The organism is Microvirgula curvata (assembly GCF_054781615.1).
In genome coordinates, this window is the sequence record NZ_BAAGUB010000036.1 from 109825 (window position 1) to 221041 (window position 111217).

The 111217-nt window shown below is 63.6% G+C and carries 107 protein-coding genes, 10 tRNA genes, 1 other RNA gene and 1 pseudogene (2 of these 119 running past the window's edge); 77 read left to right on the top strand and 42 right to left on the bottom strand.

The genetic code is table 11. From position 1 onward, the window contains the following. The 4 genes in view from ACYVG8_RS17440 to rdgB are tightly spaced (at most 51 nt apart) and all read right to left on the bottom strand, a layout consistent with a single transcriptional unit that may run on beyond the window. Positions 1-825: the 5' portion of a mechanosensitive ion channel family protein gene (locus ACYVG8_RS17440; RefSeq protein ID WP_460746434.1), read on the bottom strand. 762 nt of this gene lie to the left of the window's left edge; 825 of the gene's 1587 nt are visible here — the first part of the coding sequence; the start codon lies at positions 823-825; its stop codon lies off the left edge, out of view. Positions 826-876: 51 nt separating this feature from the next. Beyond that, positions 877-1257 (bottom strand): RidA family protein, encoded by a 381-nt coding sequence (locus ACYVG8_RS17445; RefSeq protein WP_460746435.1) that lies wholly within the window; start codon positions 1255-1257, stop codon positions 877-879. Between the two features lies 1 nt (position 1258). After that, entirely contained in the window at positions 1259-2452 is a 1194-nt protein-coding gene (gene hemW, locus ACYVG8_RS17450; protein WP_036385258.1) for a radical SAM family heme chaperone HemW, read from the bottom strand. After that, positions 2449-3048, bottom strand: coding sequence for an RdgB/HAM1 family non-canonical purine NTP pyrophosphatase (rdgB, locus tag ACYVG8_RS17455; RefSeq protein WP_028498348.1), 600 nt, complete (start codon positions 3046-3048; stop codon positions 2449-2451). Before rdgB ends, hemW begins: the two co-directional genes overlap by 4 nt. A gap of 262 nt (positions 3049-3310) precedes the next feature. Here rdgB and ACYVG8_RS17460 point away from each other — a divergent pair, with 262 nt between their 5' ends. Further along, entirely contained in the window at positions 3311-5497 is a 2187-nt protein-coding gene (locus ACYVG8_RS17460; RefSeq protein WP_158537413.1) for a patatin-like phospholipase family protein, read from the top strand. Positions 5498-5552: 55 nt separating this feature from the next. Next, entirely contained in the window at positions 5553-5915 is a 363-nt protein-coding gene (locus tag ACYVG8_RS17465) for a hypothetical protein (RefSeq protein ID WP_107888581.1), read from the top strand. A 61-nt stretch (positions 5916-5976) separates the two neighbouring features. On the opposite strand, the gene ACYVG8_RS17470 is transcribed toward ACYVG8_RS17465, so the two are convergent. From ACYVG8_RS17470 to ACYVG8_RS17480, 3 genes are all read right to left on the bottom strand, one after another. Continuing rightward, on the bottom strand, positions 5977-6999 hold the full coding sequence (locus tag ACYVG8_RS17470) for a GlxA family transcriptional regulator (protein ID WP_084299850.1): 1023 nt from the start codon (positions 6997-6999) through the stop codon (positions 5977-5979). 309 nt (positions 7000-7308) lie between these two features. Next, on the bottom strand, positions 7309-8436 hold the full coding sequence (locus ACYVG8_RS17475; RefSeq protein ID WP_460746437.1) for a succinylglutamate desuccinylase/aspartoacylase family protein: 1128 nt from the start codon (positions 8434-8436) through the stop codon (positions 7309-7311). A gap of 26 nt (positions 8437-8462) precedes the next feature. Next, positions 8463-9227, bottom strand: coding sequence for an ABC transporter substrate-binding protein (locus tag ACYVG8_RS17480; protein ID WP_028498344.1), 765 nt, complete (start codon positions 9225-9227; stop codon positions 8463-8465). 538 nt (positions 9228-9765) lie between these two features. On the opposite strand from ACYVG8_RS17480, the gene ACYVG8_RS17485 reads away from it, so the two are divergent. Then, complete coding sequence (locus tag ACYVG8_RS17485; RefSeq protein WP_028498343.1) at positions 9766-14559, top strand: NAD-glutamate dehydrogenase; 4794 nt, start codon at positions 9766-9768, stop codon at positions 14557-14559. A gap of 75 nt (positions 14560-14634) precedes the next feature. Here the strand turns inward: ACYVG8_RS17485 and ACYVG8_RS17490 are convergent, their stop codons facing one another. Next, positions 14635-15516: a LysR family transcriptional regulator gene (locus ACYVG8_RS17490; RefSeq protein ID WP_028498342.1), complete on the bottom strand. Its 882-nt coding sequence runs from the start codon at positions 15514-15516 to the stop codon at positions 14635-14637. A 115-nt stretch (positions 15517-15631) separates the two neighbouring features. On the opposite strand from ACYVG8_RS17490, the gene ACYVG8_RS17495 reads away from it, so the two are divergent. Together ACYVG8_RS17495 and ACYVG8_RS17500 are read left to right on the top strand one after the other, a co-directional pair. Beyond that, entirely contained in the window at positions 15632-16825 is a 1194-nt protein-coding gene (locus tag ACYVG8_RS17495; RefSeq protein WP_460746438.1) for a serine hydrolase domain-containing protein, read from the top strand. Continuing rightward, positions 16822-17994, top strand: a complete 1173-nt coding sequence (locus ACYVG8_RS17500; RefSeq protein ID WP_112692256.1) for an MFS transporter — start codon at positions 16822-16824, stop codon at positions 17992-17994. The genes ACYVG8_RS17495 and ACYVG8_RS17500 overlap by 4 nt, the downstream gene beginning before the upstream one ends. Here ACYVG8_RS17500 and ACYVG8_RS17505 read toward each other — a convergent pair. Further along, complete coding sequence (locus ACYVG8_RS17505; protein ID WP_028498340.1) at positions 17984-18478, bottom strand: prolyl-tRNA synthetase associated domain-containing protein; 495 nt, start codon at positions 18476-18478, stop codon at positions 17984-17986. The two genes, ACYVG8_RS17500 and ACYVG8_RS17505, sit on opposite strands and share 11 nt — an antisense overlap. 22 nt (positions 18479-18500) lie before the next feature. Beyond that, the gene (locus ACYVG8_RS17510) at positions 18501-19181 is read right to left on the bottom strand and encodes a winged helix-turn-helix domain-containing protein (RefSeq protein WP_028498339.1); all 681 of its coding nucleotides are present in this window, start codon (positions 19179-19181) and stop codon (positions 18501-18503) included. A 222-nt stretch (positions 19182-19403) separates the two neighbouring features. Between ACYVG8_RS17510 and ACYVG8_RS17515 the strand changes: the two genes are divergently transcribed. The 3 genes from ACYVG8_RS17515 (at position 19404) to ACYVG8_RS17525 (ending at position 22389) form a co-directional block, all read left to right on the top strand. After that, complete coding sequence (locus ACYVG8_RS17515) at positions 19404-20375, top strand: Bug family tripartite tricarboxylate transporter substrate binding protein (RefSeq protein ID WP_112692255.1); 972 nt, start codon at positions 19404-19406, stop codon at positions 20373-20375. A gap of 70 nt (positions 20376-20445) precedes the next feature. Beyond that, a complete protein-coding gene (locus ACYVG8_RS17520; RefSeq protein ID WP_460746440.1) occupies positions 20446-20880 on the top strand; it encodes a tripartite tricarboxylate transporter TctB family protein in 435 nt (144 codons plus the stop codon). A gap of 9 nt (positions 20881-20889) precedes the next feature. After that, complete coding sequence (locus ACYVG8_RS17525; protein WP_281659668.1) at positions 20890-22389, top strand: tripartite tricarboxylate transporter permease; 1500 nt, start codon at positions 20890-20892, stop codon at positions 22387-22389. Here ACYVG8_RS17525 and dut read toward each other — a convergent pair. Both dut and coaBC read right to left on the bottom strand, forming a co-directional pair. Next, positions 22386-22835 (bottom strand): dUTP diphosphatase, encoded by a 450-nt coding sequence (gene dut / locus ACYVG8_RS17530; protein ID WP_028498335.1) that lies wholly within the window; start codon positions 22833-22835, stop codon positions 22386-22388. The genes ACYVG8_RS17525 and dut overlap by 4 nt on opposite strands. A 97-nt stretch (positions 22836-22932) precedes the next feature. Then, positions 22933-24114 carry a bifunctional phosphopantothenoylcysteine decarboxylase/phosphopantothenate--cysteine ligase CoaBC gene (gene coaBC / locus ACYVG8_RS17535; RefSeq protein ID WP_460746442.1) on the bottom strand — a complete coding sequence of 394 codons (1182 nt, stop codon included), beginning with the start codon at positions 24112-24114 and terminating at the stop codon, positions 22933-22935. A gap of 175 nt (positions 24115-24289) precedes the next feature. Between coaBC and radC the strand changes: the two genes are divergently transcribed. The 6 genes from radC (at position 24290) to ACYVG8_RS17565 (ending at position 30062) form a co-directional block, all read left to right on the top strand. Further along, positions 24290-24964 (top strand): RadC family protein, encoded by a 675-nt coding sequence (gene radC / locus ACYVG8_RS17540; RefSeq protein WP_460746443.1) that lies wholly within the window; start codon positions 24290-24292, stop codon positions 24962-24964. Between the two features lie 52 nt (positions 24965-25016). Continuing rightward, complete coding sequence (locus tag ACYVG8_RS17545; RefSeq protein ID WP_028498332.1) at positions 25017-25268, top strand: hypothetical protein; 252 nt, start codon at positions 25017-25019, stop codon at positions 25266-25268. Between the two features lie 351 nt (positions 25269-25619). Next, positions 25620-26720: an ABC transporter ATP-binding protein gene (locus tag ACYVG8_RS17550; protein ID WP_112692250.1), complete on the top strand. Its 1101-nt coding sequence runs from the start codon at positions 25620-25622 to the stop codon at positions 26718-26720. 87 nt (positions 26721-26807) lie between these two features. After that, a complete protein-coding gene (locus tag ACYVG8_RS17555; RefSeq protein WP_028498330.1) occupies positions 26808-27845 on the top strand; it encodes an ABC transporter substrate-binding protein in 1038 nt (345 codons plus the stop codon). Between the two features lie 103 nt (positions 27846-27948). Beyond that, positions 27949-29208, top strand: coding sequence for an ABC transporter permease (locus ACYVG8_RS17560; protein ID WP_233495206.1), 1260 nt, complete (start codon positions 27949-27951; stop codon positions 29206-29208). Between the two features lie 23 nt (positions 29209-29231). After that, positions 29232-30062, top strand: a complete 831-nt coding sequence (locus ACYVG8_RS17565) for an ABC transporter permease (protein WP_028498328.1) — start codon at positions 29232-29234, stop codon at positions 30060-30062. Positions 30063-30064: 2 nt separating this feature from the next. Here ACYVG8_RS17565 and ACYVG8_RS17570 read toward each other — a convergent pair whose 3' ends face one another. The 5 genes from ACYVG8_RS17570 to ACYVG8_RS17590 form a co-directional block, all read right to left on the bottom strand. Further along, positions 30065-30910: a 23S rRNA (adenine(2030)-N(6))-methyltransferase RlmJ gene (locus ACYVG8_RS17570; protein WP_028498327.1), complete on the bottom strand. Its 846-nt coding sequence runs from the start codon at positions 30908-30910 to the stop codon at positions 30065-30067. 251 nt (positions 30911-31161) lie between these two features. Continuing rightward, entirely contained in the window at positions 31162-32112 is a 951-nt protein-coding gene (gene lipA / locus ACYVG8_RS17575; RefSeq protein WP_028499923.1) for a lipoyl synthase, read from the bottom strand. After that, a complete protein-coding gene (gene lipB, locus ACYVG8_RS17580) occupies positions 32109-32732 on the bottom strand; it encodes a lipoyl(octanoyl) transferase LipB (RefSeq protein WP_028499922.1) in 624 nt (207 codons plus the stop codon). The genes lipA and lipB overlap by 4 nt, the downstream gene beginning before the upstream one ends. Positions 32733-32844: 112 nt before the next feature. Beyond that, positions 32845-33120, bottom strand: coding sequence for a YbeD family protein (locus ACYVG8_RS17585; protein WP_107888574.1), 276 nt, complete (start codon positions 33118-33120; stop codon positions 32845-32847). Between the two features lie 51 nt (positions 33121-33171). Further along, positions 33172-34317 carry a D-alanyl-D-alanine carboxypeptidase family protein gene (locus ACYVG8_RS17590; protein ID WP_028499920.1) on the bottom strand — a complete coding sequence of 382 codons (1146 nt, stop codon included), beginning with the start codon at positions 34315-34317 and terminating at the stop codon, positions 33172-33174. A gap of 140 nt (positions 34318-34457) precedes the next feature. Here ACYVG8_RS17590 and ilvA point away from each other — a divergent pair, with 140 nt between their 5' ends. The 13 genes from ilvA (at position 34458) to ACYVG8_RS17655 (ending at position 44674) form a co-directional block, all read left to right on the top strand. After that, on the top strand, positions 34458-36032 hold the full coding sequence (gene ilvA / locus ACYVG8_RS17595) for a threonine ammonia-lyase, biosynthetic (protein WP_255420197.1): 1575 nt from the start codon (positions 34458-34460) through the stop codon (positions 36030-36032). Then, positions 36029-36691, top strand: coding sequence for an HAD family hydrolase (locus ACYVG8_RS17600; RefSeq protein WP_028499918.1), 663 nt, complete (start codon positions 36029-36031; stop codon positions 36689-36691). The genes ilvA and ACYVG8_RS17600 overlap by 4 nt, the downstream gene beginning before the upstream one ends. Before the next feature lie 35 nt (positions 36692-36726). Next, positions 36727-37090, top strand: a transfer-messenger RNA (tmRNA) gene (ssrA, locus tag ACYVG8_RS17605). A gap of 177 nt (positions 37091-37267) precedes the next feature. Beyond that, positions 37268-38485: a tyrosine-type recombinase/integrase gene (locus ACYVG8_RS17610; protein ID WP_460746446.1), complete on the top strand. Its 1218-nt coding sequence runs from the start codon at positions 37268-37270 to the stop codon at positions 38483-38485. A gap of 112 nt (positions 38486-38597) precedes the next feature. Beyond that, positions 38598-39368 (top strand): hypothetical protein, encoded by a 771-nt coding sequence (locus ACYVG8_RS17615; RefSeq protein WP_460746447.1) that lies wholly within the window; start codon positions 38598-38600, stop codon positions 39366-39368. A gap of 148 nt (positions 39369-39516) precedes the next feature. After that, the gene (locus ACYVG8_RS17620; RefSeq protein WP_460746448.1) at positions 39517-39771 is read left to right on the top strand and encodes a helix-turn-helix transcriptional regulator; all 255 of its coding nucleotides are present in this window, start codon (positions 39517-39519) and stop codon (positions 39769-39771) included. Further along, entirely contained in the window at positions 39768-39980 is a 213-nt protein-coding gene (locus ACYVG8_RS17625; RefSeq protein WP_460746449.1) for a transcriptional coactivator p15/PC4 family protein, read from the top strand. The genes ACYVG8_RS17620 and ACYVG8_RS17625 overlap by 4 nt, the downstream gene beginning before the upstream one ends. Beyond that, positions 39977-40663, top strand: coding sequence for a Rha family transcriptional regulator (locus tag ACYVG8_RS17630; protein WP_460746451.1), 687 nt, complete (start codon positions 39977-39979; stop codon positions 40661-40663). The genes ACYVG8_RS17625 and ACYVG8_RS17630 overlap by 4 nt, the downstream gene beginning before the upstream one ends. Positions 40664-40936: 273 nt before the next feature. Next, positions 40937-41116 carry a hypothetical protein gene (locus ACYVG8_RS17635; RefSeq protein ID WP_028499913.1) on the top strand — a complete coding sequence of 60 codons (180 nt, stop codon included), beginning with the start codon at positions 40937-40939 and terminating at the stop codon, positions 41114-41116. Continuing rightward, positions 41113-41520 carry a hypothetical protein gene (locus ACYVG8_RS17640; RefSeq protein WP_460746452.1) on the top strand — a complete coding sequence of 136 codons (408 nt, stop codon included), beginning with the start codon at positions 41113-41115 and terminating at the stop codon, positions 41518-41520. Before ACYVG8_RS17635 ends, ACYVG8_RS17640 begins: the two co-directional genes overlap by 4 nt. A 10-nt stretch (positions 41521-41530) precedes the next feature. Then, a complete protein-coding gene (locus tag ACYVG8_RS17645) occupies positions 41531-42613 on the top strand; it encodes a DUF7146 domain-containing protein (protein ID WP_460746453.1) in 1083 nt (360 codons plus the stop codon). Further along, the gene (locus ACYVG8_RS17650) at positions 42610-42918 is read left to right on the top strand and encodes a hypothetical protein (RefSeq protein WP_460746455.1); all 309 of its coding nucleotides are present in this window, start codon (positions 42610-42612) and stop codon (positions 42916-42918) included. The genes ACYVG8_RS17645 and ACYVG8_RS17650 overlap by 4 nt, the downstream gene beginning before the upstream one ends. Further along, positions 42905-44674, top strand: coding sequence for a DUF927 domain-containing protein (locus ACYVG8_RS17655; protein WP_112692240.1), 1770 nt, complete (start codon positions 42905-42907; stop codon positions 44672-44674). The genes ACYVG8_RS17650 and ACYVG8_RS17655 overlap by 14 nt, the downstream gene beginning before the upstream one ends. Before the next feature lie 190 nt (positions 44675-44864). On the opposite strand, the gene ACYVG8_RS17660 is transcribed toward ACYVG8_RS17655, so the two are convergent. After that, positions 44865-45359: a KilA-N domain-containing protein gene (locus ACYVG8_RS17660; protein WP_460746456.1), complete on the bottom strand. Its 495-nt coding sequence runs from the start codon at positions 45357-45359 to the stop codon at positions 44865-44867. Between the two features lie 53 nt (positions 45360-45412). On the opposite strand from ACYVG8_RS17660, the gene ACYVG8_RS17665 reads away from it, so the two are divergent. The 7 genes from ACYVG8_RS17665 (at position 45413) to ACYVG8_RS17695 (ending at position 49445) form a co-directional block, all read left to right on the top strand. Then, positions 45413-45637: a hypothetical protein gene (locus tag ACYVG8_RS17665; protein WP_460746457.1), complete on the top strand. Its 225-nt coding sequence runs from the start codon at positions 45413-45415 to the stop codon at positions 45635-45637. A 21-nt stretch (positions 45638-45658) separates the two neighbouring features. Next, positions 45659-46033, top strand: a complete 375-nt coding sequence (locus ACYVG8_RS17670) for a hypothetical protein (protein ID WP_460746459.1) — start codon at positions 45659-45661, stop codon at positions 46031-46033. A gap of 1529 nt (positions 46034-47562) precedes the next feature. Beyond that, on the top strand, positions 47563-47760 hold the full coding sequence (locus tag ACYVG8_RS17675; RefSeq protein WP_460746460.1) for a hypothetical protein: 198 nt from the start codon (positions 47563-47565) through the stop codon (positions 47758-47760). A gap of 140 nt (positions 47761-47900) precedes the next feature. Further along, positions 47901-48161: a helix-turn-helix transcriptional regulator gene (locus ACYVG8_RS17680; RefSeq protein WP_460746461.1), complete on the top strand. Its 261-nt coding sequence runs from the start codon at positions 47901-47903 to the stop codon at positions 48159-48161. Then, positions 48151-48510 carry a HipA N-terminal domain-containing protein gene (locus ACYVG8_RS17685; RefSeq protein WP_460746463.1) on the top strand — a complete coding sequence of 120 codons (360 nt, stop codon included), beginning with the start codon at positions 48151-48153 and terminating at the stop codon, positions 48508-48510. Before ACYVG8_RS17680 ends, ACYVG8_RS17685 begins: the two co-directional genes overlap by 11 nt. Before the next feature lie 51 nt (positions 48511-48561). After that, positions 48562-49140: a HipA domain-containing protein gene (locus ACYVG8_RS17690; protein ID WP_460746464.1), complete on the top strand. Its 579-nt coding sequence runs from the start codon at positions 48562-48564 to the stop codon at positions 49138-49140. Positions 49141-49154: 14 nt separating this feature from the next. Beyond that, positions 49155-49445 (top strand): hypothetical protein, encoded by a 291-nt coding sequence (locus ACYVG8_RS17695; protein ID WP_460746465.1) that lies wholly within the window; start codon positions 49155-49157, stop codon positions 49443-49445. Between the two features lie 79 nt (positions 49446-49524). Here ACYVG8_RS17695 and ACYVG8_RS17700 read toward each other — a convergent pair whose 3' ends face one another. The 4 genes from ACYVG8_RS17700 to ACYVG8_RS17715 all read right to left on the bottom strand — a co-directional run bounded on the left by ACYVG8_RS17700 (position 49525) and on the right by ACYVG8_RS17715 (position 53856). Next, positions 49525-49728: a hypothetical protein gene (locus ACYVG8_RS17700; protein ID WP_460746466.1), complete on the bottom strand. Its 204-nt coding sequence runs from the start codon at positions 49726-49728 to the stop codon at positions 49525-49527. Between the two features lie 65 nt (positions 49729-49793). Next, positions 49794-50399, bottom strand: a complete 606-nt coding sequence (locus tag ACYVG8_RS17705) for a hypothetical protein (RefSeq protein WP_281660791.1) — start codon at positions 50397-50399, stop codon at positions 49794-49796. Between the two features lie 317 nt (positions 50400-50716). Then, positions 50717-52795: a TonB-dependent receptor gene (locus ACYVG8_RS17710; protein ID WP_460746468.1), complete on the bottom strand. Its 2079-nt coding sequence runs from the start codon at positions 52793-52795 to the stop codon at positions 50717-50719. Positions 52796-52893: 98 nt separating this feature from the next. Continuing rightward, positions 52894-53856 (bottom strand): META domain-containing protein, encoded by a 963-nt coding sequence (locus ACYVG8_RS17715; protein ID WP_460746469.1) that lies wholly within the window; start codon positions 53854-53856, stop codon positions 52894-52896. A gap of 156 nt (positions 53857-54012) precedes the next feature. Between ACYVG8_RS17715 and ACYVG8_RS17720 the strand changes: the two genes are divergently transcribed. The 7 genes and pseudogenes from ACYVG8_RS17720 to ACYVG8_RS17750 all read left to right on the top strand — a co-directional run bounded on the left by ACYVG8_RS17720 (position 54013) and on the right by ACYVG8_RS17750 (position 58684). Continuing rightward, a complete protein-coding gene (locus tag ACYVG8_RS17720) occupies positions 54013-54192 on the top strand; it encodes a hypothetical protein (RefSeq protein ID WP_028499906.1) in 180 nt (59 codons plus the stop codon). Positions 54193-54451: 259 nt separating this feature from the next. Beyond that, positions 54452-55186: pseudogene (locus ACYVG8_RS17725) on the top strand (methionine ABC transporter ATP-binding protein); the annotation flags it as partial. 66 nt (positions 55187-55252) lie between these two features. Next, a complete protein-coding gene (locus tag ACYVG8_RS17730) occupies positions 55253-55465 on the top strand; it encodes an NIL domain-containing protein (RefSeq protein ID WP_281660801.1) in 213 nt (70 codons plus the stop codon). Then, positions 55462-56139, top strand: a complete 678-nt coding sequence (locus tag ACYVG8_RS17735; RefSeq protein ID WP_028499904.1) for a methionine ABC transporter permease — start codon at positions 55462-55464, stop codon at positions 56137-56139. The genes ACYVG8_RS17730 and ACYVG8_RS17735 overlap by 4 nt, the downstream gene beginning before the upstream one ends. 62 nt (positions 56140-56201) lie before the next feature. Beyond that, positions 56202-56975, top strand: coding sequence for a MetQ/NlpA family ABC transporter substrate-binding protein (locus ACYVG8_RS17740; RefSeq protein ID WP_028499903.1), 774 nt, complete (start codon positions 56202-56204; stop codon positions 56973-56975). A gap of 611 nt (positions 56976-57586) precedes the next feature. Continuing rightward, positions 57587-57901 (top strand): hypothetical protein, encoded by a 315-nt coding sequence (locus ACYVG8_RS17745; RefSeq protein ID WP_460746471.1) that lies wholly within the window; start codon positions 57587-57589, stop codon positions 57899-57901. Positions 57902-57904: 3 nt separating this feature from the next. After that, positions 57905-58684, top strand: a complete 780-nt coding sequence (locus tag ACYVG8_RS17750; protein ID WP_460746472.1) for a DUF6036 family nucleotidyltransferase — start codon at positions 57905-57907, stop codon at positions 58682-58684. A 51-nt stretch (positions 58685-58735) separates the two neighbouring features. On the opposite strand, the gene pflA is transcribed toward ACYVG8_RS17750, so the two are convergent. From pflA to ACYVG8_RS17785, 7 genes are all read right to left on the bottom strand, one after another. Further along, entirely contained in the window at positions 58736-59467 is a 732-nt protein-coding gene (gene pflA, locus ACYVG8_RS17755; protein WP_107888567.1) for a pyruvate formate-lyase-activating protein, read from the bottom strand. After that, the gene (gene pflB / locus ACYVG8_RS17760; RefSeq protein ID WP_028499900.1) at positions 59464-61725 is read right to left on the bottom strand and encodes a formate C-acetyltransferase; all 2262 of its coding nucleotides are present in this window, start codon (positions 61723-61725) and stop codon (positions 59464-59466) included. The genes pflA and pflB overlap by 4 nt, the downstream gene beginning before the upstream one ends. A 132-nt stretch (positions 61726-61857) precedes the next feature. After that, positions 61858-62865, bottom strand: coding sequence for an isocitrate/isopropylmalate dehydrogenase family protein (locus ACYVG8_RS17765; protein ID WP_028499899.1), 1008 nt, complete (start codon positions 62863-62865; stop codon positions 61858-61860). 56 nt (positions 62866-62921) lie between these two features. Then, a complete protein-coding gene (locus ACYVG8_RS17770) occupies positions 62922-63545 on the bottom strand; it encodes a MarC family protein (RefSeq protein WP_028499898.1) in 624 nt (207 codons plus the stop codon). Positions 63546-63697: 152 nt separating this feature from the next. Further along, the gene (dapE, locus tag ACYVG8_RS17775) at positions 63698-64828 is read right to left on the bottom strand and encodes a succinyl-diaminopimelate desuccinylase (protein WP_028499897.1); all 1131 of its coding nucleotides are present in this window, start codon (positions 64826-64828) and stop codon (positions 63698-63700) included. Next, positions 64828-65175 carry an arsenate reductase gene (locus tag ACYVG8_RS17780; protein WP_028499896.1) on the bottom strand — a complete coding sequence of 116 codons (348 nt, stop codon included), beginning with the start codon at positions 65173-65175 and terminating at the stop codon, positions 64828-64830. The genes dapE and ACYVG8_RS17780 overlap by 1 nt, the downstream gene beginning before the upstream one ends. 336 nt (positions 65176-65511) lie before the next feature. Then, on the bottom strand, positions 65512-67188 hold the full coding sequence (locus tag ACYVG8_RS17785) for an AMP-binding protein (RefSeq protein ID WP_028499895.1): 1677 nt from the start codon (positions 67186-67188) through the stop codon (positions 65512-65514). 284 nt (positions 67189-67472) lie between these two features. Here ACYVG8_RS17785 and rimP point away from each other — a divergent pair, with 284 nt between their 5' ends. The 17 genes from rimP to ACYVG8_RS17870 all read left to right on the top strand — a co-directional run bounded on the left by rimP (position 67473) and on the right by ACYVG8_RS17870 (position 88432). Continuing rightward, positions 67473-67898: a ribosome maturation factor RimP gene (gene rimP / locus ACYVG8_RS17790; RefSeq protein WP_028499894.1), complete on the top strand. Its 426-nt coding sequence runs from the start codon at positions 67473-67475 to the stop codon at positions 67896-67898. 72 nt (positions 67899-67970) lie between these two features. Then, positions 67971-69467 carry a transcription termination factor NusA gene (gene nusA, locus ACYVG8_RS17795; protein WP_028499893.1) on the top strand — a complete coding sequence of 499 codons (1497 nt, stop codon included), beginning with the start codon at positions 67971-67973 and terminating at the stop codon, positions 69465-69467. 49 nt (positions 69468-69516) lie between these two features. Beyond that, positions 69517-72417 carry a translation initiation factor IF-2 gene (gene infB, locus ACYVG8_RS17800; RefSeq protein WP_460746474.1) on the top strand — a complete coding sequence of 967 codons (2901 nt, stop codon included), beginning with the start codon at positions 69517-69519 and terminating at the stop codon, positions 72415-72417. An 87-nt stretch (positions 72418-72504) separates the two neighbouring features. After that, positions 72505-72912 carry a 30S ribosome-binding factor RbfA gene (rbfA, locus tag ACYVG8_RS17805; RefSeq protein WP_028499891.1) on the top strand — a complete coding sequence of 136 codons (408 nt, stop codon included), beginning with the start codon at positions 72505-72507 and terminating at the stop codon, positions 72910-72912. Positions 72913-72981: 69 nt separating this feature from the next. After that, positions 72982-73923, top strand: coding sequence for a tRNA pseudouridine(55) synthase TruB (truB, locus tag ACYVG8_RS17810; protein ID WP_112692234.1), 942 nt, complete (start codon positions 72982-72984; stop codon positions 73921-73923). Between the two features lie 71 nt (positions 73924-73994). Continuing rightward, a complete protein-coding gene (gene rpsO / locus ACYVG8_RS17815; protein WP_028499889.1) occupies positions 73995-74264 on the top strand; it encodes a 30S ribosomal protein S15 in 270 nt (89 codons plus the stop codon). Between the two features lie 211 nt (positions 74265-74475). Further along, positions 74476-76587, top strand: coding sequence for a polyribonucleotide nucleotidyltransferase (gene pnp / locus ACYVG8_RS17820; RefSeq protein ID WP_028499888.1), 2112 nt, complete (start codon positions 74476-74478; stop codon positions 76585-76587). 265 nt (positions 76588-76852) lie between these two features. Continuing rightward, complete coding sequence (locus ACYVG8_RS17825; RefSeq protein WP_460746476.1) at positions 76853-78064, top strand: aspartate aminotransferase family protein; 1212 nt, start codon at positions 76853-76855, stop codon at positions 78062-78064. A gap of 103 nt (positions 78065-78167) precedes the next feature. Further along, the gene (locus ACYVG8_RS17830) at positions 78168-79202 is read left to right on the top strand and encodes an arginine N-succinyltransferase (protein ID WP_028499886.1); all 1035 of its coding nucleotides are present in this window, start codon (positions 78168-78170) and stop codon (positions 79200-79202) included. Next, entirely contained in the window at positions 79199-80245 is a 1047-nt protein-coding gene (gene astA, locus ACYVG8_RS17835) for an arginine N-succinyltransferase (RefSeq protein WP_028499885.1), read from the top strand. Before ACYVG8_RS17830 ends, astA begins: the two co-directional genes overlap by 4 nt. Beyond that, entirely contained in the window at positions 80242-81708 is a 1467-nt protein-coding gene (gene astD, locus ACYVG8_RS17840; RefSeq protein WP_028499884.1) for a succinylglutamate-semialdehyde dehydrogenase, read from the top strand. Before astA ends, astD begins: the two co-directional genes overlap by 4 nt. Then, a complete protein-coding gene (gene astB / locus ACYVG8_RS17845; protein WP_233495204.1) occupies positions 81708-83051 on the top strand; it encodes an N-succinylarginine dihydrolase in 1344 nt (447 codons plus the stop codon). Before astD ends, astB begins: the two co-directional genes overlap by 1 nt. Positions 83052-83631: 580 nt before the next feature. Next, positions 83632-84561 (top strand): branched-chain amino acid ABC transporter permease, encoded by a 930-nt coding sequence (locus ACYVG8_RS17850; protein ID WP_028499882.1) that lies wholly within the window; start codon positions 83632-83634, stop codon positions 84559-84561. A 24-nt stretch (positions 84562-84585) separates the two neighbouring features. Beyond that, on the top strand, positions 84586-85698 hold the full coding sequence (locus tag ACYVG8_RS17855) for an ABC transporter permease subunit (protein ID WP_028499881.1): 1113 nt from the start codon (positions 84586-84588) through the stop codon (positions 85696-85698). Between the two features lie 7 nt (positions 85699-85705). After that, entirely contained in the window at positions 85706-86476 is a 771-nt protein-coding gene (locus ACYVG8_RS17860) for an ABC transporter ATP-binding protein (RefSeq protein ID WP_028499880.1), read from the top strand. Then, on the top strand, positions 86473-87183 hold the full coding sequence (locus ACYVG8_RS17865; protein WP_028499879.1) for an ABC transporter ATP-binding protein: 711 nt from the start codon (positions 86473-86475) through the stop codon (positions 87181-87183). Before ACYVG8_RS17860 ends, ACYVG8_RS17865 begins: the two co-directional genes overlap by 4 nt. A 403-nt stretch (positions 87184-87586) precedes the next feature. Next, positions 87587-88432, top strand: coding sequence for an ABC transporter permease (locus tag ACYVG8_RS17870; RefSeq protein WP_460746479.1), 846 nt, complete (start codon positions 87587-87589; stop codon positions 88430-88432). A 7-nt stretch (positions 88433-88439) separates the two neighbouring features. Here the strand turns inward: ACYVG8_RS17870 and bluB are convergent, their stop codons facing one another. From bluB to ACYVG8_RS17890, 4 genes are read right to left on the bottom strand one after another with little or no spacing between them, the layout of a single operon-like run. Further along, positions 88440-89123, bottom strand: a complete 684-nt coding sequence (gene bluB / locus ACYVG8_RS17875) for a 5,6-dimethylbenzimidazole synthase (protein ID WP_028499877.1) — start codon at positions 89121-89123, stop codon at positions 88440-88442. Positions 89124-89151: 28 nt separating this feature from the next. Continuing rightward, positions 89152-89805, bottom strand: coding sequence for a TetR/AcrR family transcriptional regulator (locus tag ACYVG8_RS17880; RefSeq protein WP_028499876.1), 654 nt, complete (start codon positions 89803-89805; stop codon positions 89152-89154). 47 nt (positions 89806-89852) lie between these two features. After that, positions 89853-90728 carry a mechanosensitive ion channel domain-containing protein gene (locus ACYVG8_RS17885; RefSeq protein WP_460746480.1) on the bottom strand — a complete coding sequence of 292 codons (876 nt, stop codon included), beginning with the start codon at positions 90726-90728 and terminating at the stop codon, positions 89853-89855. Then, positions 90728-92326 carry a peptide chain release factor 3 gene (locus ACYVG8_RS17890; protein WP_028499875.1) on the bottom strand — a complete coding sequence of 533 codons (1599 nt, stop codon included), beginning with the start codon at positions 92324-92326 and terminating at the stop codon, positions 90728-90730. Before ACYVG8_RS17890 ends, ACYVG8_RS17885 begins: the two co-directional genes overlap by 1 nt. Positions 92327-92523: 197 nt before the next feature. Between ACYVG8_RS17890 and ACYVG8_RS17895 the strand changes: the two genes are divergently transcribed. From ACYVG8_RS17895 to ACYVG8_RS17930, 8 genes are all read left to right on the top strand, one after another. After that, positions 92524-93141 (top strand): riboflavin synthase, encoded by a 618-nt coding sequence (locus ACYVG8_RS17895; RefSeq protein ID WP_028499874.1) that lies wholly within the window; start codon positions 92524-92526, stop codon positions 93139-93141. Next, entirely contained in the window at positions 93138-93785 is a 648-nt protein-coding gene (locus tag ACYVG8_RS17900) for a Dph6-related ATP pyrophosphatase (protein WP_460746482.1), read from the top strand. The genes ACYVG8_RS17895 and ACYVG8_RS17900 overlap by 4 nt, the downstream gene beginning before the upstream one ends. 30 nt (positions 93786-93815) lie before the next feature. Beyond that, positions 93816-94922 carry a bifunctional 3,4-dihydroxy-2-butanone-4-phosphate synthase/GTP cyclohydrolase II gene (gene ribBA, locus ACYVG8_RS17905; RefSeq protein ID WP_107888563.1) on the top strand — a complete coding sequence of 369 codons (1107 nt, stop codon included), beginning with the start codon at positions 93816-93818 and terminating at the stop codon, positions 94920-94922. Between the two features lie 123 nt (positions 94923-95045). Next, a complete protein-coding gene (gene ribH / locus ACYVG8_RS17910) occupies positions 95046-95519 on the top strand; it encodes a 6,7-dimethyl-8-ribityllumazine synthase (protein ID WP_028499871.1) in 474 nt (157 codons plus the stop codon). Then, positions 95519-96013 carry a transcription antitermination factor NusB gene (gene nusB, locus ACYVG8_RS17915; RefSeq protein WP_028499870.1) on the top strand — a complete coding sequence of 165 codons (495 nt, stop codon included), beginning with the start codon at positions 95519-95521 and terminating at the stop codon, positions 96011-96013. Before ribH ends, nusB begins: the two co-directional genes overlap by 1 nt. A 77-nt stretch (positions 96014-96090) precedes the next feature. After that, on the top strand, positions 96091-97032 hold the full coding sequence (gene thiL / locus ACYVG8_RS17920; RefSeq protein WP_107888562.1) for a thiamine-phosphate kinase: 942 nt from the start codon (positions 96091-96093) through the stop codon (positions 97030-97032). Continuing rightward, a complete protein-coding gene (locus tag ACYVG8_RS17925; RefSeq protein WP_107888561.1) occupies positions 97010-97543 on the top strand; it encodes a phosphatidylglycerophosphatase A family protein in 534 nt (177 codons plus the stop codon). Before thiL ends, ACYVG8_RS17925 begins: the two co-directional genes overlap by 23 nt. A 74-nt stretch (positions 97544-97617) precedes the next feature. Beyond that, positions 97618-97881 carry an acyl-CoA-binding protein gene (locus ACYVG8_RS17930; protein WP_028499867.1) on the top strand — a complete coding sequence of 88 codons (264 nt, stop codon included), beginning with the start codon at positions 97618-97620 and terminating at the stop codon, positions 97879-97881. Between the two features lie 116 nt (positions 97882-97997). On the opposite strand, the gene ACYVG8_RS17935 is transcribed toward ACYVG8_RS17930, so the two are convergent. The 7 genes from ACYVG8_RS17935 to ACYVG8_RS17965 form a co-directional block, all read right to left on the bottom strand. Continuing rightward, positions 97998-98074: transfer RNA gene (locus tag ACYVG8_RS17935), tRNA-Asp, on the bottom strand. Positions 98075-98082: 8 nt separating this feature from the next. Next, positions 98083-98159, bottom strand: a tRNA-Val gene (locus ACYVG8_RS17940). Positions 98160-98187: 28 nt separating this feature from the next. After that, positions 98188-98264 (bottom strand) — tRNA-Asp (locus ACYVG8_RS17945). Positions 98265-98272: 8 nt separating this feature from the next. Next, positions 98273-98349: transfer RNA gene (locus tag ACYVG8_RS17950), tRNA-Val, on the bottom strand. 20 nt (positions 98350-98369) lie between these two features. Then, positions 98370-98446, bottom strand: a tRNA-Asp gene (locus ACYVG8_RS17955). Positions 98447-98453: 7 nt separating this feature from the next. Continuing rightward, positions 98454-98530 (bottom strand) — tRNA-Asp (locus tag ACYVG8_RS17960). Between the two features lie 5 nt (positions 98531-98535). Then, positions 98536-98611, bottom strand: a tRNA-Val gene (locus ACYVG8_RS17965). Positions 98612-98815: 204 nt separating this feature from the next. On the opposite strand from ACYVG8_RS17965, the gene ACYVG8_RS17970 reads away from it, so the two are divergent. Together ACYVG8_RS17970 and tilS are read left to right on the top strand one after the other, a co-directional pair. Continuing rightward, entirely contained in the window at positions 98816-99784 is a 969-nt protein-coding gene (locus ACYVG8_RS17970) for an acetyl-CoA carboxylase carboxyltransferase subunit alpha (RefSeq protein ID WP_028498170.1), read from the top strand. After that, on the top strand, positions 99753-101102 hold the full coding sequence (gene tilS / locus ACYVG8_RS17975) for a tRNA lysidine(34) synthetase TilS (protein WP_107888560.1): 1350 nt from the start codon (positions 99753-99755) through the stop codon (positions 101100-101102). Before ACYVG8_RS17970 ends, tilS begins: the two co-directional genes overlap by 32 nt. Before the next feature lie 47 nt (positions 101103-101149). Here the strand turns inward: tilS and ACYVG8_RS17980 are convergent, their stop codons facing one another. Beyond that, positions 101150-101842, bottom strand: coding sequence for a Bax inhibitor-1/YccA family protein (locus tag ACYVG8_RS17980; RefSeq protein ID WP_028498171.1), 693 nt, complete (start codon positions 101840-101842; stop codon positions 101150-101152). A 296-nt stretch (positions 101843-102138) separates the two neighbouring features. Here ACYVG8_RS17980 and ACYVG8_RS17985 point away from each other — a divergent pair. The 9 genes from ACYVG8_RS17985 (at position 102139) to ACYVG8_RS18025 (ending at position 110693) form a co-directional block, all read left to right on the top strand. Further along, positions 102139-102223 (top strand) — tRNA-Leu (locus ACYVG8_RS17985). An 89-nt stretch (positions 102224-102312) separates the two neighbouring features. Beyond that, positions 102313-103623 carry a trigger factor gene (gene tig / locus ACYVG8_RS17990; protein WP_028498172.1) on the top strand — a complete coding sequence of 437 codons (1311 nt, stop codon included), beginning with the start codon at positions 102313-102315 and terminating at the stop codon, positions 103621-103623. A 2-nt stretch (positions 103624-103625) separates the two neighbouring features. After that, positions 103626-104264 carry an ATP-dependent Clp endopeptidase proteolytic subunit ClpP gene (gene clpP / locus ACYVG8_RS17995; protein WP_051528659.1) on the top strand — a complete coding sequence of 213 codons (639 nt, stop codon included), beginning with the start codon at positions 103626-103628 and terminating at the stop codon, positions 104262-104264. Positions 104265-104277: 13 nt separating this feature from the next. Continuing rightward, positions 104278-105552: an ATP-dependent Clp protease ATP-binding subunit ClpX gene (clpX, locus tag ACYVG8_RS18000; RefSeq protein WP_028498174.1), complete on the top strand. Its 1275-nt coding sequence runs from the start codon at positions 104278-104280 to the stop codon at positions 105550-105552. A gap of 214 nt (positions 105553-105766) precedes the next feature. Further along, positions 105767-108190, top strand: a complete 2424-nt coding sequence (lon, locus tag ACYVG8_RS18005) for an endopeptidase La (RefSeq protein WP_460746485.1) — start codon at positions 105767-105769, stop codon at positions 108188-108190. 103 nt (positions 108191-108293) lie between these two features. Then, positions 108294-108563, top strand: coding sequence for an HU family DNA-binding protein (locus tag ACYVG8_RS18010; protein WP_028498176.1), 270 nt, complete (start codon positions 108294-108296; stop codon positions 108561-108563). A gap of 27 nt (positions 108564-108590) precedes the next feature. Further along, positions 108591-108667: transfer RNA gene (locus tag ACYVG8_RS18015), tRNA-Val, on the top strand. A gap of 4 nt (positions 108668-108671) precedes the next feature. Continuing rightward, positions 108672-108748, top strand: a tRNA-Asp gene (locus ACYVG8_RS18020). Positions 108749-108869: 121 nt separating this feature from the next. Then, a complete protein-coding gene (locus ACYVG8_RS18025; protein WP_028498177.1) occupies positions 108870-110693 on the top strand; it encodes a SurA N-terminal domain-containing protein in 1824 nt (607 codons plus the stop codon). Between the two features lie 63 nt (positions 110694-110756). On the opposite strand, the gene ACYVG8_RS18030 is transcribed toward ACYVG8_RS18025, so the two are convergent. Then, positions 110757-111217: the 3' portion of an NAD(P)H-dependent oxidoreductase gene (locus tag ACYVG8_RS18030; RefSeq protein ID WP_199489760.1), read on the bottom strand. It continues 10 nt past the right edge of the window; only the last 461 of its 471 coding nucleotides appear in the window; its start codon lies beyond the right edge, outside the window; the stop codon is at positions 110757-110759.

A 111217-nucleotide genomic window follows, 5' to 3' on the forward strand; every position in this document is an offset into this window, starting at 1 on the left:
CCGGGACAGCAGGTAGTGGACGATCTGCACGGCCCAGCGCGTCAGGACGATGATGACCAGCACCACGCCGATGCCGGGCAGGGCGTCGACGGTGGCCAGACCGATGCGCAGCGCAAAACCGAGCAGGGTCACATCGAGGGCCTCGCCCCAGGCACGGGTGATCGGGAAGGTCGACAGCAGCATCGACAGTCCGATATAGAGCACGGCAAGGACCCAGAGTGCACTGGCCAGCCGCACCGTACCGCGCACTGCGCGTTGCCAGAACGGTATACGGAACAGCAAATGGTTGCCGGTCAGGCGGGTTTCGGCCAGCCGCCGCGCACTGGCCGTGGCCCTGGCGCCGGCGGTCAGCGCCAGCGCGACACCAAGCAGGATCAGCGCCGAGCGCAACAGGGCAAACAGGAAGCGGGCCGGCGAGCGCAGTTCGCGCCGCTCGGTCATCAGGGTGTTCAGGGTGGTCAGCGCGTGGCGGACCACGTCGGCGCGGGTTTCGCCGGTCAGCGCATCGGCGTCACCGGGGCCGACCATGAACAGGAAGCGGTCATCGATCTGGATCGACGTGCCCTGCGGCAGTTCGCGCGTTTGCAGTTTGCCGTCCGGGTGGCGCTCCAGAACCTGTTCGACCCGCGAGTTCGCGGCGGCGGCCCGCTCTGCAGGCGGATAGCCAAACAGCACGCTGCGAAACACCACCACGTCGCGATTGTCGATGCGCAGGGTAGCCGGCGGCGGGGCGGCCGTGGCTGTCGTGGCGACAGGGGCCGCGTCCGCCGCCCGGAGTGGTGTGGCGGCGAGCAGGAACAGCCAGAACAACAGGATGGCACGCATTTCGGCTCCAGACTGCTGACAAGGGAACTGCCCGCCGCGGGAGAGGGCGGCTTACAGTGCCATTACGCCTTCCGCCTCGACCAGCGCGCCCTTCGGCAGCGCGGCCACGCCGACCGCGGCACGTGCCGGGTACGGCTGCTGGAAATACTGGCCCATGATTTCATTCACTTTAGCGAAATGGCCCAGATCCGTAAGGAAGATATTCAGTTTGACGATATGGTCGAGCGAGCCGCCGGCGGCTTCGGTCACGGCCTTCAGGTTGGTAAACACCTGATGGACCTGGACTTCGATACCGTCGACCAGCTGCATGCTGGCCGGGTCAAGCGGGATCTGGCCGGACAGGTAGACGATGTCGCCGACGCGGACGGCTTGCGAATACGCGCCAATGGCGGCGGGAGCGCGATCGGTATGGATGATGTGTTTTTCTGCCATTTCAGTTTTCCTCTCGAAGAAACAGGGTGAGTAGATCATTCAGGAAACGCTGGCCCTGCAGCGTGGGCCGCAGCCGGGTCGGATCCGGATCGAGCAGGCCGCGCTCGACCGCTTCGCCGAGCGGGCGGGCTATGCGTGCCAGCGGCAGACCAGTTCGTTCGCCAAATAGCGAACTCGGCACGCCGTCGATCAGCCGCAGCGCGTTCATCATGAACTCGAACGGCAGGTCGGCCAGTGCGACCTCGTGCTCGTTCTGTACCGGTTCGCCGCGCCCGACTGCCTGCAGGTAGGCGGCCGGTTGCTTGTGACGCATCTGCCGCAGGACACGGTCGTGCAGGGTGATCTTGCCATGCGCGCCGGCGCCGATGCCGATGTAGTCGCCAAAACCCCAGTAGTTCAGGTTGTGACGGCCGGCCCGGCCGGGGCGACAGAACGCCGACGTTTCGTAGTGCTCGAAACCGGCCCGGGCCAGTCTGGCCTCGATGGCCTCCTGCATGTCGGCCGAGGTGTCGTCGTCCGGCAGTTTGGCCGGAACATGGCGGGCGAATAGCGTGTTCGGTTCGATGGTCAGGTGATAGCAGGACAGATGGGTCGGTGCATGGGCCAGCGCCGCATCGACATCGGCCAGGGCATCGGCCAGCGACTGGCGCGGCAGTGCATACATCAGATCGAGGTTGAAATTGCCGAAGATATCGGCGGCCAGATCGGCGGCATGGTGTGCCTCGCGGCTGTCATGCACGCGACCGAGCGCAGTCAGGTAGCGGGCATCGAAGCTCTGGATGCCGATCGACAGCCGGTTGATGCCAGCAGCGCGATAGTCGCGGAAACGGCCGGCTTCGGCCGTGCCCGGGTTGGCTTCCAGCGTGATCTCGGCATCGGGGTCGAGTCGCAGCCGCGCCCGCACGCCGGACAGCAGCCGGTCGATGGCCTCGGCGGAGAACAGGCTCGGCGTGCCGCCGCCGATGAAAATGGTCCGCAGCGGGCGTCCCCAGACCAGCGGCAGCGCGCAATCGAGATCGGCCAGCAGCGCATCGACATAGCGCGTCTCGTCCAGGTCATCCCGGACCTGATGCGAGTTGAAATCGCAGTACGGGCACTTGCGGATACACCACGGGATATGGACGTACAGCGACAGCGGCGGCGGTGCATCCAGCCGCCAGCCCGAGGCGCCGGGCAGGGCCAGGGTCGTGCTCACCGGGCAACAGCCCCGAGCTTGCTCACCAGCGCCGCGAGTGCCTGGCCGCGATGGCTGTCACGGTTCTTGATCACCGGATCGAGCTCGGCCACCGAGCAGTCATGCCCGGCCAGCCAGAACAGCGGATCGTAGCCGAAACCGCCATCGCCGCGCGCCGCACGGAGGATCTCGCCACGCCACAGCGCATCGGCGACGATGGGCTGCGGGTCGTCGGCATGGCGGACCAGCACCAGTACGCAGTAGTAGTGACCGGCGCGATCGGTGCGATCCCCCAGCTCGTCGAGCAGTTTCTGGTTGTTGCGCGCATCGGATTTCGGTTCGCCGGCATAGCGGGCCGACAGCACGCCGGGCTGGCCGCCGAGTGCATCGACACACAGGCCGGAATCGTCTGCCAGTGCCGGCAGGCCGGTCAGCCGGCTGGCGTGGCGGGCCTTGCGCAGCGCGTTTTCCAGGAAGGTGGAAAACGGCTCGTCGGTTTCGGGAACATCAAGCTGTCCTTGCGGGATCACTTCACCGATGCCGAGCGGTGCGAGCAGGGCGGAAAATTCTTTGAGCTTGCCGGCATTGTTCGATGCCAATACGAGTTTCGGGAACATGCGGGGTATCTGGAGTCGGGAGGCGGACAGCGGATTGTAACCTGCCAGCGGCAGCATCGACGCCGATGCGACTGACGCGGGGCGGGAAAATCCGCTCCCGTTCAATATAATGCCGACCTGACGCATGCCGGATCGGCATGTCATGGCCCACCGCGGTCGTATCCACCCTTACTGGTTCTGCATGCCCTTGCCTACGCGTTTCTGCTGTTTCTTCGTTTCGCTTCTGATGGTCGTGGGCGGCTGGGGGCTTGCCGCGCCCGCCATGGCTGACGATGCGCCGCCGGCGACGGGGGCCGACAGCCGTCCCGCGCCGCCCCGGCCCCGGGTCGGGCTGGTGCTCGGCGGCGGCGGCGCGCGCGGCTTCGCCCACCTCGGCGTGATTGCCGAGCTGGAACGGATGCGCATCCCTGTCGACTGTATTTCCGGCGCGTCGGCCGGTGCGCTGATCGGCGGCTTCTATGCCAGCGGCCAGCCGATCGAGGCCCTGAAGAAAGCGTTCGCCGATGCCGACTGGGACGGCATGCTGGCCGGCAGCCCGAATCGGGCTGACGTGCCGTTCAGCGCCAAGCGAGACGACTTCGTCAACTATTTCAACATGCGCTTCGGTTTCAGCGACGGTCAGTTGCGGTTGCCGCGTGGCGCGATCAACTCGCAGGAAATCGACCTGTTCATCCGCTCGCTGGCGCGCGATGCGCGGGTGCCGGACTTCGGCAAGCTGCCGATTCCGTTCCAGGCCATGGCGACCGACCTGATCACCGGCCAGCCGGTCACCTTCAACAGTGGCGATCTGGCGACCGCGCTGCGGGCAAGCATGGCGGTGCCGGGACTGTTCGAGCCGGTCGACTACAAGGACACCCTGCTGGTCGACGGCGGTCTGGCGCGCCAGCTGCCGATCGAGAACCTGAAGAACCAGTGCGCCGACATCCTGATCGTGGTCGATGTCGGTACCCGCGCGCTGAAGAAGGATCAGATCCGCACCGTCTTCGACGTCATTGCCCAGAGTACCAATATCGGCGTGCAGCAGAATGTGGCGCAGCAGATGAAACTGCTCGATGCACGCGATATCGTCATCCGGCCCGATCTCGGCCAGTACACCAGCGCCGACTTCAGCGCCAGTCGCGAACTGGCCGAACTCGGCCAGCAGGCCATTGCCCGGCGCCGTGCCGATCTGGCCTGGCTGTCGGTCGGCGAGGACGAGTATTCGGCCTGGCAGCGCCATCGGGACGTGCCACTGACTCCGGTGATTGTCGACCACGTCAAGGTGCAGAAAACCCGGATCGCCAATCCGACCCTGCTGGCGGCCGATGTCGAACCGCTGGTTGGCAAACCGCTGGATACCGAAGCCTTTCATCACACCCTGCGCGCGCGTTATGCGACAGGTGACTACGAGCGGCTGAACTACAGCCTGATCGAGGACCAGGATGGCTCGACCACGCTGGACGTCCGGGCCGAGGACCGTGCCATTGCGCCGAACGTGCTGCGCTTCGGCATGGGACTGGCCGGGGAAACCGAAGGCGATTCGACCTTCAACCTGTATTTTGGCCATACCCGGCGCTGGGTGAACGAGGCGGGGGGCGAGTGGCGCAACAGCATCGTGCTCGGCAAGGACAATGGTTTGCGCACGGAGTTCTACCAGCCGTTTGCCGCCGATTCGAACAACTTCGTGGCGGCCAGCATCGGTTATCACGATCGGCCGTATACGCTGTACACCGCCAACGGAGACAAGTCTGCCCAGTTCCGCCTGGCAGCGGCGCGGGCCACGGTCGAGTACGGCCGCTCGCTCGGCAACTACGGCGAAGTCCGTCTGGGCGTGGTGTCCGGCTACGACCGGGTCGAGCGCGACATTGGCGACCCGAATTTCATCGACCGGACCCGGCAGCGGATCGGCGGCCTGACCGCCAGTGCGGTGATCGACCAGTTCGACAACCCGCGCCTGCCACGCGACGGCTTCCTGGTGGCAGCGTCCGCGTACAAGGGCGTGCCGGCGCTGGGCGCGAGCGAGGCCTCGCATTCGGCGCAGCTGCGGCTGGACAAGGCGTTCCTGTGGGACAAGGACACCGTGTTCCGCGCCACGCTGAAGGGCAGTTCGATTTCCGACCTGCAGGACCTGAAGAGCGACGATGCATTCTCGCTGGGGGGCTTTCTCAATCTGTCCGGTTACAAGAACGAGCAACTGGTTGGCGACCGTACCGCGCTGCTGCGGCTGATGGGCTACCGGCGGGTGGCGACGCTGCCCTCGGCGATCGGCACCGGCCTGTATCTGGGGGCGTCGCTGGAAGCGGGACGGGTGTGGGGCACGCCGGACGGGCTGACCCAGCGCAACCGCTGGATTCCGGCCGGTTCGGTGTTTGCCGTCGCCGACAGCCTGCTGGGGCCGTTCTTTATCGGCCTTGGCTATGCCGATGGGGGGCAGCTGACCGGCTACATGTACCTCGGTCTGGATTACTGAGCGGGCGGGGCGGATAATCGGCAGCCGCCCCCGTCATCCGGAAAAGGAGCCCCCGATGCCTTCCTGCTGCGACAAACCCGGCAACAACCGGGCCCGCTACTACGCACTTGCGGCCATTGTCATTGCCGTCGTGCTGCTGGTGGCGCTGCTGGCCGGTTGCGGCACCACCCGGCTGACCAGCGCCAACTATGACCAGATCCGTGACGGCATGAGCCGTGGCGAGGTGGCGGCAATCATCGGCGAGCCGTCGCAGATGGTCGGCGGCCAGTTCATGGGCGTCGACGGCGGCGGGGCAATGTGGCGCGAAGGCGATACTGCCGTGCTGGTCCAGTTCATGGATGACAAGGTGGTTGGCAAGCAGATGACCAAAGGCACCGCGACGCGCTTGCTGGGCGTCGGTGGCGATCTGCTGCAATAGGCCGGTCATGGATTGAAAAAAGCGCCCCGGGGCGCTTTTTTCAATCTCGGGGGCATGCGAATCAGGCTTCGGCGGCGTGCCGGCCCGGCAGTGCGCGCTGCGCGCGTTCCTCGCGCGGCGTGATGCCGAAATGGTTGCGGTAGGTGCTGGAGAAATGCGGGCCGCTGGAGAAGCCGCACGACAGGCCGATCTGCACGATCGACTTGCTGGTTTGCTGCAGCGACTGGCGGGCGCGGTTCAGCCGCAGCTCAAGGTAGTAGCGCGACGGCACGGTATTCAGATACTGCTTGAACAGCCGCTCGAGCTGGCGGCGCGACACGCCGACATAGAAGGCGATGTCATCGGTTGACAGCGGCTCCTCGATGTTGGCTTCCATCAGGCTGACGGCTTCGGTCAGTTTCGGCTGGCTGCCGCCGATGCGGGTAGCCAGCGGAATGCGCTGGCGTTCATTGCCGGGACGGATGCGTTCCAGGCTGAACAGCTCGGACAACTCGGCGGCGAACTCGTTGCCATGCTGCTGGCTGATCAGCGCCAGCATGAAATCCAGCGTCGCGGCACCACCGGCGCAGGTAGCGCGGCCACGGTCGATCTCGAACAGGTTCGAGCTGACGATCACATCGTCGAACGCTTCGGAGAAGCGGGCCATTTCCTGCCAGTGGATCGTGGCCCGGTAGCCGCTCAGCAGCCCGGCGCGCGCCATCCAGTAGGCACCGGTCTCGATGCCGGCCAGCAGCAGCGGTTCGTGGGCGAACGGCGACAGCGCCTGCGACAGCGCGTCGATGTCGACATCGACGGACAGGTCGTCGGAGAACAGGAAAATCCCGTCCAGCTTCGGCGCGGTCTTCGGTGTCAGGTCGACGGCCATCTGCACGCCGTTCGCTGCGCGTACCCGGTTGCCATCGAGCGACAGGGTCAGCATCTCGAACAACGGGCGCTTGGCCCGGTCATTGGCGCAGTCGAGCACATCGAGTGCCAGCGCATAGCTGGACAGCGAGAACTGCGGCAATAACAGGAAACCGTAGCGCCGGGTCGGCGGTGCGATGCTGTCGTGGGCGGAAGGGCGTTTGCGGAGCGGTGTCGGCACAGAGAGTTCAATGCGTGAGGTTGCTGACAACCCCTTCCCGCCAGTGGTCGGCGGGGCCTTCGCGATGGCGAGGGCGGGGAGGCGAAGTCGTACGGGCTATTGCCCCGTCATGATTTATCGGCCGGGCCGGGTAAAACTTCGCCACCAGGCGTTGCCAACGCGCAGGAGGCACACGCCCCGGGTGGAGCGCACGCCGGGACGGGACGGGAATGTGCGGAGTGTAACCCGAAACGCGACGTCATGCCGGCACATCCGGTTGTGCATCGCAGCGCCTGCGCCCGCCTGCGCCGGCCCCCTGACCGGGGGTGGTCATGCGCTCAGCAACTTGCCGGTTCTGAAGGCTTCCGCGGTCGCAATCTTGGCGACCCACATGCCGGTGGTGGCGTAATGCCGCAGCTCGCGAACGTACAGCATGCCGGCACGCGGCGCGGCCAGCGTGCTGACCCGGCCTTCCAGCGGATCGATGATGTCGGCCACCGCGTCACCGGCGGCGACGGTCTCGCCGGCCGCACGATGAAAGGCGATCACGCCGGGATGCGGGGCGAGCAGGGGCTCCGAGCCGGCCAGCGGCGTGGCCGGATGGCGCAGCGCCGGCAGCGGCGGCGGCGTGCCGGCCACCAGACCGCGATGGGTCAGGAAGGCGATGATGGCGTCGGCGTCCTGCGCGGCCAGTGCGTGGTCGACGTAGTCCTGGCCGCGCAGCTCGACGGTAACCGCAAGGCAGGACAGCGGTATTGGCGTGGCTGGTGTCCGGGCGGCGACCCGTGTCTGCAGCTTCAGCCAGAAGCCGGAGCAGGCTTCGTCGAATGGCGAGTCGCCGGACTCGGTTGCCAGCAACTGTGCGCACGAGCCCAGATAGCGGGCGAGCGGCTCGCAGTCCGGCCACATCGGTGTCAGCGTGTACAGATGCAGGCCGGCGTTGAAATCGCAGTGCAGGTCGAGCACCACGTCGGCATCGGCTGCCAGCTGCATCAGCGTCAGCCGCAGGCTGTCCAGCTCGTTCTGCGGCGCGATCCGCGCCAGGGCCGCGGCCAGCGCTTCCCGCACCCGCCGCACGTTGGCGCCGGCATCGGCGCCGAGCCGGCCGGCGACGGCGTCATGGACCACGTCGGCGAGATCCGGATAGTAGCGGTTGAAGTTCTGGCCGGAGCCGAGTTCAAAGCGGCCGATCTGTACCCCGAGCAGGGTCTGGTCGAGGCCGACCGGATTGGCCATCGGCACCAGCGTCACTTCACCGCGCAGGCGGCCTTCCGCCTCCAGCGCGGTCAGCCGCTGGCGCAGGTGCCAGGCGGTCAGCATGCCGGGCAGTTCGTCGGCGTGCAGCGAAGCCTGGATATAAACCTTGCCCCCGGCGCCGGGGGCGCCGAAATGCAGGCTGGTCAGCTCGCGGCGGGTGCCGAGGCTGGGACTGGTCAGCGGGTGTCGTCTGGATTCCATGCGTGGCTCTCCGGTGTCGGCGCGGCTTACTTGCCGTATACGTCGAAGTTGAAGTAGCGGTCCTGGATTTTCCTGTAGGTACCATCGGCGCGGATCTGGTCAATGGCCTTGTTCAGGCGCTGCACCAGTACGGTGTTGCCTTTCTTCACGGCGATGCCGGCGCCGTCGCCGAAGTACCTGGGATCGTTGTACGACGGACCGACGAAGGCGAAGTTCTTTGCTTGCGGCCGTTTGAGGAAGTCGGTCTCGCCGACCACGCTGTCGACGAACACGCCGTCGATGCGGCCGGCAGTCAGGTCGAGGAAGGCTTCAGGCGCCTTGCCGTACGACACCACCGTCGCCCCGGCCTTGCCCCAGTAGTCGCGTGCGAATTTTTCCTGCGTCGAGGCGCGCAGCGTGCCGATCTTCTTGCCCCGGAATGCATTCTGGTCGACTTTGGTACCGATGCGGGCAACCATGCGTGCCGGGGTGCTGTAGTACTTGTGGCTGAAGTCGACCGCCTTCCGCCGCTCATCGGTAATCTGCATCGACGACAGGATGGCATCGAACTTGTTGGCGTTCAGTGCCGGGATCAGACCGTCCCAGTCCTGCGGCACGATCTGGCACTGGACCTTCATGGCCGTGCACAGCGCATAGGAGATGTCCACATCGAAGCCTTGCAGCTTGCCGTCCGCGCCCTGCTTGGCGAAAGGGGGATAATTGGCGTCGATGCCGAAGCGGAGGGTCTCGGCGCCGGCCGCGGTGGTGGCCAGCATCACGGCGGTGGCGAGGGCTGCGGTGAGTGTCTTCATCTCTTCTGTCTCTCTTGTCTTGACCCGGTCCGGCATGTCTTGTCGCATGCGCTGCCGGCTCCGGTCCTGCCCCGCCATGCTGACGGAAGCGGCCAGCGGATAGTGTCATGAGGATTTTACCCTCACAATGAAAAGTGGATCCGGGCGGGAAGTTCGGTGCAAAAAGGGCGCGGCAGGTGAAAAAACTGTTTTCCGGTCTGTTTGTTGGTTAATCATTGCCTGGATCGCGATAATTGACGAAGTTTCGTGTTTTCTTGTGTTTTTGCGCTGTAAATGCGTGTCGCCAGGGCGAAACTGGCGTTTTCGTCAGCGTCGCTTTCCGCCGGTTTTTGTCGGACAATCCTGCGCTCCGGCTGTAATGCAGCGTCGCAAAACCGAAATGAGTTGCCGCAACTGACGATTAGAATCCACAGGTTGTACGTCCGATGTCAGGGCGTGTCATGTCCCCGCATCCGCCGGCCGGTCACGGTCCGTGTGCGGGGTCATAAGACGCTCTCAGCAGCCTTCAACACAACGCTAAGGCGTTCAAGAGGAGATCATGTCTCTCAATAACAAGACCGAGTTGGCCCAGTTGATCGCGGCAATCGACGACGTAGCCCGTCAGTCGCTGTCCGCAGAGCAGGCCAAACGCATGGCGACGGTATTCCACGCGTACTACGAGGAAGCCGAAGCTGCCGATCTGAAGCGCTCGTCCGCGCAGGATCTGTTCGGCGCGGCGATGGCGCATATCGAATTCGCCCGCGTTCGCCAGCCCGGCACGCACAAGGCGCGCATCTACAACCCGGAGCTTGAACGCCACGGCTGGCAGTCGACCCACTCGGTGATCGAGATCGTCAATGACGACATGCCGTTCCTGATCGACTCGCTGGCGATGTTCCTGGCCCGCCACAACCTGGCGCTGCACGAACTGGTCCACCCGGTGCTGTCGGTCGGCCGCGATGCCGCCGGCGCCATTACCGAGATCCGCCGCACCGAAGACCGCACGCTGCCGCTGGAATCGTTCATCCATATCGAAATCGACCGCGTGACCGACGCGGCACTGCTGGACAGCCTGAACGCCGAACTGGCGCAGGTACTGGACGCGGTGCGTGCCGCCGTGGTCGACCAGCCGGCGATGCGCGAGCGTCTGGGCGAGCTGCAGACCGAACTGGCCGGCCGTCCCGGCGACGCTGAAGAAGCCGCCTTCCTGGAGTGGATGGCCGACAGCCACTTTGTGCTGATGGGCTATTGCGACTATGACCTCGTCGAACGTGATGGTCACGATGCACTGCGCATCGTCGCCGACAGCGGTCTGGGCATCCTGCGCAACCAGGGCGGCAAGCAGTTCTCCGGCAGCTTCGAGCAACTGCCGGAACAGATGAAGGCCCGTGCCCGCGATCCGCAGGCGCTGGTGCTGAACAAGTCGCAGTCGATTTCGCGCATCCACCGCGCAGCCCACCTCGACTACGTGGCGGTGAAGAAATTCGGCGCCGACGGCAGTGTGGTCGGCGAACGCCGCATTCTCGGCCTGTACACCGCCAGCGCCTACCACACGTCGCCGAAGGACATTCCGATCCTTCGGCACAAGATTGCCGAAGTGGTGCGGCTGTGCGACTTCGTCGATGACAGCTACAAGGCCAAGACGCTGAACTTCGTGCTGGAAACCTATCCGCGCGACGAACTGTTCGAAATCCCGACCGATGCACTGCTGACCATCGCCCAGGGCCTGGTCAACCTGCAGGAACGCCCGCGCGTCCGCCTGTTCGCGCGTACCGACATCTACCACCGCTACGTCAGCTGCCTGGTGTTCATCCCGCGCGACAGCTTCAATACCGAACTGCGGGTCAGGGTCGAGAAGATCCTGCTCGACGCCTTCAACGGCAAGTCGTGCGAGTTCTCGGTCTCGGTGGCCGATGCCAACCTGGCGCGCGTGCACTACATCGTCAATATCCAGGATGCGTCGCTGCCGGAATACGACGTCGACGACATCGAAGCGGAAATCGCCCGTGTCGCACGCGGCTGGGTCGATGAGCTGCATCAGCAACTGATCGAGCAGCGCGGCGAGGAAGACGGCAACCGGCTGCAGAACCTGTACAAGGCTGCGTTCCCGCTTGCCTATCGCGATGAGTTTGCACCGCGCAATGCCGTGACCGACATCGCCCGCCTCGACGCGCTGACCAGCGAGCGTCCGATCGCGTTCAAGCTCTACCGCCCGCTGTCGCGGCTCGGCAGCGGCTGGCACCTGAAGGTGTTCCGCTTCGGCTCGCCGGTCAGCCTGTCGCAGAGCATGCCGATCCTGGAAAACCTCGGCGTCAAGGTGCAGGACGAACGCCCGTACCGGGTCAACCGCGCCGACGGCATCGACCTGTGGCTGAATGATTTCGGCCTCGACGTCGCCGCCGAAGCGCTGGAAGACGACGCCACCCGCGAAAACCTGCAGAACGTGCTGATGGCCATCTCGCGCGGGCTGCTGGAAAGCGACGGTTTCAACCGCCTGGCGCTGGTCGCCGGGCTCGACTGGCGCGAGATCGCGCTGGTCCGCGCGCTGGCCAAGTACCTGCGCCAGGCCGGTCTGACCTTCAGCCAGCAGTATGTCGAACAGTGCGTGGCTGGCTATCCGGCCATCACCACCCGTCTGGTCGCGTTGTTCCACGCACGGCAGAATCCGGCCCGCGCCAGCGCCGAAGAGGCGGAACGGCTGCTGGGCGAGATCCGCGATGCACTGGCCAATGTGGCCAACCTCGACGAGGACCGCATCCTCAACGGTCTGCTGACGGTCATTCTCGCCATTCGCCGCTCGAACTACTTCCAGACTGCCCGCGACGGCCAGCCGAAGGCCTACATGTCGTTCAAGCTCGAATCCGGCGCGATCCCGTTCCTGCCGGACCCGAAGCCGCTGTACGAGATCTGGGTTTACGGCACCCGCGTCGAGGGTGTGCACCTGCGCGGCTCCAAGGTCGCCCGCGGTGGCCTGCGCTGGTCCGACCGCATGGAAGACTTCCGTACCGAAGTGCTGGGTCTGGTCAAGGCGCAGATGGTCAAGAACTCGGTCATCGTGCCGCAGGGCTCGAAGGGCGGTTTCGTCTGCAAGCAGCTGCCGCCGTCGACCGACCGCGAAGCCTGGCTGGCTGAAGGCATCGCCTGCTACAAGACCTTCATTTCCGGCCTGCTCGACATTACCGACAACCTGGTGACCGGCAAGGTCGTGCCGCCGGCCGACGTGGTGCGGCTGGATGCCGACGATCCGTACCTGGTGGTGGCGGCCGACAAGGGCACGGCAACGTTCTCCGACATCGCCAACGGCGTGTCGGCCGAATACGGCTTCTGGCTCGACGACGCGTTCGCGTCCGGCGGCTCGGCCGGCTACGACCACAAGAAGATGGGCATCACCGCCCGTGGTGCATGGGAGTCGGTCAAGCGCCACTTCCGCCACCTGGGCCGCGATATCCAGAACGAGGACTTTACCGTCATCGGTATTGGCGACATGTCCGGCGACGTGTTCGGCAACGGCATGCTGCTGTCCGAACATATCCGGCTGATCGCCGCGTTCGACCATCGCCATGTGTTCCTCGACCCGAATCCGGATGCTGCTGCCTCGTTCGCCGAGCGCGCACGGCTGTTCAATCTGCCGCGTTCGAGCTGGGCCGACTACAACGCGGCGCTGATTTCGCAGGGCGGCGGCATCTACCCGCGCAGCGCCAAGTCGATCGAGCTGACGCCTGAGGTCAGGGCGTGGCTGAAGACCGAACGCACCAGCATGGCGCCGACCGAACTGATCCACGAGATCCTCAAGGCGGAAGCCGACCTGCTGTACAACGGCGGTATCGGGACCTACATCAAGGCCAGCAGCGAAAGCCATGCCGATGCGCGTGACCGCGCCAGCGACGGCCTGCGCGTCGACGGCTGCGACCTGAATGTGCGCGTGGTCGGCGAGGGCGGCAACCTGGGCGCGACCCAGCGTGGCCGCATCGAATTCGCGCGCAAGGGCGGGTTGATCTGCACCGACGCCATCGACAATTCGGCGGGTGTCGACTGCTCCGACCATGAGGTCAACATCAAGATCCTGCTGGGTTCGGTGATCCAGGCCGGCGACATGACGCTGAAGCAGCGCAATGACCTGCTGGCGGAAATGACCGACGAAGTCGGCCAGCTGGTGCTGCGCAACAACTACCTGCAGACGCAGATCCTGGCGATCAACCGCGCCAACAGCCTGGGCATGCTGAATGCGCAGCAGCGCATGATCGGCCATCTGGAAAAGACCGGCGAACTGAAGCGCCAGATCGAGTTCCTGCCGAACGACGACGAGATCAACGAGCGCCGCCTGGCCAAGCAGGGGCTGACCAGCCCGGAAGTGGCCGTGCTGCTCGCCTACAGCAAGATCTCGCTCGACAAGGCGCTGCTGGCCAGCGACCTGCCGGATGGCGCCGACTTCGAACCGGTGCTGGTCGACTACTTCCCGCACCCGCTGCAGCAGCGCTTCGGCGAAGCGATGAAGTCGCACCACCTGCGGCGCGAAATCATCGCCAACCAGCTGGCCAACCGGGTAGTGAACCGGATGGGGGCGACCTTCGCCTTCCGCATGCAGGAAGAAACCAACCTGCCGGCGGCCGATATCGCCCGCGCGTTCTGGGCTGCCGACCACATTTTCGGTGCCGAAAGCCTGTGGCGTGCGATCGAGGCGCTGGACAACCGGGCACCGGCCGACCTGCAGGTCGAACTGATGGTCGAGATCCGCACGCTGATCGAGCGTGCCTGCCGCTGGCTGCTGCGCAATCGCAAGAACTACAGCGGTGTGGCCGATGCAGTGGCCCAGTTCCACGATGGCGCGCAGACCCTGCTCGCCGCCTTGCCGGACCTGGTGCCGACGACGCTGAACACCCGCGTTGCCAGCCGCCAGCTGGCCTGGATCGAGGCTGGCGTACCGGAAAGCCTGGCACTGACGCTGGCGCGGCTGGAATTCGTTCCGGCGTTCTTCGACATCATCGAACTGGCCCGCGCCAGCGGCGTCGAACTGGTGGTGGCTGCGCGTACCTACTATGCGCTCGGTCGCGAACTGGAACTCGACTGGCTGAGCCAGGCCGTGACGCGCCTGCCGCGCGACAACCGCTGGCAGTCGCTGGCCCGTACCGCCCTGCGCGACGACCTGTATCGTCTGCATCGCGAACTGGCCAGCACGGCGCTGGCGTGCCCGGCATGCGGTGCCGACGACTACGCGTCCAGCTGGCTGTCCGGCCGTGACGGCGCGCTGGTCGCCGTGCGCCAGACCCAGGCCGAGCTGAAGGGCTACGGTCAGCTGGATCTGGCCATGCTGTCCGCCGGCATGCGCGAGATCGCCAATCAGCTGATGGCGTAATCGACCCGCTGCGTTGCAGAAACGGAAAACCCCCTGCCGTATCCGGCAGGGGGTTTTTGTCTGTGCAATGCCGGCTTATGCGAAAACCCGCTCGCAAAGAAAATCAATGAATACCCGCAGCTTTGGCGATGCCTGTCGGCCCGACGGCCACAACAGCCGGAAGCTGCCGCTGTGGTCGACATGCTCGTCGAGCACGCTTTGCAGCCTGCCGTCGGCCAGCGCCTCGCGGATGGCGAAGTCGGGCAGGCAAGTGATGCCGAGCCCGCGCAGGGCGAAGCACAGCCGGGTCTCGATGTTGTTGCAGATCATGGATGTCGGCAGCACCGGCGCCACGGCGTCGCCACCGATGAACGGCCAGGCTTCGAGCTTGCCGGAGTTCGGAAAGCGGTAGTGCAGGCAGCGGTGGCGGACCAGGTCGGCAGGGCTCAGGGGCTGGCCGTGACGGGCAAAATACGCCGGTGAAGCGACCAGTTGCAGCCGGTAGTGGCCCAGCAGGCGGGACGACAGCCGCGAGTCGGTGGGCTCGCCGGTTCGCACCACGGCATCGAAGCCTTCGTCGATCACGTCCACCATCCGGTCGGTGAAATCGAGGTCGAGCTCGATCTCGGGATAGTGATGCATGAAGTCGGCCAGCACCGGCAGCACTAGCGAACTGACCAGTGGCAGGCTGACGCGCAGGCGCCCGCGCGGCGCGGCGGCGCTGTGCGACAGCTCCAGTTCGGCGGCTTCCAGCTCGGCCAGAATGCGCCGGCTGCGCGCCAGGAACAGCGTGCCTTCCGCTGTCAGCGTGATGCTGCGCGTGCTGCGATGAAACAGGCGCACCCCGAGTTTGTCCTCCAGCCGCGCCACGCTCTTGCCTACGGCCGAGGCCGACACGCCAAGCTGGCGGCCGGCCGCGACAAAGCTGCGCGTGTCGGCCACCTGCACAAACACGGTGACCCCGTTCAGGCTATCCATGCCTCACCCCTTTATTGCGGACATAAAGTTCCGTATATCCAGGAACACTAGCCTACTTTTTCTTTAGTCTGGCGGCTTTCATCATCGGCATTCCACTCATTGCCGAGGTTTCTCCATGCTCCCTCCGTCTGTTCCCCTGCCGGGCAGCCTGTCCACCCGCATCGATCACGTCATTGACCAGGCCCTGCGCGAGCAGCGGCTGGTCGGGGCCGTGGTCCTGGTCGCGCAGGATGGCCAGTTGCGCCATCAGCGCGCCGCCGGTCTGGCCGATCGCGAGGCCGGCCGGCCGATGTCTGCGGACACGCTGTTCCGGCTGGCCTCGGTGTCCAAGCCGATTGTCAGCGCTGCGGCGATGGTGCTGGTGGCACAGCAGCGGCTGACGCTGGATGCGCCCATCACCTGCTGGCTGCCCGATTTTCAGCCCCGGCTGGCCGATGGCACGCCGGCGCAAATCACGCCACGCCAGTTGCTGAGCCATACCGCCGGTCTCGGCTATCGCTTCCTTGAAGCCGATTGCGATGGGCCATATGCCCGTGCCGGCATCTCCGACGGCATGGATCGGTCCGGCATCACGCTGGCAGAGAACCTGCGCCGGCTGGCCGGTGTGCCACTGGCTTATGTGCCGGGCAGCAGCTGGGGCTATTCGCTGGCGACCGACGTGCTTGGCGCACTGATCGAACGGATCTGCGCCATGCCGCTGGCACAGGCGGTACGGGCGCTGGTGACTGTCCCGCTGGGGATGGACGACACCGACTTTCATGCCGTCGACGCCGGACGGCTGGCGGCGGCCTATGTCAGCGACACGCCGGTGCCGAGGCGCATGCGGGAGCTGGATATCGTGCCTGCTTTCGAGGATACGGTCGGCATCCGCTTCCAGCCGGCACGAGCGGTCGACCGCGATGCCTATCCGTCTGCCGGGGCCGGCATGGTCGGCAGCGCCGGCAACCTGCTGCGGCTGCTGGAAGTGCTGCGCCAGGGCGGGGCGCCCTTGCTGCCTGCTGCGCAGGTGGACGAAATGGGCCGCAACCAGACCGGCGAGCTGGCGCTGGCCAATGCGCCGGGTTTCGGCTTCGGGCTCGGTTTCTCCGTACTGCGCGATCCGCTGCTGGCCGCCTCGCCGGAGTCTCCCGGCACCTGGCGCTGGGGCGGGGCCTATGGTCATTCCTGGTTTGTCGACCGCCAGTGCGGGCTGAGTGTGGTCGCGTTCACCAACACGCTGTACGAGGGCATGTCCGGCCGCTTTGTCACTGAATTGCGCGACGCGGTCTATGCCGGAGGGGACGCGGCAGCGTCCGGCAAGCAGCCATGAACGCCGCCCGCCCGCTGTTCTTTATTGCGCTGGGGCTGTTCGGTCTGTACGCCGTGGAATTCGGCGTGGTCGGCATCCTGCCGCTGATCGTCGATCGTTTTGGCATCACGGTGGCCCGGGCCGGCTGGCTGGTGGCGTTGTTCGCACTGATCGTGGCCGTGTGCGGACCGTTCATGGTGCTGTGGCTGTCGCGATTCGACCGTCGCCGGGTCCTGGCGGGATCGCTGTTCGTGTTTGCCGCGTGCAGTGCGCTGTCGGCCTGGGCGGCGGATTTCGTCACGCTGATGCTGCTGCGCATCGTGCCGGCGCTGCTGCACCCGGTATTCTTCGCGCAGGCCTTTGCCGCCGCCGTGGCGCTGTATCCGCCATCGCGGGCCACCCACGCCACCACCATGGCCTTTGTCGGCACCAGCATGGGGCTGGTGCTGGGGGTACCGCTTGCGGCCTGGATCGGCACGCGTTTCTCCTGGGAGGCGTCGTTCCTGTTCTGTGCGCTGGTCAACGGCGTGGCGGGGGCCGGTCTGCTGCTGATGCTGCCGGCAGGGGCGCCGGGGAGCCGATCCGCCGCCGGGCGGTCATCGGCGGTCCTGCGCAAACCCGCACTGTGGCTCAACATCCTGTCCACCGTGCTGGTGTTTGCGACGATGTTTTCCGTCTACAGCTATGCGGCGGAATACCTGGCCCGCGTGACCGGTCTGGGCGGCGAGGCAATCAGCGTCCTGCTGGTGGTGTTCGGCGTTGGCGGCGTAGCCGGCAACCTGCTGGCCGGTCGCCTGCTCGGGCGAAACCTGGTGCGAACGGCCGTGCTGTATCCGCTGGCACTGGGCGGGGCCTATCTGGTCCTGTTCACCCTGGGCTCGCCCTCGCTGGTGGCGATGGTCGTCATCTGCCTGCTGTGGGGCGCCGTGCACACCAGCGGCCTGGTGGTCAGCCAGGTGTGGCTGACCAGCGCGGCGCCGGAGGCGCCGGCCTTTGCCACCAGCCTGTACATTTCAGCCGCCAATCTGGGGGTGATGCTCGGCTCGGCGGTGGGCGGCGGCTTTATCAGTGCGAACGGCATGCAGGGCGCGCTGTGGAGCGGCTGGCTGTTCGCCGCACTGGCCTTGCTGTCGATGCTGCTGAAAGTCCGGCTGTTCGATCGCCGGCCGGACGGGCTGCTCAGGCACTGACGCGGCGTGGGACATGGCCGGTATGGTCGATAAAACGCAGGAAATCGGCGTAGGACAGGCAGACGGTCGAGTCGTTGACCAGCGGGTGGAAACCGACCAGCTTGTCAGGGTCCAGTCCGTCGTCGAGCAGCAGCTCGACGGCCTGTTCGCCATCGTTGATCAGGCCGAACGGCGTGACCGAGCCCGGCTTGACGCCCAGGAACTGTTCCAGCCGTTCACTGGAGGCAAAGCCGAGCCGGTTGACGTCGATCTGCGCCGCAAGCCGTTCGAGGTCGACAGTCTTGTAGGCGCCGACCACCAGCAGGAAATAGCGCTTGCCCTTGCGATCGCGCAGAAACAGGTTCTTGATGCCCTGGCCCGGCAGCGAGATGCCGGCTTGGTCAAAGTCGGCAATGCGGTCGAGAGCCGGGTGTTCGATGCGCTGAAACGGGATACGCAGGGTATCAAGCAGCGCATACAGGTCGGATTCGGTATGCGGAGTCATGTGGCCAGTGTAAGCCCCCCGCTCAGCGCGGTGAAGCCCCGGCCGGTTCGAGCAGGTAGCCGATGCCGCGCAGGGTCAGGATCGAGGCGCCACTGTCGGCGAGTTTCTTGCGCAAGCGATGCACGTACAGCTCGATGGTTTCGACATTGGCCTCTTCGTCCAGCCCGAAGACCTGATTGAACAGCTGGTCCTTGCTGACCGGCCGCCCGCTTTTCTGCATCAGGATTTCCAGCACGGCCTGCTCGCGCCGGGGCAGGTACAGCGGTGCCTCGTCAAGCTGGAATAACCGCGATGTGGTGTCCAGCGTCAGCGACCCGCAGGCCAGAACCCTGGCATTGCCGGCATGGGCACGGCGCAGCAGGGCGCGCAGTCGCGCCCCGAACTCGTCCAGGGCAAACGGGCGGCTCAGGCAGTCGTCGGCGCCAAGATCGAGCATGCGCGCCCGGTCGCCGGGCTGCTCGCCGCTGACCAGCATCAGGACCGGCAGCCGCTGGCCTCGCGCGCGCAGACGGGACAGTACGGCCTGGCCATCCATGCGCGGCAGGGCGAGGTCGAGAATGGCCAGCGCGTAGTCCTCGCTGGCCAGCGCAATGTCCGTAATTGCGCCATCGTCGATGACGTCGACGGCATGACCGGCATGCCGCAGCGGTCCGGCCAGCCGGTCCGGGCATGGGGAAAAGGGCTCTGCCAGCAGAATGCGCATTCGGGGTCCGCAGGGGGGAAGAAAGACGGCATTTCGCCATCGCCAGACTCCGGTTTTACCCACTTCCCATCGACAGGTAAATGCGGGTCTTGATGAAAGTCTGACGAAAGCTTTTGCCAATTAGCATGCAGGTTCCTTGTTTGAAAGTTGCTGAAATTAATAGTGTTTTTTAGAAAACCAATACTGGATTACCTCCGGAATCCCGGAAACAGGAGCCTCAGCATGACCCCCCGAATCGCATCCCTGTGGTTGCTGCTGGCCGTACTGGCCGGTGGCCAGGCCCAGGCCGCGCCGACCCGGCCGGAATGTATCGCCCCGGCCAAACCCGGCGGCGGTTTCGACCTGACCTGCAAGCTGGCGCAACGCGCATTGCTCGATGGCCAGGTGATCGACGCCCCGATGCGCGTGACCTACATGCCTGGCGGCATTGGTGCCGTTGCCTACAACAGCGTGATTGCCCAGCGCGCGAGTGATCCGAACAGTGTGGTTGCGTTCTCCAGTGGCTCGCTGCTGAACCTGGCACTTGGCAAGTACGGCAAGTACGGCGTGAACGATGTGCGCTGGGTGGCGTCCATCGGTACCGATTACGGCATGATCGCGGTGCGCGCCGACTCGCCGTATCGCTCGCTGAAGGCGCTGATGTCGGCGCTGCGGGCCACGCCGGAGCGGATCGTGTTCGGTGCTGGTGGCACCATCGGCAGCCAGGACTGGATGAAGTCGGCACTGGTCGCGCGCCAGGCCGGCATCGACTACCGCAAGATGCGCTATGTCGCCTTTGAAGGCGGCGGCGAGGCCTTCACTGCCTTGCTGGGCGGGCATGTGCAGGTGGTGTCGGGCGATATCGGCGAGGCGGCGGCCCAGATCGATGCCAAGCGGGTACGCATCCTTGCCGTGCTGGCCGACCAGCGCCTGCCGGGCAAGTTTGCGGCAATACCGACTGCACGCGAGCAGGGCTACGCACTGAGCTGGCCGATCATCCGCGGCTTCTACGTCGGACCGAAAGTCAGCCAGGCCGACTACGACTGGTGGGTCAGCGCGTTTCGCAAGGCCGCTGCGGCACCGGGCTTTGCCGCCTTGCGCGAGTCGCGCGGTCTGTTCCCGCTGTCTCTCGATGGCGCCGAACTGGATGCCTTCGTCAAAAAGTCGGTAAGCGATTACCAGCGCCAGGCGCGCGAGTTTGGCCTGGTCCGCTAGATCCCGCTCCCTCCCGTTTTCCCATGCCTCACGCCAGCATCGACCGCTGGCGTGATGGTGGAGTGCTGTCATGAGTGATCGTGTTTTTGCCCTGGTGTGGCTGGCGCTGTGCGCCGTCGCAGCCGGGATCGGCTGGCAGATCGAAGCCGCATTCTCGTACGAGCCGATCGGCCCCCGTGCCTACCCGTTGCTGGTCATCGTGCTGATGGCGCTCTGTGCCGGCTGCCTGGCCTGCCGGCGGGGGGACCGTGCCGACTGGCCATCCGCGGCGACCCTGGGCCGTCTGTCATCGCTGGCGCTGCTGCTGCTGGCTTATGCGGCGGTATTCGAATGGCTCGGCTTTCCGCTGGCGTCGGCGCTGCTGATCGTCGGTATCGGCCGTCTGTTCGGCGGGGGCTGGCTGGCATGCCTGCTGCAGGGGGCCATTTCCGGCATCGGGCTGTACTACGGCTTTGACCGGCTGCTGGATGTTACCTTGCCGGCCGGCCGGCTTCTGGATCGATAAGGACTGGATATGGATACGCTTTCCCACTTGTGGCAGGGCTTCATGGTTGCCTTGCGGCCCGACAACCTGCTGGTCGGTTTCCTGGGCGCCTTTATCGGCACCATTGTCGGCATGCTGCCGGGACTCGGGCCGATCAACGGCGTTGCCATTCTGCTGCCGCTGGCCTTCGCGCTGAAGCTGCCGCCGGAGACGGCACTGATCCTGCTGGCGGCGGTCTACATGGGCTGTGAGTACGGCGGGCGGATCTCGTCGATCCTGCTGAACGTGCCCGGTGACGCCGGTGCGATCATGACCGCGCTGGACGGCAACCCGATGGCGCGCCGGGGCTGGGCCGGCGTGGCGCTGTCGATCTCGGCGCTGGCCTCGTTCGTCGGCTCGAACATCGCGATCATCGGCCTGGTACTGTTTGCGCCGCTGCTGGCGGAATGGGCGCTGGCCTTTGGCCCGGCCGAGTACTTTGCACTGATGATTTTTGCCATTGCCTGCCTGGGCAGCATGGTCGGCGACAAGCCGGTCAAGACGCTGCTGGCGGTGCTGATCGGCCTGATGATGGCGGTGGTCGGCGTCGACGCCAACTCGGGGGCCTACCGCTTCACCTTCGACCTGCTGTCGCTGTCGGACGGCATCCCGTTCATCGTGGTGATCATCGGCTTCTTCTCGGTCAGCGAAATTCTGCTGATGCTGGAACAGACCCGGGACGGCCAGGCCGTGATCCGTCAGACCGGGCGGATGATATTCAATCTGCGCGAACTGGCGCTGACCTGGGCGACCATGCTGCGCTCATCGCTGATCGGTTTCGTGGTCGGGGTGCTGCCGGGCGCCGGGGCAACCATTGCCAGCGCCATTGCCTACATGACGGCCAGGCGGCTGGCCGGGAAGGGCGGGCGTTTCGGCAACGGCGACATCCGTGGCGTGGCCGCACCGGAGGCGGCCAACAATGCGTCGGCCTGCGGTTCCTTCGTGCCGATGCTGACCCTGGGCGTGCCCGGCTCCGGCACCACGGCAGTCATGGTTGGCGCGCTGACGCTGTACAACATCACGCCGGGACCGATGCTGTTCATCGAGCAGCCGGACATTGTCTGGGGGCTGATCGCCTCGCTGTTTATCGCCAATGCGATCCTGCTGGTGCTGAACGTTCCGCTGATCGGGCTGTTCACCCGCGTGCTGTCGGTGCCGTTCTGGGCACTGGTGCCGCTGATCGCCGTGATCAGCGCGGTCGGGGTCTATGCGATCCACAGCACCACGTTCGATCTGCTGCTCATGGTGTTGTTCGGCGTATTCGGCTACCTGCTGCGCAAGATGCATTTTCCGATGTCGGCGCTGATTCTCGGCTTCGTGCTGGGCGAAATGCTGGAGCAGAACCTGCGCCGGGCCCTGTCGATCTCCGATGGCGCGATCGGCATCCTCTGGTCGGGGCCGATCGCGATCTCGCTGTGGGGGCTGGCAGCGGTCATCCTGCTGGTGCCGCCGCTGTGGCGCCGTCTGGTCCGGCGCCCGGTGCTGGCCTAGCGCTTGCCGGTAGAGCCGAAGCCGCCGCTGCCGCGCTCGCTGACCGGGAATTCGTCGACCAGCCTGAAGTCGACCTGGACTACCGGCACCACCACCATCTGCGCGATGCGTTCCAGCGGCGCAAGACGGAACGCTTCGTGACCGCGGTTCCAGATCGAAACGAAGATCTGGCCCTGGTAGTCCGAGTCGATCAGGCCGACCAGATTGCCGAGCACGATGCCGTGCTTGTGACCGAGTCCCGAGCGCGGCAGGATCATGGCGGCGAAACCGGGATCTTCCAGGTGAATGGCGATGCCGGTCGGCACCAGCTGGGTTTCCCCCGGGGCAATGACCATGTCACTGTCGATGGCGGCGCGCAGGTCAAGGCCGGCCGAACCGGCCGTGGCATAGGCCGGCAGGTGGGACTGCAGGCGCGGGTCGAGGATTTTCAGGTCGATGGTGGGCATGGCGTTCCAATCGGGTTGCAGAGGGCAAAACGGGCAATTATCCCGCAGTTCGACATCTCGGGCGACCGGTCGGCAATGTCCGCCGTCCGCTCGGTGCTCAGCGCGAGGCCAGTGCCCGTGCCAGATGGGCGACGATGGCGCGGGCAGTGTCGTCCTTGCTCTGGCGCGGCAGGGGATGACGACCGGCATCGTCGAGCAGCACGACCTCGTTGTCGTCGGCGCCCATCGCCTGCTGTGCCAGGTTGGCCACCAGCAGCGGTACGCGCTTGCGGGTGCGTTTCTGCTCGGCAAAGTCGAGCAGGTTCTGGCTTTCGGCGGCGAAACCGACGCAGAACGGCGCATCGGCCCGGGCCGCCACGCTGGCGAGGATGTCCGGGTTCTCGACCAGTGCCAGCGTCGGCGGGCCGCCGTCCTGTTTTTTCAGCTTGTGCTCGCTGGTATTGGCGACCCGGTAATCGGCCACGGCGGCGACCGAGATGAACACATGCTGGCCGGGCAGGCTGGCCTCGACTGCCGACAGCATGTGCTGCGCCGATTGCACCGGGATGACGGTGATGCCGGTTGGTGACGGCAACGCGGTCGGGCCGCTGACCAGCGTCACCTCGGCGCCGGCATCGCGGCAGGCGCGGGCCAGCGCATACCCCATCTTGCCGCTGGAGATATTGGTGATGCCGCGCACCGGGTCGATGGCCTCGTAGGTCGGGCCGGCTGTCAGCAGCACCCTGCGTCCGGCCAGGCTGTCCGGCACGAAAAAGCCGTCCAGCAGATCGAACAGCTCGGCGGCTTCCAGCATGCGGCCGTCGCCGATCTCGCCGCAGGCCTGGGCACCGGAACCGGGGCCGAACACGGTCACGCCGTCATCGACAAGGCGGGTGATATTGCGCTGGTTTGGCGGGTTGTCCCACATCTGGCGGTTCATGGCCGGTGCCACGATCAGCGGACAGGTCCGCGCGGCGGCCAGCGTGCTGATCAGGTCGTCGCACAGACCGTGGGCAAGCCGGGCAATCAGGTCGGCGGTCGCCGGCGCGATCAGGAACGCATCGGCGCGGCGGGTCAGCTCGATATGCGCCATCCCGTTGTCCGGCCGCGTGTCCCACTGATTCAGATAGACCGGGTTGCCGCTCAGTGCCTGGAACGTGGTCGGGCCGACGAAGTGGGTGGCGGCTTCGGTCATGGCGACTTCGACGCTGTGCCCCGCCTTGACCAGCAGGCGCACCAGTTCGCAGGTCTTGTACGCAGCGACGCCACCGGCGACGCCAATCAGGAAATGTCGGGACATGAATCGGGCCTGGAAAGGTGGAAAAAATCTCCGCCGGTCGGGGCGAAGTCGACTGCAAGTGTAACCAAGCTCCGGGCCCGGGGCGACCGTTAGGCGCCGGGTGCCGGCATCGGCATAATGAATCGGGGGTTTTCCAGCCACCTGGCGTTTTTCCAGCTAATACGAAGGGAAAGGAATGCCGATTACCGACTGGCCGCCGGGTGAACGCCCGCGAGAGAGGCTGATATTGCAGGGGGCGGGGGTGTTGTCCGATGCCGAGCTGCTGGCCATCCTGTTGCGGACCGGCACGGCGGGACGCAGCGCAATCGACCTCGCTCGCGGCATGCTGTCGCATTTCGTGTCACTGGGCGGATTGCTGCATGCCCCGGTCAACGAGCTGCTCGAACAGCCGGGACTCGGGCCGGCCAAGCTCGCGCAACTGGCGGCCGCGGCCGAGATCGGCCGTCGCTGCCTGGCGGAACGGGTGTCACAGGCCAATGCGCTGAGTCATCCGGACGCGGTGCGCGACTATCTGCGGCTCAGCTACGGCTTCTCGGTGCGGGAAACCTTCGTCGCCGTTTACCTGTCGGCACAGAACCGGGTGCTGGCGGTCGAGGAATTGAGTCGTGGCACGCTGACCGAGGTCCGCGTGTACACCCGGGAGCTGATCAAGTCGGCATTGCAGCATAACGCTGCCAGCGTCATCCTGGCCCACAACCATCCGTCCGGCGAAACGGAACCGAGCCGGGCGGACCGGGATCTGACGGTAACACTCAGCAAGGCGCTGTCGCTGGTCGATATCAGGCTTGTGGATCATCTGGTGGTCACGACAACGTGCTGCACATCGTTCGCCGAGCGCGGCTGGCTGTAACGGGCTCCGGGGGGACGAACCCTATCGACCGGGACGGGAGAGGAGAATCGTCATGAACATCTTCACGATGCTGGGCGGCGTGGACTATATCGTCGTCAACAACCAGCTGGCGGTTCCCGATTTCATCTGCGGGTCGGACGACTGCCCGGATGACGATGATGTGGCACTGTCATGCAAGGTCGACGGGCGCGACATCCGCTTTACCGTGGCCGATCTCGAAGATGCCGAGCCGATGACCGACGGCGCTTTCTGGGTCGAAGGGGTCGGCAGCGTGCGTTTCCTGAGCCGGGCCGGCCTGCACTGAGCGACGTCAGGACACCCTGCCGCCACCGTCGATACCGGCGGTGGCGGCACTTTCCGTTGCGCAAACCTGCGCACATCCATGATGCCGTTGGGGTTTATCGGGGACCGGTTTTCGGGCACAGGTCTACGGTAAATCCAATACCTGCATAAAATAATTTCTTTTCATATCAGTGACATGGGCGATTTTCGCCCTGGCTGGCATGCTGCTTGCTGCACTGCAGTAAACGAATCAACGGCTGGAACGGTTAGAGCAAATACTTTACGTCCTGATGAAGGCGGCTATATTCTGTTCCAAATAATAGAACCGTGTTCCGCATAGCGGTATTTCTGGTGATCAAAGCAGGAGAGACAGATGGAGCAGCAGACGCAGTCCGATACGCTGGTCAGCTTCCGTGGCGTGCAGAAGAGCTATGACGGCGACAGCCTGGTAGTCAAACGCCTGGACCTCGACATCCGCCGCGGGGAGTTTCTGACCCTGCTTGGCCCGTCGGGGTCCGGCAAGACCACGGTATTGATGATGCTGGCCGGGTTCGAGTCGCCGACCGCCGGCGAGATCCGGCTCGATGGTCAGCTGTTGAACCGCATGCCGCCGCACAAGCGCGGCATCGGCATGGTGTTCCAGAACTACGCACTGTTCCCGCACATGAGCGTCGGTGACAACGTGGCCTACCCGCTGACCGTGCGCGGTGTCGCCAAAGCGCAGATTGCCGAACGGGTGCAGAAGGCCCTGGGTATGGTCGAACTCGGCAAACTCGCCCATCGCTACCCGTCGCAGCTGTCGGGGGGGCAGCAGCAGCGGGTGGCGCTGGCCCGTGCGCTGGTGTTCGAACCCAAGCTGGTGCTGATGGATGAACCGCTTGGTGCGCTGGACAAGCAGTTGCGCGAACACATGCAGCTGGAAATCAAGCATATCCACCAGACACTGGGCGTGACCGTGGTGTTCGTGACCCACGACCAGTCCGAAGCCCTGACCATGTCCGACCGGGTTGCGGTGTTCAAGGACGGCATCATCCAGCAGATCGACAGCCCGGCCGCGCTGTACGAAACGCCGGCCAACAGCTTCGTCGCCCAGTTTATCGGCGAGAACAATGTGCTGGCCGGGCAGGTGGTGTCGCTGGACAACGGCTACTGTGTGGCCCGGGTCGAAGGCCAGGACCTGTCCGCCCGCGCCATCTGTGTCAACGCGCCCGGCGACGCGACCACGCTGTCTATTCGCCCCGAACGCGTCCGTCTCGATCAGGCTGCGGCTGCCTGCGACAACCGCATCGAGGGCACACTGACCGAAACCATCTATCTCGGCGACCACGTCCGCCTGCGCGTCAACGTGCCGGGACAACCCAATTTCTTTATCAAGGTACCGATCGCCGATCTGACCGACAGCATGCAGCGCCACGGCGCGCGGCTGACGCTGGGCTGGCGGCGCGAGGACCTGCGTGCGCTCGACGCCGCCTGAGTACGGGATTTTCCCGCCGGCCGCCGGGACAAGCGCGGTCACCCGAACACTGTCACAAGACCCAGTTGTATCCCGAGGAGAAATGGAATGTCGAAGTGCATGAAACTGGCGGTTGCCGCCGCCATCGTGGTGGCGGGTTCCCCTGTGCTGGCCAAGGACCTGACCGTGGTGTCGTTTGGCGGCGCAAACCGGGTGGCGCAGGAAAAGGCGTTCTATCGCCCGTTCGAGAAGGCCGGCAACAGCAAGATCATTCCGGTCGATTACAACGGCGAAGTCGCCAAGGTCAAGGCGATGGTGGAGGCCGGCAAGCCGACCTGGGACGTGGTCGAGGTCGAAACCCCGGAACTGCTGCGCGGCTGTGAGGAAGGCATCTTCGAAAAACTCGACTGGAGCAAGCTCGGCGCCAAGTCCGGCTACATGAAGCCGGCCACGGTCAGCGAGTGCGGCATCGGCATCTTCGTGTGGAGCACGGCGATCGCCTACAACGCCGACAAGCTGAAGACCGCGCCGACCAGCTGGAGCGACTTCTGGGACGTGAAGAAATATCCGGGCAAGCGCGGCCTGCGCAAGGGCGCCAAGTACACACTGGAATTTGCGCTGCTGGCGGACGGCGTCAAGCCGCAGGATGTGTACAAGACCCTCGGCACCAAGGCCGGCGTCGAGCGCGCGTTCAAGAAGCTGACCCAGCTGAAGCCGAACATCCAGTGGTGGGAAGCCGGCGCGCAGCCGCCGCAGTTCCTTGCCTCCGGCGACGTGGTGATGAGCTCGGCCTACAACGGGCGCATCGAAACCGCGCAGAAGGAAGGCAAGAACCTGAAGGTGGTGTGGAACGGCTCGATCTACGACGTGGACAGCTGGGCCATCCCGAAGGGCTCGCCGAACAAGGCCGAAGCGATGAAGTTCATCGCCTTTGCCAGCCAGCCGGCGCAGCAGAAGACCTATTCGGAAAACATTGCCTACGGCCCGAGCAATCTGGCCGCCATCAAGCTGATTCCGCCGCAGGTCGCGGCCGAACTGCCGACCTCGCCGCAGAACCTGAAGGGCGCGCTGGCGATGGACGTCCAGTTCTGGGTTGATCACGGCGAAGAGCTGGAAGACCGCTTCAACGCCTGGGCCGCCAAGTAAGACGGCTGCTGCCGGCGCCCGCCGCGACGGGGGCCGGCAGCCCGCCTGCAACACTTCGCCATGACGGCGTTTCCCACAGACCGTAACGAGGACGTCGATGGACATGACTCTTCCCCGCAATGCCGCAGGGCAATTGATGTCGCTGGACGGCGAGCCGCTGGCAGTACAGCTGAAACGGCAGCAGCGGCTGAAAACCGTGCGCGCCCTGCTGCTGATCGCACCGCTGGCGGTGTTCCTGCTGGCGGTATTCATTCTGCCGATCGCCGGCCTGCTGAAGCGGGCGGTCGACAATCCGGAAGTCGTCGGCACGCTGCCGCATACCGTGGTCGCGCTGCAGGACTGGAATGGCAAGGCGGTGCCGGGCGAGACCGCCTTTGCCGCACTGGCGCGCGATCTGGAACGCGCCCATGCCGACAAGACCGTGGCCCAGGCCGCCAAGCGGCTGAACATGGAAATTGCCGGTTCGCGTTCCCTGCTGACCAGGACTGCGCGGCATATGCCGCTGGACCCTGCCGCCGGCCCGCTGAAAACGCAGTTCGTCGACATCGACGAACGCTGGAACGATCCGGCCATCTGGCACGCGATCGCCCGCAACGGCTCGTCCTATACCCCGTACTACCTGCTGGCTTCGCTGGACATGCGCGTCGGCGACAGCGGCCAGGTGGAACGGATGTCGGCCGACGAATCCGCCTACCTGAGCATTTTCGGCCGCACGCTGTGGATGGGCGTCGTGATTACCTCGCTGTGCATCCTGCTTGGCTATCCGATTGCCTACTGGCTGGCCAACCTGCCGACGCGCAAGGCCAACCTGCTGATGATCGTGGTGCTGCTGCCGTTCTGGACCTCGGTGCTGGTGCGGGTCGCCGCATGGATCGTGCTGCTGCAATCGGAAGGACTGGTCAATTCCGGGCTGATGGCGCTGGGGCTCATCAATGAACCGCTGCAACTCGCATTCAACCGCGTTGGCGTCTACGTGGCGATGGTCCACATCCTGCTGCCGTTCGTGATCCTGCCGGTGTACAGCGTGATGAAGTCGATACCGCCGACCTATCTGCGAGCCGCCGTGTCGCTCGGCAGCCATCCGATCGGCGCGTTCTGGCGGGTGTACTTCCCGCAGACCCTGCCGGGCATTGCCGCCGGTGGCCTGCTGGCATTCATCATCTCCATCGGCTACTACATCACGCCGGCGCTGCTCGGCAGCCCGAACGACCAGATGGTCAGTTACTACGTGGCCTTCTACACCAACAACACCATCAACTGGGGCATGGCTGCGGCACTGGGTGGCCTGCTGCTGCTGGCGACCATGGCGCTGTACGCGGTGTACAGCAAGCTGGTCGGCGCCAACCGGTTGAGCCTGGGCTGAGGCCGGCGAAAGGAGTGAATGTCATGTTGCCTGTCTATGCAACACCGCTGGAGAAAGCCTGGTTCTGGGCCTTCCGCGTATTCTGTGTCGGCGTGCTGGTGTTCCTGATGCTGCCGCTGCTGGTGATCGTGCCGCTGTCGTTCTCGTCCAGCACCTTCCTGCTGTACCCGATCGAATCGTTCTCGCTGCGCTGGTATGAAACGCTGTTCACTGCCGACGAGTGGATGCGCTCGCTGAAGAACAGCCTGATCGTCGGCCCGGCTGCCACCGTGATCGCCACCGTGCTCGGCACGCTGGCCTCGCTCGGACTGGCGCGCAGCGACTTTCCCGGCAAGGCCCTGCTGATGAGCATCCTGATCTCGCCGATGGTGGTGCCGGTGGTCATCGTCGGTGTCGGCACCTACCTGTTCTTCGCCCCGCTCGGCATCGCCAACAGCTATACCGGGCTGATCCTGGTCCATGCCGCGCTCGGGGTGCCGTTCGTGGTCATTACCGTGACCGCGACGCTGCGCGGTTTCGATCTGAACCTGCTGCGTGCCAGTGCCAGCCTTGGTGCCGACCCGGTGCGAACTTTCTTCCGCATCACCCTGCCGCTGATCGCACCCGGCATCGTGTCCGGCGCGCTGTTCGCGTTCGGCACCTCGTTCGACGAAGTGGTGGTCACGCTGTTCCTGGCCGGACCGGAGCAGGTGACGCTGCCCCGGCAGATGTTCGCCGGCATCCGCGAGAACATCAGCCCGACCATCGCCGCTGCCGCCGCCATCCTGATCCTGATGTCGGCCGTCATGCTGCTGGTGCTGGAATGGCTGCGCGGCCGGGGCGAGCGGCTGAAGCGTGGACCGAAACCGGCCTGAGGCTACGAGATGCGGTGATCCAGCGTAAAGCGTGCCCGGTCGTCCTGGCCGAGCACGCTGACCAGGTACGGCATCAGCGTCGCCAGTGTGTCCGGCAGGTTCCACGGCGGATTGAGGATGAACATGCCGCTGCCATGCATGCCGAAGCCGTCCGCTGACGGCGCCTGCACGCTCAGTGTGACATTGAGCCAGCCGCTGGCCGGCAGCCGCTTCAGCGCTGCCGGCAGCTCGCGCGCTTCCAGCCGCTGCAGCAGCGGATACCAGATGGCGAAGGTGCCGGTCGGGAAGCGCTGCAGGGCGTCCGCCAGCGCCTGCACCACGCGCTGGTAGTCGCGCTTGTCCTCGTACGGCGGGTCGATCAGCGTCAGCGCCCGCCGCGGCTGCGGCGGCATCACGCTCTTCAGCCCGTTGAAACCGTCGCCGACCACGACCTGCGCCCGGCGACCACTGTCGGCGAAGTTTTCTTCCAGCATGCGGCTGTCGGCCGGGTGCAGCTCGAACAGCCGCAGCCGGTCCTGATTGCGTACCGCCCGTGCCGCCACGTATGGCGAGCCGGGATAGAAGCGCAGCACGCCATCCGGATTCATCTCCCTGACCAGGTCGACATAGCGCGCCAGCGGTGCCGGCAGATCGTCACGCTCCCACAGCCGGGCGATTCCACTCTCGAATTCGGCATTCTGCGTCGCATAGCCTTGATCGAGCGCGTAGCAGCCGGCACCGGCATGGGTATCGACATACCAGTACGGCTTGTCCTTCTGGCCCAGATAGTCGAGCAGCAGTAATTCAATAGTGTGTTTCAGCACGTCGGCGTGGTTGCCGGCGTGAAAGGCGTGGCGATAACTGAGCATGGGAACCGGTGGGGGTGTGGCGGGCTGCGGGTAAATGGGGCGGTCCGTGACGGACCGATGGCGCGGGCGCCGATTATACCCCGGCACGGACAGGCCGCATGAGCCGCCATGCGTTCCTGCGCCGGCCGGCAGTGCTCAGCGAAGACAGGCAGTGAAGGCCAGGGAACTGACCGGCACCCGCAAAAAAGCCGGAAACGCATCGCCTGCGTTCCCGGCTTTTCTGTCCATGCCGTTGCCGGCAGGGGGGCGGATCAGGCTACCCCGGCGTCCATCGCCTGACGGTCGGCATGGTAGCTGGAGCGCACCATCGCGCCGACGGCGGCATGCTTGAAGCCGATCTCGTAGGCGCGGTCCTCGTACTGCTTGAACTGGTCCGGATGGACATAGCGCAGCACCGGCAGGTGGCCGTTGGACGGTTGCAGGTACTGGCCGATGGTCAGCATCTCGATGTCGTGGGCGCGCATGTCTTCCAGCACCTCGTAGACTTCTTCATCGGTTTCGCCGAGGCCGACCATGATGCCGGACTTGGTGGCCACTTTCGGATTCAGCGCCTTGTACTGCTTCAGCAGTTCCAGCGAGTGCTGGTAGTCGGCGCCCGGACGGGCCTGCTTGTACAGGCGCGGCGCGGTTTCCAGGTTGTGGTTCATCACGTCCGGCGGGGTGCGGGTCAGGATGTCGAGGGCGAGGTCGAGCCGGCCACGGAAGTCGGGGACCAGTACTTCGATCTGGGTCGAGGGCGAGGTGGCGCGGATTGCGCTGATGCAGTCGGCGAAATGCTGGGCACCGCCATCACGCAGGTCGTCGCGGTCGACCGAGGTGATGACCACGTACTTGAGCTTCATGGCGGCGACCGATTCGGCCAGGTGCTTGGGCTCGTCCGGGTCCAGCGGGCTCGGGCGGCCGTGGCCGACGTCGCAGAACGGGCAGCGGCGAGTGCAGATATCGCCCATGATCATGAAGGTGGCGGTACCGTGGCTGAAGCATTCGCCGATATTCGGACAGCTGGCCTCTTCGCACACGGTGTGCAGCTTCTGGCTGCGCAGGATGTCCTTGATCTCGAAGAAACGCTGGCCGGTCGGCAACTTGGCACGAATCCATTCCGGCTTCTTCAGCTTCTCTTCCAGCGGCACGATCTTGATCGGGATGCGCGCAGTCTTGGCTTCGCCCTTGTGCTTTACGCCGGCCGTATTGTCGATTTTCATGCAGTCTCTTCCTCTGTTGGCGCCAGCCGCGTGGCCAGATGCGGAATCAGTTTGTCGGCGACCTCGGCGAGCGTCGGTGCCGGGGTGTGGAGTTCAGCCAGCTGCGTGACCTGCAGGCCCTCGTAGCCACACGGATTGATCCAGCCGAACGGGGCCAGGTCCATGTTCACATTGAGGCTCAGGCCGTGGTAGGTCGCGTGGTTGCGGATGCGCAGGCCCAGCGAGGCGATCTTGCGTGCGTCGACGTAGACGCCGGGCGCATTCTCGTCGCCATGCGCGTCGACGCCATACTCGGCCAGGGTATCGATGATGGCGGCCTCGATCCGGCGCACCATCTCGCGGATGCCGTAGCCGCGCCGCTGCACGCTCAGCAGCAGGTAGACCACCAGCTGGCCAGGGCCATGATAGGTGATCTGGCCGCCGCGGTCGGTCCTGACCAGCGGGATATCGGTCTGGCGCAGCAGGTGTTCGGGCTTGCCGGCGAGGCCGAGGGTATAGACCGGTGGATGTTCGACGATCCACAGCGCGTCGGGCGTGTCAGCAGTGCGGGCGTCGGTGAACGCCTGCATGTCGCGCCAGACGGGTTCGTAATCGGCCAGGCCGAGGTGGCGAATTTGCATAGTTGGCTGAATGAAGGTGGCGGACCGGCCGCTCGTGCAAGCGCATGTGCGAGCGGCCTTCGCGGGGCGAAGGCCGTCGGGCGGTCCGGGAAAAACCGTTCGGTCCGCTAGCTTACAGCACGACCTTGACCAGCGGGTGGCCGCTGAGCGAGCGATACAGGTTGTCGAGCTGTTCCTTCGACGTGGCGTTGACCGTCAGCGTCAGCGACAGATAACGGCCGCTGCTGCTTTCGCGCATCATCAGGTCGAGTTCGGCATCGAAGTCGGGCGCGTGAATGCGTACTTCCTCGATGACGACGGGAACGAATTCCTCGTGTTTGTCCCCCATGACTTTCAACGGAAAGCGGCAGGGGAATTCCAGCAGGGTGTCTTGCGATTTTTCAGACACGGCAGTCTCCAGAGCAGTGGCGCGTCACGGCGGACGCGCCACCGGCGCGGGTCAGGCGAACCAGAGGCGGATGGTATCGAACAGGCGCGAGAAGAAGCCGCCTTCGTCGACCGCCTTCAGGGCGACGACCGGTTGCTCGGCGATGGTCTTGCCATCCAGCGTCAGCGTCAGCTTGCCGACCGCCTGGCCGGCCTTGACCGGGGCGATCAGCGGCTGGGTCGTCGTCATCTGCACCTTGATCTGGCTGGCGGTGCCCTTGGGAACCGTCGAGTAGATATCGTGCTGGAAGCCGATGCCCACGCTGTCACTGCTACCTTTGTAGACCTTGACCGTCGAGACCGGTTTGTTTGCAGCATAAAGTCGCGGCGTATCGAAGAATTGCAAGCCGTAGTTCAGCAATTTCGAGCTTTCGACCGCACGGGCTTCCGGGCTGGCCGTACCGACGACAACCGAAATCACCCGACGACCGTCGCGGTGGCTGGATGCGACCAGGTTGTAACCGGCGTCATCGGTGTAGCCGGTCTTCATGCCGTCGACCGACGGATCGCGGTACAGCAGCAGGTTGCGGTTCGGCTGGGTGATGTGGTTGTAGGTGAACGACTTCATCGAGTACAGCGGGTAGAACTCGGGAAAATCGCGCACCAGTGCGGCCGACACCGTCGCCAGGTCGCGGACCGACGTGTAGTGGTTCGCGTCCGGCAGGCCGTCGACGTTGTTGAAATGGGTGCTGCGCATGCCGAGATTGGCCGCTTCGCGGTTCATCATCTGCACGAACACCTCGCTGCTGCCGCCAACGGTCTCGGCCAGCGCGACGCAGGCGTCGTTGCCGGAGACGATGATCATGCCGTGGATCAGGTCATTGATCGTGACCGGCGTGCGCGGGTCGACGAACATGCGCGAGCCCCCGGTTTTCCAGGCATTGGCCGACGGCAGAACGGTCTGGTCGAGTTTCAGGCGGCCGGCCTTGATGTTCTTGAACACCACGTAGGCGGTCATCAGCTTGGTCAGCGATGCCGGCGATACGCGCTGGTCCGGATTCATCTGGGCAATGGTGCGGCCGCTGTAGAAGTCGTACAGGAAATAAGCCTTGCCGGCGATCTCCGGCGGCGGTGGCGTAAACGAAGCCGAGGCGGCGAAACCTGCTGTCGAGGAAAGCAGCAGGGAGGCGGTCAGAGCAGCAGAAATCAGTTTTTTCATTGCGAAAAGAAGACTCGGGAGGCGGTCGGAAAACGAGCGGATTATACGCGTCGATTCCCGGCGATGTGGCTTTGCGCCGCCAATTGGCGCAGGATTTGTGCAGTGCAGCTTTTCAAACACCTGTCGCCCGCTTTGGGCTAATCTGTTCAGCATCCCCGCGTAACGCTACCAGCCCCCTTGTCATGTCAAATCCAGATTATTTGCAACGCATCCTGACCTCGCGAGTGTATGAAGTCGCCGAGGAAACGCCGCTCGAACCGGCTCCGAACCTGTCCCGCCGTCTGCAGAACCAGATTCTGATCAAGCGTGAAGACCTGCAGCCGGTGTTCTCGTTCAAGATTCGTGGCGCATACAACAAGATGGCCCGGCTGACGCCGGAAGAACTGGCGCGCGGCGTGATTACCGCCAGTGCCGGCAACCACGCCGCTGGCGTGGCGCTGTCGGCGCAGAAGCTTGGCTGTGAAGCGACCATCGTCATGCCGGAAACCACTCCGCGCATCAAGATCGATGCCGTGGCCCGTCGCGGCGCCAAGGTCGTGCTGCATGGCGATTCGTTTACCGACGCCTACCTGCATGCGGTCAAACTGACCGAATCGACCGGCGCCACCTATGTGCCGCCGTTCGATGATCCGGACGTGATCGCCGGGCAGGGCACCATCGGCATGGAAATCCTGCGTCAGTGCACCAAGCCGATCCACGCCGTGTTCGTGGCGATCGGCGGCGGCGGGCTGGCCGCAGGGGTTGCCTGTTACATCAAGCGCCTGCGTCCGGACATCAAGGTGATCGGCGTGCAGACCTTCGATTCGGACAGCATGGCGCGTTCGATCTCCGTCGGTCATCGGGTCGAACTCAAGGATGTCGGCCTGTTCTCGGACGGGACGGCGGTCAAGCTGGCCGGCGAGGAAACCTTCCGCCTGTGCCGCGAGTTTCTCGACGAAGTGATCCTGGTCGACACCGACGCCATCTGCGCGGCGATCAAGGACGTGTTCGAGGAAACGCGCAGCATTCTGGAACCGGCCGGCGCACTGTCGGTGGCCGGCCTCAAGGCCTATGTCGAGCGCGAGCAACTGGCCGGGCAGACGCTGATTGCCGTTGCCAGCGGCGCAAACATGAACTTCGACCGCCTGCGTCACGTGTCCGAACGCTCGGAACTCGGCGAACAGCGCGAAGCGGTGCTGGCGGTGACCATTCCGGAAACCCCGGGCAGCTTCAAGAAATTCATCTCGCTGGTCGGCCGCCGCAACATCACCGAATTCAACTACCGCTATGGCGATGCGAAAACCGCGCACGTCTTTGTCGGCATCCAGGTGGAAAAGCGCGGCGACGTTGCCGCCATCGTGTCGGAACTGGCGGCCAGCGGGCTGGAAGCGCTGGACCTGACCGACAACGAACTGGCCAAGCTGCATATTCGCCATCTGGTCGGCGGCCATGCGCCGGCTGCAGACGAGCGCGTGTTCCGCTTCGAGTTCCCGGAACGGCCGGGCGCGCTGATGCGCTTCCTGTCGGCGATGCGGACCGACTGGAACATCAGCCTGTTCCACTATCGCAACCACGGTACCGATTACGGCCGGGTACTGGTTGGCGTGCAGGTCGCGGCGAACGACCATGCGGCGTTCAACCGCTTCCTGTTCGAGCTCGGTTATGCGTATGTGGACGAGACCGAAAACCCGGCGTACAAACTGTTCCTGGGAAAACTGGAGCGGAGCCAGGCATGATTGATGCCGTCCTGTTCGATCTCGATGGAACACTGGCCGACACGGCGCGCGACCTCGGCTGGGCGCTGAATGCGCTGCTGGCCGAAGAGGGGCGTGCCGGCCAGCCGTATGAGGCGGTGCGGCCGATCGCCAGCCATGGCGCGCGCGGTCTGGTGCGGCTCGGCTTCGGCATCGACCGCGACCATGCCGATTTCGAGCGGCTGCGCCTTCGCTTCCTCGACCTGTACGACACCCACTTTGCCGTCGACACCGTGCTGTTCGACGGCATCAACGACATGATCTGCGACCTCGACGCGGCCGGTCTGACCTGGGGCATCATCACCAACAAGCCGTCGCGCTTCACCGACCGGCTGGTGCCCGAACTGGGCTTTGCCGTGCCGCCGGCAGTGGTGGTCAGCGGGGATACCGCCGGCGTCGCCAAACCCGATCCGGCGCCGATGCACTGGGCGACCCGCGCCATCGACATCGTGCCGACCCGCTGCCTGTACGTCGGCGATGCCGAACGCGACATCCAGGCGGGCAGGGCGGTCGGCATGCGCACCGTGCTGGTCAACTGGGGCTATATCGATGCCGCGGAAATGCCGGAAAAATGGGGCGCGGACCACGCCATCGACGTGCCGGACGAACTGGTCTCGCTTTGCCGCCAGTACCGTGTATAATCACTGTAACTTAAGCCGCACAGGCTGCACTCTTCGGGGACGACATGGCTTCGACGGGGGTTGCAAAGCGGATGAGGGCATACCGGGATCTCAGTCACCCCGTTAAACACTGAATTTATATAGTCGCAAACGACGAATCTTACGCTCTGGCTGCTTAATTGCACCAGACTCTACACTGTCTCGCCCATCGGGCAGGCCGGGTCAAACCGGCAGTAGAGTCATTTAGATGGGATCGTGTCGGACCGGGTCACTTGATCCGGCACTAAATCCAAGGTGACTCGCCAATGTGCAGCCTGTCGGTCGGCGGTACAACGGTTAAAACCAAATGGCCAGACTAAGTATGTAGAACTCACCGTAGAGGACTTCCGGACGCGGGTTCGATCCCCGCCGTCTCCACCAATTCTACGTGTCACAGTGTGGCACAGCAGTTCAAAACCCCCGTGGCTACTGGCTTCGGGGGTTTTTGTTTGTGTCATGACATGCCATGATGTGTGCCGACATACCGGCCCATCTGTTGGTTTTTTTGCTGGTATTTCGACCATGTGCAAATCGTCGTACCAACATTGAGCCACCAACATGCCGCTAACCGATACAGCCTGCCGTAACGCCAAGCCTAGAGAGGATGGAAAGCCGGCCAAGCTGTCGGACGGGGCTGGGCTGTTCCTGCTGGTCAATACCGTGGGCAAATACTGGCGGCTGGCCTACCGCTTCGGGGGCAAGCAAAAGACCTTGGCGCTGGGGGTGTATCCGGGAGTCAGTCTGAAAGAAGTCCGCGAACGCCGCGACGAGGCTCGCAAGCTGCTGGACAGTGGTGTTGATCCGGGCGAGGCGCGCAAGGCGCAGAAGGCGGCCGGCACACTCAATGCAGCAAACTCGTTTGAGGCTATCGCCCGCGAGTGGCACGCCAAGTACCTGCCGACGTGGACCGAAGGACACGCGGACCGGATCATGCGCCGCTTTGAGGTAGACGTTTTCCCGTGGATGGGAGGCCGCCCGGTCGCCAACATTGACGCCCCGTCACTTCTGGCCGTCCTGCGCCGCATCGAGGGCAGGGGGGCCGTAGACACCGCGCACCGAGCCATGCAGAGCGTCGGCCAGGTATTCCGCTATGCCATCGCTACCGGGCGCGCGGAACGCAACCCCGCCGCTGATTTGGTCGGAGCGCTGGCCCCGGTTATCAAGCAATCGTTCGCCACCATTACCGACCCGCGCGGCGTGGCCGAACTACTGCGCGCCATCGACGGCTATCAGGGCACATTTCCGGTGCAGTGTGCGCTAAAACTGGCCCCGCTGGTATTTGTGCGCCCTGGCGAACTGAGGCAAGCCGAGTGGGCAGAAATCGACCTGGACGCGGCGACATGGGTCATTCCCGCCGAGCGGATGAAGATGCGCGAAAAGCACATTGTTCCGCTGTCGGATCAGGCTGCCGCCATCCTGCGCGAGCTGCACCCGCTGACAGGGCGCGGCCGCTACGTGTTCCCCGGCGCACGCACCAACGGGCGGCCGATGAGCGAGAACACCGTTAATGCTGCCTTGCGCCGGCTCGGCTTCGACAAGGACACCATGACCGGACACGGCTTCCGGCACATGGCGTCAACGTTGCTGAATGAACAGGGGTGGAACCGCGACGCGATAGAACGGCAAATGGCGCACGGAGAGCGTAACCAGATCAGAGCGACGTACAACTATGCCGAGTACCTGCCCGAGCGCCGCCGCATGATGCAAGCGTGGGCAGACTACCTGGGCACGCTGAAAGAGGGTGGCAAGGTAATCCCGTTCCGACGGTCCGCCTGACCCCCTCTTTGGGGCACCTTTAGCCGCGCCTACTTCGACGGAAGGAAAACCGGGATACCCTGCCCGGCTGGCGCGGCAATCTATTGACAGGGTTTGCACTAAGGGAGTGCAGATGTTAAGGCTATTTGATGACGCTCAGTATTTCGGAAAGCAAGAGCTACCCAGTCCCGAAAATGTCCCAGATCTTTCCTTGTGGGCATTGGTTGAAGTGCTGACGGTTGAACAGGCCGCCATGTTGATCGGTGGCATTGACCCTTCGGAATTTCGACTCATTGAGTTGGCGCAAGGGTCCGTACATACCGCCATGTACAAGCGAGCTGTTGTTGCACGTCAGGCGTTGTGCGGAGCAATCAGCCTTGGAACGTTGCCTTCATTGGAAGTATGGCAGCAAAGCTGGAGTGGCGACCAATACGTAATCGGAGCAAAGCAATCTGCCAGCCCCGCCGACATCGTTGCAGAGAGAACAACCATACAGACAAGTGCACTGTTGTCATGGCTCGCTAGGAAACAATTCCGCACGATCAAGCAGGATGTAAAAGAGGCCATTGCATCCGCTTTCCGCAAGGGCTGGCAGCAAGGGGAAACCCAGCAAAAAAACGGCGAAGTCTCCGAAGCGCAGCCCATGGCAATACTCCCAAAGCGTACCTATACAACACCACCACTGGATGTTATTGAAGAGGTAATAGCCGAGCATTGGGAAGGTTACGACCCCTCCGACCCTAATGCCAAAGCGCCAAAGCAACACGTTATTACACAGGCCATTTACCGCAAGCTTGAGGAGCGCGGAGTAGCCAACCCATCGGCAACAATGGTTGATTATATGGACCGCATCGCCAGGCATCCAAACGCCAAATCTGGCGGCAACAAAAAACTAAAGGGTTAAACCCATAAAATCCAATACAGGCAAGGCTTTCAGGTTGGGTTAAACCCAGCAAACCCGGATTGGGTTTAACCCTTTGGCTGTTGCCTTCAACCCGAGAAAGCGCGGTTTCATGGATGCGTCACCACGACGTGCCACAGGAAACCGCACCATGCAAACCGCTACACTCACCTGCCCAAGCGCACCCAGCCACGCCATCCCCTACGGCACCCTTCCCGCTACCGGCCTTGTCCGTCAGAAAGACCTGCTGCCATGCTTGCCGTTCGCCTCCTCGCAACTGTGGCGACTGGTCAAGGCTGGCAAATTCCCCGCCCCTCTGAAAATCTCCCCTCGCGTCACCTGCTGGCGCGTAGAGGACGTGCGGGCGTGGCTTGATGCTGTTGGTCAGCCGGAGGCCGCCCAATGACCGCCATCGTGATCGAAAAAAGCCCGGTCGAGCACCTTCACATCGAGCGCCGCGAATACAAGGGCAGGCCCTACATCGACATTCGCGCCCATGCCGATTTCGGCAATGGCGAGGGGTTCGTGCCGACCAAGAAGGGCATCACCCTGCCGCCCGACCGGCTGGGCGAGCTGATCGAAGCATTGCAGACGATTCAGGAGGGCGAGGCATGACACCGACCACATATGAGACCGGCCTACCGCTGGTGCTGGCCAAGGACGGCCCGCGCATTGACTCGCGCATCGTGGCTGAGGAACTGGGCATCGAGAACCGCGCCTTGCTCCAAAACATCGACAACTATCTGCCGAAGTTCAATGCGTTCGGGGTAGTCACATTTCAAACGCAGAAACCCCCGAAAGGTTCCAAGGGCGGGATGCCGGTGCGCTTCGCCCTGCTGAACGAGGACCAAGCCTATTTCGCCGTCACGCTGTCGCGTAACACCGAACAAGCGGTCAAGGTGAAGTTCCGGCTAGTGCGGGCCTTTGGCGAGGCACGCAAGCAGCAGGACGCCCGCCAGACCCAATACCTGCCGTTCTACCACCTGGCCCATGATGCCGCCCGCAGCATGGCGCAGACGGCCCAGCAGCGCGGCAGCGAGGCACCGGAACAGGTGTTCCATACCAACGTCGAGCGGCTGATTAACCGCGTGTTCGGCATCGAGACCGGCCAACGAGCCAGCCTGTCGCCGGCTATGCGGAACGCCGTCAGCACGGCTTACCAACTGGTGAGCGCAGCGGTGGCCGATACATTGGCTGACGGTGGCGACCACAAGGCTGCTTACCGTGAAGCCGAACGCCGTGTAACTGACTTCGCCCGCCTATTCGGACCGGCGCAACCGGGGAGGCTGGCCGCATGACCCTTGCTCACTCCCTCGCATCGCGCTACATTGCTCCCGTACCGTTCAATAGCGGTACCGGGCTTGGCGGCCCGAACACAAAGGCGGACGGCCGCCCAGCGGCTATTTTTACGTCCGTCCACAACACCATTGCTGCGCCTTCTATGCCGAGCCGTGGTGGGGGCGTGCTTGCACGCGCCGGTTCCTTTGTGCCGGTCCGCCAACCCTGCCATGCGCTCGGCACCCTCGCTTGGCGGCGAGGGGTCGAGCTTCACGCTCACAAAGGAGGCCACCATGCCTAGCATCGCCTTGCGCGCTGTCCGCGCCCTGTTCCCACTCTCCGCCGTTCCTGTATCCACTGTACCGACCCATGCCGAAGCGTGCGCCGTGGCGCGCCTGCTGGTGCTGCAAGGCAAGCGAATTGCCATCGCCCCGGCCGACCGTGGTTACACCGTGTCGGAGGTGCGAGCATGAACACCATCAAGCCCTTGGGCATCCGCTGCGACCAGAACGGCTTTGAACTGCTGGCTATCGCGCGCGAACATCTGCAAGAGTCTGACAAGTTCATTGAGAGCGCTGGTTGCTACGCGCCGAATGTCACCATGGAAGATGCCGCGCTGGCTGAATCGGTGGCGGAAGTGATGTTGGTAGACAGCATCGCCGGATTACAGGCCATCGGCCACCTAATCCGCCACCGCGATGGGCATGACATCGGGGGCACTGACAAGGTGCTCTCGCAAGTCGGCTGCTTGGCATCCCTGCTGGCCGACATGCAGCAATACGCGCTGGACGCACTTGGCGCGGCTCAAGCCCGTTGCTGGGCGCACGAACGCATTGCGGCAAGCCGCAACCGCTCCAATCCCATTCCTCAAAACTGAGGGCAGCACAATGAATGCAAATTTTCCGGGAAGTTACACACCGGGGGGCAAGTCACGTCTGGACGCCGACACTGTGCGCGCCGCCGCGTCCGGGCGCTGGCCGTCGATCCTGGCTGATCTGGGTATTGCAGCCGCCGTGCTGGGCAAGCGTGGCAACCAGCCTTGCCCGGCCTGCGGTGGGCGCGACCGTTTCCAGTTCATTGACAAAGACGCCGGCCGTTTCGTCTGCCGTGCGCTGGACCGCCAAGGCGGCGACGGCTTTGCGCTGGTCGAGCACTGGCTTGATTGCGGTTTTGCCGACGCGCTACGGGCCGTCGCCGGTGTGCTGGGGCTGGCGGGCGACGCAGAGCTGTTGCACCCCTCGCTGCCGCACCGCGAGGCTGCCAACCCGACACCCTGCGCCAGCGCCGACCGTACCGACCGTCTGAGCGCGCTATGGGACGCTGCCCGCTCCGTCACCCCCACCGATCCGGTCGGGCGCTACTTGGCCAGGCGCGGGCTAGGGGCGGTGGCCGACACTTGCCCGGCTGCGCTGCGCTATCACCCGGCGCTGCCGTACTGGCACCCAGACAGCAACGGGCGCCCGGTGGAGCTGGGACGCTTCCCGGCCCTGCTGGCGCGGCTGACGGCCCCGGACGGCACGCTCGCCGGCCTGCACCGCATCTACCTGAGCGCCAGCAGCGACAAGCTGACGCAGTGTCTCGCCGGCGAGCTGCTGCCGGCCAAGAAGCTGGCCACCGTGCGCGAGGGAGCGAGCAAGGGCGCGGCGGCACGGCTGTACCCACCTGAGGCGGGCCGGCTGGCGCTGGCCGAGGGCATCGAAACCGCGCTGGCTGTCGCACAGGGTTCCGGCTTGCCGGCATGGGCGTGCGTATCAGCCGGTGGGCTGGCGCGGGTGATCCTGCCGCCTGAGGCGACCGACGTATGGGTTTTTGCCGACCACGATGCCAGCGGCACCGGTCAGCGGGTGGCCGAGCGACTGGCGCGACGCCTTCGAGGTGAGAGCCGGCGCGTGCGGGTGCTGCTGCCAGAACTGCCGGGGGTGGATTGGCTGGATGTGTGGAGCGAACAACAAAAAAGGAACGCCACATGAGCGCGAATGCAAGGAAAGCCGAAGCGGCCGTCTATGGGGTGCTGGATATGCTGGCGGACAGCGGCGGCGCTCTCGACGCTAACGGTATTGCCGAAGTGCTGTTTTCACACTTCGCGGCCAACTGGGCTGCCCTGTCGCTGGATGACAAGTTGGTCATGGCCCATGCCGTTGCTGCCCTGAGTCTTGCCGGCCCCTGCATCGGGCCGATTGGGCGTGCCAGCCTGGACGACATACGGCAAGCTGCCGCGCGTGGTGAGCGTATCGACGCCTTGCCAGTGGGAGGGCGGTGCCATGAGCGCGAATGACCTGCAAACCCTCAAAGACGCGGCAACCCTGCCGCCCGATCCGCTTAAACCGCGCTTTGACGTGACCCGCGACGGTGTGTTCTACGTCGGCACCAAGACCGACCGAGACAGCGGTGAGGTGGTGGAACTGCCTCCGCTGTGGCTGTGCGACCGTCTGGAGATTGTCGGCAGCGGCATCGACGACGGCGGCGACGCTTACCGTCTGGTGAAGTGGATCAGCCGCATCGACAAAGAGCCGCGCCTCATTGCCATGGCAAATGCCTGTATCGGAGAGCGGGATTGCTGGGCGCAGTTGCGCGCGGGCGGGCTGGCACATTCGCCGCGCCGCGCCGCACTGGAACATTTGGCGCTGTACCTGCAACGGGAAGGGGCGACCACGCTGCACCACGTTACTGAGCGCGGCGGCTGGCGCAATGGCGCATACATTCTGCCGTCCGGGGAGGTAATCGGAGAGGCCCGTCCGCCCGTGTTCTATCACGGCGATACCAGTAGCGCCGCCGCCTACCAGCCGTGCGGCACGGCCGAGGGCTGGCGGGACAGTGTGGCGAAGCTGGCGCGGGGTAATACCCGGCCCATGCTGGCCATCGGCGCGGCGCTGGCCGCTCCGTTGCTGCATCTGGTTGAGCTGGAATCGGGTGGCATTCACTTGTTCGGCCCGTCCGGCTGCGGCAAGACCACCAGCGCCAAGGCCGGTGCGAGCATATGGGGTGAGCCGCGCGGCCAGGTATTGAACTGGGACAGTACCGCGCTGGCACTAGCCAATGCTGCTGCCGCGCGCAATGACGGTCTGATGCTGCTGGACGAGATGGGCCAGGGCGATCCGCGCGCCGTCAGTATGGCGGCTTACCGGCTGTTCAACGGCACCGGCAAGATGCAAGGGGCCAAGGACGGCGGCAACCGTGAGCAAGCCCGCTGGCGTGTGCTGGTACTGTCTACAGGGGAAATCGACCTGTCCGCTTTCATGAGCAGCGGCGGCCACCGCACCCATGCCGGGCAAGAAGTGCGGCTGGCCAGCCTGCCGGCCGACGCCGGCAAGGGGCTAGGGGTGTTCGATACGCTCAATGGCTACGCCAGTTCGGGCGATCTGGCCGAAGCGCTGGAACAGGCCGCCACGGCCCAGCACGGCACCGTCGGCCGCGCCTTTACTGCCCACGTCGCCGGCCAGCCCGACACCATCACCCGCCGCCTGCGTCGTGCCATTGAGGACTTGCGGGGCGTGTTGCCTGCCTCTGTTAGCGGTCAGGTACGCCGGGTGGCCGCCCGCTTTGCCGTGATTGCCGAAGCGCTGGAACTGGCAACCGATGCCGGCCTGACCGGCTGGGCACCTGGAGAGGGCCGCGCTGCCGTGATTGGCTGCATGGCTGACTGGCTCGACCGCTACGGCATTGGCAATCGGGAAGATGTGTTGATTCTTGAGCAGATAGAAGGCTGGTTTGCCCTGCACGGGAATAGCCGCTTCATCCTCTGGGACAGTGCCAGCGGCGACAGCGAGCCAATGACGCGGGATTGCGCCGGTTATTTCCGCCGCGCGGTCGATAGCCTGAACTGGCTGGTGCATCCGTCCGTATTCGTGGATGAAATTGCCAATGGCTTTGACCGGGCGGTTGCTGCTGCTGTGGCAGCCAAGGCCGGCATGTTGACTCGTGGCAGTGACGGCAAGGCGACCAGCAAGCACCGCACGCCGGACTACCCGACGCCGAGGCGCTTCTATCACTTCACCGCCACCGTGCGCCGGCAGGACGACAGCGGCGACTAGCAAAACGTACACGCGCGAAAAAAACAGGTGGAACAGGTGGAACGGTGGAACAACTCTCTGAAAGCCTTATCTGTGGCGGGTTTGGCTGTTCCACCTGTGTTCCACCTGACCGAATCAAGGTGGAACAAAACCGGCCATTTCGTACTTGTTCCACCTGACGCGCTGACAAGGTGGCACAGCGGTGGAACAGCTAGATCGGCCATGGTGGCGGGTTTGCGGGGTTTGTTCCACCGTTCCACCTGTTCCACCACGTTTTGTGCGTATATAGAGAAAAGCTGTCATATGCGAGGCTGCAAGCAATGACAAAAGAATCAGTCACCCTCGCCACGCTGGACGAAGCCGACCGCGAGCTGTTCGAGGAACGCGCCGCCGTCTGCCTGTTCGACGGCGGCATGGGGCAGCAGACGGCAAAGCGCACATCAAGCCAGCGGGCGAATGCGACCGCCAATTTAGGGTGCAGCCATGTCCCGCCGTTACGCCCCTTGCGGGCATGGATTAATTCCCCGGAATTCCGGGTATTAAGCAGCTCGGACAGGGCGGTGATGTATTGGTCGGTTTCCCGGTTGGCCAGCCAATGGTCTACCCGTTTGCCAAAACGCTCTGCTGCCACCATGGCATTGAACCAGCCATCCTCACGGAATTGCATGGTATGGCCGTCGGACTCAGCCTTGATGATTTGCATCATGTCGATCTCCACCCGCAAATAGATGTCCACGGCCGGCAGCGTTGCGGGAGATTGTGGCGCTACTGTCCGACGCTGGCCGGGAGCTGACCCTGAGCCAGATACAAACGCACCTGGACGGATTCCGCGAGCTGCCCGAGCTGTCAGCGGCGATGATCCGTTTGCATCGCAAGGGGCTGGTGATCGCCGAACGGGTGGAGCGACCGACTGACCGGGGTAGCCGCGTGGTGAAGTGCCATCAGCCTGCCCGGACGAACGATCAATACCGTATCGCGGCGTAGCGATACATTAAGGAAACAGACATGAGGGACACCGCCAGAAAGCGCGCAATCCTGAAAATGCTGGAAGTGCAAACCGAACGCGACCGGCTGGAATACGGGAGACCACCTTACACCGCAACCACCATAGCCGAAGAGATCGGCGGAAGCGTTCAGTCCGTCGCCCGTACCCTGCGCGGCATGGCGAAGGATGGGCAACTGATTGCCGTGCGGGATCGGCAAGAGGTCTGGAACGCCATAGCAGACGGCCACATCGAAATGACCGTCACCGCCTACTACAGCGCCCGCACGATGGAGCATGACATGGCCGCTGCCAAACTGTGGGCTGATGGCGCAGACGAGCGGCAGAGACTTGCGCTGGAAGGATTCTCCCAAGCGCTCGGCATGGTGCGGCAATGACCTCCTAAGCCGTAGCCAGGTCGGTATCTCTGCAAACCGAATTGCTGTGATATGTCCTTGATTGGGAAAGTTGCTTCGGCTGTGGGGCTGTGCAGGGTGGTGTAGCCACCGGGTTTGAATCAGGAGATTTCGATGCACTCTCGGCGGCTGGTCTTTAAATGCTTCAGATAGAAGCAAATATATTCTTGCTAATTGCACGAGTATGTGTGCAGTAGCATGTGCTAAAACGGTAGGCTAAACAGTGCGCTGCTTTAAGTTTTTGATTCTGCACGCATCTTCTGCCTCGGCACGAGTATGGAATACTTTATTCAGCCGTCGCTCTCGCACCTTGTCGTAGATATAAAATTTTCTGACGGGGCGATCAAGGGTCTCCCCAGGCTTAAGGCTTTGATGAATAACGGCCGGATGAACGGACTGTATGACATACCGAGGCTCCATGTGTTCTCCCTTGTGCGTAGTGAATTTACGCATTGAGCTATATCAAGATTATGCAAATATTATGACGTGAGCTTGATAAGGGAGGGGGTGTCGAAAGTCTGGCCGGGGTCAGGCCATAGACCGCCCGTTCCCTCACGTGCGGAAAATTTCTCCCCGTGGCGATTTTGTTAAAGGGGCATTCCTGTCCTGTTTCCTTGACTGGCGCGGGTTTGCGCTGCATTCACGCTCAGTCGGATGTTAAAGCGCTGTTAAAGCTGGCGGGCCGTCCGCCAGCCGTTGAACACGCTCACACCCGGCCGAATGGCTGTTTTCAAAATCAACCCCATGAATGGGCCGTGAGAGGGGGGCAGGGTTATTTGAGTCCCTAAAAGGACGTGTCCCCTTCGGGCTTGGTCGCACGGCACGGCCATACCGGGATTTCCCGGTTTCGCCCGTCGGCAAGCAGGGGGGGGGCCGGCAGCCAAGCCGTAGACCCGGCATCCTGCACGCATTGCAAAAGCCAAAACTGGCTTTTGTTGCCAGTGTGCCCGCGAGCGCCCCGTGCCAGTTGCTGGACCCAAGCGAGGGGCTTGGGCGAGCACGGGTTACTACCGCCCCGAACTGAGGCACCGAATTTCCGCAGTCATTGAGCGGGGCAGGCTGGCTTGAAGTGAGGCAACCACACAGTGCCAGCCAAGTAGCCGGTACGCATCAGGTACGCAGGGAATCCCCGTACACCGGGGTTACGCGACCAGTACGCGCGCGAATGACCAGGCTGACAAACCTGACACCTGAAAAAGCGGCTCTATGCCGGCCCGTCGAAGGCGTGACGGATGGCCTCAAGGCTGGGCAAGGAAGTGAATGTGTTGGTATTTTTGTTGGTACTTGGCAAAGTAGGAATCATTGAAACCTAGTATTGGCGGCACTTTTGAGACGTTTTGTGATTGCCGCCGTCCCACCAATTCTGAAACCCCAGCCACCCTTGGTTGGGGTTTTTTCTTGTCTGATCGTGCTGCAAGGTGCAGCTCCGCCTGGCCTCCTCCCGAAAAACCGTAGCGGAGAGAAGTAGAGATTTCTGGCAAATTTGAGCCCATCCGGGCAGGAGATTTGTCATGAAAAAATCGAAGTTCACGGAAGAGCAGATTGCCTTAGCGCTGCGCCAGGCGGCATGTTGTACCGAACTGTTCGCTGCAGTTTTTGCGGTGATTGCTGCCGTTATTCTCCGCAAAGCGGATGTAGTGGCGCAGTTCGGGCATGCGACGGGCGAGTCGCGCCACAGTGGGTGTGGATGGGTGTCAATCTGGAATTGAGATCTGCCTTTTATTTCCCGATCGGGAAATAAATAACCGGGCCATGGCCTAATCACACTGAAATTTCCCGATCGGGAAATGTCGCTTGCACATAGTCCGATTGTGGCTAATAATTTCCCGATCGGGAAACTGAGCAAGCCATGACATCCATTCGATCACCTCAACAACTCGGCGATGCACTACGTGCCGCCCGCAAGCAGCTCGGGCTGACCCAGCCCCGGTTGGCTCTGGCGGCCGGGGTGGGGGTGCGCTTCATTGTCGATCTTGAAGCAGGCAAACCCACCTTACGACTAGAGAACGTACTGCGGGTCATTGATGCCCTGGGGGGAGAGATCCAGTTGAGCGGGTTGCCATCATCCATGGCCAACGATCACCGCGAGGGTGGCAACCATGGCGCATGAGCTGGAAGTCTGGCTTTTCGCCGATCGTGTCGGCACGTTGGCACTGGTCGATGGGCGGCTACGCTTTTGCTACGCACCCGATTGGCTGTCACACAAAGACACCGTTGCCTTGTCAGCCTCGCTGCCCCTGCAAGCGGCACCGTTCGATGATCGCAAAACGCGTCCCTTCTTTGCCGGTATTCTACCCGAAGGGCAGATGCGCCGCCTGATTGCGCAGCAGTTTCAGGTGTCTGGCCAGAACGACTTTGCGCTGCTGGACCACATCGGCGGCGAATGCGCCGGGGCCGTGACGTTCCTTGAGCCGGGGCAGGCTTTGCCTGTGCCAACCCGCAGCGATGACGTTCAATGACTGAGCGACGACGAAGTCGTTGCCATCCTGGATGAATTGCCGCGTCGACCCATGCTGGCGGGCAAAGACGGCTTGCGTCTTTCCCTGGCTGGTGCCCAGGACAAGTTGCCAGTGGTTTTCGATGGTGCGCGCATCGGGCTGCCCCTCAACGGCACGCCTAGCTCCCACATCCTGAAACCGGCCATCCACGGCGTTGACGACAGCGTGATCAACGAAAGATTTTGCATGGCTCTGGCAGAGGCCATGCAGCTCAAGCCAGCGAAATCAAAAGTCCACCGGGTATTGGATCGCTCGTTTCTGCTGGTTGAACGCTACGACCGACTGATCGATATGCAGGGGTACCGACAACGCCTCCATCAAGAGGACTTCTGCCAGGCACTTGGCGTGGTGCCCGAACTGAAGTACCAGAATGAAGGTGGTCCGGATCTGGTCCAGTGCTTTGACCTGGTACGCAGTGCGACGCGTCCCAGTGCGCCACAGGTACTGCGACTGCTCGACTACGTGATCTTCAATGCGCTGATCGGCAATCATGATGCGCATGCCAAGAATTTCTCTCTGCTTTACTCAGGCAAAGCCCCGTTCTGGCACCGTTTTACGACACACTCTCGACGGCGGTGTATCCAGCACTGACGCAGAAGATGGCGATGAAAATTGGCAGCAAGTACAAGTTCAGCGAAGTTCAGGGGCGGCACTGGGAGCAGTTCGCCGAAGGCGTAGGTTTTACCAGGGCACAGGCCAAACGGCGCATTCTGGAGTTGGCAAAGTTACTGCCAGCGACGGCGCGCAAGCTCCAGTCTGACCCTGGACACAGTTTTGCTGGCAATCCAGTTGTTGAGCAAATCAATACCTTGATTGATCAACGCTGCACCCTGACGATTCGACGGCTCACCGACCCCGCAGCCGAAAATGACGCGGCCGCCGAACCCTCCGTCTGAGCTGCCGTGCGGACGCGGGTTCGATTCCCGGATTCGGGAATTGAACTGGCACTGAAAGGCTGACGGGTTTGATGCACGTTCACGGCGACCAGCATGGCAAGAAAACCTGCTTGCCGGCCTGCAGTCCGGCAGGCTTTTCGATTGAGTTCGCAATGGTTCGCAGCAGCCCGCAGCGCTTCGATTGCGTACTTTCAATAGTCGCTTGATGCGAGGGGCCATCCCACACTTGTTTGCAGGATTCTGCAAACAGCAAGGACAAGCCATGAACGGTCAGTTCCTGCACACTTCAGTCAATCAGCATGATACTCACCTGAACGAAGTGGTCGCCAGGCAGGGCAAGGCGTGGGCTCAAGGTGAATTGCTACCCAGCTGCGGCGCACTGATGGCTTCTATGAAGCGTCTTGCCGCACCTTCCATGCTCTCGTCGGTGGTTTTTCCGCGGTGGGAATAGGCAACACCGAAGCCCAGATTTTTCTGCACCGGGTGGCGGCAATAGCGGGACGTCACCTGCAATTTGAGCGCTTGCCTGCCTGTTGGCGTAAGGGCTGCGGTGTCATCAAAAGTGATGTGAACATTGACGCATGGATAAGTGCGATCTTCGTCATATTGGTAGTCAGAAGCCGTTTCAACAAACCGTGGCGGAGGATTCATTGAGGCAATGCGCTTTTTGACGAAGTCAACGAAGCTGCCGCTGTCGGGGGTCGGAGGCATTTCAAATACAAATGCTTGTGCCCCATAGGTCTCCGTACTTTCAGCCCCTCTTTTTCCGAAAGAAAGGCCATTACTTGCCACGCCTGTCACGATCCACCCCTCAGAGTCCGGTGCGTATACCGGCAATATGCGGCTGGGGAAAAATTGCTTCGGGCTTACCGGTTGGCCAGGCGACAGAGCCCAGGTGGTGCCGGCAATCAGGCAACCGAGCACAAGGACGGCAATTTTTTCAGGAATGGTCATTTTTCATGAAATGAATGGAGACAGGGAAGGCAGGTCAATCATCAGCATGGGCCCGCAAGCAAGAGAAAGGGGTCAATCCCTTCCGCCTGCCGGGCAAGTCCTTGCAGCATCAGGCATGATCTGCTCAAGCTTTCGGCGAGCCTGTACTCTTCAAGGCGGGATGCCGCCATGGATGGGTATGCGGCCGGCACAAAAGTATTGCCCGTCGGGGCCGGAATGCTATCAGGTTCAATGCCTGCTCGCGATAAATCCTGAGAACACGCGAATGTGCCCTCCTGCTTGCGCAGGAGGGCATTTGAACGACTGGCAGAGAGAAACTAGAACCGATAGTTGCTGCTCAGCAGAAACGCGCGCGGGGCGCCGGGCTGGATCTGTGCGGCGCTGGTGGCGCTGGCGTAATAGCGGTGGTCGGTCAGGTTGGTGACGGCGGCTTCCACATCCCAGCTTCTGGTGCGATAGCCGGCGCGCGCATCCCAGCGGCCATAGCCGGGCAGCAGCACGCTGTTGGCTGTATCGGCGTAGCGCTGGCCGACGGCGGTCACGCCGGTTTCGGCATACCAGCCGTTCTCGGGGGCGAAGCCGACGAACAGGCTGCCGTTATGGCGCGACACATTGGCCGGGCGCTTGCCCTGGCGGTTGGCCTCGGCACGGACGACCTCCGGGTTCTGCAGGGCAAGGCCGCCGCGTGCATACCAGTCGCCGACCAGACGGCCGGTCAGCGTCAGTTCCATGCCGCGCGTGCGCTGCAGGCCGGTCAGTTCCACCCGGGACGGATCATTCGGGTCGGTGGTGCGGCGGTTGTACAGCTCCAGCGAGTACAGCGACAGCGTGCTCGACAGCTTGCCGTCCAGCCAGTCGCTTTTTACCCCGGTCTCATACTGGCGGGTGTACTCCGGATCGAGTGCATTGCTTGTCACCCCCGGCGTGATGCCGATGGTGCCGCCGCCAGCCGGAGCGAACGTCTTGCTGTACGACGCATAGAACGAGTGGTCGCGCAGCGGTGTCCATACCAGCCCGATGCGCGGGCTCAGCGAATGGCTGGAGCGGCTTTCCGATTTGCCGTTCAGCTGGTTGCTGCTGTCGATGTCGAAGCGGTCGTAGCGCAGCCCGGCCAGCAGCTTCCACAGGCCGAGGCTCAACTGGTCCTGCAGGTACAGTGCCCGGGTATCGACCCGGTGCTGGTTGTCGCTGTTGATTTTCATCGCCCCGTTGTACTGCAATCGGGTATCGGGGTCGGTGATCGACAGTGACGGCACCGGGCTGGCGTTCTGGTACAGCTTCGGATCACGCTTCTGCTTGCCGATTTCAATCCCGGCCAGCAACTGGTGGGCCAGCGGGCCTGTGGTGAACTGGCCCTCGGCCTCGAAGTTGCTGGTGATGTTCAGGGCGTTCAGATCCTGGATCCAGCGCTGACGCGTGACCCGGTTGCCGCTGACGCCGGTCTGGTAGGTGTTGTCGAAATCGCTGTTCAGCCTGATGACGCCGAGCAGGTGGCGCAACTGCCAGTGGTCGTTCAGGTCGTAGCTGAGGCGCGAACGCAGCGACTGCGTTTCATCGCGGATGTAGTCGCGTGCCGCATTGCCGTACACGGTATCCAGCGCCACATCGGCCGGACGGCCGTTGATGCCGGGAATCCCGCGGTCCGGCGTGCGGTCGTACAGCCCGTACTCGTACTGCACCAGCCAGTTGAGAGACGGGGTCAGGCGCCAGTTCAGCGACGGGGCAAACAACTGACGGCGGCTGTGCAACGCGTCACCCCGGAAGCTGTCGGACTCTTCCTGCGCGGCGTTCAGGCGTACGGTAATGTCATCGGACAGGCTGCCATTGAGGTCAGCCTGCAGGCGCCACAACCCTTCGCTGCCGACCCGGGCCGAGACGCTGGACGGCAGACCCGGCTGCGGCTTTTTGCTGACCCGGTTGACGATGCCGCCACTGCTGCCCCGGCCATAGAGCACGGCGGCCGGGCCTTTCAGCACCTCGACCCGCTCGATATTGCCGAGGTCGCGGCTGTACTGCATGTCATCGCGAAAGCCGTCCAGATACAGATCGTTGGCTGCGCTGAAGCCGCGGATCGAGACGCTGTCGAAACGGGTGTCGCCACTGGCGTCGACCCCCGGCACTCCCGTCAGTGCCTGGCTGAGGTCGGTCTGGCCATAGGCATCGAGGTTTTTGACCGCGACGGCATCGATCGCCTGCGGCACGTAGCGCGCCGGTGTGCGGGTGCGGGTGGCGGTGGTGACCTCGGGCAGGCGCGGATCGGCCAGCGGCTGTTCGCTGCTGACGGTGACCGTTTCCAGGACAGTGTCGCTGTCGGCGTGGACGAAGGAGGGCAGCAACATCAGGCCCAGGGCCAGCGGTGACAGGGTAAAGGCGGGGAACGGTCCGGAAGATGCCATTTGCAGTTTTTTGTATGGTAAAAACGCGAATGGTAATGATTATCAATAAATGCTGTCAATTCCCGTCTTGCCATCTGAACTCACTACGGTATGCAGTGCTACGCCCGGCGGGCAATCAGGCGCTCATGGCTTTCGGTGACCAGAATCAGCGCCCCGTCGGCGTCGAACTCGAACCAGCGAACCTGCCGCAGCAGGCTGAGGAAGTGCTCTTCCTGCTGCATCAGTGCCGGGGCACAGTGCATCATGGTCGTCATTGCCAGCGGGATGCGCAGGGTTTCGCCACCGATCTGGTAACCGCCGACATAGCTGTTGCAGGAAGCCTGGCCGGACAGGCGGCCGTCTTCGCCGAAGTCGATCGTGACATGTGAGGCATCGATCAGCCCGCGACCGGCGATATCCTCGACCAGCCATTCCCCGCCCTGCAGCAGCGAGGCCGGATCGCCGCCGCAGCCGATAAAGCGCTGGTCTCCATGGCGGACCTGTACCGTGTCCGGATACGGCATGCCGCTCATGCTGTCGAGGCAGCGCTGCTCGCTGATATCCACGATCAGCGGTGTGCCGTCGGCATGGCCGGCATAGCGGGTGCGGGTGCCGCTGCGCACCGCTTCGGGTGTCGGCAGCTTTACCCGGATATCTCCCCGGGCGGTCGAAAAACGCAGACCGGGGCCGTCGAAGTGCAGATCCAGCAACCAGCCCGGTTCGTTGCCACTGGCACGATACGGCTTCGGCCTGTCCATCCGGCAGGTTGCATAATGCTTGCCGCGCACCATGACCAGCGCGCTGCCATCCTCGCTCCAGAACGAGGTGTGCGGGTCATCCTCGGCCACAAACAGCATGCCGTGCGCTGTGGTCGCTTCGTGCAGCGTGTAATGGCGCGAGGCCGTCGTCATTCGCATGTGGTCGCCGGCAAAACCGATAGTGACTGTGCCGGGGGCGCAATCCGGCGTGGTCACGAAGGTCAGTGCCTCATCGGCGACCGGGGTGACACGAGGCGACGGGGGGGCGGCACAGGCAGACAGCATGAGGATGGCGACGAGGGAAAGGCCGGCGCGCAGTATCATCGGATTCTCCGGACAAGGGCAGGCGGCAGGGTACCGGAGCGGTGCCCGAGCGCCAGCGCTACCCGGGTCAGGTCGCGGAAACATAAATCCTTGTCCTTGTCATGGACGAGTAAGCGACTGATTTTTGAGATAATTCGCCGCAGGAGGTAGGAAATCATGGCGACCGTTATCGCTTATATCGTTTTGGGTTATTTCTTCTTGATGCCGCTGTGGGTCTGGTTTGCGTACAAGGCCATGGACCGACTGGAAAAGCGCGTGCCGCGTCGACAGGGCAAGCGTCGTTTCGATGCGCTCGATCCGTTCTATGTGCGTTCGCCGTTCAGCTTTGGGCACTGATGCACAGTAAATCCGGTTCTAAAGAACATTTTTGTTATAAACATCTGTTATATTTGAATTTGACAATATAGAAGCGACGCGGCACGATAGCCGCATTCTTCTACGCCGATTTGATCACAGCTTGCGGGCGTAAAAACTGCTAAAGCGTCAGGGGTGCCTATTGCGCCCCCAGTGCCAGCCGTTCTTGAAGCCCGCCATGATCGTCATCGGCGGGCTTTTGTATTTCAGGCCGTGCCGGACCGGCACGGAAAGTGTGAGCATGATTGAACTAATCGAGGTCGAAAAGACCTACACCCGGCCTGACGGCGGCACGTTCCAGGCAGTAGCCCGGACCACGCTGTCGATCGAGGACGGGGAGATTTACGGCATCATCGGCCGTTCCGGTGCGGGCAAATCCACCCTGGTCCGGCTGATCAATCTGCTGGAGCGTCCGACTGCCGGCCGGGTCGTTATCGACGGCGAGGACGTGACCGCACTCGATGCGGCAGGACTGCGCCGGCTGCGTCAGCGTGTCGGCATGATCTTCCAGCATTTCAACCTGCTGTCGTCAAAGACGGTGGCCGACAACGTGGCCTTTCCGCTGAAGATCAGCGGCACCCGGTCCCGGGACGAGATCCGCAAGCGGGTCCTGGAACTGCTCGACCGGGTCGGACTGCGCGAACAGGCCGACAAGTATCCGAACCAGCTGTCCGGCGGGCAGAAGCAGCGCGTCGGCATCGCCCGCGCGCTGGCAACCGACCCGAAAATCCTGCTGTGTGACGAAGCGACCAGCGCGCTGGACCCGGAAACCACCCAGTCGGTGCTGCAACTGCTGGCGGAGATCAACCGCGAACTCGGGCTGACCATCGTGCTGATTACGCATGAAATGGACGTGATCCGCCGCATCTGCGACAAGGTCGCGGTGCTGGATCGTGGTCAGGTGGTCGAGAGCGGCAATGCCGCCGACGTGTTCCTGCACCCGCAGCACACGACCACGCGGCGTTTCGTGCAGGAAACCGAGCATGTCGACGAGAACGAACAGTACGCCGACTTCGCCCAGGTGCCGGGCCGCATCGTGCGCATGACCTTCCGTGGTGAAAGCACCTATGACCCGGTGCTGGTCCAGGTCGCGCGCAGTACCGGGATGGACTTCAGCATCCTGTCCGGCCGCATCGACCGCATCAAGGACACCCCGTATGGCCAGATGATTCTGGCGCTGTCGGGGGGGGACCAGGATGCCGCGTTGCGTCAGATTGCCGAATTCGGCGTGATTGTGGAGGAACTGCGCGCATGAACGCGATGTTTGCCGATCTGTTTACCAATGTCGACTGGATGGATATCTGGCTGGCGACCGAGGACACGTCAATCATGGTGGCCGTGTCGCTGGTGTTTACCGTGGTGTTCGGGCTGCCGCTGGGCGTGCTGCTGTTCCTGACCAGCAAGCAGCAACTGCTCGACAGCCCGCGGCTGTATTCGATGCTGTCGTTCATCACCAACCTGCTGCGTTCGCTGCCGTTCGTGATTCTGCTGATTGCGATGATTCCGCTGACAGTGCTGCTGACCGGCACCTCGATCGGCGTGGCCGGCGTCATTCCGCCGCTGGTGGTCGGTGCCACGCCGTTCTTCGGCCGGCTGGTGGAAACGGCGCTGCGCGAAGTCGACCGCGGCATTATCGAGGCGTCGCAGGCCATGGGCGCGACCACCCGGCAGATCGTGATCAACGCTCTGCTGCCGGAAGCGCTGCCGGGCATTCTGGCCAGCGTGATCGTGACTGCCATCACCCTGGTGTCGTACTCGGCCATGTCCGGCCTGGTTGGCGGCGGTGGCCTCGGCGATCTGGCGGTGCGCAATGGCTACCAGCGCTTCCAGACTGACGTGATGATCGTCACCGTGGTCCTGCTGCTGATCATGGTGCAGGTGCTGCAGATGATCGGCGACCGCCTGGTCCAGCATTTCTCCCGCAAATAACCGTTTTTCTGTCCCCCGGTCCGTGGGACCGGGTGTCCTCTCTCGTCCCAAAAAGGCTTGTCATGAAAAAACTGCTCGCTGTACTCGCTACCGTCGCCGCGTTCCAGGTTCACGCCGCTGACAAACTGACCGTGGCTGCCACCGCCGTGCCGCACGCGGAAATCCTCGAATTCGTCAAGCCGGTCCTGGCCAAGGAAGGCGTCGATCTGGAAGTCAAGGTGTTCACCGACTACGTGCAACCGAACGTGCAGGTCGCCGAGAAGCGCCTGGATGCCAACTTCTTCCAGCACAAGCCGTACCTGGACGAGTTCAACAAGGGCAAGGGCACCAATCTGGTGTCGGTGGTCGGCGTGCACGTCGAACCGTTCGGCGCCTACTCGACCAGGATCAAGAAGCTGGCCGACCTGAAGTCCGGCGCCGTGGTCGCAATCCCGAACGACCCGACCAATGGTGGCCGCGCGCTGCTGCTGCTGGACAAGGCCAAGGTCATCAAGCTGAAGAACCCGAGCAACATCCTGGCCACCCCCAAGGACATCGCCAGCAACCCGAAGAACCTGAAGTTCAAGGAACTGGAAGCCGCCACGCTGCCGCGCGTGCTGGATCAGGTCGATCTGGCGCTGATCAACACCAACTACGCGCTGGCCGCCAAGCTGAACCCGACCAAGGATGCGCTGGCGATCGAAGGCAAGCAGTCGCCGTACGTGAACATCCTGGTTGCCCGCCCGGACAATGCCAAGTCGCCGGCAATGAAGAAGCTGGCTGCTGCCCTGACCAGCCCGGCCGTGAAGAAATTCCTGCAGGAAAAGTACCAGGGCGCGATCGTTCCGGCCTTCTGAGCGCCTGAACGCTGATCTGCCCGACGCCGGCGTCTTTGCCGGCGATGGGCAGGTCGGTTAGAATCTGCCCCCTGCCAGCCCGAGTGGTGAAACTGGTAGACACAAGGGACTTGAAAATTTGAGCCCTCCGGGGGAAACCCCGAAGGTGACGCCCGTCAAATTCGGTGAACGCCCTGGCTGTCATGCAGCCGAGCCAACGCCGAGCCAAGCCCCGGATCATCCGATTCGCGGGAAGGTGTAGAGAGCAGACGGCGGGCACCTGTGGCTGCAAGGCTATGGTGAAGGCGTGCTCCAGACCACGAACAGCGCTTGCGCTGGCGGCGAAAGCCGAAGTGGCAAGAAAATCCCTCGACTTCGGTCGTGCCGGTTCGACCCCGGCCTCGGGCACCACGAACAGACTTGCGAATCAACGCAGATTCGCTGCAAGGCCCGCCATTACTGGATAAAACCGGAATTGGCGGGCTTTTTATTGCTCTCAATTTGTGCCGATTTACCCCTGTTTTTGTTACTCTGGTGTCCCATTTTTGTCCCTCTGCGTGTCCACGAGAGGGAGAGGCGGAAAGTGCCTGAAAGAAATGGACTTTTCAGTCGTGAGCCGGAATACTGCAATCATGACGGACACGCTTCTTGAGGCCCGGGCCCAGGCCCGGCAGGCACAACGGGAACGTGAGGCCTGGCGCAAGCAGGCTCACGGGAAGGTTGCCGTGCTGTTGCGCGGGAAGCGAACCGGGCCAGTCGTGGTTTGCTATGCACTGAAGCAGGTTGCGAAATGGCGCAACAAGGGTCTGTGCAGCCGTGACTATATTGACAGCTGGTCCGCACTGCTTCGCCGGCCAAAAGAGGCAGCGGCACTGCTGCTGGAAGACTCCCCGCGCGCGGTGCGACTGCGCCAGAACTCTCCTTTTGCGGCTTATCTGGATCGATAGGCGATGCGCCGCCAGCACATTCAGCAGGCACTCAATGCTGCACTGGCAATCAGTAACCATCATGAGTTTGTTATTGCCGGCAGCCTGTCCGTCTTGGGGTTGCTTGATCAGCCGCCTGAGTTCATGTCGATGTCAATCGATATCGATTTCTACCCATTGCGGGATCCGGGACGTGCGGGGGAGATTGCCCGGGAACTCGGCGAAGGTAGCCTGTTTCACCAGCGCAACGGCTTCTTTCTTGATCCTGTTTCACCTGAATTGCCCACTCTGCCCGGGAACTGGCGAGAGCGGCTGGTCGAACACGTCCTGGGTGATGTCACGGCGCTATTCCTCGAAGTCAATGATACCGCTGTCTCCAAGTATGCAAGGGGCGCTGAAAATGACTATCGCTGGCTGGAAACCGGTTACGAGCATGGCATTCTCGATATCGAAGTGATTGCGTCGCGAATGCGATTTGAAACCTATTTCTATGAAGTGCAGGAAAAAAGTGCAGCACTGAGCCGGCTGCGCATGCACAGGGTCGCGATGAATCCATCCGGAAGTCTTGATCACGAACTGCTGGCATTCCTGCATGAGAGCCACCTTGAAGAAGCCATTATTGATCTCGACCTGTGTGAGGGGACATATGTCGGGGAAGTGCTCTGGCTATCCCCTGCATTTGCCGTCCAATCGCTGGGAGAGCATGCAATAGCCGTTCATCATCGAGATTCTGGCCCGGACACACTGGATATCGGGCAGAGGGTGGCATTGCAGTATCTTGATGGTTGTCTGACCTGGCGCTGAAACGTGCCCTGGTCGCTCTGGTTTGTCACTTGGCATGGGGGCAGCCAGTAATCAATACACCGTCAGGCCCCGGTCCGCGAACTGGCGCTGGACGCGGGCCAGCAGCGCCGGTGACGGCGGACAGGTGTCCGCCAGCCGGTAGTCGAGGCCGAGTTCGGCCCACTTGTGTGCGCCGAGCTGGTGGAACGGCAGGATGTCGACGCGCTCGACCGCATCGCCGAGCGTGGCGACAAAGTCGGCCAGCCGCTCGACATCGGCGACGTCATCGGTCCAGCCCGGCACCAGCACGTAGCGGATCCACATCTTCTTGCCGAGCCGGACCAGCCGGCGGGCGAAGTCCAGTGTCGGTTGCAGCGGCTGGCCGGTCAGCGCCTGGTAGCGGGCCGGGTCGCTGTGCTTGATGTCGAGCAGCACCAGATCGACCGGATCGAACCAGTCGTCGCTGACGTCGGCATGCAGAAAACCCTGGGTATCCAGTGCCGTATGCAGGCCGAGCGCCCGGCAGCGCCGGAACAGCGCGCCGGCGAACGCCGCTTGCATCAGCGGTTCGCCGCCGGAGATGGTGACGCCGCCGGTCAGGCGCAGAAAGCCGGCCAGCGGTTCGACCTCGGCCATGGCCTGGTCGACCGTGACCGGTCGGCCGTGATGCAGCTTCCAGGTATCCGGGTTGTGACAGTACAGGCAGCGGAACTGGCAGCCGGACAGGAAGAAAACCAGCCGGACGCCCGGCCCGTCAGCCGCCGCGCCGCTTTCTACCGAATGCAGGTAGCCACAGTCGTTCACATCGCACCGTGGAAAGTCCGGTTGATCACGTCCAGCTGCTGCTCGCGGGTCAGCTTGATGAAATTCACCGCATAACCGGACACGCGGATGGTCAGCTGCGGATAGCGTTCCGGGTGCTGCATGGCATCGACCAGCGTCTCGCGCCTGAACACGTTGACGTTGACATGGAAGCCGCCGGCGGCAGCGAAACCGTCCAGGCAGTTGCCCAGATTGCGGATGCGCTCGGCATCGCTGCGACCCAGTGCGTCCGGCGTTGCCGACGCGGTCCAGCTGATGCCGTCCAGCGCCGCGTCATACGGGATCTTGGCTACCGAGGCGCCGGCGGCGACAAAGCCTTTGACGTCGCGGCCGTTCATCGGATTGGCGCCCGGTGCAAACGGTTCGCCATCGCGGCGGCCGTCCGGCGTATTGCCGGTCTTCTTGCCGTACACCACATTCGAGGTGATGGTCAGCACTGACTGGGTCGGTTTTGCATGGCGATAGAAATACGGCTGCGCGGCGATCTTGCGCATGAAGCTTTCCGTCAGTGCCACGGCGATGCGGTCGGCACGGTCGTCATTGTTGCCGTAGGCCGGGTAGTCGCCATCGATGCGGAAGTCGACGGCAAGGCCGGCCTCGTTGCGGATCACGTGGACGGTGGCATGGCGGATGGCCGACAGCGAATCGGCCGCGACCGACAGCCCGGCGATGCCGCAGGCCATGGTGCGGACGATATCGCGGTCGTGCAGCGCCATCTCGATGCGTTCGTACGCGTACTTGTCGTGCATGTAGTGGATGCTGTTCAGCGCCTTGACGTAGGTTGCGGCCAGCCAGTCCATCATCGGGTCGAACTTTGCCATTACCTCGTCGTAGTCGAGGACGTCGCTGCGGATCGGCTCGAAACCGGTGGCGACGGTGACGCCACTCTTTTCATCGACGCCGCCGTTGATTGCATACAGCAGGGCCTTGGCCAGATTGGCGCGCGCGCCGAAGAACTGCATCTGCTTGCCGATGCGCATGGCCGACACGCAGCAGGCGATACCGTAGTCGTCGCCCCATTTCGGCCGCATCAGGTCATCGTTTTCGTACTGGATCGAACTGGTTTCGATCGACACCCGGGCCGCGAAGTCCTTGAAGCCGCGCGGCAGCTGCACGCTCCACAGCACGGTCAGGTTCGGTTCCGGCGCCGGGCCGAGGTTGTACAGGGTGTTGAGGAAACGGAAACTGTTGCGGGTTACCAGCGGACGGCCATCCTCGCCGATGCCACCGACGCATTCGGTTACCCAGGTCGGGTCGCCGGAGAACAGCTGGTCGTATTCCGGCGTGCGCAGGAAGCGCACGATACGCAGCTTGATGACCAGATCGTCGACCAGCTCCTGCGCGCCGGCTTCGTCGAGCAGGCCGGCGTCGAGATCACGCTGCAGGTAGATGTCGAGGAAGGTCGAGATGCGGCCGATCGACATTGCGGCCCCGTTCTGCTCCTTGACGGCGGCCAGATAGGCGAAATAAGTCCATTGCACCGCTTCGCGGGCAGTGGCTGCCGGGCGGCTGATATCGAAACCATAGCTGGCGGCCATCTGCCGCAATTCGTCCAGCGCGCGCCACTGCTCGCTGAGTTCCTCGCGCAGGCGCATGACGTCATCGGTAAACACGCTGTTGTCCAGCGCATGGAATTCGTGCTGTTTGTGCTCGCGCAGCACGTCTGTCCCATACAGCGCGACGCGCCGGTAATCGCCGATGATGCGGCCGCGACCATAGGCGTCCGGCAGCCCGGTGATGATGGCCGACTTGCGCGCGGCCAGCACGTCAGGGCTGTAGATGTCGAACACGCCCTGGTTATGGCTCTTGCGATGGCGGGTCCAGATGTCGCGGATGGCCGGATCGAGCTCGAAGCCATAGGCCTTCAGCCCGCTTTCGACCATGCGCAGGCCGCCATTCGGCATGATGGCGCGTTTCAGTGGCGCATCGGTCTGCAGGCCGACAATCAGTTCCTGCCCGCGGTCGATATACCCCGCCGCATGAGCGGTGATGCCGGCCGGCCTGTCGGTCGATACATCAAGCACGCCGCGTTCGCGTTCCTGTGCCAGCAAGCTGCCAAGTGCCTGCCACAGTGCCCGGGTCCGCTCGGTGGCCGGCGCCAGAAAGCGCTCGTCGCCGTCATAGGGTGTGTAGTTGCGCTGAATGAAGTCGCGGACGTCCACTTGCTGCTGCCAGACGCCGGGAGCGAAACCCGTCCAGGGATCAATGGAGGGAGAGAGCATCGTGTCGCGCGCGTTCATGGCAGGCTCCGTTTCGAAAACGAATACATATGAAGAGGATCTGATTCATTATCGCGCCTGTCCGGGGCGATTTTTTGCGTTTTATCAAATTATTGCCCGCGATTTTGTTCGTTGCGGGTTCGTTTGCGCAAATCAGCGGCTGGCAAGCACGGCGTCGCAGACGGCCCGGGTCACCTGCTCGCAGCTGGCGTCGCCACCAAGGTCCGGTGTGCGGATTCCCTGTGCCAGCACGTGGTCGATGGCGGCATCCAGCCGGGACGCGCTGTCCGCATCGCGCCAGTGGTGGCGCAGCAGCAGGGCCAGCGAGGCGAAGGTGGCGGCGGGGTTGGCGATGCCGCGTCCGGCGATATCGGGGGCCGAGCCATGCACCGGTTCGGCGATGGCGCACTGTTCGCCGAGATTCAGCGATGCGGCAAGGCCGAGGCCGCCGGCATGGGCAGCGGCCAGGTCGGACAGGATGTCGCCGTACAGATTCGGCGCGACCAGCACGTCGAAGTGTTCCGGGTGCTGGACCAGGCGCAGCGCGGCGGTGTCGACCAGGCATTCGTCGAGCGTCAGCGCCGGCCAGCCACTGGCTGCGGCGCGGACGCTGTCGCGGAACAGGCCGTCGGTCAGCGGCAGGATATTGGCCTTGTGGACGATGGTCAGTCTGCCGCCGCGCCCGGCGGCAAGCCGGGCGGCCACGCGGCCGACCCGCTCGCTGGCATGGCGGGTAATGCGCTTGATGGCCTCGGCAGTGTCGCCATCGCTGCGCTCCTCGCCGATATACAGGTCTTCGGTGTTCTCGCGCACGATCAGCAGATCGACATCCGGACGCCCGATGCCGCCCAGCGGCCTGACCGGTCGCAGATTGGCATGGGTATCCAGCGCACGGCGCAGCGCGACGATCGGCGAGCGATAGCCGTCGACCCTGTGTGATGGCGACGATACGGCGCCGAACAGCACGGCGCCACAGGCGCGCGCCGTGGCCAGGGTGGCGTCGGGCAGGGCCTGACCGACGCGCTGAAACGTGTCCCAGCCGGCCTCGGCCTCGATCATGCCGATATCGGGACGCAGGCGTGCCAGCACCCGGCAGGCCGCCGGCACGACTTCACGACCAATGCCGTCGCCGGCGATCACGCAAAGGGAGAGGGGAGACACGGCGGAACCATCCGTTGCTTATGCGATACGGATGATTGTAGCGTCTGCCTGTCCGCTCAGCCGGCCAGTTTCGGGAACAGGCTGTACAGGCCGTTGACGATCACTTCGACCGACACCGCTGCCAGCACCATGCCCATGACCCGGTTGACGATATTGATGCCGGTCTGGCCGAGCATGCGGCTGATCGGCGTGGCGGCGCGCAGGGCGGCAAAGCAGGTGGCGGCGCACAGCAGGCAGGCGATCATCAGCTGGCCGAGGTGCATCCAGTTCTTGGCCGTGCTGGCGTAGATGATGATGGTCGAGATCGTGCCCGGACCGGTCATCAGCGGAATGGCGAGCGGGACCACGGCGACATTGGTCTTGAACTCGGCCTCTTCCTGTTCCTGCTTGGTGGTCTTGGTCGGCGCCGACTTGGCATTCATCATGGCGATGGCGATCAGCATCATCAGGATGCCGCCGCCGACCTGGAACGAGCCGACGCTGATGTTGAGGAATTTCAGCATGCCGTCGCCGATCAGGACGAACAGCACCATGACGATGGCCACCGCCTTGGAGGCGGTGAGGGCGATCTTGTTGCGCTCGTCCAGCGACGCGTTCGGCGTCAGGCCGATAAAGATCGGGATGGCGCCGAGCGGGTTGACCAGCACCAGCAGCGCAATGAATATTTTCAGGACTTCCATGTTCGTATTATGGTTCGACGGTAAGAGAAATACCGGGGCCGCCGGCTCCCGGTGCAATGACGACGCCCCGCTGACGGCGGCAGCGGGGCTCGCCCTTCGCGGCGGCGAAAGGCGTGGTGAAACAGTGGAGGGCCGGCGCCTTCAGGCGCTGCTCAGTCGGCCAGCAGGGCGACCAGGGTGCGTCGGTAGACCTCGGACAGGCGGGCAACATCGTCGACCGCCACGCATTCATTGAGTTTGTGGATTGTGGCGTTCAGCGGGCCGAATTCAATCACTTCGGGGCAGATATCCTTGATGAAACGGCCATCCGACGTGCCGCCGGTGGTGTTCAGCGCCGGGCGCTGGCCGGTCGTGGCCTCGATGGCGGCACTGACCGCCTCGATCAGCCGGCCGGTGCGGGCCAGGAACGGGTTGCCGGACAGGGTCCAGTCCAGATCATAGTCCAGACCGTGCCGGTCCAGAATCGCATGCACGCGTTCCTTCAGACTGTCGGCACTGTGCTCGGTCGAGAAGCGGAAATTGAACATCAGCTCGGCGGTGCCGGGAATGATGTTGGTCGCGCCGGTACCGGCATGCAGGTTCGATACCTGCCAGCTGGTTGGCGGAAAATCGGCGTTGCCGTCATCCCATCTGACGGCGGCCAGTTCGGCCAGTGCCGGCGCCAGCAGGTGCACCGGGTTGCGCGCCAGATGCGGGTAGGCGATATGGCCCTGGATGCCCTTGACCACCAGCTTGCCGGACAGCGATCCGCGCCGGCCGTTCTTGACCGTATCGCCAAAGGTTTTCGCCGATGTCGGTTCGCCGACCACGCACCAGTCGATCCGTTCATTGCGTGCCGCCAGGGTTTCGACTACCTGCCGTGTGCCGTGGGTGGCGATGCCTTCTTCGTCCGAGGTGATCAGCAGCGCGATCGAACCGCGATGGTCCGGATGGGCGGCAACGAAGTCCTCGATTGCGGTGATGAAGGCGGCCAGCGAGGCTTTCATGTCTGCGGCGCCGCGACCGAACAGGTGGCCGTCGCGGATCGTCGGCGTGAACGGTGCCGAATGCCAGGCGTCCAGCGGGCCGGTCGGCACCACGTCGGTATGGCCGGCAAAGCACAGCAGCGGACCGTCGCTGCCGCGGCGGGCCCAGAAATTGTCCACATCGGCGAAACGCATGCGCTCGATGGTGAATCCGGCGCGGGCCAGTCGCTCGATCATCAGTTCCTGGCAGCCGGCATCGGCCGGCGTGGTCGAATCGCGCGCGATCAGGTCGCAGGCAAGAGAGAGCGTCGGATTCATCAGGCGAATACCCCGGCGTAAACCGTTTCGTCAAAACCGACCAGCACGCGGCCGCCATGTTCCAGTACCGGGCGCTTGATCAGCGACGGCCGGGCCAGCATCAGTTCGATGGCACTGTCCCGCTCGTCTGCGGCCGCCTTTTGCGCTTCGTCCAGTGCACGCCAGGTGGTGCCCTTGCGGTTGATCAGCACCGAAAGCGGCTGCTGTTCGAGCCAGCGCTCGACGTCCGCGCGCGTCAGGCCCGCTTTCTTGAAATCATGAAAGGTGACCGGCTGCGCGTGGCTGTCGAGCCAGGCGCGGGCCTTTTTGACCGTGCTGCAATTGGGGATGCCGTAAAGGGTGCTCATTGAAATCGGTTTCGTCTTCGGGATCGGGGGCAGTGCCGGGAAATCAGGCGCGGCGACTATAGCACGCCGGACAACATAAAAAAGCGGCCGCGCGGGGCGCGGGCGACAGACTGTCCACAAGCGTCGCGACGAAGAACGGACGAGCGCAGCGAGGTTTCCCCGCGGCGGCGGGGACGGAAGAGGCAGGGCTCAATCAGGCAGACTGCCGTGCTCACAATATTTTCTGTCAGTCGGGCATGCACCGACGCCACTGAGGCAGATGGTGCCCGCCCTGGGAGCAGTCCCGCCCGCGCGGGGCGCGGGCGGCAGACTGTCCACAAGCGTCGCGGCCGTACATTACGCCCTGGCGGTTTCCTCGTCACGCAGTGCGCGGCGCAGGATCTTGCCGACGTTGGTCTTCGGCAGTTCGTCGCGGAACTCGACCTGCTTCGGAACCTTGTAGGCCGTCAGGTTTTCGCGGCAGTAGTCGAGCACGTCCTTTTCGGTCAGGGCCGGGTCCTTGCGCACCACGAAAATCTTGACGATTTCACCGGACTTCTCGCTCGGCACCCCGATGCAGGCGACTTCCAGCACCCTCGGCATCGACGCGACGACATCCTCGATCTCGTTCGGATAGACGTTGAAACCGGACACCAGGATCATGTCCTTCTTGCGGTCGACCAGCTTGATGAAACCGTCCTCGCTGATCACGGCCATGTCGCCGGTGGCCAGGAAACCGTCGGCGCCGAGCACCTTGGCGGTCTCGTCCGGACGCCGCCAGTAACCCTTCATGACCTGCGGGCCCTTGATGAACAGCTCGCCCGGCTCGTTGAAGCCCAGCGGCTGACCATCCGGCGAGCGGATTTCGATGTCGGTCGACGGGACCGGCAGGCCGATATTGCCGTTGTACTCGGACAGGTTCAGCGGGTTCATGCACGCGGCCGGGCTGGTTTCAGTCAGACCGTAGGCCTCGATCAGCGGCACGCCGGTGACCTCCTTCCAGCGTTCGGCAACCGCGCGCTGCACTGCCATCCCGCCGCCCAGCGCCATGCGCCAGGTGCTGAAATCGATCGTCTTGAAGTCCGGATGGTGCAGCAGGGCATTGAACAGCGTGTTGACGCCGGTGATCGACGTGACCGGGTACTTCTTGATGTCCTTGATAAAGCCGGCAATGTCGCGCGGATTGGTGATCAGGACGTTCAGTGCGCCCAGTTCGGTGAACACCATCAGGTTCGCCGTCAGCGAGAAGATGTGATACAGCGGCAGCGCAGTGATGATGATTTCCTGGCCTTCGCGCACGACCGGTTTCACCCATGCGCCGGCCTGCAGCATGTTGGCGACGATATTGCCGTGCGTCAGCATTGCGCCCTTGGCCACGCCGGTGGTGCCGCCGGTGTACTGAAGGAAGGCGATGTCGTCATGGCCGAGCGCGACCGGGTCCGGCGCCTGCCGGCTGCCGATGGACAGCGCATCAAGGAAGCGGATGTGGCCGGTCAGCCGGTACGGCGGTACCATCTTCTTGACGTTGCGGATGACGAAGTTGACCAGCGCGCGCTTCGGGAAGCCGAGCATGTCGCCGATGCCGGTGACGATCACGTGCTTCAGCGGCGTGCGGGCCAGCACCTGGTCCAGTACATGGGCGAAGTTCTCGACGATGACGATGGCGGCGACATCGGCATCGTGCAGCTGGTGCTCGAGTTCACGCGGCGTATACAGCGGGTTGACGTTCACCACCGTGTAGCCGGCACGCAGGATGCCGAATACGCAGATCGGGTACTGCAGCAGGTTGGGCATCATGATCGCCACGCGGCTGCCGCGCGGCAGCTTCAGCGTGTGCTGCAGGTAGGACGCGAAATGGCGGGTGTTCGCATCCAGTTCTGCATAGCTGAGTATCTTGCCCATATTGGCCATGGCAGGGCGGTCGCTGAATTTTCCGACCGCGCGCGCGAACACTTCGGAGATCGACTGGAACGTATTCATGTCGATGTCGGTGGCGACGCCGCTTTGATAGTTCTTGAGCCAGGGTTTGTCCATGGATGCATCCTCCTCTTGTCCGCGTGGCCTGCCGGATGGCGGCAGCGGATCGTATTTAGTATGGGTCGTGTATGACCATGCTGCAGTGTACCAAACGATCGTTTGACATCGAGACTATAGCCGTGGAGTTTCCTGCGCGTCAAAGCGCGTTGCGCGCCCGGGCCGGTGGTCGGCGACGCGTAAGCGCTTGTGGGGACAGTGTTTCCTTTGACGCGGATAGCTGTTATGATCCGATCGTTTAGGGATGGGCGTTTCGCCCATTTTTTATTTCCGGAAACTATTGGATGGATGTTCGTACGCTGTTGGAAAATACCCTGCCTGGCCTGGGGTATGAACTAGTCGATTTCGAGCTGGCCCGAGGGGGCGGCATGCGCGTGTTCATCGATTGCCCGGCGGGAATCACGCTGGACGATTGCGTTTCGGTGAGCAATCACCTGACACGCCTGTTCAGTGTCGAAAACGTGGACTATGAGCGACTGGAAGTCAGTTCGCCAGGGCTGGATCGCCCATTGAAGAAAGAGGCGGACTATATCCGCTTCGCCGGCGAGCGGGTCAAGATCAAGACGCGTGTGCTGGTCGGGCAACGCAAGAATTTTGCCGGCGTGCTGATCGGACTCGTCGACGGGAATGTGGATATCGATATCGATGGCGAGCGTGTGTCCATTCCGTTCGCCAGCATCGACAAGGCGCGGCTCGACCCCGAGTTCTGATCGGGGAGAACGGGCGAAGCGGCCGTCGGCCGATGTGGGCCGGGATGCGGTGACAAGAATTCGGAGGAATGCATGAGTCGCGAAATTTTGCTGCTGGTAGATGCGCTGGCGCGTGAAAAGAACGTCAGCAAGGATATTGTGTTCAGCGCGCTGGAAATGGCGCTGGCCTCAGCAACCAAAAAGAAAATCAGCCAGGACAAGATCAGTCAGGACGAGATCGATGTGCGCGTGCACATCGATCGCGTGTCTGGCGAATATGAAACCTATCGCCGCTGGACGGTGGTCGAAGACAACGACCACGAATTCCCCAGCCGGCAGATCGCCATGTCCGACGCCGAGGAATTCGGCGTCGAACCGGTTGTGGGCACTGTAAAGGAAGAACCGGTCGAGCCGGTCGAATTTGGCCGCATCGGCGCGCAGACCGCGAAGCAGGTCATCCTGCAACGCATCCGCGATGCCGAACGCGAGCAGATCCTGACCGATTTCCTCGACCGTAACGAGATGCTGGTTTCCGGCACGATCAAGCGCATCGAGCGTGGCAACGTGATCGTCGACCTGGGCAAGCTCGAAGCCCTGCTGCCGCGCGAGCAGCAGATCCCGAAGGAAAACCTGCGCGTGGGCGACCGCGTCAAGGCCTATCTGCTGCGCGTCGACCGTACCGGTCGCGGGCCGCAGATCATCCTGTCGCGTACGGCTTCGCAGTTCGTGGTCGAACTGTTCAAGCAGGAAGTGCCGGAGATCGAGGACGAACTGCTGGAAATCCGTGGCTGCGCCCGTGATCCGGGCAGCCGCGCCAAGATCGCCGTCAAGGCGAACGACCCGCGCATCGACCCGCAGGGCACGTGTATCGGCATGCGGGGTTCCCGCGTCCAGGCCGTCACCGGCGAGCTGGCCGGCGAACGCGTCGACATCGTGCTGTGGGCCGGCGACATCATCCAGTATGTGATCAACGCGCTGTCCCCGGCAGAAGTCGAACGCATCCTGGTCGACGAGGACAACCACTCGATGGATGTCGTGGTCGACGAGGGCCAGCTGGCGCTGGCGATCGGCCGTGGCGGCCAGAACGTGCGTCTGGCGTCCGAGCTGACCGGCTGGGTGCTGAACATCATGACCGTCGCCGAAGCCGAGGAAAAGACCGAGGTCGAGTACGCCGCGATGCGCCAGTTGTTCATGGACAATCTCGACGTCGACGCCGATGTGGCCGAAGTGCTGGTGGCCGAGGGCTTTACCTCCCTGGAGGAAATCGCCTATGTGCCGGTCGAGGAAATGCTGGGCATTGCCGCTTTCGATGAGGACACGGTCAACGAGTTGCGCAGCCGTGCTCGCGAAGCCTTGCTGACGCAGGCCATTGCGTCGGAAGAAAAGGTCAACAGCGTCGAAGAGGAACTTCGCAAGCTGGAAGGCCTCAACCAGGAAATCCTGGTCAAGCTGGTGGACAACGGCATCGTCACCCGCGATGACCTGGCCGACCTGGCTGTCGACGAACTCGCCGACATGACCAACATCACCGAAGAAGAAGCGCGTGCCCTGATCATGAAGGCGCGTGAGCACTGGTTCGAACAGAATTGACGCCCGGCGGACCGGACGACCGGATACGAAGGATTGAACAGGAAACCGCATGCTTGAGACGAATGTGAAACAGTTCGCCGGCGAGCTGAAAATGCAGCCCGAGCAGTTGCTCGAGCAGCTGAGATCAGCCGGCGTTGCAAAAAGCTCGATTGATGACACGCTGTCGCGTGAGGACAAGGCACGTCTGCTGGAATTTCTGCGCGGTGGGCGCGGCGACAAGGGTCGCGTGATGCTGAAGCGCAAGGAAACCAGCGAGATTCGCGCCAATGACGCCGCTGGCCGCTCGCGCACCATCCAGGTGGAAGTGAAGAAGAAACGCACGCTGGTTCGCCCGGAAGACGCTGCTGCGGAAACCGCCGCAGCCGAAGCCGCGCCGGTCGCCGACGTGACGCCGGCCCCGGTGGTTGAAGCCCGCCCGGAACCGGTCGTCGAAACGCGCCCGGAACCGGTGGTCGAGGCCCGGCCGGAAGCGGCTGCCGCCAAGCCGGAAGCTGCCCCGGCCGAGGCGCCTGCCGCCCCGGCGCCGGTTGCCGCTGCCCCGGTGGCCGACAGCAAGCCGGCACCGGCCAGGGCCGAAGCGAAGAAGGAAGCCGCTGTCGAGCCGGCAAAGGAAGCGCCGGCTGAAGCCGCTCCGGCTCGCCCGATCTCCATCCTCAGCGATGAGGAAATCGCGCTGCGCGCGGCTGACGAACGTCGTCAGGCCGAACTGCGCTCGCGCCAGGAAGCACTGATCCGCGAACGCCAGGAACGTGAATCCCGCCGCATGGCAGCCAAACTGGCCGCCCAGCAGAAGGCGGAAGAAGCCGCACGTCCGAAGCCGGTCGAAGCCCCGCGTGCCGCAGCCCCGGCTGCCGCACCCGCGGCGCGTCCGGCTGCAGGCGCCCGTCCGGCGGCCGGGGCTCGCCCCGCCGCAGCGGGTGGCGCGCGTCCGGCTCCGGGTGGTGCACGTCCTGCGCCGGGTGCGGCAGGCGGCGCGGCCCGTCCGGCTCCGGCTGGTGAAGACCGGCGTCCGGCCGGTGGTGCCAAGAAGGGCGCCGCAGGTGGTCATCGCGACAGCCGTGACGACAACAAGAAGCGTGGTGGTCTGAAGACCCGCGGCGGCGACGCCGGCGGTGGCTGGAAGACCGGCCGCAAGGGGGGGCGTCGCCAGCAGCAGTCCGGCCAGCATGCCTTCCAGGCACCGACCGATCCGGTCGTGCATGAAGTGCTGGTGCCGGAAACCATCACCGTTGGTGATCTTGCCCACAAGATGGCGGTGAAAGCTGCCGAAGTGATCAAGACGCTGATGAAGATGGGCATGATGGTGACCATCAACCAGGTGCTGGACCAGGAAACGGCGATGATCATCGTCGAGGACATGGGCCATATCGCCAAGGCTGCCAAGACCGACGATCCGGAAGCTTATCTGGAAAAGCCGGAAGGCCAGGAAGAAGCCCGCCAGGAATCGCGTGCACCGGTCGTGACCGTCATGGGTCACGTCGACCACGGCAAGACCTCGCTGCTCGACTTCATCCGTCGCGCCAAGGTGGCGGCAGGCGAAGCCGGCGGCATTACCCAGCACATCGGTGCCTACCACGTGGAAACTCCGCGCGGCATGATCACCTTCCTCGACACCCCGGGTCACGAAGCCTTTACGGCCATGCGTGCCCGTGGTGCGAAGGCGACCGACATCGTCGTGCTGGTGGTGGCGGCTGACGACGGCGTGATGCCGCAGACCATCGAAGCGGTGAACCACGCCAAGGCGGCCGGTGTGCCGATCGTGGTCGCGGTGAACAAGATCGACAAGGCAGGTGCCAATCCCGAGCGTATCCGCCAGGAACTGGTCAGCTACGAAGTCGTGCCGGAAGACTGGGGTGGTGATACCCAGTTCATCGAAGTGTCGGCAAAGCAGGGCACCAATATCGATGCGCTGCTGGAAGCGATCCTGCTGCAGGCCGAAGTGCTTGAGCTGACGGCGCCGATCGACGCCCCGGCCAAGGGCATCATCGTCGAAGCGCGTCTGGACAAGGGCCGCGGCCCGGTGGCCACGCTGCTGGTGCAGTCGGGTACCCTGCGCAAGGGTGACATCGTGCTGGCCGGTACCGCATTCGGTCGTGTCCGTGCCATGCTCGACGAGAACGGCAAGCAGATCGACCAGGCCGGTCCGGCCATTCCGGTCGAAATTCTTGGCCTGTCCGACGTGCCCGCCGCCGGTGAAGACGCCATGGTGCTGACCGACGAAAAGAAAGCGCGCGAAATCGCGATGTTCCGCGCCGGCAAGTTCCGCGACGTGCGTCTGGCCAAGCAGCAGGCCGCCAAGCTGGAAAACATGTTTGCGCAGATGGCCGAAGGCGAAGTCCGTTCGCTGCCGCTCATCATCAAGGCCGACATGCAGGGTTCGTACGAAGCGCTGGCCGGCAGCCTGCAAAAGCTGTCGACCGACGAAGTCCGCGTGCAGATCCTGCACTCGGGCGTCGGTGGCATCACCGAGTCGGACGTCAACCTGGCCGCTGCCTCGAACGCCGTCATCATTGGCTTCAACACCCGCGCCGATGCGGCTGCCCGCAAGGCTGCCGAGTCCAGCGGTGTCGACATCCGCTACTACAACATCATCTATGATGCGATCGACGAGGTGAAATCCGCCCTGTCCGGCATGCTGGCGCCGGAGAAGAAGGAAGAAATCACCGGTATGGTCGAAGTGCGGCAGCTGTTCGTCGTGTCCAAGGTCGGCACCATCGCCGGTTGTATGGTCATCGACGGCGTGGTCAAGAAGACGTCGCGCATCCGCATCATCCGCAACAACGTGGTGGTGCACGATGGCGAACTCGACTCGCTCAAGCGCTTCAAGGACGACGCGAAGGAAGTCAAGCAGGGCTTCGAGTGCGGTCTGATGATGAAGCACTACAACGATCTGGTCGAAGGCGATCATCTGGAAGCCTACGAGATCGTCGAAGTCGCCCGTACGCTGTAATGGCAATGGATGGCGGGACGTGCCGGCAACGGCACTTCCGGCCCGCGGCGGGCGAAAGCCCGCCGCTTTTGTTTTAGGAGGCAGAACATGCCGAAGAAAAAAGGCTTTTCCCGGGCCGACCGGATTGCCGACCAGATGCAGCGCGAGCTGGCGGAACTGATCCGTTCCGAGCTGAAGGATCCGCGTGTCGGCTTCATCACGCTGACCGGTGTCGAGGTCACGCGCGACTATTCGCACGCCAAGGTGTTCTACACGGTGATGAATGCCGAAGACCCGAGCGAAACCCAGGACACGCTGGACCGCGCCGCCGGCTGGCTGCGCAGCGAAATTGCGCGCACGATCAAGATCTTCACCGTGCCGCAGCTGCATTTCGTCTACGACCATTCGATCGAGCACGGCCTGTACATGGACGCGCTGCTGAACCGGGTCGCGCAGGAAGACGCCGAGCTTCGTCCCGAAGACGAAGACGCCGGCGAAGGCGAAGCGAAGTCCTGACGGGCCGCGCCACTTTCATCCGAACCCCTTTTCCGGCCGGTGTCCGCACCGGCCGGTGACACCGGACCCATGACCCAAGTTCGCATTCCCCGCCGTCCCGTGGACGGCGTTTTTCTGCTCGACAAACCGCTGCACCTGTCGAGCAACACCGCCCTGCAACGGGTGCGCTGGCTGTACCGTGCGCAGAAAGCCGGTCATACCGGCGTGCTCGATCCGCTGGCCACCGGCCTGCTGCCGGTCTGCCTTGGCGAAGCGACCAAGTTCTCCGCCTTTCTGCTCGACGCCGACAAGGGCTATTGTGCGACCGTCCGCTTCGGCGCGGTCAGCACCACGCTGGATGCCGAGGGGGAGATTACCCCGGTCGGGCCGGTGAACTTTGACGCCGACCGGCTGCGCGAGGTGCTCGACGGCTTCCTCGGCGAGATTGAACAGGTGCCGCCGATGCACTCGGCGCTGAAGTTCCAGGGCAAGGCGCTGTACGAGTACGCGCGCGAGGGGATCGAGATCGAGCGCAAGGTGCGCCGCATCACCATCCACTCGATCGAGCTGGTCGGGTTTGACGGCGACACCGCCGTGATCAATGTCCAGTGCAGCAAGGGTACTTATGTGCGCACGCTGGCCGCCGACATTGGCGCCGTGCTGGGCTGCGGTGCCTATCTGACCGGACTGCGCCGTACGCGGACGGCGGGTTTTGAAGTTGCCGACGCGCTGACGCTGGACGCACTGGAAGCGGTGGCGGAAGACGCGCGCGACGGGCTGCTGATGCCGCCCGACGTGCTGGTGGCCCATCTGCCGCGCACGGTGCTCGATGATGCCGACATTCACCGCCTCTGCCATGGTCAGCCTGCGCTGGCCGCACAAAATACCGTGCGGGCGGGGGAGAATGATGCAATAATCCGGGACTTCCGCCTGTACACAGAAGACGGGCGGTTTATCGGTCTGGGTGAAATCCGCAAGGATGACCTGTTGTGGCCGAACCGGATGCTGGCCAACAAGCCCGTGTCCGCTTAGGGAGTACGGATGGGTCAAGGCTCGCCGTACTTGACCGGGGTTTCAAACCCCTTGTTTATCTGGAGTTTTACATGTCGATCTCCGTCGATCAAAAAGCCGTCATCGTCAAGGATTTCCAACGCGCTGAAGGCGATACCGGTTCCCCGGAAGTGCAAGTTGCGCTGCTGACCGCTCGCATCAACGACCTGACCCCGCACTTCAAGGCCAACACCAAGGATCACCACAGCCGTCGTGGTCTGCTGAAGATGGTCAGCCGCCGTCGCAAGCTGCTGGACTACCTGAAGCGCAACGACGCTGAAGCCTACCGTGCGCTGATCACCCGTCTGGGCCTGCGCAAGTAAGCGTGTAGATACGGAAAGGTCGCAGACTCTGGTTTGCGGCCTTTTTGTTTTGTCCGGTGGCAACAGCGCTGCCGGCACTGTTCTTTCGGAGCGCGCCCAGGCGCGACGCTCCCGTCTCCGCAGCGGGGTGAGCCTCTACATTTCGGCGTGGTCAGCACTGAAATGTAGGGGTTCCCGTTGCATCTCCCAACCGCGTTAAGGAATCCGCAACGTGTTCAAGAAATTCAGCAAGACCTTCCAGTACGGTCGTCATACCGTCACTCTGGAAACCGGCGAAATCGCCCGCCAGGCCCAGGGCTCGGTGCTCGTCACCATGGACGACACCGTCGTCCTCGTCGCCGTGACCGTGAACAAGAATGTCAAGCCGGGTCAGGACTTTTTCCCGCTGACCGTCGACTACTACGAACGCACCTACGCCGCCGGCAAGATCCCGGGCGGCTTCTTCAAGCGTGAAGGCAAGCAGAGCGAAAAGGAAATCCTGACCTGCCGCCTGATCGACCGTCCGATCCGCCCGCTGTTCCCGGCCGGCTTCTACCATGACGTGCAGATCGTTGCGACCGTCATGTCGCTGAACCCGGAAGTCGATGCCGACATCCCGGCCATGCTCGGCGCTTCCGCCGCGCTGATCCTGACCGGCGCCCCGTTCCAGGGCCCGATCGCCGCTGCCCGCGTCGGTTACGCCAATGGCGAATACATCCTGAACCCGACCCGCACCGAACTGGCCACCAGCGAGCTGGACCTGGTCGTTGCCGGTACCGAATCCGCCGTGCTGATGGTGGAATCGGAAGCCAAGGAACTGCCGGAAACCGTGATGCTTGGCTCGGTCGTGTTCGGCCACGAGCAGATGCAGGCTGCGATCCGCGCCATCAACGAACTGGCCGACGAAGTGAACCCGGTGCTGTTCGACTGGGCCCCGGCCGCCGAAGACGCCGAACTGGTCAACCAGATCAAGGCCATTGCCGAAGCCGACATCGGCGCCGCGTTCCAGATCCGTCAGAAGCAGGCCCGCAGCCAGGCGCTGAACGAAGCATGGAACAACGTCAAGACCGCGCTGATCAACGAAGACACCGACACGCTGCGCGCCAACCAGATCAAGGGCATCTTCAAGGATCTGGAAGCCGAAGTCGTGCGTGGCCAGATTCTCGCCGGCGAACCGCGCATCGACGGTCGCGATACCCGCACCGTGCGTCCGATCTCGATCCGTACCGGCGTGCTGCCGCGCGCCCACGGTTCGGTGCTGTTCACCCGTGGTGAAACCCAGGCCATGGCCGTGACCACGCTGGGCACCAAGCAGGACGAGCAGATCATCGACGCGCTGGCCGGTGAATACACCGAACGCTTCATGCTGCATTACAACTTCCCGCCGTACTCGACCGGTGAAACCGGCCGCATGGGCCCGCCGAAGCGCCGCGAAATCGGCCACGGCCGTCTGGCCAAGCGCGCACTGATCGCCGTGCTGCCGAAGCAGGAAGACTTCAGCTACTCGATGCGCGTGGTCAGCGAGATCACCGAATCGAACGGCTCGTCGTCGATGGCCTCGGTCTGCGGTGGCTGCCTGAGCCTGATGAACGCCGGTGTGCCGCTGAAGGCGCACGTGGCCGGCATCGCCATGGGCCTGATCCTGGAAGGCAGCCGCTTCGCGGTGCTGACCGACATCCTCGGCGACGAAGATCACCTCGGCGACATGGACTTCAAGGTTGCGGGTACCGACGCCGGCGTGACCGCCCTGCAGATGGATATCAAGATCCAGGGCATCACCAAGGAAATCATGCGCGTGGCGCTGGACCAGGCCAAGGAAGGCCGTCTGCACATCCTCGGTCTGATGAAGCAGGCCATCGACGAACCGCAGGAACTGTCGGAACACGCACCGCGCCTGTACACCATGAAGATCAATCCGGACAAGATCCGCGACGTGATCGGCAAGGGTGGCTCGGTGATCCGTGCACTGACCGAAGAAACCGGCACCAGCATCGACATCTCCGACGACGGCCTGATCACCATCGCCTCGATCTCGGGCGAAGGTGCTGAAGAAGCCAAGCGCCGCATCGAGGAAATCACCGCCGAAGTCGAAGTGGGCAAGGTCTACGACGGCACCGTGGTCAAGATCCTCGACAAGAACGTCGGCGCCATCGTGCAGATCATGCCGGGCCGCGACGGTCTGGTGCATATCAGCCAGATCGCCAACGAACGCATCGCCAACGTCGCCGACCATCTGAAGGAAGGTCAGCCGGTACGCGTCAAGGTACTGGAAACCGACGAACGCGGTCGTATCCGCCTGTCGATCAAGGCAGTGCTGAACGAAGAAGCCGGCGTCCAGCAATAACCGCTGCCCCCGCAAGCAAACCCGGCCATCAGGCCGGGTTTTTTGTGTCTGTCATATATGCTGTACACCGGCAATTGTTCTGCAAGTTGCGAAGCGAACAATTTGCGCGCTTACTATGGGTTTTTATGAACCACATGTCACAAAACTGCCATGTGTCGTGTAATTGCACGTCGCAAAGCGGAATTGCGTGTCATGGTGGTTTGATTAGAATCAAACCCGACTCGAACGCAGGCTTGCGTTCATCACCGAACCAAGGAATCAGAACATGTCGTTTCCCGTGACCCGCGCCACCTTCGATGAAGTGATGGTCCCCAACTATTCCCCGGCCGGTTTTGTGCCGGTCCGCGGTGCCGGTTCGCGCCTGTGGGACCAGCAGGGCCGTGAATTCATCGATTTCGGCGGCGGCATTGCGGTAAACGGGCTGGGCCACTGCCACCCGGAACTGGTGGCGGCGCTGACCGAGCAGGCCGGCAAGCTGTGGCACGTCAGCAACGGGCTGACCAACGAACCGGCACTGCGGCTGGCAAAGACCCTGGTCGACAATACCTTTGCCGAGCGCGTGTTCTTCTGCAACTCCGGCGCTGAAGCCAACGAGGCCTGTTTCAAGCTGGCACGCAAGTATGCGGCCGACCATTACGGTCCGCAGAAGAACGTCATCGTCTCGACCCGCAACAGCTTCCATGGCCGCACCCTGTTCACGGTGTCGGTCGGCGGCCAGCCGAAATACGTCGAAGGTTTTCTGCCGGCACCGAGCGGCATCCGTCATTGCACCTTCAACGACATTGACTCGCTGAAGGAAGCGATGGGTGATGACGTGGCCGCCATCGTGCTGGAACCGGTGCAGGGCGAGGGCGGCGTACTGCCGGCCACCCGTGCTTTCCTCAAGGCTGCCCGCGAACTGGCTGACCAGTTCAACGCGCTGCTGGTGTTTGACGAAGTGCAGACCGGCGTCGGCCGGACCGGCGCGCTTTACGCCTATATGGAATACGGCGTGACCCCGGATCTGCTGTCGTCGGCCAAGGCGCTGGGTGGCGGCTTCCCGATCGGGGCGATGCTGGCCACGGCCAGGGCAGCGGCCAGCTTTGTCGTCGGCACCCATGGTTCGACCTATGGCGGCAACCCGCTGGCGACCGCCGTCGGCCTGCGTGCGGTCGAAGTGATCAACACCCCGGCGGTGCTGGGCGGCGTGCGCGCCAAGGGCCAGCGCTTTATCGATGGCCTCAATGCGATCAATGCCGAGTACAAGGTGTTCCGCGAAGTGCGCGGCATGGGCCTGCTGCTCGGCGCCGTGCTGGCCGAGGAATACGCCGGCCGGGCCAAGGATTTCGTCAAGGCGGCCGAGAAGCAGGGCCTGATGGTGCTGGTCGCCGGCACCAATGTCGTGCGTTTCGCGCCCAGCCTGGTCATCCCGGAGCAGGACATCGATGAAGGTCTGGCGCGGTTCAAGGCCGCCGCGGCCAGCATCGCGGCCAAATAGGTCCCGCACAAGCATTCCAGACGGCGCTTCCAGGGGCGCCGCTTTTTTGGCCGCAAGAAGTCGTTGCCGGCCCGCGCGATAAAGAAATACAAGGAGAAGCATCATGCTGCTGGTCAGACCCATTCGGGTATCGGACCTGCCTGCGCTCGAGCACTTTGCCGAAGCAAGCGGTGTCGGCGTTACCAGTCTTCCCAACGACCGCGAACGGCTGTACGAGCGCATCCAGCGGTCGAATTCGTCCTTTGCCAGCGATATCGCCAGCCAGGGCGAGGAAATCTATGTCTTCGTGCTTGAGCGGGACGGCGAGGTGCTGGGCACCGCGTCCATCGTCGCCAGCGCCGGCTTCGACGAGCCGTTCTACAACTACCGCAATGAAACGCTGGTGCATGCCAGCCCGAGCCTCAAGGTCAACAACAAGATCCATGCGCTGACCATGTGTCATGACCTGACCGGGCAGACCCAGCTTGGCGGTTTCCACGTGCTGCCCGAGGTGATGGCCGGCGACGGTGCCCGACTGCTGTCGCGCGCCCGACTGATGTTCATCGCCAGCCACCGTGCCCGTTTCAGCGATCGCCTGATCGCCGAGCTGCTGGGCCAGTGCGACGACAATCTGCAGTCGCCGTTCTGGGACGCGATCGGTCGCCGCTTCTTCAACCTCGACTATGCGGCTGCTGAACATCTGGTGGCGACCAAGTCCAAGACCTTCGTTGCCGAACTGATGCCGACCTATCCGATCTATGTGCCGCTGCTGCCGGATGCGGCGCAGCAGGTGATGGGGCAGGTACATCCGGATGCCGAAGTGCCGTTTGCCATCCTGGCCGACGAAGGCTTCGAGGCCGACAACTATATCGACATCTTCGATGGCGGTGCCGTGCTGACCGCTCGCGCCCGCGACGTGCGCTCGATCTCGAAGAGCCGGGTGTTCAGCGTCGGCATCGACAATGTGCATCCCGAAGGCTCGGCCACCTGGCTGGTCAGCAGCGAGCGCTGTGTCGACTTCCGCTCCGGGCTGCTGCAGGCCGGTATCCGCGACAACACGCTGTGGATCACGCCGGATGCCGCCGAGGCATTGCAGGTCGTGGCCGGCGACAGGGTCCGCGCGATCGAGTTTCAGGGTGAGGGGAGGGACGCAGCATGATGGTGATTCGACCGATCGGACTCAATGACCTGGAAGGACTGATGGCGCTGGCGCAGAAGACCGGTACCGGCCTGACCACGCTGCCCGCCAACGAGGACCGCCTGTCGCGCCGCATCCAGCGCTCTAACCTGTCGTTCGCCGGCATGCTCGACAACGCCGATCAGGGCTATGTGTTCGTGCTGGAGGACAGCGAGACCGGCAGGATCGCCGGCATCTGCGGGCTGGAGGCCGCGCTGGGCCTGAAGGAGCCGTGGTACAACTACCGCGTCGGCACCATGGTCCACGCCTCGCAGGAGCTTGGCATCTACTCGCAGCACGAGACCCTGTTCCTGTCCAACGACCACACCGGCTATTCCGAACTGTGTTCGCTGTTCCTCGACCCCGACTATCGCGGCCACAAGAACGGCCCGCTGCTGTCCAAGTGCCGCTTCATGTTCATGGCGCAGTTCCCGCACCTGTTCTCGAAGATCGTCATTGCCGAAATGCGCGGCTATTCCGATGACGAGGGACGCTCGCCGTTCTGGGAAGCACTGGGCCGCCATTTCTTCAGTCTCGACTTCGGCCATGCCGACTACCTGACCGGTGTCGGAGAAAAAGCCTTTGTCGCCGAGCTGATGCCGAAATACCCGGTCTACATCGACTTCCTGACCCCCGAGGCGCAGGCGGTCATTGCCCGTACCCACGACAACACCCGCCCGGCGCTGGCCATGCTGGAAAGCGAAGGGCTGCGCTACGAGGGCTATGTCGACATTTTCGATGCCGGTCCGACCATTCAGGCCTATGTCGGCGAAGTGCGGGCGGTGAAGGAAAGCCGCGAACTGCCGGCCCGCATCGTCGACCCGATGCCGGACGACGCGCCGCTGGCGACCTGGCTGGTGTCGAACACCGAACTGGAGCATTTCCGCACCATTCTGGTCGATGCTCCGGCTCCCGATCTCGACGGCTTCTACCTGACGCCGGCACAGGCCTCGGCGTTGCGGGTCGAGCCGGGTCAGCACGTGCGCTTCGTCACGCTCAGCGCCAAGGAAGGAAAAGCCGCATGACCACCCTGTTCATTGATGGTGTCTGGCTCGCCGGCAACGGCACCCACATGCATTCGGTCGATCCGGCCCATGGCCGCGTGGTCTGGGAAGGGTCGGCGGCGGACGCCGCCCAGGTCGACGCGGCGGTCGCTGCCGGCCGGCGCGCGTTTCCGGCCTGGGCACGGCTGCCGTTCGCCGAGCGCGAGGCGGTCTGCCGCCGTTTCGCCGAGCTGCTGAAGGCCAGCCAGGCCCGGCTGGCCGACGTGATTGCCCAGGAAACCGGCAAGCCACGCTGGGAGGCGATGACCGAAGTGACCACCATGGTCAACAAGGTCGACATCTCGGTAAAAAGCCATGCCGAGCGCACCGGCGAGCGCACCGGCCCGCTGGGTGACGCGCAGGCCGTGCTGCGCCATCGGCCGCATGGCGTGGTGGCCGTGTTCGGACCGTACAACTTCCCCGGTCATCTGCCGAATGGTCATATCGTGCCGGCGCTGCTGGCCGGCAACGCCGTGGTATTCAAGCCATCCGAGCTGACGCCGTGGACCGCGCAGGAAACCGTGCGCCTGTGGCAGGAGGCCGGCCTGCCGGCCGGCGTGATCGGTCTGCTGCAGGGCGCGCGCGAAACCGGCATCACCCTGGCCGGGCATGCCGGCATCGACGGGCTGTTCTTTACCGGCAGTTCGGCCACCGGCGAGATCCTGCACCGGCAGTTCGCCGGTCGTCCGGACAAGATCCTGGCGCTGGAAATGGGCGGCAACAACCCGCTGATCGTCGGTGATGTCAGTGGCAACGAAGACGCTGCCGTGTACCAGACCGTGTTCTCGGCCTATGTGTCGGCTGGCCAGCGCTGCACCTGCGCCCGCCGCCTGCTGGTGCCGAACGGTGCAGCCGGCGATGCCTTCGTCGCCCGGCTGGTCGAGGTCACCGGTCGGCTGAAGGTCGGTCGCTGGGACGATGCCGAGGCGCCGTTTATCGGCGCGGTGATCTCGCAGCCGGCGGCCGATGCACTGCTCGATGCCCAGGCGCGCCTGCTGTCGCTGGGCGGCCGGGCGCTGCTGACCATGCGCCGCATCGACGAAGAAGCCGCCATCCTCACCCCGGGCCTGATCGACGTGACCGGCGTGGCCGGCCTGCCGGATGAGGAATATTTCGGCCCGCTGCTGCAACTGATCCGCTATGACACGCTGGACCAGGCCATCGCCCTGGCCAACGACACCCGTTTCGGCCTGGCTGCCGGCGTGCTGTCGAATGACCGTGCCAGCTATGACCGCTTCCTGCTGGAAAGTCGTGCCGGGGTGGTGAACTGGAACAAGCCGCTGACCGGGGCTTCCAGCGCTGCACCATTCGGGGGCGTCGGGGCATCAGGCAACCACCGCGCCAGTGCCTTCTATGCCGCCGATTACTGCGCCTACCCGGTGGCTTCGCTGGAAGCCGATGCGCTGACGCTGCCGGCGCAACTGAACCCGGGGATGACGTTCTGATGGCGTTCGAGCTCAATATCGACGGGCTGGTCGGGCCGACGCACAACTATGCCGGCCTGTCGTTCGGCAATGTCGCGTCCACCGGCAATGCCCGCGTCACCGCCAATCCGAAGCTGGCCGCCCTGCAGGGGCTGGCGAAGATGAAGGCGCTGGCCGATCTCGGCTATGCGCAGGCGGTGTTCGCGCCGCACGAGCGGCCGGCGATCGGGGCGCTGCGCGAACTGGGCTTTGCCGGCAGCGATGCGCAAGTGCTTGCCCGGGCGGCGAAAGACGCCCCCGAGCTGCTGTCTGCCTGTTCGTCGGCGTCGTCGATGTGGACCGCGAATGCGGCCACGGTCAGCCCGTCGGCCGATACGGCGGATGGACGCGTGCACTTCACGCCGGCCAATCTGAACAACAAGTTCCACCGTTCGATCGAGCATCCGACCACCCGGCGTCTGCTGCAGGCGATGTTCCCGGATGAGAACCGCTTCGCCATCCATGCCGCCCTGCCGGCGCAGATGCACTTCGGCGACGAGGGTGCGGCCAACCATACCCGTTTTGCTGCCGCCTATGACCGGCCCGGCGTGGCGTTCTTTGTTTACGGCGGCTCGGCATTCGATGCCTCACGGCCGGCGCCGAAACGCTTCCCGGCCCGGCACACGCTGGAAGCCTGTCAGGCGGTCGCCCGTCGCCATGGACTGCGCGACGACGCCGTGGTCTATGCCCAGCAGGACCCGGACGTGATTGACGCCGGCGTATTCCACAACGACGTGATTTCGGTCGGCAACCTGAACGTGCTGTTCCACCATCAGCAGAGTTTCGTCGACCAGCCGCGCGTGCTGGCCGAGCTGGCCGACAAGCTGGCTGTACTGGGCGGCGAGTTTGTGCCGGTCGAAGTGCCGTCGGCGCAGGTCAGTGTCGGCGATGCGGTCAGAAGCTATCTGTTCAACAGCCAGCTGCTGGCCCTGGCGGACGGCGGCATGCGGCTGGTGGTGCCGGAGGAGTGCCACAAGACCCCGGCGGTCTGGGCCTATCTGCAGTCGCTGCTGGCCAGCGGCGGGCCGGTGCGGGAACTCAGCGTGTTCGACCTGCGCGAATCGATGCAGAACGGTGGCGGCCCCGCCTGTCTGCGCCTGCGCGTGGCACTGAACGATGCCGAACTGGCGGCGGTCAATCCGGCGATCCTGATCAACGACACGCTGTATGCGCGGCTGGTGGGCTGGGTCGAAAAACATTACCGCGACCGGCTGGGCGAGCGCGATTTCGCGGACCCGCAACTGCTGGCGGAGACCCGAGGCGCGCTGGATGAGCTGACACGAATCCTGTGCCTGGGATCGGTCTATCCATTCCAGCTGGCGTAATCGGCAGCGGGCCGGCCCGTATCCGGAATGCCCGGGGAGCCTGATGGCGCCCCGGGCATGACTTTTTCCGGCCGGCCTCCGGCGTTGAGCCATACTTTTGTTGTGCGTTTATCCGGTGTAACAAGAAGGTAATGACTATTTACCCAACTTGGCACAGTTCTTGATTGTTGCCTGGCAGGAACGGCCGGATTTTGTGTTCATCGCGGCGCAAATCCGGTCGACAGTATAATTGTCTGGCAATTCATGGAACTGCAACATAACCGACAAGTGAAATCAGCAAACCGTAAAGCATAGTGCGCCAAAATCGGGCGGCAGCCTAATTCCTTTGCACGAAAATAGTGCCATACGTGGCATAAAATTTTACATCCCGGCCATTTTTAACGATTTATCCTCTATTCCAACGGATATAAAGCGGAAAATTTGGCTAAAAACGTCTTTTGCCGCGTTGACAGCCCCATGGGGCCACTACATAATCGCCGCGCATCATCAACTGGATTAAACCAGTTTTTGCTTATAACAAGCGGCCTGCAGAGTACCCATCTGTAATGCCGCAATGACGTTCTGCAAGAGGAGAATCTCCGTGGACATCTTTCTGCAACAAATACTGAACGGCCTCGTGCTGGGCAGCATCTATGCGCTGATCGCGCTGGGCTACACCATGGTGTACGGCATCATGGGGCTCATCAACTTCGCCCACGGCGAAGTGACCATGATCGGCGCCATGGTGACTATCTCCGTGCTGGGTCTGTTCAGCAGCATGGGGCTGGCACTTCCGGGTCCCGTGCTGGTGTTGCTGGCCATCATGGTCGCCATTCCGACCTGCATGCTGCTGGGCTTCGTGATCGAGCGGGTGGCCTACCGGCCGCTGCGCAATGCGCCGCGTCTTGCGCCGCTGATCACCGCCATCGGCCTTTCCATCGTGTTGCAGAACGTGGCGATCCTGATCTGGGGCCGCAACTACATCTCGTTCCCGTCGCTGCTGCCGCACAACCCGCTCGACTTCTTCGGCGCGTCGATCACCGATCTGCAGATCGTGATCATCTTCCTCGCGCTGGCACTGATGGTCGGCCTGCTGATCATGGTCGAGAAGACCAAGCTCGGCCGCGCGATGCGTGCCACCAGCCAGAATCCGGCCGTCGCCGGCCTGATGGGGGTCAACGTCAACACCATCATTTCCACCACCTTCGTGATCGGTGCCGGCCTCGGTGCGATCGCCGGCGTGATGGTTGCCGCCAACTATGACCAGGCCCACTCGCACATGGGCTTCATCATCGGCCTGAAGGCGTTCACCGCCGCGGTGCTGGGGGGGATCGGCAACCTTGGCGGCGCCGTGGTCGGCGGTCTGCTGCTCGGGGTGATCGAATCGCTGGGCGCCGGTTATATCGGCGACCTGACCGGGGGCTTCCTCGGCTCGAATTATCAGGACATCTTCGCCTTCATGGTGCTGATCCTGGTGCTGGTGTTCCGCCCGTCCGGTCTGCTGGGCGAACGCGTCGCCGAACGCGCCTGATACAAGAATTCGAGGAGAAAACCAATGATTCAGCTTTCCAAAGGCAAGCAGTTCGCGCTGTTCGTCGCCTGCGGCATCCTGCTCGCGGTGCTGCCGTTCCTGGTCGGCAACACGCTGGGCAATTCCTGGGTGCGCACGCTCGACTTCGCGCTGCTGTACATCATGCTGGCGCTGGGCCTGAACATCGTGGTGGGCTTCGCCGGCCTGCTCGACCTGGGCTATATCGCGTTCTACGCGGTCGGTGCCTACAGCTACGCGCTGCTGAACTCGCCGCACTTCGACATCTTCTGGCCGTGGTGGATCCTGCTGCCGATCGGTGCGATCTGTGCCGCTTTCTTCGGCATCCTGCTCGGCACCCCGGTGCTGAAGCTGCGCGGCGACTATCTGGCGATCGTGACCCTCGGTTTCGGTGAAATCGTGCGGATCTTCATGAACAACCTGAACGCGCCGATCAACATCACCAACGGCCCGCAAGGCGTGAACATGATCCAGCCGGTGACCGTGGCCGGCGTGTCGCTGGGCAAGTCGCACGTGATCTTCGGCTACAGCCTGAACAGCGTGTACCTGTACTACTACCTGTTCCTGGCGCTGACCATCCTCACCGTCATCATCTGCTCGCGGCTGCAGCACTCGCGCATCGGCCGTGCCTGGGTGGCGCTGCGTGAAGACGATATCGCCGCCAGTGCCATGGGCCTGAACATCCGCAACATCAAGCTGCTGGCGTTCGCGCTCGGCGCGACGTTCGGTGGCGTGTCCGGCGGTCTGTTCGCCAGCTTCCAGGGCTTCGTGTCGCCGGAATCGTTCGGTCTGCTCGAATCGATCATGGTGCTGTCGATGGTGGTGCTCGGTGGCATGGGCCACATCCCCGGCGTGATCCTCGGCGCGGTGCTGCTGACCATTACCCCGGAAATCCTGCGTGACGTTATCGGCCCGGTGCAGATGGCCGTGTTCGGCAAGATGCTGGTCGATCCGGAAAACGCCCGCATGCTGCTGTTCGGCCTCGCGCTGATCCTGGTCATGCTGCTGCGCCCGGAAGGCCTGTGGCCGAACAAGCGCCGCAAGGCTGAATTCCACGACGCGCTCGACGAGGGCGTACCGGCTACCGACTCGCAAGCCGCCGACGGACTCAAGGGATAACAACGACATGGCTGACGTACTGCTGAAAATCGAAGGCATCACCAAGCGCTTCGGCGGCCTCGTGGCGCTGAACGAAGTGGGCCTCACCATCAACAAGGGTGAAATCTACGGCCTGATCGGCCCGAACGGCGCCGGCAAGACCACGCTGTTCAACGTGCTGACCGGCCTGTACCAGCCGGACGAAGGGACGTTCACCTTCAACGGCCGCGACCTGTTCCGCAAGAAGCCGCATATCGTGGTCGAGGCCGGCATTGCCCGGACCTTCCAGAACATCCGCCTGTTTGGCGAGATGACGGCGCTGGAAAACGTGATGGTCGGCCGCCACGTGCGGACCAGGACCGGTGCACTCGGCGCCGTGCTGCGCGACAAGCGCACCATGGCAGAAGAGAAGGGCATCCGCATGCGGTCGCGCGAGCTGCTGGACTTTGTCGGCATCAGCAAGGTTGCCGGCGAACGGGCTCGCAACCTCAGCTACGGCCACCAGCGCCGGCTGGAGATCGCTCGCGCCCTGGCGACCGACCCGACGCTGCTGGCGCTCGACGAACCGGCCGCCGGCATGAACCCGCGGGAAACCGAGGACCTGCAGGCGCTGATGGAAAAGATCCGCAACAGCGGCGTGACCCTGCTGCTGATCGAACACGACGTCAAGCTGATGATGTCGCTGTGCGACCGTATCGCGGTGCTCGATTACGGCAAGAAGATTGCCGAAGGCCTGCCGGCCGAAGTGAAGAGCAATCCGCGTGTTATCGAAGCCTATCTGGGAGCGGCCCACGCATGAGCCTGTTGGAAGTCAAGAATCTCGAAGTGGCCTATGGCGGCATTCAGGCGGTCAAGGGCATCAACTTTCACATCGACCAGGGAGAGATGGTCACGCTGATCGGGGCGAACGGCGCCGGCAAGACCACCACGCTGAAAACGCTGGTGGGCATGCTGAAGCCGAAGTCCGGCTCGGTGACCTACGACGGACACGATTGCAGCAAGCTGCCGGTCTACGATTTCGTCAAGAAGGGCCTGTCGCTGGTGCCGGAAGGCCGCGGGGTGTTCTCGCGGCTGACGGTGGAGGAAAACCTGCGCATGGGCTCGTTCTATCGCAATGACGAAGCCGAGATCAACAAGGAAATCGACTACGTCTACACGCTGTTCCCGCGCCTGAAAGAGCGCTACAAGCAGCTGGCCGGCACCCTGTCCGGCGGTGAGCAGCAGATGCTGGCCATCGGCCGCGCAATCCTGTCGCGCCCGAAGCTGCTGCTGCTCGACGAGCCGTCGATGGGTCTCGCACCGATCATCGTCCAGCAGATCTTCGACATCATCAAGATGATCTCGTCGCAGGGCGTGACCGTGCTGCTGGTCGAACAGAACGCCAAACTGGCGCTGGAAGCCTCGAACCGCGGCTACGTGATGGAGTCCGGCAAGATCACCATGGCCGGCGATTCGCGCGAGCTGCTCGACAGCGACGCAGTCAAGAAAGCCTACCTGGGCGAATAAGCGCATTACGGCGTTGGATCAGGGTCGTCCGGTCGGGAAGCCGGGTGGCCCTTTTTTTCGCGCTGGCCCCGCCTGCCGCTGTCTCTCCCGCACCACGTTTTCCGGTTGCTGGCCGGATGGTGGGGAAGGGCGTGACATGTCTGCATATCAAGGCCGGCAGGGCTGCGGCTTTCCTGCTGCCTGCCCGGGGTTCTGCTGCTTCCTGCCGCGTGCAGGACGATCGAGGTACCCATGCGCCAGGTTCTCTGGTGTTGCAGATTGCCCGGGCAGCCTGCGCAGTTTCTGGTGCTGCTGTTGTTGTGTGTCCAGCGTGGCCGCGCGCGACAGCCGGCCGTTTTCACGCTAGCGTGACGGGGTCCGACGCCATGGTGGCCGTCGGTGCCTGGCCGGGAGCCCCTTACGCATGTTCATTCCGCTGTCGTTCAAGGACGTCATCAACCGCTTCGTCGACAATCTGGTCGACCACTATGGCGACACGCTGCGCGCGCTGAGCGAGTCGGTGCTGAGCGGGGTGCTGCTGCCGCTGGAGAGTGCGCTGCGCGCCTTGCCGCCGTGGCTGGTGCTGCTGGCGATGGGGCTGCTGGGCTGGCATGCGACCCGCCGCCTGCGGCAGGGGGTGCTGCTGGCCGGGCTGCTGTACCTGATCGGCTGTCTCGGCCTGTGGGACCCGCTGATGCAGACCTTTGCGCTGATGCTGGTGGCGATGACCCTGACCGTGCTGCTCGGCGTGCCGGCCGGCATTCTGATGGCACGCTACGAGGGCGTGCGTCGCGTACTGCAGCCGCTGCTCGACATCATGCAGACCCTGCCGACCTTCGTGTACCTGATCCCGGTGCTGATGCTGTTCGGACTCGGCAAGGTGCCGGCGATTTTCGCCACCGTGGTCTACGCGCTGCCGCCGCTGATCCGCCTGACCGACCTCGGCATCCGCCAGGTCGATCATGACGTGGCCGAGGCGGCATGGTCGTTCGGGCCGACGCGGCTGCAACTGCTGCTGGGGGTGCAGCTGCCGCTGGCGCTGCCGTCGATCATGGCCGGCATCAACCAGTCGATCATGATGGCGCTGTCGATGGTGGTGATTGCCTCGATGATCGGTGCGCGCGGGCTGGGCGAGGATGTGCTGATCGGCATCCAGACGCTGGACTTCGGCCGCGGGCTGCAGGCCGGTGCAGCCATTGTCATTCTGGCGATCGTGCTCGACCGCATCGGTCAGGGCTACGGCGGGCAGCGGGTGCCGCCGCGCCGCTGAGCGTCGTTCAGTACGCGGCCGGCGTCGGCTGCGCGTCGGCCGGCCAGGCGTTCTCGAACAGTACGCTGTCGAGCGGCAGCCGTTCGCCAAAGCCGGCATCCTCGAACATCGGTCGCGGATAGAACGCCTCGACGTCGCCCAGGCACAGCACGGCGATCGGCCGGGCGCCGGCCGGCAGTGCCAGCCGCTGCGCCAGCTCGTCCGGATCGAAGAATGACACCCAGCCCATGCCGACGCCTTCGGCCCGTGCCGCCAGCCACAGGTTCTGGATTGCACAGGCGGCCGAGGCGAGGTCCATTTCCGGCAGCGTGCGGCGGCCGATGACGTGCGCGCCGGTGTCGGGCATCAGCACGGTGACCAGCAGTTCGCTGCATTCGCGAATGCCCTCGATCTTCAGCGACAGGAATTCGGCCTGCCGCGATGACAGCGTTGCTGCCGTGCGCAGGCGTTCGCGCTCGACCAGGGCAAAGATGTCGGCGCGCAGGGCGGCGTCGGTAATGCGGATAAAGCGCCACGGTTGCATGTAGCCGACCGATGGCGCGAGGTGGGCCGCGCCGACCAGCCGCTCGAGCACGTCGGTCGCCAGCGGCCTGCCATTGAAATGGCGCATGTCGCGTCGTTCGCGCATGGCGCGGTAGATCGCGTCGCGCTGGTCGTCCGGATAGCGGTGGGGCAGGTCGGTGTCGGTCATCGGTACAGTCATCGGTGTCGGAAAAAGCTCAGTTTGCAGCCGTGTACTTCGACGCCAGCAGGCGGAAGGTCGGCAGGAATTCGGCAGGCACATATGGCTTGAACAGTGCCAGCACCTGGCAGACGCCGCGGTTGCCGGCCGCCTCGCTGATCGGTTCCTTCGGCCGTGATGCCTGCTCGAATGCGAACCAGAATTTTGCCACCAGCCAGACATTGGTGACCATCGGCCGGATGTCTTCCTCGTCGATACGGAACAGGCCGATCTCGGCGAAGCGGTGAAACAGCGCGTTCAGCCGTTCTTCCAGATCGGTATGGATGAAATGGTGGTACTCGGCCTGCATCTGCGGATTGCGGGCCAGCAGGCCGGGCAGGTCGTAGAACATGAAGCGGAACTGCCACATCGCCTGGAACACGGTATCGAAATAGCGTTCCATGTCATCGACCTTGATGTCGCGGTCGGCCGGGGCGGCCAGCCGCTCGGTCAGGAAGTGTTTGTACTGCAGGAAAATCTGGTAAACGATCTCTTCCTTGTTGCGGAAGTGGTAGTACAGATTGCCCGGGCTGATGCCGAGATGAGCCGCGATGTGGTTGGTGGTAATGGTGCGCTCGCCGTGTTCATTGAACAGGGCCAGGCTCTCCGAGACGATGCGATCGTAGGTTTTTATGGCCGGTCTTTTGCTCATGACGGCTCCTTGATGAACGGGCCCGCCGGCGGTCGCGGGCAGGGAAGTCAGGATGGCTGCCGCGGCGCATCCTGCTCGCTGTCGCCATGGCCGAAGAAATCGGCGACGAAGCGGTGCAGGATGGCCTGCTCGACGCGTTGCTTCTGGGCGCGTGGCACGGCAATGCGCAGATTCAGGCGCAGGGTTTTCTCATCGGCAATATTGATCGACACGCGCGGATCGACCGACGGCGTATCGATCAGGCTGAGCGCTTCGATGGCCGCCATGTGACGGTGGGCATCGGCCAGGTACGGCGCGCAGATTTCCTGCGCTGCCGCCAGCAGCAGCTTTTCGGCCTTCAGCACGTCAGCCTGGACATTCAGCGGCACCGTGATCACGTGGACCAGATAGTCGCCGGTGTAGTCTTCGCGGGTGACGGCCTGCGTCAGCAGCAGGCTGTTCGGAAAAGTGATGGCACGGCCGGTCTGCTGGTGGGCATCGTGACGCGGGCCGATCTCCAGAATGGTGGTGCCGAACAGATTGATGTCGATGACCCGGCCGCGGTAGTTGCCGATCTCGATCCGGTCGCCGATGTTGTAGCCCTTGCTCATCGCGCGCAGGAAGCTGCCGGAAAAGCACATGATCAGCTCTTTCAGCGACAGCGCCAGCGCGGCGGCAATAGCCACCATCGACACCGCGAGCGTCTGCAGCTCGGCCGACCAGATCACCACCAGTCCGAGCAGGCCGAAAATGATCAGCCCGTTGCGGATATTGACCGACCAGCGACGGCGCCATTCCAGGCTCAGGAGCGGCCGGCCGGCCAGCGTGCGCGCGGCAATCACGCGCAGCATCACCAGCACGGCCACCAGCAGTGCCGAACGGATCAGGTCGAAGGCCCAGACCTGCGGCAGGTTCCTGAGCCAGTCCAGCGCCGTCTCCAGCATCAGGACAACTTGACCGCGTGTTCGCGGGTTTCGTGGAACACGATGTCAGGCCAGCGTTCGCGGGTCAGTTCCAGGTTCACGCGGTTCGGCGCCAGGTAGCTGAGGCTGCCGGCGGCGTCGATGGCCAGGTTGTGGACCGTGGCCTTCTGGAACTCGGCGAACTTGGCCCGGTCGTCGCAGCTGACCCAGCGGGCAGTCCAGATCGCGCAGTTCTCGAAGATGGCTTCGACGCCGTATTCGGTCAGCAGGCGATGGGCGACCACCTCGAACTGCAGCACGCCGACCGCGCCCAGGATCAGGTCGGCGCCGTTTTCCGGCTTGAACACCTGGACCGCGCCTTCCTCGCCAAGCTGCTGCAGGCCTTTCTGCAACTGCTTGATCTTCAGCGGGTTGCGGATGCGGACCGCCTTGAAGATTTCCGGGGCGAAGAACGGAATGCCGGTGAAGGCGAGCTGTTCGCCTTCGCTGAACGAGTCGCCGATCTGGATATTGCCGTGGTTCGGAATGCCGATGATGTCGCCGGCAAAGGCCTCCTCGACGATTTCGCGGTCGTGGGCCATGAAGGTCACCACCGACGTTGCCGCCACATCGCGGCCCAGACGCAGGTGCTTCATTTTCATGCCGCGCTCGTACTTGCCCGAGCACACGCGCAGGAAGGCGATGCGGTCGCGGTGCTTCGGATCCATATTGGCCTGGATCTTGAACACGAAACCGGAGAACTTGTCCTCGCCCGGCTCGACGTCACGCACGGTGGCGTGGCGCGGACGCGGCGACGGTGCCCAGTCAATCAGCGCATCGAGGATTTCCTTGACGCCGAAGTTGTTGATGGCCGAGCCGAAGAACACCGGCGTGAGTTCGCCGGAGAGGAAGGCGTCGAGGTCGAACTCGTTGCTGGCGGCCTTGACCAGTTCGATCTCGTTGCGCAGCTGTTCGATCTCGAGCGGGAACAGGGCGTCGAGGCGCGGATTGTCGATGCCGTCGATGATGTCGAATTCGTGCGGCAGGCGGGTGCCGCCGGCATCGAACAGCAACACCTGGTCGTTCAGCAGGTGGTAGACGCCACGGAAGGTCTTGCCCATGCCGATCGGCCAGGTAATTGGCGCACAGCGGATCTCGAGTACGTTCTCCACTTCATCGAGCAGTTCGAGCGAGTCGCGGACTTCCCGGTCGTACTTGTTCATGAAAGTGACGATCGGCGTCGCACGCAGGCGGCAGACGTTCAGCAGCTTGATGGTTTGCGCTTCCACACCCTTGGCGGCATCGATGACCATCAGCGCGCTGTCGACGGCAGTCAGCACCCGGTAGGTATCTTCGGAGAAGTCCTGGTGGCCCGGGGTGTCGAGCAGGTTGACGACATTGTCGAAGTAGTCGAACTGCATGACCGAGCTGGCGACGGAAATGCCGCGCTGCTTTTCGATTTCCATCCAGTCCGACGTGGCGAACTTGCCGCCCTTCTTGCCCTTGACGGTGCCGGCCTGCTGGATGGCGCCCGAGAACAGCAACAGCTTCTCGGTCAACGTCGTTTTACCGGCGTCGGGGTGGGAGATGATGGCGAAGGTGCGGCGGCGCGCGGCTTCGCGAACGGTTATGTCTGACATGGAGTGAGGAAAATGGCCGAAAAAACAGTGAATTCTAGCGGAAATCGACCCCGACAAGTAGCCCGCTGTCCACCCATCCGGCTTTGATGCCGGCTGCGGGTCGGCATCCCCGCTGCGGACGGGTAGAATCGGAGCGTCCGGATGTCCCGTGCCTGTGAACACGGGCGTCGTTTTCCTCTCTCCAGAATGGTCCCGCCATGTTTACCGGAATCGTACAAGGGGTCGCCGAAATCGTGCGCATCGAGCGCCGGGCGGCCTTTCAGACCCGCGTCGTCCGCCTGCCTGCGGACTTGCTGCCGGGCCTCGCCATCGGTGCCTCGGTCGCGCACAACGGCTGCTGTCTGACCGTCACCGCGATCGACGGCGATCAGGTGTCGTTCGACCTGATGCAGGAAACCCTGCGCGTCACCAACCTCGGTGATCTCGGTGAAGGCGACCGGGTGAATGTCGAGCGCGCCGCGCGCTTCGGCGACGAAATCGGCGGCCACGCGATGAGCGGTCACGTGATGTGCACCGCCGAGGTCGTCGACGTGATCGATACCCCGGACAACCGCACCGTCTGGTTCCGGCTGCCGGCGACCTGGATGCGCTTCATCCTCAACAAGGGTTATGTCGGCGTCGACGGTTGCAGCCTGACCGTTGGTGACGTGCGCGAAGACGGCTTCTGCGTGCACCTGATTCCGGAAACACTGACGCGAACCAACCTCGGCTGGCGCCGGGTCGGCGAGCGGATCAACATCGAGGTCGACCCGCAGACCCAGGCCATTGTGGAAACGGTCGAACGGGTACTGGCGCAGCGCGGTCTGGCGGCATGATCGTTGCCGCGTCGTGGAGCGGCGGCAAGGATTCGGCTCTGGCGCTGTGGCGCGCCATCGCCGCCGGCGCCCGCCCGCTGGCGCTGCTGAACATGTCCGACGAGAGCGGGCAGCGCAGCCGTTCGCATGGCCTGCGCCCCGAAGTGCTGGCGGCACAGGCCGACAGCCTCGGCATCGAGCTGCTGACCGGCCAGGCCAGCTGGGCCGACTACGAACAGGTGTTTGTCGGTGCACTGCACGGCCTGCGCGCACGCGGCGTCGAGCAGGTGGTATTTGGCGACATCGATCTTGACGCGCACCGTTTCTGGGAGGAAAAGGTCTGTGTCCGCGCCGGCCTGCAGGCCTGGTTGCCGCTGTGGCAGGCGTCGCGCCGTTCGCTGGTCGACGAGATGATCGGTGCGGGCTTTGTCGCCCGGCTGAGCACCGTGCGCGAGGATGCCTTGCCGGCATCGTTCCTCGGCCGTACCCTCGATGCCGACTGCGTGACCGAACTGGAATCGCTGGGCGTCGACCCGTGCGGCGAGGGCGGCGAGTTCCATACCGTAGTGGTCGACGGCCCGTTGTTCCGGCAGCCGCTGACCTTGCAAACCGGCGACATCCACCGCCATGGTGGCTGCGCCTTCATCGATTTTTATCCACGCTGACGGCCTGCGCCGTCGGCGGAGCCGACTTCCATGACCATTTCCCCGATTCAAGACATCATCGCCGACATCAAGGCCGGCAAGCAGGTCATCGTCATCGATGACGAAGACCGCGAAAACGAGGGCGACCTGATCCTTGCCGCCGATTTCGTCAACGCCGAGCAGATCAACTTCATGGCCAAGCACGCGCGCGGCCTGATCTGCCTGACGCTGACCGAAGACCGTTGCGCGCAGCTGAACCTGCCGCTGATGGTCGCCAACAACGGCTCGTCGCACGGCACCAACTTCACGCTGTCGATCGAGGCGGCCGACGGCGTGACCACCGGCATTTCCGCCGCCGACCGTGCCCGCACCGTGCAGGCTGCCGTCGCGCGTGACGCCAGGCCGGCCGATATCGTCCAGCCGGGCCACATCTTCCCGCTGAAGGCCAAGAACGGCGGCGTGCTGGTGCGCGCCGGCCATACCGAGGCCGGTTGCGACCTCGCCGCGCTGGCCGGACTGACGCCGGCCGCCGTGATCTGCGAAGTCATGAATGACGACGGCACCATGGCCCGCCTGCCGGAACTGCTCGAGTTCGCCGAGAAGCACGGACTGAAGGTCGGCACCATTGCCGACCTGATCGCCCACCGCAGCCAGACCGAAAGCCTGATCGAACATGTGGCCGAGCGCGACCTGGACACGCCGTACGGCCAGGTCCGGCTGCATGCGTTCCGCGATGCGACCAGCGGCGCGACCCATCTGGCGCTGGTCAAGGGCCGGATCGATGCCAGCCGCGACACGCCGGTGCGCGTGCACGAACCGCTGTCGGTCATCGACTGGATGGATTCGGCATGCGATTCGCACAGCTGGCCGATTCCGCGCGTGATGCGCGCTTTCGACGAGGCCGGCTCCGGCGTGCTGATCCTGCTGCATCGTGACGAGGACGGGCAGACGCTGCTGGCGCGTGCCTTCCCCGGTGTCGTCGATGCACCGGAACGCAAGTGGGACCCGAAAATCTACGGCATCGGCGCACAGATCCTGCGCCGCCTCGGTGTCGGCAAGATGAAGCTGATGTCCAAGCCGGCCAAGCTGCCGAGCATGACCGGCTTCTCGCTGGAAGTGACCGGTTATCTGCTGCCGGACGACGACACCCGGGGCTGAAACCGGCCGGGCGGCATCAGCCATTTTGGATCACGGCTCGCCAAGGCCGGGTATCCGCTTTAAAATGCCGCCCTTTCCCAGGTGTGTTTCCTTCCGCCTTTTCATCCATCACGGGGAGTCGCCATGCGCGCTGACGTTGTGAATATCGAACCGAATCTGAACGGTGAAGGGCTGCGAGTCGGTGTGGTCATGGCCCGCTTCAATCTGCCGGTCTGCGAAGGCCTGCGCGATGCCTGCCTGGAAGAGCTGGGCATCCTGGGGGTGCAAGCGGATGACATCACCTTCGTCACCGTGCCCGGCGCGCTGGAAATTCCGCTGGCCCTGCAGGCGATGGCACAGAACGAAGACGACGCCTACGACGCGCTGATTGCGCTCGGCGCAGTCATTCGCGGCGAGACCTATCACTTCGAGCTGGTGTCCAACGAAGCAGGCTCGGCATTGACCCGGGTCGGGCTGGATTTCGACATTCCGGTCGCCAACGGCGTACTGACCTGCGATACCGATGAACAGGCCGAGGCGCGCATGGATGAAAAGGGCCGCGACTGCGCACGTTGCGCGGTGGAAATGGCCAATCTCCAGAAAGCGTTTTACGACTGATGAAAACTGCACGACGACGTGCCCGCGAATTCGCGGTGCAAGGGATTTACCAGTGGCAACTGAACCAGTTGACTGCTGCATCCATCGAAAAGAACCTGCGCGAGAACGAATACTTCGTCAAGGCTGACGAGAACCTATTCCGCGCACTGCTGTTCGGTGTGCTGAACGAGGCCCCGGTGCTGGACGAGGCGCTGTCGAAGCATTTCGAACGCGCCCCGGAGGAAGTCAATCCGGTCGAGCGCGCGGTGCTGCTGGTGGCGGCGCTGGAACTGCTGCGCCATCCGGATACCCCGCTGGCCGTCATCATCAATGAAGCCATCGAGCTGGCGAAGACCTTCGGCGGCGCCGAAGGCCATCGCTTCGTCAATGGCGTGCTGGACAAGTTCGCTGCCGAAGCGCGTCCTGACGAATGTGCCGCCGTGCGTGCCAACCGTCGCGGCAAGCGCCCGGCACCGGCACCGGCCGATGACGAGCCGTCGACCGACGCCGAGTAAGCGTTCCGGCCGATTCGCCATGCACCCGCCTCGCGCGGGTGTTTTTTCGTTTTCATGCTGTTGACGTAGGCGCTTCGATGAACGAATTCGCGATGATTCGCCGTTATTTCACCCGACCGGCCCGGCGGGCGCGGCTGGGGGTCGGCGACGATGCCGCCGTGCTGGTGCCGACGCCGGGCACTGAATTGCTGGTCTCGACCGATCTGCTGGTTGCCGGTCGCCACTTCTTTGCCGATGTCGATCCGGCCGCACTGGGTCACAAGACGCTGGCAGTCAATCTGTCGGACATCGCCGCCATGGGCGGCGAACCGGTGTGGGCCGTGCTCGGTGCGGCCTTGCCGACGCTGGACGAGGCGTGGATCGCAGCGTTCTGCGACGGGCTGTTTGCGCTGGCCGAGCGGACCGGTGTCGATATCGTCGGCGGGGATACCACCTGCGGCCCGCTGACCCTGTCGGTGACCATCGGTGGCGAAGTGCCGGCCGGCCAGGCGATCCGCCGTGATGGCGCCCGGCCGGGCGACGAGATCTGGGTCAGTGGCCAACTGGGACTGGCGGCAGCCGCCCTGGCCCATCTGTCGGGCGAGGCCAGGCTGTCCGCGCCGTTGCTGGCCGAATGCCGCAAGCGGCTGGAATGGCCGGAGCCGCGGATCGGGCTCGGCATGGCGCTGCGCGGCATCGCCAGTGCCATGCTCGACATTTCTGATGGCTTTGCCGGCGACCTTGGTCATATTCTCGAACGCTCTGCAGTCGGGGCGACGGTCGATATCGATGCACTGCCGACCGATAACCGGCTTGAGCGGGCCATCTGGCGCGATGCCATCGCCGCTGGCGGCGACGACTACGAACTGTGTTTTACTGCGCCGCCAGCGCAGGCTGCTGCCGTGCGTGCCGCCGCCGCACGCGCCGGCGTTGATGTGACCCGGGTCGGGGTGATCGACGCGGCTCCCGGCCTGCGCCTGCTTGATGCGCAACAGCGACCGGTCCACTTGAAAAGGAATGGTTTTGACCACTTCGCATAGCGCCAGCTGGCGCTTTATCCGCCAGCGCAGCTACCGCTTCATTGCCTTCGGTTTCGGGGCGGGTCTGGCGCGCCGCGCACCGGGCACCTGGGGGACGCTGGTCGCCTGTCCGATCATGGCCGTGCTGCTGGTGGCGGGGCTGTCCGACCTGCTGATCGCCTGGCTGTGCGTGCCGCTGTTTGCCTATGGCTGCTATGCCTGCGGCCGCACCTGCCGCGATCTGGGGGTCGACGATTATGGTGGCGTGGTCTGGGATGAAATCGTGTCGATGATGCTGGTGCTGGCCTTTGCCCCGAATACGGTGGGTGGCTGGATTGCGGCGTTTCTGCTGTTCCGCCTGTTCGATATTTTCAAACCCTGGCCGATCCGCTGGATCGATTCGCGGGTGGGTGGTGGCCTGGGGGTGATGCTGGACGACGTGCTGGCCGCGGTTTTTGCCATTGTCGGGCTGGAAATGCTGGCCTGGCTCGGTGTGCTGACCCAGCCGGCCGGCATGCTGCGGCTGATTTAAACGGGCGTATGAAAACGGGCGGTGGCGTGTTACATTTCAGTGTCATGACCACCGAAATCGCAGGAGAAGCGCCGATGTCGACCGAACTGAGCACCCGTTTCCAGCAGGCGCAAGCCGACGTGCAATCGCTGTCCGAACGCCCGGACAATGCGACGATGCTGGAACTGTACGCCCTCTACAAGCAGGCATCGGCCGGCGACGCCACCGGCGAGCGGCCGGGCATGATGGACTTCATCAACCGGATGAAATTCGACGCCTGGGACAAGCTGAAGGGCACGCCGACTGACGGCGCAATGGCGCAGTACATTGCGCTGGTCGATCGTCTGCTGGGCCGCTGAGCCGTTTTTGCGGCTGCATTGTCACCAGAGCCGCCTGAATGGCGGCTTTGTCATGCGTGCGGCAAGCCGGGAAGGGCAGAAACAACAAAACCGCCATTCGGCGGTTTTTTGGGTGTTGGCGGAGTGGACGGGACTCGAACCCGCGACCCCCGGCGTGACAGGCCGGTATTCTAACCAACTGAACTACCACTCCATAAACTGTGGTGGGCGGTACTGGACTCGAACCAGTGACCCCTGCCGTGTGAAGGCAGTGCTCTACCAACTGAGACTAACCGCCCGGGCAAGCAGGTACTGCGTACAACGTGTTGGCGGAGTGGACGGGACTCGAACCCGCGACCCCCGGCGTGACAGGCCGGTATTCTAACCAACTGAACTACCACTCCATAAACCATGGTGGGCGGTACTGGACTCGAACCAGTGACCCCTGCCGTGTGAAGGCAGTGCTCTACCAACTGAGACTAACCGCCCGAATTCCTTGCAAAGCGCGCTGGCGGAGCGGACGGGACTCGAACCCGCGACCCCCGGCGTGACAGGCCGGTATTCTAACCAACTGAACTACCGCTCCAGAGCGTTGGCGGAGTGGACGGGACTCGAACCCGCGACCCCCGGCGTGACAGGCCGGTATTCTAACCAACTGAACTACCACTCCACTACTGGTGGGTGATGACGGATTCGAACCGCCGACCCTCTCCTTGTAAGGGAGACGCTCTACCAACTGAGCTAATCACCCTCCGCCGACCGCGTTTCCGCAGCGACGAGAGGCGCGCATTTAAGCACAGTAAATTGTCGCCGGCAAGGGTTTTGGGAAAAGAACCCGGATTTCGACTGTTTTGAACAAGATAGACCTGGATGCGTCGCACGAATTGTCCGACATGGCAAAGGGCACGGCGCTCCGGTATGATTGCCCGATTCTGAAAGTGGAACGCCGAGAAGCATGAAAACCACCTTCCTCGATTTTGAGCAACCGATCGCGGAGCTCGAGAACAAGATCGAAGAGCTGCGCTATGTACAGGACGACTCGGTCCTGGACATCTCCGAAGAGATCTCCCGGCTGCAGAAAAAAAGCCTGGATCTGACCAAGGTCATCTACAGCAAGCTCACCCCCTGGCAAATCTCCCAGGTGGCGCGGCACCCGCAACGCCCGTACACCCTCGATTACGTGAAGTCGATCTTCACCGATTTCGAGGAACTGCACGGCGACCGGAGCTATGCCGATGATGCTGCCATTGTCGGCGGCATGGGCCGCTTCAATGGCCAGCCGGTCATGATCATCGGTCACCAGAAGGGACGCGACACCAAGGAGAAGATCCTCCGCAATTTCGGCATGCCCCGTCCCGAGGGTTACCGCAAGGCGCTGCGCCTGATGAAGCTGGCCGACAAGTTCGGCCTGCCGATCTTTACCTTTATCGACACACCCGGCGCCTATCCGGGCATTGGCGCGGAAGAACGCGGACAGAGCGAGGCCATCGGCCGCAATCTGTACGAAATGACCCGCCTGCGCGTGCCGGTCGTGTGCACGGTCATCGGCGAGGGCGGTTCCGGCGGGGCGCTGGCCATCGCGGTCGGCGATCAGCTCAACATGCTGCAGTATTCGACCTATTCGGTGATCTCGCCGGAAGGCTGTGCATCCATCCTGTGGAAGACCGCCGAGCGCGCGTCGGATGCCGCCGAAGCGCTGGGCATTACCGCCAGCCGGCTGAAGACGCTGGGTCTGGTCGACAAGGTGATCGCCGAGCCGGTTGGTGGCGCGCACCGCAATCATGCACAGATGATGCAGACCATGAAGCGCAGCCTGCACGAGGCGCTGAAAGGCCTGAGCAGCCATCCGCAGGATGAACTGCTGCAACATCGCTTCGATCGCCTGATGAGTTATGGACGCTTCAAGGAAGAAGACGCCGCCTGACGCACCGGACGCACCGCTGGCGGCAGTAGCCGCCGCGATCGCCACCCACTGGCCGGAAACGCTGTTGCGTTCCGGCCAGTCGCACGTGGAGGTGGCGTTGTCCGGTGGCGTGGATTCGGTCGTATTGCTGTGCGCGCTGTCCTCGCTGGCGACGGCGCGCGGCGTGCGGCTGACGGCCGTGCATGTTCACCACGGCCTGAGCCCCAATGCCGACCACTGGGCTGCGTTCTGCACGGCGCTGTGCGCGCGGCTGCAGGTGCCGTTGCGCATCGAGCGGGTCCGCGTCGATCGCGGCGGCGGGAGCCTGGAGGCGGCGGCGCGACATGCCCGTTACCGGGCCATCGCCGCCGGTGGTGCCGACGTGGTGGCACTGGCGCACCATGCCGATGACCTGGCTGAAACCGTGCTGCTGCAGGCGCTGCGCGGCGGCGGAGCGCGCGCGCTGGCCGCCATGCCGGTGCTGCGCCAGTCCGGACACGGTGGCTGGCTGTGGCGGCCGCTGCTGCAACTTGCCCGTGCCGACATCGAGCAGGCCGCCCGCCGGGCCGGCCTGGACTGGATCGAGGACGAAAGCAACGCCGATCCGCGCTATCGCCGCAATGCCATCCGCCACCAGCTGGTGCCGGTTCTGGCAAACCATTTTCCTGATTACCGGCGTCAACTGGCCCGCACGGCCGCCCGGGCCGCCGATGAGGCTGCGGTGCTGGCCGATGTCGCCGCCAGTACCTTGCCCGGACTGACTGGCGCCGACGGGGCGCTGGCATTGACGCCGCTGCTGCAGCGCTCGCCGCCCTGGCAGCGCCTGCTGCTGGCGGCCTATCTGGAACGACAGGCGGTGTCCGTATCGCCGGCACTGCTGGAAACATTGCTGGCCCAGGCGGCGCACGGTTTCGAGCTGCGGGTCGGTGACCGGGTGCTGCTCGGTTATCGCGGCACGCTGCTGGTGCGCCCGGACGGGCCGCTGCCGTCCGTCACGCTCATCCTGCCGCTGGTCGAGGGAGAGGTGTCGCTGCCCGGCTGGCCGGGCACGCTGCGCCTGTCACGGCAGGCGGTGGGCGGCGTGGCGCTGGCCGATGGAAGCAGGGTCGAGGTTCGGCCGCCGGCCGATGGCGAGACCCTGGCGCAGGGCGTGGGGCACAAGGCCTGCCGCAAACTGTGGCAGGAGGCCGGCCTGGCGCCATGGCGCCGTCAGCGCTGGCCGCGACTGTGGGCCGATGGCGCGCTGCTGGCGCTGCCCGGCATTGCCGTGGCGAGCGACCGGCTGGCCCGGCCCGGCGAGACGGGCTGGGCGTTCGGGTGGGTCGAAAGCGGCCAATAAAAAAGGCGGCGCTGGGGGCGCCGCCAGGGGTGGGGTGACTTGATCAATCAGTCGCGGCTCTGGCCGGATACGGCGAGCAGGATCTGCAGCAGGCTGGTGAAGATGTTGTAGATACCCATGTAAAGCGTCAGCGTGGCCGACACATAATTGGTTTCACCACCTTCAATGATCTGTTTCAGCTGGAACAGGATCATGGCCGAACTGAACAGGATGAAGCCTGCGCAGATGGTCAGTTGCAGCGCCGGGATCTGCATGAAGATGTTCGCGACCACGGCGACCATCAGCACGATGCCGCCGACGACCATGAACTTGTTCAGGAAGCCGAGGTCGCGCTTGATGACGGTCGACAGCGTGGCCATGGCGAAGAACACCACGGCGGTGCCGCCGGCAGCCAGCGTGATCAGCTGTCCGCCGTTGCGCAGGCTCAGCGCGACCTGCAGCAGCGGGCCGAGCAGCACGCCGAGCATGAAGGTCAGGGCGAGCAGCAGGGCGACGCCAAGGCCGCTGTCACGGTTTTTCTCGATCAGGAAGAACATGCCGTAGATCGCGGCGAGCATGACCACGCTGGACACGATCGGGCTGGCACGCATGAAGCCGAAGCTCATGTTGATGCCCATCAGGGCGCCGACAATGGTCGGAATCATCGTGAGCGCAAGCAGCAGATACGTGTTGCGCAACACTTTGTTCCGGCTCGCGGACAGCGCCGAAGTCTGATACGAAGTGTTGAGGTATTTGTCCATTTTGAATGCGTCTCCGCTGGGTAGGCCCGACTCGGGCATGCTTGAAGACTAGACGCCAAGACTTAAGGTCGGGTTATGAAATGCTTGCGACAGCATTGTTTGTGCATGACGGACAGGCAGACTGACAGCCGGCAAGGTTTTTTTGGCCGCAGCCCTTGTCGATGTCGGGTCTGCGCCCGATATGGTGTCCAATCGTCCCCTTCGTGCGCCCTTGTCTTGCCTCGGCTTCCGCTATTCGGGTAAATTTCGCCTTTTGCTGGCCGGCAAAGGCTCGACGCACGGCCGCAACGGATTCTGCGAGGGTGGCGGAATTGGTAGACGCACTGGATTTAGGTTCCAGCGCCGAAAGGCGTGAGAGTTCGACTCTCTTCCCTCGCACCACAAGAATACTGACCGGCGGGACCTCCCGTCGCGTTCCCGCACATCACCGGACATTGTACCGGTACCCCTTTTACCTCTAAGGATTCGACATGCAAGTGCAACTGGAAACGCTGGGCGCCCTCGAGCGTCGCCTCGACATCGCCCTGCCGCTGGCTGACATTGACGCCGAAGTCAAAAAGCGTCTCGGCCGCGTGGCTCGCACCGCCAAGGTGGCAGGTTTCCGTCCGGGCAAGGCCCCGCTGAAGATCGTCGAACAGAACTATGGTGCCTCGGTGCGCGAAGAAGTGCTGGGCGAACAGGTCCAGATCGGCTTCTCCAGGGCCGTGGCCGAGCAGTCGCTGCGCGTGGCCGGCTATCCGCGCTTCGAGCCGGTGGCTGCCGAAGGCGCCAGCGCCGACCATTTCAAGTTCAGCGCGCTGTTCGAAGTCTATCCGGAAGTGAAGATCGGTGACGTCGCCGGCCAGGAACTCGAAAAAGCGGTCTGCGAAGTGACCGAAGCCGAGATCGACAAGACCATCGACATCCTGCGCAAGCAGCGCACCCGCTTCAACCGCGTTGAACGTGCCGCCGCCGATGGCGACCGCGTGATCATCGACTTCAAGGGCGTGATCGACGGCGAAGCCTTCGCCGGCGGTTCCAGCGAGAACTTCCCGTTCGTGCTCGGCCAGGGCCAGATGCTGCCGGAATTCGAAACCGGCGTGATCGGCCTGAAGGAAGGCGAATCGCGCGACGTCGAAGTCAGCTTCCCGGACGACTATCATGGCAAGGAAGTGGCCGGCAAGAAGGCCGTGTTCACCATCAGCGTGAAGAATGTTGCCGAAGCCGTGCTGCCGGAACTGGACGACGCGTTCGCCAAGGCACTGGGCATCGTTGACGGCGACGTCGCCAAGATGCGCGCCGAGATCGAAAAGAACGTCAAGCGCGAAGTGGTTCGCCGCCTGGCCGCCCGCAACAAGGAAGCGGTCATGGAAGCGCTGATCAGCGTCAGCGAACTCGACCTGCCGCAGTCGCTGGTGCAGGTGGAAATCGGCCGTCTGATGCAACAGGCGCAAGAAGACTTCGCCCGTCGCGGTCTGGACACCAAGAGCATGCCGCAACTGCCGCCGGAACTGTTCAAGGACCAGGCTGAACGTCGCGTCAAGCTGGGCCTGATCCTGTCGGAACTGGTCAAGGCCAACGAACTGAAGGCCACCGCCGAGCAGGTCAAGGCCCGCGTTGAAGAATTCGCCGACAGCTACGAACATCCGGCTGAAGTGGTCAAGTGGTACTACGAAAGCCCGGAACGCCTCGATGGTCCGGAAAGCATGGTGCTGGAAGACAACGTGGTTGAATTCGTGTTCGGCAAGGCCAAAGTGACTGAGAAAGCGGTTTCGTTCGACGAACTGATGGGGAACGCCTAAGCATGCATAACCTACGGGATTGGCAACTGTCTCAATCCGCACCTCAGGCCCTCGGCCTGGTGCCGATGGTGGTCGAACAGAGTGGTCGTGGCGAACGTGCCTACGACATCTACTCGCGACTTCTGAAGGAACGCATCGTATTCCTGGTCGGTCCGGTGACGGATGAAACGGCCAATCTCGTGGTGGCGCAGCTGTTGTTCCTGGAATCGGAAAATCCTGACAAGGACATCAACCTGTACATCAACTCGCCGGGCGGGGTGGTGACGGCCGGGCTGTCGATCTACGACACGATGAACTTCATCAAGCCCGACGTTTCCACGTTGTGCATTGGCCAGGCAGCCAGCATGGGCGCGTTCCTGCTGTCGGCCGGCGCCAAGGGCAAGCGTCTCGCGCTGCCGAACTCGCGGATGATGATTCACCAGCCGCTGGGCGGTTTCCAGGGGCAGGCATCCGACATCGAGATTCACGCGAAGGAAATCCTGTCGTTGAAGCGCAAGCTCAACGAGTTGATGGCACAGCATTGCGGTCGTCCGGTCGAGGACCTCGAACGCGATACCGACCGCGACAATTTCATGAGCGCTGCAAAATCGGTCGAGTACGGTCTGATCGACCGTGTCATCGAGCCGCAATCGCGCACATAGGTGGTAAGCAGTCATGACGGATAAACAGGACAGCCAGCAACTGGCATGCTCGTTTTGCGGGCGCAAGAAGCAGGAAGTCAAACACCTGATCGCCGGGCCGCAGGTCTTCATCTGCGACGAATGCATTCGCGATTGCGAAGGCATCATCGCCGACCTGAGCGCGGCCGGGCAGGGGGCTGACAAGGCGTCCGAAGGCGAGGCTGAGGCACGTCTGCCCAGCCCGCGCGAACTGCGCGAATCGCTGGACCAGTTCGTGATCGGGCAGGACCAGGCCAAGAAGACGCTGTCGGTGGCGGTGTACAACCACTACAAGCGCCTGAACGCCACCGAGGCCGATGCCGAAGTCGAGCTGTCGAAGAGCAACATCCTGCTGATCGGCCCGACCGGTTCCGGCAAGACCCTGCTGGCGCAGACGCTGGCGCGGGTGCTTGACGTGCCGTTCGCCATTGCCGATGCGACGACACTGACCGAGGCCGGCTATGTCGGCGAGGACGTCGAGTCCATCGTGACCAAGCTGCTGCAGAAGTGCGACTACGACGCGCAGAAGGCGCAGCGCGGCATCATCTACATCGACGAAATCGACAAGATCTCGCGCAAGTCCGACAACCCGTCGATCACGCGCGACGTGTCCGGCGAGGGCGTCCAGCAGGCGCTGCTGAAACTGATCGAAGGCAGTGTGGCGAATGTGCCGCCGCAAGGCGGTCGCAAGAACCCGAACGCCGAGTTCATCCAGGTGGATACGACCAATATCCTGTTCATCTGCGGTGGCGCGTTCGACGGGCTGGAGAAGGTCATTCGCCAGCGGACGGAAAAGGGCGGCATCGGCTTTGGCGCCACGGTGACGTCGAAGGACGACCAGCGTGCCATCGGCGAACTGCTGCGCGAAACCGAGCCCGAGGATCTGATCAAGTTCGGCCTGATCCCCGAGTTCATCGGCCGTCTGCCGGTCGTCGCGCTGCTGGAGCCGCTCGATGAAGAAGCGCTGATGACCATCCTCACCGAACCGAAGAATGCGCTGGCCAAGCAGTATCGCAAGCTGTTCTCGATGGAAGGTGTCGAACTGGAAATCCGTCCGTCGGCCATGCGCTCCATCGCCCGCCAGGCGCTGGCGCGCAAGACCGGTGCCCGTGGTCTGCGTTCGATCGTCGAGCGTGCACTGCTCGATACCATGTACGACCTGCCGTCGCTGGAAGGCGTGGCACGCGTGGTGGTCGACGAAACCGTGATCGAACAGGGCGCGAAACCGAAGCTGGTGTATCAGGAAAACGTGCTCAAGCACAGTGCCTGATACACGGGGCGACCTCGCTTCGCTCGCTGGTTCTTCGCGACAAAAGGTCGATGTGATTCAAGGCCGTCCGGTAACGGACGGCTTTTTTATTTTGCCGTGCACCGGGCTGCCGGTGTGCGGAGTAGACTGCATTCGACGCGGGCGAGCTTGAATTCTCGCTCTTTGCGCCCATTTGCAGCGCAGCATGACAACACCAGACAAAGAGATTCCAGCCATGTCGCAAAGCGAAATGACTACCCCGGTGACCCACCTGCCGCTGCTGCCCCTGCGCGACGTTGTGGTGTTCCCGCATATGGTGATCCCGCTGTTCGTCGGCCGTCCGAAGTCCATCAAGGCTCTCGAACGCGCGATGGCGGAAGACAAGCAGATCCTGCTGGTCGCGCAGAAATCCGCCGCCAAGGACGAGCCGTCTATCGAGGATCTGTACGACGTCGGCACGGTTTCGGCCGTGCTGCAGATGCTCAAGCTGCCCGATGGCACGGTAAAGGTGCTGGTCGAGGGCAAGAGCCGCGCGCTGGTCGAGGACGTGCGTGAGGACGACGGCCTGTTCGTCGCCGACATCACGCCGGCGTCGATTGATGCCGGTGCCAACACCGAGACCGAGGCAATGCGCCGCGCGCTGCTGGCCCAGTTCGAGCAGTACGTCAAACTGAGCAAGAAGATCGCGCCGGAAATCCTCGCGTCGCTGTCCGGCATCGACAGCCCGGGACGGCTGGCCGACACCATTGCCGCCCACCTGCCGCTGAAAATCGAACAGCGCCAGGACGTGCTGGAGATGTTCAATGCCGTCGAACGGCTTGAGCACCTGCTGGCGCAGATCGAATCCGAAATCGATATCCTGCAGGTCGAAAAGCGCATCCGTGGCCGGGTCAAACGGCAGATGGAGAAGAGCCAGCGCGAGTACTACCTGAACGAACAGGTCAAGGCGATCCAGAAAGAGCTGGGCGAAGGCGACGAAAACGCCGAGTTCGACGATCTGGAAAAGAAGATCAAGACCGCCGGCATGTCCAAGGAAGGCCGCGACAAGGCAAACAGCGAGCTCAAGAAGCTGCGCATGATGTCGCCGATGTCGGCCGAAGCGACCGTGGTCCGCAACTACATCGAGACCCTGGTCGACCTGCCGTGGAAGAAAAAGACCAAGATCAGCAGCGATATCATCGCTGCCGAGAAGGTGCTGGACGAAGACCACTACGGGCTGGACAAGGTCAAGGAACGCATCCTCGAGTATCTCGCGGTGCAGGGCCGGGTCGACAAGCTGAAGGGACCGATCCTGTGCCTGGTCGGCCCGCCGGGGGTCGGCAAGACCTCGCTGGGCGAGTCGATTGCCCGTGCGACCGGACGCAAGTTCGTGCGCATGGCACTGGGCGGCGTGCGTGACGAAGCCGAGATCCGCGGTCACCGCCGGACCTATATCGGCTCGATGCCGGGCAAGATCCTGCAGAGCATGACCAAGGTCGGCGTCAAGAACCCGCTGTTCCTGCTCGACGAAGTCGACAAGCTCGGCGCGGATTTCCGTGGCGACCCGAGCGCGGCACTGCTGGAAGTGCTCGACCCCGAGCAGAACCATGCCTTCAGCGACCACTATGCCGAAGTCGATTTCGACCTGTCCGACGTGATGTTCGTCGCGACCGCAAACTCGCTGAACATTCCGCAGGCGCTGCTGGACCGGATGGAGATCATCCGCCTGTCCGGCTACACCGAGGACGAGAAGGTCGCCATCGCCGAACGCTATCTGGTGCCGAAGCAGGTCAAGGCGAACGGCCTCAAGGAAGGCGAGCTGCAGGTGCAGGAAAGCGCGGTGCGCGACATCGTGCGCTACTACACCCGCGAGTCCGGTGTCCGCAGCCTCGATCGCGAGATTGCCAAGATCGGCCGCAAGGTGGTCAAGAACAACCTGACCAAGCATCGCGACGACAACGCGCTGGTGCGCACGACGGTATCGTCGCGCAACCTCGACAAGTATCTCGGCGTGCAGAAGTACGAGTACGGCGTGGCCGAGGAGCAGAACCAGGTCGGTCAGGTGACCGGGCTGGCGTGGACCGAGGTCGGCGGCGAACTGCTGACCATCGAGGCGGTGTCGCTGCCGGGCAAGGGCAACATCATCCGGACCGGTCAGCTGGGCGACGTGATGCAGGAATCGATCACGGCAGCCATGAGCGTGGTGCGGCGTCGTGCACGGACATTGGGCATCAAGCCTGATTTCTATGAAAAGCAGGACATTCACATCCACCTGCCCGAAGGGGCGACGCCGAAGGATGGCCCGTCGGCGGGTATCGGCCTGGTCACGGCGATCACGTCGGCGCTGACCGGCATCCCGGTGCGTGCGGATGTCGCCATGACCGGCGAAATCACCCTGCGCGGCGAAGTGCTGCCGATCGGCGGCCTGAAGGAAAAGCTGCTGGCGGCGCATCGCGGCGGGATCAAGCATGTGCTGATTCCGAAGACCAACGTCAAGGATCTGGCGGAAATTCCGGCGAACATCAAGCGCAGCCTGGAAATCCATCCGGTAAAGTGGATTGAACAGGTGTTTGAACTGGCGCTGGAACGGATGCCGGAGGCGTTGCCGGAAAGCGACGAAATCGGCACGATTCCTGTTAAAACCGAGGAGCCCGCCGAAGCGCGCGTGACCAAGCACTGACCCAATTGCCACTGCCTTGACACGCCAAAATTCGGCTTGCTATAAAGCCTTCTGTTTGCCGGAGTCGCGGTTCCGGTGGCCATAACATGGAAAGGGGACGTAAGTGAAAAAATCCGAATTGATCGACGCGATTGCCGCTTCGGCTGACATCTCGAAAGCCGCTGCCGGCAAGGCGCTCGACGGTGCGATCGATGCGCTGACCGCCGCCCTGAGCAAGGGGGAGTCGGTCACGCTGGTCGGTTTCGGCACCTTCTACGTCGGCGAGCGCGCCGAACGCAATGGTCGCAATCCGAAAACCGGCGAGATGATCAAGATTCCTGCTGCCCGTTCGCCGAAGTTCCGCGCTGGCAAGGGCCTCAAAGACGCGCTATAATTCGCGCTCGGTCTCCTAGCGAGAATCGGGCGGTTAGTCTCAGTTGGTAGAGCACTGCCTTCACACGGCAGGGGTCACTGGTTCGAGTCCAGTACCGCCCACCACAGCGGAGTGGTAGTTCAGTTGGTTAGAATACCGGCCTGTCACGCCGGGGGTCGCGGGTTCGAGTCCCGTCCACTCCGCCAGAATCCAAAAAGGTGAACGCGCTGCCGTTCACCTTTTTTGTTGCTATCTTCCGCATCAAGCTGTCCGGGTCGGTTTTGCCGTCCGGCGGCGGCCGCGGTCAGACGGACCCATATCGCCCTCATGTTTGATTTCGTCCAGAAAAACACGCTCCTCATCAAGGTCATTCTCGGTGCCGTGGCGCTGACTTTTGTCGGCTTCGGTGTCGGCAGCTACACCGCCTCGTCGGATGATCCCTATCTTGCCAAGGTCGCCGACCTGAAGATCTACAAGCAGGACGTGGATCGGGTGCTCAATGGCCAGCCGGCCGACAGCGCGGTGCGTCAGCAGGTGCTGGAAAGCCTGGTTCGCCAGAAGCTGCTGCTGGCCGATGCCGGTGCCGCCGGCCTGGTGGTCAGCGATGAAGCACTGCGTCGCGCGATCGCGGCCGTTCCGGCTTTTCAGGACAACGGCAAGTTCAGCCCGAGTCGCTACGAGGCATTCCTGAAAGCGCAGTACCTGACGCCGGTTGCATTCGAACAGCGCCTGCGCGACGAACTGCTGACCGAGAAACAGGTGTCTGCCTTTGTTGACGCGTCCTTTGTCACCCCGGGTGAAATCGAGCGCATGCATCGCCTGCTGGCCGAACAGCGCCAGGTCGACGCGTTCACGCTGACGGCCGCTGACTTTGTCGCCGACGCCAGAGTCGACGACAGCGCGGTCAAGAAGTACTACGACGCCAATCTCGCCCGCTTCCGCCTGCCCGAGCAGGTGCGGCTGCAGTACGTGCTGCTGTCGCTGGACCAGGTCGCCCAGTCGGTGCAGGTCAGCGATGCGGACGCCGAACAGTATTTCAATGAACACAAGGCCGACCTCGGCAAGGAAGAGCGCCAGCTGTCGCACATCCTGCTGACGGTGCCGTCCGGCGCCAGCGCCGCGGACAAGGCCAAGGTCAAGGCGGCGGCCGAAGCGATCGACAAGGAAGTGAAGGCCGATCCGGCCCGCTTTGCCGAGATCGCCAGGCAGCGTTCGCAGGACCCGGGTTCGGCTGCCAACGGCGGCGGGCTTGGCTGGGTGCCGCGCGGCATGATGGTCAAGCCGTTCGAGCAGGCTGCGTTCGCACTCAAGCAGGGCGAGATCAGCAATGTGGTCGAAAGCGAATTCGGCTACCACGTCATCAAGCTCGACGGTGTGCGCTCGACCGAGTTCGCGGCGGTCAAGCAGGACATCAAGCAGCGCATGGCCCGCCAGAAAGCCGGCGCGACCTATCGCCAGCAACTGGAACGCCTGTCCGACGTCACCTATCAGCAAGCCGACAGCCTGAAGCCGGCTGCCGATGCCCTGAAGCTGAAGATCGAGGAAAGTGGCTGGCTGCTGCGCGGCAAGCCGGGCGAAGGCGTGCTGGCCAATCCGAAGCTGATCGACGCGGCCTTCAGCGATGACGTACTCAACGGCAAGCACAACAGCGAAGTGGTCGATATCGGCAATGACAGCAGTGCCGTGGTACGCATTGCCGAACACAAGCCGGCCGTGCAGCAGCCGCTGGCCGAAGTGGCACCGATCATCCGCCAGGAACTGAAGCTGAAGGCGGCCGAAACGATGGCGGTCAAGAAGGGCAAGGAAATGCTGACCGAACTGAAGGCTGGCAAGAGCGTCAGCGCGAACTGGGGGCCGGGTCAACTGGTCAGCCGTCGCGCACCGGGTGCGCTCAGCCGCGATGCCGTTCGCGCCGTGTTCTCGGCCGATGCCGCCAGGCTGCCGGCCTATGCCGGTGCGGTACAGGGCAACGGCTATGTGCTGTACCGGGTGGAACGGGTGATTCCGGCCGCACCGATCAACCCGACCGACCGCCAGTACCTGGCCGACCTGCTCGGCAAGATGCAGGCCAACGCGGACGCAACCAGCTATCTGAACAGCCTGCGCGAGCACTACAAGGTCATGATCCGGCAAATGCCGAACGCCGAGTAAGCGCCTCCGGCCTGTCCGGAAGCAGAAACACCCCGCCCAGGCGGGGTGTTTCCGTTTATGGGGCTAAGCCTGGTCCAGATGGATGGCGAAGCCGTGCCGGCCCGGCGCCAGTTCCGGGCGCAGGGTCAGGGCCGGGATGTCGTAGGCACCGCCATTCTGCCGGCGGAATGGCAGGGGAGCGGTCGTGGCGAGGGTATCGAGGCGCTGCCCGAGGGCCGCGCAGGCGCGGGCGAACCCGTCCTGGTCGAGACGCCCGGTCCGGTAGATCACATGCGGCGGCAGAACATCAAAGCCCGGGTAGTACAGGATGCCGTGCTGGATGGGGAACAGGATGTCGTCGATCGGGCCGTTGATGCCGCGCGGGCTGTAATGCGATGCCCAGCCGCCTGCCGTGACGACCAGCATGGCGCGTTTGCCTGCCATCGTGCCTTCACCAAAACGGTCGCCCCAGTGGTGGTCGGAATGCTCACCGACGCCATAGGCGAAACCATGGGCGTAGACGCGATCCACCCAGCCTTTCAGGA

Excerpts from the sequence above, each read along its gene's own strand:
- tig (WP_028498172.1), top strand. The coding sequence starts at position 102,313 with ATGCAAGTGCAACTGGAAACGCTGGGCGCCCTCGAGCGTCGCCTCGAC.
- ACYVG8_RS17890 (WP_028499875.1), bottom strand. The coding sequence starts at position 92,326 with ATGTCAGACATAACCGTTCGCGAAGCCGCGCGCCGCCGCACCTTCGCC.
- ACYVG8_RS17925 (WP_107888561.1), top strand. The coding sequence starts at position 97,010 with ATGGTTTTGACCACTTCGCATAGCGCCAGCTGGCGCTTTATCCGCCAG.
- ACYVG8_RS17555 (WP_028498330.1), top strand. The coding sequence starts at position 26,808 with ATGTCGAAGTGCATGAAACTGGCGGTTGCCGCCGCCATCGTGGTGGCG.
- ACYVG8_RS17610 (WP_460746446.1), top strand. The coding sequence starts at position 37,268 with ATGCCGCTAACCGATACAGCCTGCCGTAACGCCAAGCCTAGAGAGGAT.
- rdgB (WP_028498348.1), bottom strand. The coding sequence starts at position 3,048 with ATGTTCCCGAAACTCGTATTGGCATCGAACAATGCCGGCAAGCTCAAA.
- lipB (WP_028499922.1), bottom strand. The coding sequence starts at position 32,732 with ATGCAAATTCGCCACCTCGGCCTGGCCGATTACGAACCCGTCTGGCGC.
- ACYVG8_RS17630 (WP_460746451.1), top strand. The coding sequence starts at position 39,977 with ATGACACCGACCACATATGAGACCGGCCTACCGCTGGTGCTGGCCAAG.
- ribBA (WP_107888563.1), top strand. The coding sequence starts at position 93,816 with ATGACCATTTCCCCGATTCAAGACATCATCGCCGACATCAAGGCCGGC.
- ACYVG8_RS17705 (WP_281660791.1), bottom strand. The coding sequence starts at position 50,399 with ATGACCATTCCTGAAAAAATTGCCGTCCTTGTGCTCGGTTGCCTGATT.
- ACYVG8_RS17740 (WP_028499903.1), top strand. The coding sequence starts at position 56,202 with ATGAAAAAACTGCTCGCTGTACTCGCTACCGTCGCCGCGTTCCAGGTT.
- ACYVG8_RS17825 (WP_460746476.1), top strand. The coding sequence starts at position 76,853 with ATGTCGTTTCCCGTGACCCGCGCCACCTTCGATGAAGTGATGGTCCCC.
- ACYVG8_RS17895 (WP_028499874.1), top strand. The coding sequence starts at position 92,524 with ATGTTTACCGGAATCGTACAAGGGGTCGCCGAAATCGTGCGCATCGAG.
- ACYVG8_RS17490 (WP_028498342.1), bottom strand. The coding sequence starts at position 15,516 with ATGGATAGCCTGAACGGGGTCACCGTGTTTGTGCAGGTGGCCGACACG.
- lon (WP_460746485.1), top strand. The coding sequence starts at position 105,767 with ATGTCGCAAAGCGAAATGACTACCCCGGTGACCCACCTGCCGCTGCTG.
- ACYVG8_RS17980 (WP_028498171.1), bottom strand. The coding sequence starts at position 101,842 with ATGGACAAATACCTCAACACTTCGTATCAGACTTCGGCGCTGTCCGCG.
- ACYVG8_RS17745 (WP_460746471.1), top strand. The coding sequence starts at position 57,587 with ATGACGGACACGCTTCTTGAGGCCCGGGCCCAGGCCCGGCAGGCACAA.
- rbfA (WP_028499891.1), top strand. The coding sequence starts at position 72,505 with ATGCCGAAGAAAAAAGGCTTTTCCCGGGCCGACCGGATTGCCGACCAG.
- ACYVG8_RS17770 (WP_028499898.1), bottom strand. The coding sequence starts at position 63,545 with ATGGAAGTCCTGAAAATATTCATTGCGCTGCTGGTGCTGGTCAACCCG.
- ACYVG8_RS17885 (WP_460746480.1), bottom strand. The coding sequence starts at position 90,728 with ATGCTGGAGACGGCGCTGGACTGGCTCAGGAACCTGCCGCAGGTCTGG.
- radC (WP_460746443.1), top strand. The coding sequence starts at position 24,290 with ATGCCGATTACCGACTGGCCGCCGGGTGAACGCCCGCGAGAGAGGCTG.
- ACYVG8_RS17600 (WP_028499918.1), top strand. The coding sequence starts at position 36,029 with ATGATTGATGCCGTCCTGTTCGATCTCGATGGAACACTGGCCGACACG.
- ACYVG8_RS17785 (WP_028499895.1), bottom strand. The coding sequence starts at position 67,188 with ATGGACAAACCCTGGCTCAAGAACTATCAAAGCGGCGTCGCCACCGAC.
- dapE (WP_028499897.1), bottom strand. The coding sequence starts at position 64,828 with ATGAATCCGACGCTCTCTCTTGCCTGCGACCTGATCGCGCGCGATTCG.
- ACYVG8_RS17500 (WP_112692256.1), top strand. The coding sequence starts at position 16,822 with ATGAACGCCGCCCGCCCGCTGTTCTTTATTGCGCTGGGGCTGTTCGGT.
- dut (WP_028498335.1), bottom strand. The coding sequence starts at position 22,835 with ATGCCCACCATCGACCTGAAAATCCTCGACCCGCGCCTGCAGTCCCAC.
- pflB (WP_028499900.1), bottom strand. The coding sequence starts at position 61,725 with ATGAACGCGCGCGACACGATGCTCTCTCCCTCCATTGATCCCTGGACG.
- coaBC (WP_460746442.1), bottom strand. The coding sequence starts at position 24,114 with ATGTCCCGACATTTCCTGATTGGCGTCGCCGGTGGCGTCGCTGCGTAC.
- astD (WP_028499884.1), top strand. The coding sequence starts at position 80,242 with ATGACCACCCTGTTCATTGATGGTGTCTGGCTCGCCGGCAACGGCACC.
- ACYVG8_RS17930 (WP_028499867.1), top strand. The coding sequence starts at position 97,618 with ATGTCGACCGAACTGAGCACCCGTTTCCAGCAGGCGCAAGCCGACGTG.
- ACYVG8_RS17560 (WP_233495206.1), top strand. The coding sequence starts at position 27,949 with ATGACTCTTCCCCGCAATGCCGCAGGGCAATTGATGTCGCTGGACGGC.
- ACYVG8_RS17520 (WP_460746440.1), top strand. The coding sequence starts at position 20,446 with ATGAGTGATCGTGTTTTTGCCCTGGTGTGGCTGGCGCTGTGCGCCGTC.
- ACYVG8_RS17730 (WP_281660801.1), top strand. The coding sequence starts at position 55,253 with ATGACCTTCCGTGGTGAAAGCACCTATGACCCGGTGCTGGTCCAGGTC.
- ACYVG8_RS17750 (WP_460746472.1), top strand. The coding sequence starts at position 57,905 with ATGCGCCGCCAGCACATTCAGCAGGCACTCAATGCTGCACTGGCAATC.
- ACYVG8_RS17830 (WP_028499886.1), top strand. The coding sequence starts at position 78,168 with ATGCTGCTGGTCAGACCCATTCGGGTATCGGACCTGCCTGCGCTCGAG.
- truB (WP_112692234.1), top strand. The coding sequence starts at position 72,982 with ATGACCCAAGTTCGCATTCCCCGCCGTCCCGTGGACGGCGTTTTTCTG.
- ACYVG8_RS17515 (WP_112692255.1), top strand. The coding sequence starts at position 19,404 with ATGACCCCCCGAATCGCATCCCTGTGGTTGCTGCTGGCCGTACTGGCC.
- ACYVG8_RS17720 (WP_028499906.1), top strand. The coding sequence starts at position 54,013 with ATGGCGACCGTTATCGCTTATATCGTTTTGGGTTATTTCTTCTTGATG.
- bluB (WP_028499877.1), bottom strand. The coding sequence starts at position 89,123 with ATGACCGACACCGACCTGCCCCACCGCTATCCGGACGACCAGCGCGAC.
- lipA (WP_028499923.1), bottom strand. The coding sequence starts at position 32,112 with ATGAAAATCGACAATACGGCCGGCGTAAAGCACAAGGGCGAAGCCAAG.
- ACYVG8_RS17495 (WP_460746438.1), top strand. The coding sequence starts at position 15,632 with ATGCTCCCTCCGTCTGTTCCCCTGCCGGGCAGCCTGTCCACCCGCATC.
- ACYVG8_RS17695 (WP_460746465.1), top strand. The coding sequence starts at position 49,155 with ATGAAAATTGGCAGCAAGTACAAGTTCAGCGAAGTTCAGGGGCGGCAC.
- ACYVG8_RS17635 (WP_028499913.1), top strand. The coding sequence starts at position 40,937 with ATGCCTAGCATCGCCTTGCGCGCTGTCCGCGCCCTGTTCCCACTCTCC.
- astB (WP_233495204.1), top strand. The coding sequence starts at position 81,708 with ATGGCGTTCGAGCTCAATATCGACGGGCTGGTCGGGCCGACGCACAAC.
- ACYVG8_RS17485 (WP_028498343.1), top strand. The coding sequence starts at position 9,766 with ATGTCTCTCAATAACAAGACCGAGTTGGCCCAGTTGATCGCGGCAATC.
- ACYVG8_RS17475 (WP_460746437.1), bottom strand. The coding sequence starts at position 8,436 with ATGGAATCCAGACGACACCCGCTGACCAGTCCCAGCCTCGGCACCCGC.
- ACYVG8_RS17880 (WP_028499876.1), bottom strand. The coding sequence starts at position 89,805 with ATGAGCAAAAGACCGGCCATAAAAACCTACGATCGCATCGTCTCGGAG.
- thiL (WP_107888562.1), top strand. The coding sequence starts at position 96,091 with ATGAACGAATTCGCGATGATTCGCCGTTATTTCACCCGACCGGCCCGG.
- nusA (WP_028499893.1), top strand. The coding sequence starts at position 67,971 with ATGAGTCGCGAAATTTTGCTGCTGGTAGATGCGCTGGCGCGTGAAAAG.
- ACYVG8_RS17590 (WP_028499920.1), bottom strand. The coding sequence starts at position 34,317 with ATGAAAAAACTGATTTCTGCTGCTCTGACCGCCTCCCTGCTGCTTTCC.
- ACYVG8_RS17480 (WP_028498344.1), bottom strand. The coding sequence starts at position 9,227 with ATGAAGACACTCACCGCAGCCCTCGCCACCGCCGTGATGCTGGCCACC.
- ACYVG8_RS17900 (WP_460746482.1), top strand. The coding sequence starts at position 93,138 with ATGATCGTTGCCGCGTCGTGGAGCGGCGGCAAGGATTCGGCTCTGGCG.
- ACYVG8_RS17855 (WP_028499881.1), top strand. The coding sequence starts at position 84,586 with ATGATTCAGCTTTCCAAAGGCAAGCAGTTCGCGCTGTTCGTCGCCTGC.
- ACYVG8_RS17640 (WP_460746452.1), top strand. The coding sequence starts at position 41,113 with ATGAACACCATCAAGCCCTTGGGCATCCGCTGCGACCAGAACGGCTTT.
- ACYVG8_RS17675 (WP_460746460.1), top strand. The coding sequence starts at position 47,563 with ATGAAAAAATCGAAGTTCACGGAAGAGCAGATTGCCTTAGCGCTGCGC.
- ACYVG8_RS17715 (WP_460746469.1), bottom strand. The coding sequence starts at position 53,856 with ATGATACTGCGCGCCGGCCTTTCCCTCGTCGCCATCCTCATGCTGTCT.
- ACYVG8_RS17620 (WP_460746448.1), top strand. The coding sequence starts at position 39,517 with ATGCAAACCGCTACACTCACCTGCCCAAGCGCACCCAGCCACGCCATC.
- ACYVG8_RS17615 (WP_460746447.1), top strand. The coding sequence starts at position 38,598 with ATGTTAAGGCTATTTGATGACGCTCAGTATTTCGGAAAGCAAGAGCTA.
- ACYVG8_RS17570 (WP_028498327.1), bottom strand. The coding sequence starts at position 30,910 with ATGCTCAGTTATCGCCACGCCTTTCACGCCGGCAACCACGCCGACGTG.
- ACYVG8_RS17525 (WP_281659668.1), top strand. The coding sequence starts at position 20,890 with ATGGATACGCTTTCCCACTTGTGGCAGGGCTTCATGGTTGCCTTGCGG.
- tilS (WP_107888560.1), top strand. The coding sequence starts at position 99,753 with ATGGACGCTTCAAGGAAGAAGACGCCGCCTGACGCACCGGACGCACCG.
- ACYVG8_RS17670 (WP_460746459.1), top strand. The coding sequence starts at position 45,659 with ATGAGGGACACCGCCAGAAAGCGCGCAATCCTGAAAATGCTGGAAGTG.
- ACYVG8_RS17860 (WP_028499880.1), top strand. The coding sequence starts at position 85,706 with ATGGCTGACGTACTGCTGAAAATCGAAGGCATCACCAAGCGCTTCGGC.
- ACYVG8_RS17735 (WP_028499904.1), top strand. The coding sequence starts at position 55,462 with ATGAACGCGATGTTTGCCGATCTGTTTACCAATGTCGACTGGATGGAT.
- ACYVG8_RS17550 (WP_112692250.1), top strand. The coding sequence starts at position 25,620 with ATGGAGCAGCAGACGCAGTCCGATACGCTGGTCAGCTTCCGTGGCGTG.
- ACYVG8_RS17625 (WP_460746449.1), top strand. The coding sequence starts at position 39,768 with ATGACCGCCATCGTGATCGAAAAAAGCCCGGTCGAGCACCTTCACATC.
- ACYVG8_RS17655 (WP_112692240.1), top strand. The coding sequence starts at position 42,905 with ATGAGCGCGAATGACCTGCAAACCCTCAAAGACGCGGCAACCCTGCCG.
- ACYVG8_RS17645 (WP_460746453.1), top strand. The coding sequence starts at position 41,531 with ATGAATGCAAATTTTCCGGGAAGTTACACACCGGGGGGCAAGTCACGT.
- clpP (WP_051528659.1), top strand. The coding sequence starts at position 103,626 with ATGCATAACCTACGGGATTGGCAACTGTCTCAATCCGCACCTCAGGCC.
- ACYVG8_RS17970 (WP_028498170.1), top strand. The coding sequence starts at position 98,816 with ATGAAAACCACCTTCCTCGATTTTGAGCAACCGATCGCGGAGCTCGAG.
- ACYVG8_RS17650 (WP_460746455.1), top strand. The coding sequence starts at position 42,610 with ATGAGCGCGAATGCAAGGAAAGCCGAAGCGGCCGTCTATGGGGTGCTG.
- ACYVG8_RS17565 (WP_028498328.1), top strand. The coding sequence starts at position 29,232 with ATGTTGCCTGTCTATGCAACACCGCTGGAGAAAGCCTGGTTCTGGGCC.
- astA (WP_028499885.1), top strand. The coding sequence starts at position 79,199 with ATGATGGTGATTCGACCGATCGGACTCAATGACCTGGAAGGACTGATG.
- infB (WP_460746474.1), top strand. The coding sequence starts at position 69,517 with ATGCTTGAGACGAATGTGAAACAGTTCGCCGGCGAGCTGAAAATGCAG.
- clpX (WP_028498174.1), top strand. The coding sequence starts at position 104,278 with ATGACGGATAAACAGGACAGCCAGCAACTGGCATGCTCGTTTTGCGGG.
- ACYVG8_RS17865 (WP_028499879.1), top strand. The coding sequence starts at position 86,473 with ATGAGCCTGTTGGAAGTCAAGAATCTCGAAGTGGCCTATGGCGGCATT.
- ACYVG8_RS17445 (WP_460746435.1), bottom strand. The coding sequence starts at position 1,257 with ATGGCAGAAAAACACATCATCCATACCGATCGCGCTCCCGCCGCCATT.
- ACYVG8_RS17460 (WP_158537413.1), top strand. The coding sequence starts at position 3,311 with ATGGCTGACGATGCGCCGCCGGCGACGGGGGCCGACAGCCGTCCCGCG.
- ACYVG8_RS17710 (WP_460746468.1), bottom strand. The coding sequence starts at position 52,795 with ATGGCATCTTCCGGACCGTTCCCCGCCTTTACCCTGTCACCGCTGGCC.
- ACYVG8_RS17505 (WP_028498340.1), bottom strand. The coding sequence starts at position 18,478 with ATGACTCCGCATACCGAATCCGACCTGTATGCGCTGCTTGATACCCTG.
- rimP (WP_028499894.1), top strand. The coding sequence starts at position 67,473 with ATGGATGTTCGTACGCTGTTGGAAAATACCCTGCCTGGCCTGGGGTAT.
- ACYVG8_RS17780 (WP_028499896.1), bottom strand. The coding sequence starts at position 65,175 with ATGAGCACCCTTTACGGCATCCCCAATTGCAGCACGGTCAAAAAGGCC.
- nusB (WP_028499870.1), top strand. The coding sequence starts at position 95,519 with ATGAAAACTGCACGACGACGTGCCCGCGAATTCGCGGTGCAAGGGATT.
- ACYVG8_RS17510 (WP_028498339.1), bottom strand. The coding sequence starts at position 19,181 with ATGCGCATTCTGCTGGCAGAGCCCTTTTCCCCATGCCCGGACCGGCTG.
- ACYVG8_RS17690 (WP_460746464.1), top strand. The coding sequence starts at position 48,562 with ATGCTGGCGGGCAAAGACGGCTTGCGTCTTTCCCTGGCTGGTGCCCAG.
- ACYVG8_RS17545 (WP_028498332.1), top strand. The coding sequence starts at position 25,017 with ATGAACATCTTCACGATGCTGGGCGGCGTGGACTATATCGTCGTCAAC.
- ACYVG8_RS17685 (WP_460746463.1), top strand. The coding sequence starts at position 48,151 with ATGGCGCATGAGCTGGAAGTCTGGCTTTTCGCCGATCGTGTCGGCACG.
- ACYVG8_RS17870 (WP_460746479.1), top strand. The coding sequence starts at position 87,587 with ATGTTCATTCCGCTGTCGTTCAAGGACGTCATCAACCGCTTCGTCGAC.
- ACYVG8_RS17680 (WP_460746461.1), top strand. The coding sequence starts at position 47,901 with ATGACATCCATTCGATCACCTCAACAACTCGGCGATGCACTACGTGCC.
- ribH (WP_028499871.1), top strand. The coding sequence starts at position 95,046 with ATGCGCGCTGACGTTGTGAATATCGAACCGAATCTGAACGGTGAAGGG.
- ACYVG8_RS17465 (WP_107888581.1), top strand. The coding sequence starts at position 5,553 with ATGCCTTCCTGCTGCGACAAACCCGGCAACAACCGGGCCCGCTACTAC.
- ACYVG8_RS18025 (WP_028498177.1), top strand. The coding sequence starts at position 108,870 with ATGTTTGATTTCGTCCAGAAAAACACGCTCCTCATCAAGGTCATTCTC.
- rpsO (WP_028499889.1), top strand. The coding sequence starts at position 73,995 with ATGTCGATCTCCGTCGATCAAAAAGCCGTCATCGTCAAGGATTTCCAA.
- ACYVG8_RS17660 (WP_460746456.1), bottom strand. The coding sequence starts at position 45,359 with ATGATGCAAATCATCAAGGCTGAGTCCGACGGCCATACCATGCAATTC.